A 93,134-nucleotide genomic window follows, 5' to 3' on the forward strand; every position below is an offset into this window, starting at 1 on the left:
TTATTGCCTGAAGAAAACCAACAATTAAAAGAAAATCTGACTCAATTATGTAAAGAAGCGGGTATCACTTTTTCACTTAATTAAAAAAGAGTTAAACAAACATTCCCGTTATTTTAGTTGATTGGTTGTATGTTGGTTCTTTTAAGCAGTATAGGTTTTTCTATACTGCTTTTTTTTTCATATTAGAACATGCGTAAGATGCCATGGCTCATTGCGCTAAAAAGTGACCATATTGCGCGATATCGACATTACCACCGCTGATAATAATACCAATCTTCTTGCCTTTTAATTTATCACCAAATTGACGAGCTGCCGCTAAACTTAAACACCCCGTTGGCTCTACAATTATTTTCATTCGTTGGGCATAAAACTGCATAGCCGAAATTAATTCTTCATCTGTTGCCGTTAAAATATCGTTCACATTGTTACGAATGATCTCAAAAGTATAATGACCTAGATGCTGAGTTTGTGCGCCGTCTGCAATTGTTTTCGGCGTATCAATATGAATGATTGTGCCTTTGCGTAATGATTGTTGCCCGTCATTTCCAGCTGCAGGCTCAACGCCAAATATTTTACAATGAGGTGAGAGGGCTTTGGTTGATAATAAAGCGCCAGAAAGCAAGCCGCCACCCCCTAAGGGAACAAATAGCATATCTAATTCACCAACTTCATCAAATAGCTCTTTTGCAGCGGTACCTTGCCCAGCAATAATATGCGGGTGATCGTAAGGTGGAATTAATGTTAGGCCTTCTTTTTGAGCCAGTTGTTGCCCAATTTTTTCACGATCTTCTGTATAACGGTTATACGTGATCACGCGACCACCATAGCCTTTTGTCGCTTCCATTTTTGCCTTTGGTGCATCTTCAGGCATGATAATTGTTGCAGGAATACCTAATAGCTTTGCCGATAAAGCGATTGCTTGTGCATGATTACCTGATGAGAAGGTTACGACACCATTTTTACGTTGTTCTTCGGTGAATTGAGATAACGCATTCATCGCACCACGAAATTTAAATGCCCCCATTCGCTGAAAGTTTTCACATTTAAAATAAAACTGTGCCTCTGTTAGCTCATTAATAGTGCGAGAGGTTAAAACAGGTGTTTTATTAAGATATGGCAGAATACGCTGATGAGCTTCAGCGACATCTTTATAAGTAGGAGTAGGTAACTTATTCATAGATTATTCCTTGATAACAACGGCTTCAATTTCAATTTTGCTCCCAAAGTGAAGCTCTTTTACACCTGCGACTAATCTTGCTGGTTTATGTTCACCAATCCATTTTGCATATAACTTATTAACGATATGCCATTCATTAATATCTGTCACATAGACTTTAACTTGAGCTATATCGGTTTTCTTTGCTTTTATTCCGATAAGGCAAGCCTCTAAATTTTCAAGCACTTGTGTAATTTGGATTTCAACAGGTTTGTCTGCTAAAGGTTTACCTTGTTTATCTAAGGGTAATAATCCAGAAATAAACGACATATTATTTGCAGTAACAACATGAGAGTAATGCCCACCAGGTAAAGAGAGTGCTTCAATATTTTGTTGGATAAGATGTGAGGTCATTGTGGTTTCCTATTTCACTTAAGTTAGATAAAATGTACACTTATTTATACATAACGTCTAACTTTAGATCAATAGTTTATTTTTCTCAATACGCGTGAGTAAGTGTAGGATGAAAAAAGATTTTCTTGTTTTTTATAATATTAAAATGCCATTTCACTCAGTCTTGAACGATAAAAGCAAAAACCGCGCAATAAAGCGCGGTTACTGTTCTATCCTTAGAAATTTAGCTTAGTTTTTACAATGTAATCGCAGAAGCTTTCCAAATTCGTTGCATATATTCTGTTACCGCACGATCTGCAGAAAAATAGCCCATTTGGCAGATATTTAACGCCGATTTTTTCAACCAAGCCTCTTCATCTTGATAAAGAACATCAACGCTATCTTGAGTATCAACATAACTGCGATAATCGGCTAATACCTGATAATGATCGCCAAACTCAATTAAGCTATCGAAAATTGATTTGTACTTATCAGGAGTTGATGGGTTAAAGAAACCATTAGCGATTTGATTAAGTACAGTATGTAACTCAATATCTTCATCGTAATAACGACGAGGAGAATAACGCTGTCTTAATTCTGCCACTTCTTGCGCATTGTGACCAAAGATAAACATATTATCGAAACCAACATGTTCACCAATTTCAATATTAGCACCATCGAGTGTACCGATAGTTAATGCACCATTTAGGGCAAATTTCATATTTCCTGTACCAGAAGCTTCTGTTCCTGCTAATGATATTTGCTCAGATAAATCTGCCGCTGGGATAATATGTTGCGCTAAACTTACACCGTAATTAGGAATAAAGATCACTTTTAGTTTATCTTTAATACGCTCGTCATTATTAATCTTACTTGCAATATCATTGATAAAATTGATAATTTTCTTCGCATTATAATAGGCTGATGCCGCTTTACCGCCAAAAATAAATACGCGAGGTACCCAGTTTTTCTCTGGATTTTCTAAAATGCGATTATAACGAGTGATAATACCTAACACATTAAGAAGTTGACGTTTATATTCATGAATACGTTTGATTTGCACATCAAATAGTGCATCAGGATTAACATCAATATTTAACTCTTCCTTGATGATCTGCGCAAGATTTTGCTTATTGAGGCGTTTTGAATCTCTTAATTGGTACAAGAAATTTTTATCTTTTATCAATGGCATTAATTCACCCAATTGCTCTAAATTAGTTCGCCAATTTGTACCAATATGGCTATCAATTGTTTTAGAGAGAGGAGGGTTTGCTAACGCTAACCAACGGCGTGGTGTGATCCCATTTGTTATATTGCAAAATTTCTTAGGATAGATCATCGCAAAATCAACAAATAAAGATTGCACCATTAATTGGCTATGAAGTTCAGAAACACCATTAACTTGATGACTGATAATAACCGCTAACCATGCCATACGAACATTACGACCATTATCTTCATCGATAATCGAAACACGACGTAATAATTCGTTATCGTTAGGAAATTGCGCGCTAACTTGTTTTAGAAATTTGTCATTGATTTGGAAAATAATTTGTAAATGGCGAGGAAGTGAACGTCCTAGCATATCAACAGGCCAAGTCTCTAATGCTTCACTCATTAATGTATGGTTGGTGTATGAGAATATACAAATAGCTTGTTCCCATGCTTCATCCCAGTTAAATCCATGATTATCAATCAGCTGACGCATTAGTTCAGGAATAGCAAGAACAGGGTGAGTATCATTAAGATGTATGGCAATAAAATCTTTTAAATTATCAAAGCGTTGATGCAGATGATAATGACGTTGCAATATATCTTGAACAGAAGCACTCACTAAGAAATATTCTTGCTGTAAACGCAACATTTTACCTGACGCGGTTGAATCGTCAGGGTAGAGAATACGAGAGATATTTTCAGAGCGATCTTTTGCTTCTGTTGCCTCTAGATATTCACCTTTATTAAATTTACCTAAGTTAAACGCAACGTTTGATTTGGCTGACCACAAACGAATGGTATCTGCTGCTTGCGTGTTATAACCTGGAACAATAGAGTCGTAAGGCTGTGCCATAACATTAAAGGTATCAACCCAATAACTTTTCTCACCTTCTTGCTGTAAACGTCCGCCAAAATCTACTTCAAATTGCAGATCATGACGAGGAAATTCCCAAGGATTGCCTTTTTCAAGCCAGTTATCTGCAACTTCATATTGTTCGCCATTTTGAATTTGTTGGCGGAACATGCCGTATTCATAACGAATGCCATAACCTGTAACGGGATAACCTAGCGTGGCACAAGAATCAAGAAAGCAAGCTGCCAAACGACCTAAACCACCATTACCTAAACCGGGATCGGGCTCAAGTTCGATTTGTTTTTCAAGATCAAGACCTAACTCTTGTAATGCCTCTTTGACTTCGTGATAAACACCTAAGGAGAGCATGGCGTTTGTTAAAAAACGCCCCATGAGAAACTCCATCGAAATGTAATAAACCTGTTTTACTTTCGGTGAAAGCTCTGCTTTGGTTGATATTAACCAACGTTCAACTAAACGGTCCCTAATGGCATAAGATGTGGCATTTAACCAATCAGTTGGTGTTGCATATTTGGGTGATGTACCAACGATAAACATTAGCTTGTAAACAATAGAACGCTTTAATGATTCAATATCCTTATTGGGTGATAGATAATCAAATTCACATAAGTTTTTCATTATAAATCTCTTTTTGTTATCCATTGATTTAAATAGACTTCATATCTATAAATGTTGATACAGTGTCGCATACGTTTTTGCCGCGGTTTCCCAACTAAAAATAGTTTGATTCATGCCATCTGTTTGAACTTGTTGCCACTGTTTAGGCATACTCCATAAGGTAAAGGCACGATTTATAGCCTGACGCAGAGAGTCCGATGTTGCTTCATAGAAAACAAACCCCGTAGCTTGGTGGTGCGCTAAATTTTCTAATGAACAATCATTCACCGTATCGGCTAATCCACCCGTGTGTCTCACTAAAGGCAGAGCTCCATATTTCAAGCCATATAACTGAGTTAACCCACAAGGTTCAAAACGACTAGGCACCATAATCACATCGGCACCCGCAACAACTTGGTGTGAAAAACTTTCGTCATAGCCAATATGAACCGCTACATTTTGCGGATACTGTTGTTGTGCATGTAAAAATGCGGTTTCAAGGTGGCTATCGCCCGTGCCTAATAAAACAAACTGACCACCTTGTTCAACGATGTCAGGGAGCGTTTCAATCACTAAATCAAGTCCTTTTTGCGAAGTTAAACGACTGACAGCTGCAAAAAGAGGGGGGTTATTATTGACAGGTAAACCACATTTTTTCTGTAATGCTGTTTTGTTTTCTAAACGTTTATTCAGGTTTTTGACATCATAACGACGCGTAATTAAGCGATCTGTTGCAGGCGCCCAAACTACTTCATCAATACCATTTAATATGCCACTTAATCGCTGTTCATCAGCGCGTTGACGTAACAACCCCTCTAAACCGTAACCAAACTCGTGAGTCGTTATCTCTTTGGCATAAGTTGGGCTGACTGTCGTAATATGATTGGCATAAAATAGACCCGCTTTTAGAAATGAAATTTGTCCGTAATATTCCAATCCATTAATTGAAAAACAGTCATCAGGTAATTCAAGTTGATGCAGATGATAAGGTGAAAACTCACCTTTATAAGCTAGGTTATGAACAGTAAAAACAGATTTTGCGGAGTATTGTTTAATCGCGAGGTAAGCACAAGCAAGTCCTGCATGCCAATCATGGGCGTGAACAATCTCCGCTCGCCATAAAGGATCTAACCCCGCAGATAACTCACTGGCTACCCAACCTAATAGGGCAAAACGAAAAACATTATCACTATAAGCATGTTGATGTTGATCGTGATAAGGGCTACCTGTACGTTGATAAAGATGAGGGGCATCAATAAGATAAATATCAACACCTTGGTATTGTCCGTAAAGCAGAGACACATTCCCTGCAAACGTATCAATATTAGTCACTAATTTAAGATCAGGAATATTATCTTTGATAGCAGGAAACGCAGGAATAACAACCCGTGCATCTAACCCTATTTTTTTCTGAGCTAAGGGCAAAGCGCCCATAACATCAGCTAGTCCCCCCGTTTTTAGCAAAGGGAATAATTCAGAACAACAATGAAGGACATTCACGAAACAGTCTCCTCATTTTGAGGTTTGTGTTCTGCCGTTGTTTCAGCGGGTTTTTCTTTACGTGCTAATTGCTCTAGCATTTCTCTTGTTACAAGCACAATACCTTCTTCCGTGCGATGGAAACGCATAGCATCTTCTTCTGCATTCATCCCAATAACGGTGCCTTCTGGAATTGTACAACTACGTTCAATAATACAGCGTTTTAAGTAGCAATGATGACTCACCGTTACATCAGGTAAAATCACAGAATCTTCAATATGGCAGAAAGATTCAACGCGAACTAATGGGAATAGAATAGATGAATAGAGTGTTGAACCATTGATAATACAGCCATCAGCAATCAGCGAGTTCATCATTTGTCCATGTTCACCATGGTTATCTTGAACAAACTTGGCTGGCGGTAAAGGTGTCATAAAGGTACGGATTGGCCAATCTTTCGCATACATATCAAGCTCTGGTGTTACAGAGGCTAAATCGAGGTTAGCAGCCCAATAGGCTTCAATGGTTCCTACATCGCGCCAGTAGGGGGGTACTGAAGGATCTGAACTGACACAAGAGAGTTCAAATGGATGAGCAAGAACGTCACCACGTTCCGTGATTTTAGGAATGATATCTTGACCAAAGTCATGGTGTGAATTTGGATCACGGCTATCTTCTTCTAATAAATCAAAGAGGTAATCTTTATCAACTACATAAATCCCCATACTGGCTAATGAGTGTTCAGGATCATCAGGAATACAAGGTGGGTTTGAGGGTTTTTCTAAGAAATTGAGCACTCTACGATTTTCATCGATATCCATAATACCAAATTGGAATGCATCTTCTTTAGGTACACGAATACAAGCCACGGTGAATTTTGATTTGTTTTCAACATGATCGAGCAATAAACGCGCATAGTTCATTTTATAAATATGGTCGCCAGCTAAAATCACGACATATTTTGCTTGGTAGCTACGAAGAATATCGAGGTTTTGATAGATAGCATCAGCGGTTCCCATATACCAATGTTCGGTATTACGACGTTGTTGAGCGGGTAATAAATCCACAAACTCATTCATATCTTCGTTGAAGAATGACCAACCTCGCTGAATATGTTGAACCAACGAGTGCGACTGATACTGGGTAATTACACCAATACGACGGATCCCTGAGTTAAGACAATTTGATAGCGTAAAATCAATAATTCGAAATTTCCCACCAAAGAAAACCGCCGGTTTTGCACGTTTTGAAGTCAATGCTTTTAAACGCGTACCACGACCTCCCGCTAAAACGAGTGCAATTGCCTCTTTAGGAAGTTGTTGTGCCAACATTAATTTTTGGCCTTGTTCTGTTGTCATCATAGTTATAGCACTCCAATCAAATTACTTAACTTGGGAGGAAATAATGGGTAATTTTTCAGTAGAAGACTGAGTATAAAAAACGCTATTTCGCCAAAGGGTGATACTGTTAGGTTGTATTTCACAATGCTGAGATTGTGTCGGGTGACAATCAGGCCAGCTAGCTGTATCAAGCAAGCAAAGCCAAGACCCTTCAGGTAAAGAAAAAACAGTGCTGTTTCTTAATGGGTTAAACATTAAGATCCATTGTTGCGCGAAAAGAAGTTGTAATGGTGAAGGGGGAAGTTGTTGCCAATCTTCATGACTCATAGATTGAGCATGTTGATTTAACCAAATAATATTTTGACTATCTTCCTCCCACCATTTAAGCGAGCTTAAAGGTGTAATTTGGTGACGTAATTCAATAAGGCGGCGAATGTAATCAGTTAAGTTGTAAGGCTGTTGAAACCATTTGATCCAACTGACTTTATTATCCTGACAATAAGCGTTGTTATTACCATATTGCGTGTTACCCACTTCATCACCGGCGAGTAAATGAGGTGTTCCTCTAGAAAGCAGTAAAGTTGCCAGCATATTCCTTGTTGCAAGCAATCTGTGTTGACTTATTTTTTCGTTAACTATCAAACCTTCTTCACCAAAATTCACACTATAATTGGTGTTATGTCCATCTAGGTTTGCTTCTCCATTCTCCTCATTATGTTTATTCTGATAACTCACTAAATCCCGTAGTGTGAAGCCGTCGTGGCTCGTTATCATATTGATACTAGAATAGGGCGGTCTGCCATTTTTATGATACAGTTTTGCAGAGCCCGTAATATTGTCTGCAAATGTCGCAATAGAAACATCACGCCATAACCAAAAACGACGAACAACATCACGATAGCCATCATTCCACTCTGTAAATGGAACAGGGAAATTACCGACTTGATAACCATCAGACCCTAAGTCCCAAGGCTCTGCGATAAGTTTAATACGGGACAGCAGTGGATCTTGCCGTATCGCTGTTAGTAGTGGTGATTGAGTATCAAAATACGGAACTCGACCAAGACTAGTTGCTAAATCAAAACGAAAACCATCAATATGAAACTCTGTCACCCAATAACGCAGGCAATCCATTACCCACTGCACCGTTTCAGGGCGACTTAAATTGAGTGTATTACCACAGCCCGTCCAGTTTTGAGCTTTGTTTTCGTCGTTTAGCCAATAATAACTTTGATTATCAATACCACGTTGCGAAACAATATAACCTTCGAATTGATCACTTAATTCCGCAGTATGGTTAAATACCACATCTAAAATCACCTCAATATTGGCTTTATGTAGGCATTTTACGGCTTCTCGAAATTCATCAATAATATTCCGACCCGAATTAGAATAATATTGAGTCGATAAAGCGAAAGGTGCTAATACGTTATAGCCCCAATAGTTTTTTAAACCAATTTTATGAAGATGTGGCTCTGTTAAATGATATTGAACAGGCAGTAATTCTAATGCTGTAATGCCTAGTTTTTTCAGATGTGAAATAAAAGCAGGATGACCTAATGCAGCATAAGTACCCTGTAAATTTTCGGGTATTTCAGGATGCAGTTTTGTCAGTCCTTTTACATGTCCTTCGTAAATAATGGTTTCTGACCACGGCGTATTTAAACGCTGATAAGTGCCTTTTTCTTTATAAGAATGGCAAAAGCAATTGCTATCATCTGTGATAACTGCTTTAGGCGTAATCGCACTATCATCATGCTCTAATACATTAAAAACAGGGGCGGTGTAAGGTAATGTATTATCAATAATACCTGTCACCTGTTTTGCATAAGGATCTAATAATAGTTGCTGAGGTTGATAGAACAATCCTTGGGCTGGGTTCCATTCGCCTTCTACACGATACCCATAATGTAAACCTGGTCCAGCACCGGGCAAATATCCATGCCAAATTGCGCCTGTTTTACCCGGTAATGAGTAGCGGATCTCTTTGCCTGCTTTATCAAACAGACAGAGAATGACTTTAGTGGCGTTTTCACTAAAGAGTGTAAAATTTACGCCATAGCCATCATAATGACTTCCCATAGGAAAAGGACGCCCATAATCTAAAGACATATTAATCCTTCAATCTTAAATACAGCGTCGCAAGCGGAGGCAGCGACAATGACAATGAATAAGGCTTGCCATTAAATGCACTTGCGGTTGTTTCTATTTCACCTAAGTTTCCTACGTTACTGCCGTTATAAAACGCAGAATCACTGTTGAGAATTTCCTGATAAGTCCCCGCTTTATTTACACCAACAACGTAATTGTGATGCACAACAGGAGTGAAATTACTGATAACAATGACTTCATTGTCTTGTGTATCTTTACGACAAAAAGCAAAAACAGAGTTATCGTGATCATCAACGGTAAGCCACTCAAAGCCTTCGCGCTCAAAATCACATTCATAAAGCGGAGCATTAGCTCGATAGGAAAGATTCAAATCTCGTACAAAGTGCTGAACACCTTGATGCGGGCTATTTGGCTCTTCAAGAAGATGCCAATCCAAGCTACTGTCGTGATCCCATTCACGCCATTGTGCAAATTCACATCCCATAAATAACAGTTTTTTGCCAGGATAAGCCCACATAAAGCCGAGATATGCACGTAAATTGGCAAATTTTTGCCAATCATCGCCCACCATGCGACCAATCAATGAACCTTTACCATGCACAAATTCATCGTGAGAAAGAGGCAGAACAAAGTTTTCGTTATAGGCATAGAGCATGCCAAAGGTCATTTGATTGTGGTGGAATTTACGGTAGATAGGATCACGTTGCATATAAGCTAACGTGTCATGCATCCACCCCATATTCCATTTATAATGAAAACCTAAACCTCCATCATCAGGCGGTAAAGTCACACTTGGGAAATCGGTAGATTCTTCTGCAATCGTGATCGTTCCGGGACAAGTTACCCCCAGTAATTTGTTGGTATGACGAATAAAATCAATCGCCTCTAAATTCTCACGTCCACCGTGTTTATTTGGCAGCCATTCGCCTTCTTTTCTGCTGTAATCACGATAAAGCATTGAGGCAACAGCATCGAAACGAAAACCATCTAGCGCAAAATGTTCATGCCAATACAACAAATTACCAGAAAGGTAATTCAGCACTTCATTGCGCCCATAGTTATAAATCAAGGTATTCCAATCTGGATGAAAACCTTCACGTCTATCTGCATATTCATAGAGTGATGTGCCATCAAAATTACGTAAACCGTAATCATCTTCAGGGAAATGACCAGGAACCCAATCTAAGATGACGTTAATTTCTGCTTGATGTGCCGCTTCAATAAAGTCACGGAAATCCATCGGAGAGCCAAAACGACGAGTTGGGGAATATAACCCTAATGGTTGATATCCCCATGAGCCATCAAAAGGATGTTCATTTATAGGGAGCAACTCAATATGAGTAAAACCCATCTCTTTAACATATGGAATTAACTGTTCAGCTAATTCACGATAGCTTAGCCAGCTTTGATCGTCAGTATGTCTACGCCATGAACCTAAATGAACTTCATAAATAGATATAGGTGCATTGCGTTGATTCGCTTGCTGACGCGATAATGGCATGGGGCTGATTGGGGGTAATGTATTGATAATTGAGGCATTTTCAGGGCGTATTTGTGTTTCAAAAGCATAAGGATCAGCTTTTAACCGACGCTCTCCATTCGCATCCAGAATAGAATATTTATAGCAATCGCCAAGATGGGCTTGGGGAAGGAAAAGCTCCCATATTCCACTTTCACGACGTAATCGCATGGGAAAACGTCGCTCATCCCAGAATGAAAAATCACCGACAACACTCACGCTTTTTGCGTTAGGTGCCCATACCGCAAAAGTAATCCCCTCAATATCACCCAATTTTGCAGGGTGTGCGCCTAAACATTGATAAGGGCGGGAGTGATGTCCTTGCGCTAAAAACCAAATATCCATCTCTTGCAATAAAATGCCAAATTGATAGGGATCATCAACGACACCCTGTGCATTTTCCCACGTGACATCTAAACAATAACTAAAACGACGTTTACGTCGAGGAATAGCACCACAGAAAAAACCACTAGAATGTTTGCGTTCTAGAGTTGCTACTTTTCGACCATTTTTTCTATCAATGACACTGACTGCAACGGCATCTGGCAAAAAAGCACGAACTTCTAAACCAGCCGATGTTTCATGCATACCAAGAAGTGCAAAAGGATCAGACTCATACCCATTAATTAGTTTTTCTATTGCTTTTTTTGTCACAGCTACAGACATCTCATCGTCCTTCGTTGTTAGCAAATAAATTAATAAATTTTATATATAAATATCAGCATAGAACGTCAACTTAAGTTAAACAATAAGTGTTTATAACAGATTATTTAAAATCAAAATAATTAACATAGGTTAATACACCTATTTTTTAGATTTAATATATTGAATTTAAACTATATTTATGGGTGAGCAGAGAAAGATCGCGAATTATAAAAACAGCACGATTAGCGTTTTTACCTATTCATAAAAAGAAATTTATTATTAGATATTTTTAATTAAATGATAGTAGGGAAAGTTTTAAAAAGTGTGATTAATAGGGTGGAAATTGCCATTTTTATGAAAAATAGTCACTTATTTCATTAGAATAATTAACTTTTCTGTTGAGTAAGCCATTGTTCAAAATCAAGATGTGTTTTGGTTTTTTGTACACCTAATGGCGTTAAAGCGTAGTAACATATCGGTGCAATTTGGATATCTGGAAATAATACTTTTAAAGTACCGCGCTTTATTTCATTCGATAAAATTGAAATAGGACCAATACCGATGCCTAATCCTTCAATAATGGCTTGAAGAGAAATATGAAAGTGATCAAAGCGATAGTGACGTGAGAATGAGCGCTGTGAACTGAGATGAGCCGCAATTAACCATTGTTGCCAATGCCCGGGACGAGTCAGTGTATCAATAACTGGACAGTCAAAAATATCTTCAAATTTAGTGACATTGTAACGCTTCAAGAACTTTTCAGACGCAATTAAACAATGCTTATCTTCTAAAAACATAACAGATGAATATTCTTGTTGCTGAGGTTGAGGGCGAATAATCAAATCATCATGACTGATCAAATGAAATCGCTCACTATTTGCCGAAGCAATTTGGATATTTGCATTTGGATATTGAAGATAAAAATCCTCCATTCGCGGAATAAGCCATTTTAAACAAAGTGTTGTAGGAACACTGATATTTAAAATATCGTTTTTTCCACCGTTTCCATAACGAAAACCAATATCATTTAACTTATCAAAAACATCACTTAACTCTTGCGCCAATGTCAATGCATAAGGCGTGGGGACTCGGCGTAAACCTTGTTTGTTGAATAAAGTGACACCAAACCATTTCTCTATAACTTGGATATGACGGCTGATTGCACCGTGAGTGACACATAATGTCTGTGCGGCTTCAGTATAACTTTGGCTATGGCACGCGACTAAGAAAGCACGCAATGAAGGTAATGGAGGAAGATTTCTCATCATAATTTTCTCCTTATAGTTTATTTATTATAAATAAAGCGGCTTTCTGATTAAAACTCACAATACGGTGACATTTTATCACAGGTAAAAATAAAGAAGGCAGGTATGATACAACGTCTTTAACTTATTGAACTTTAAGGATGATAATGAGTTTTATCGCAGTTATTCTATTGGCAATATTGTCTGGCGTAATCAGTGGCGTTGTGGGGACAGGCTCTTCTATTTTGTTAATTCCTGCTTTGACTTATGTGTTTGGCGCAAAGGAAGCAGTACCTATTATGGCATTAGCTTCAGTGATGGGAAATCTATCGCGTATTTATTTATGGCGTCACAGTATCCGTTTTAAACCACTATTTTATTATCTGTTCCCGGGTATTCCGGCTGTTATTCTTGGTGCTAATACATTATGGATAATGCCTGAAAAATGGCTAAATATTGGTATGGGGCTGTTTTTTATATTGATGATCCCCGTGATCCACTTATTACGTAAACATCAAATCAAAATGAAAACCTACCAAGTGATTATTGCTGGCGCAGTTATCGGCTATTTAACAGGCGTTGTGTTTTCTACCGGACCATTAACTATTCCCATATTCTCTGCATATGGTCTGACATTAGGACCCTTGCTTGCAACTGAAGCTGCCGCCTCCTTTGTCATTTATCTCACCAAAGCCCTGACATTTAGCCAGCTTGGTGCAGTTAATCGCTTTATCTTAATTAGTGGGGCGTTAGTCGGTTGTGGCTTAACTCTAGGAAATTACCTTGGTAAAAAACTGGTGTTGAAATTGACACCAACACTTTTTCAATGGTTATTAGATGCCATGCTGATTTTTGCTGGTGGCTCACTGCTATTTAATGGCACTTATTCTTAATCAAATGGCTGTATTAACAGCCTTTACTTTAAATCTGACACATAAGGCATGACTAAAGTCTGCGAAATATCAGCAAATGGCCGTCATTCATTGGTTGTGGCACCGGCTCTTGCCCTTAATGAAATTGAATATAAAAGGGCAATCATGCCCAGTGCAATGGTTTTTATTGCCGGATCTTCAACTTCAGTCACCGCGGTTGAAAGTACCATACAGCTGGTTAACGCCTTACTATCAGTATAAAAATGGATGGCGATAAAGATAAACAAGATGCTGAGAAAAGACTTAACATTGATTAATAGTAAAAAAACAGGCTCAACAAACATGATTGAGCCTATTCATATAACTGCTTCTATTCTTTAATAAAGCTGAGATAGTTAAAGAGCGATTTAAAACCAAACTTACGATATAGGGCTAAACCATCTGCTGATGCATCTAAAAAGCAACGTTCAACACCTTGTTCACGGCAAAACTCTAAAACATGCTTAATCAAATGAGTTGCATAGCCATTACCTTGATAGGCAATATCTGTCCCAATATCATCAAAACGCGCTAATTTATCGTGTATTGTTAACGTTAATGAAGAGACTGGCTGACCATCAACTAACAATGCATAATGGAAAATGGTTGCGCCATTATCCAATGCTTTTTGATGATAACGAATATACTCATTAATAATGGTATTCTCACTATCATCTCCCACAGGGAATGCCGTTTTTAATGGATGAGCCCATTGTTCGAGGTTATGATTGGTGAGAATAATATCGCAAGGATTATCTCGATAAGCAGGATAAATCGCGTCTGATAGTGTTAAATACATAGCGGTTGTCATGCCGTCACCGGTATAACCAGCATTTTTTATAATGTTTTCAAATTCAGGTAATAATGACTCTGGTAAAACCAAGATATGATCTTTTTTCTGCGAAGAGAAAAGGGTACTTGCTTGCTGGAACGAACTTTCTGTTGCGCCTTGACGTAAATAAATAAAGTTAAAAATAGGCGCATCCATAGGTGTCATAAAACAGTGTGTATGATCGCCAATGCGAATATTATTTTCACAAATTTCTGACCAAAAGGCTTTTTCTACTATTTTAAATTCTTTATACAGTTGTGCATCCATAATGGTTCTCTAGCTGAATCGTGATACGCGATAAGGCGTTAATAGAGGTTCCGCTTTTTCGTAAATAAGTTCTTGTGCAACTCATTCACATAATAAAGGTGACAATGTCACGGCAACGTGCATTGTAACAAGATATAATCGCTGATAAGGCGATATTTCTCCAATAATTGGCATTTCATCTTTAGGCATAGGCATTTCACCAACAGCAACCTGTTTTATTGTTAGTTTACCTGTTTGCGTAAAATTATCACAAAAAGTCGCTTGTGCATGACACGTAATACGCTCAGGGTGATGTTCATCACTATTATCAATGTAATCTTTAACTGCAAATAATCTCATTTTGAACACAGTAGCGTAACTTCATCTCTGGTGCGGCGATACAAGGTAAAAAAGCGTGTTCTGCATCCGTTATTAACTTAAGCAAAATGCTTGGTGATGAAGATAAAGGTAAATCAATACCTTTTTCAGATAATAATGCTAAAGCACTTACACCTACTGTTAAAATAACATGATCAGCATGCATTTTAGCTTCCGTTATTTCTACACCGATAATGCGATGATCATTTTCTAGCAACCTAGAATAAGGGTTTTGGTAAACATAATCTTTTTTATTCCCTCTCTTTTCGTGCTAATTAACTCACTCGATATCAATAAAAATACTTATTTTTCATAAAATTAATGAGTAAGAGTGCCTTAATGCTAAAAATAAAATATCGCCCAAGATCACAAAAAGAATAATGCTCCATAACATAAAACAAACAACAGGGCATTACATCCGAATTTAAACCATAATGCAGTTTATAATTTTAGTTATATGGCTTTAATTGGATACTAAATCTGTATAAATTTTAATTTCAGCATCATACTATAACGCCTGTTTAAACTGGTTTTTTAGTCTAAAAATAGAGGTGAAAAAAGACTTACAAACTGCCTTTTGCATCGCAAGGCAGAGTAATTGACTTATTTTTGGGTTATATAAAGATTATTGTTTTACAAAATAAATATTGCAGATATGATAGCTCACATATTCAGCATGTTATTTTTTTAAAAAAGGCGTCGTATGTTAGAAAGTATCGGTATTTCAAATATTTGGACATACCTTTTAGGCGTTATTTTTATTACTTTAGTACCAGGTCCAAACTCGATTTTCGTCCTTACTTCCAGTGCGAAGCATGGCGTAAAAGGGGGGTATAAAGCCGCTCTTGGTGTTTTTACGGGTGATGCATTATTAATCTTTTTGGCATTTTTGGGGGTTGCTTCATTAGTCAAGACTTCACCCGTCTTCTTTATTGTCATTAAATATGCAGGTGCGCTTTACTTAACCTATTTAGGGTTAAAAACGTTATATGCAACGTTCCAAAAGAAAAAAGAGACGTCAGAGCAAGTGTCTGAAGTCACTGTAAAAGCAAAAGATGGTCTTTATGTTAAGGCGTTATTTTTGAGTATGCTTAACCCAAAAATGATCATTTTTTATGTTTCTTTCTTTATTCAGTTTATCGATCCTAAGTATGAAAATGCAGGTGTTCCATTCTTTGTATTAGGTGCGATTTTAGAAACATGCAGTATGCTTTATTTATCAGTGCTTATTTTTGGCGGTGTTGCTATTACTAATAAAGTAAAACATAACAAACGGTTAGCTTCATTATCAAACAGTTGTATTGGTGCGGTGTTCTTACTCTTTGGTGCTAAACTAGCATTAACTGCATAATATTTATTTAAATTTAAAAGCCACTTTTGAAAGTGGCTTTTTTTTGTTACAAATAAACGATTCTCTCAATAGTTTATTTAATAACAACCTCTAATATCGAGTTATATGTTTCTGTTTTAATCACTCTATTTATTTTTAAATCAGCTTTGTCTAATAAGGCTATAAATTCATTTTCTGTACGCTCTCCTGATTCAGGAAATGCACTCATACAAAGAATATCCATATATTTAGCGACATCAGGTATATTTTTCTTAAAAATAATAGGTTCAATAATAAGTACTTTGGAATCTTTCTTCATTGCTTTACGGAAATTTTTAAATATTTTAATGACACTGTCATTATCCCAATCATGGATAATATACTTAATTAAATAAATATCAGATTCAGGATAATCACCAAATAGATCACCAGGTATTAATTTCCAGCGGCTATCATCATTTAATTCAACTAATTTCGTTCTTTCTAACACATGCTGACGATCAAATAACTGTCCTTTTAACGTAGGATTTTCTTTTAACACCTCTAATAATAATCCCCCTAATCCTCCAGCAATGTCTGTTACTGTTTTATTCTCTGGAAAGTTATAATGCTTAATAATAAAATAATTTTCTATTTTTGACAGTGAGCTCATACCTGCTTGAAAATCATGATCTTCTCTTACATTATCTTGCCAATATTGATAAAAAGACATGCCATATAAATGTTCAAAAGCGGGATTGCCCTGAACAGACTCAATGACATCGCCTACTGGGCGCCATAATGTTTCATTTGTTAACATTAATACGGCATCACGCAGACTATATTTATGATCACTTAATAAAAATCGCCCCGCAGGAGCAAGAGAGTAACGTTCTCCTTCTGACTCATAGAATATATTTTCAGATGCTAACATTCTTAATATTCTATTTAAAACATAAGGAATTGAGTTTGTTTTCTTTGCAAGTTCATTTATATCTTTAGGTCCTTCCTTTAATAAATCTGCAATTTTTAATTTAGCGGCAACTCTTAAAGCGCCAGGAATAGTAAAACTCATGGATTTTTTCATTAAATCTAATGCCGCTGATTTATTGTTTAAATCTAAATTTTCACTCATAATATTAAACTCCATTGTGTAATGCAGGTGAATTGATAATAAAACAACTTTTTCAAATATAGTATAGAGTGTTTTTTTATTTTTATTAATTTTATAAATATTTAAATTTCATTATTAACTGTAATTGTTTCTATAATTATTATTCTGAGCATGAAAATAAAAAAGCAAGAAATGGGGTGCATAATACCTTGGTTTTCACGTTATACTGACTTCTAATATATTTTTAATAGGGAATAGCTATGTATTTCCAGTATGGCGAGAAAGAGATAAACACCTTAAAAAATCGTGATAAGCGTTTAGCGGTGCTTATTGAAAGAATGGGTGAAATTAATCGACCACTTACGCCCGATTTATTTACAGCATTAGTTAAAAATATTATCGAACAACAAATATCAGTAAATGCAGCAACCACGGTAAATCAACGTTTACTTAACTTATGTGAAGGTATTTATACTCCAGAGCGTATTACAAAACTATCTGCACAAGAAATACAGCAATGTGGTATGACAATGCGCAAAGCCGGTTATATTATCGGTATTGCTGATGCCGTTATTTCAGAAAGATTAGATTTAAATAAAATTCCTGAGATGACAGATAAAGAGGTTATCGATACTTTAATTCAACTAAAAGGAATAGGGGTTTGGACTGCAGAAATGCTATTAATTTCTTCGCTCAATCGACCAGATATTTTAAGTTGGGGGGACTTGGCGATCCAACGTGGAATTATGCGTCTTTATCGTCATAAAACATTAGATAAAGTACGCTTCGAACGTTATCGAAAACGCTATTCACCCTATGGTTCCACGGCATCGCTTTATTTATGGGCATTATCTAAAGAACCAGAGTGATTAAGCAATAAACGGAGTTCTTTATTCATTATGTTTGTCAATAATAGCCATAATCCCGTATTAAAAGGACTACCATAATGGAAAGTAAACATAATCAACTTATTGAGCAAGCCTGCCGTTTTATTGAAAAAAATAACGGTGACGTGTCGCTTACCTGTATTGCGCAGCATGTTATGGCGAGCCCATATCATTTTCATCGCCTTTTTAAATCCATTATGGGTATTACCCCAAAAGAGTATGCCAATGCTTATCGTCAAAAATTAATAAAAAAAGCATTAGTTCAAGATGGCAGTATTACAGATGCGATTTATCAATCGGGCTTTAATGCTAATAGTCGTTTCTATGAAAATGCAACAGCAATATTAGGAATGACGCCAACAAATTGGCGTACAGGTGGCAAGAATATTGCTATCTTTTTTGCTATCGCTCAGTGTTCTTTAGGAAGTATTCTTGTAGCACAAAGTGAAAAGGGGATTTGTGCCATTATGTTAGGAGATGACGCAGAGCTGTTATTAGAAGATTTGCAAAAACAATTTCCGCTGGCTGAATTAATTGGTGCAAATAAAGAATTTGAGCAAGTCATTGCTCAAGTCATCGGCTTTATCGAATTACCCAAACAACCTTTATCTTTACCTCTTGATATCCAAGGCACTGTATTTCAGCAAAAAGTTTGGCAGGCATTATTAGATATTCCTTTTGGTAGCACTATGACTTACCAAGAAATTGCCGACAAAATTGGAGCGCCTAAGGCATATCGCGCAGTCGCTAATGCCTGTGCAGCAAATAAGCTAGCAGTTGCTATTCCATGCCATCGTGTTATTCGACAAAATGGTGAATTATCCGGTTATCGTTGGGGAATTGAACGTAAGGCTAAATTGCTTCAAACGGAAGCGTTAAATAATACCTCAACGGGTAAAAAAGAATAAAAAAGTAGTTATTGCATGATAAGATAATCAGTAAGTTATCAATAAATTTATGAGTCAATATTATGTCGGCAATACCAACAGAAATTACTTTTTTTGAACGTTTAATCCCTTCCATTCTTGAAGGAAAAAAAGTAATTACTATCCGAGATGAAAGTGAAAGTGATTACAAACCGGGAAGCATTGTTGAATTATTTGCTAATGAACATCGTACTCATTATGGAAAATTGAAAATCATAGCAGTATCACCGTTACATTATGATGATATCAATGAGTATCACGCCCAACAGGAAGGTATGATACTTCCAGTATTGAAAGCACTTATCAAAGAGATTTATCCAACAACACAATCTTTATATCTTATTGAATATCAGTTAGTAAAATAAGAACAAATAAAAAAGGATCACATTGTGATCCTTTTTACTTAAACAAAATCTTATCTATCTTAAATCAATTTAAGTGCTTGCTTTAACTGGCTAATCTCTAATTTCCATTGCGCCTGTAAAGCAGGCTTTTGATGGTTAGTTTTACGTGCTAAATCAGCGTCTAATTTCTCTTCTAGCTCAATTAACTTAACGAGTTTTTCATCATCACCATCATCATGTGAAACTAATGGAGCTGGTGAGATATCTTGTAAATTATTGAGTTTATCCGTTAGCAGAGTTTCTGGCATTTCTTCTTCAGCGATAAGCTGATAAATCGCTTCAATATCATGATGTTCTGTTAAAATACCATGATGAATATACCAAAAACGATTACAGCTATTTTCAATTAATTCTCTGTCATGGCTAACTAATAAAACACCACCAGGAAATTGGCTAATTTGTTCAGCTAATGCCTTTTTACCTTCCATATCAATATGGTTTGTAGGCTCATCCAACATTAATAAAGAATAGTTTGCTAAACTCAAACCAACAAACAATAAACGCGCTCGCTCACCGCCACTTAATGTACTCACTTTCTGTCCGTGGCGCGCATAAACAAAGCCGGCACTAATCAGTGCCATTTTTCTCTGTTCATCCGTTAATGGCGCAAAAGGCTTTAATGCATCAGAAAGGGTATCATGGTCAGCTAATTGCGCAATTTTTTGATCGTAATAACCTAATTCAACTCGAGGATGCAGTTTTATTGTCTTTTGTTCACTTATTTCAACGAAGCTAAGTGACCAAATCATCTTTAATAATGATGATTTGCCTGTCCCATTAGCCCCAATTATTGCTACTCGATCACCACTTTTTATACGCTGATTTTCAACGGTATATAAAACAGGCGCATTTTCAGCAGGAATAACTGCAAGTTGATTTAATTCGCAGAGCCTATCAGCACGTAATGTCGTACCTGAAAATTGTAATACCCACTGATTTCCAGACGTTATTTCGGCTTGTTCATCTTTTAAGCGAACAATCTGTTTTTCCATCTGTTTGGCCTTACGAGATAAACTCTCGTTATCATAAACGTGACCCCATATTGCGAGTTGTTTTGCACTTTGGGCTATTCTATCTATCTCTTTTTGTTGTGCATTATGGCGATGTTGCGCACTGATATCTTGCTCTTCTTGTGCAACTCGAGCTTGAGAGCAGGGTAACCGAAAGATAGATAACGATTTATCACGAATAATCCATGTACAACTCGTTACGTTGTCTAATAACGTATTATCATGTGAAACTAAAATGAAACTACCACGCCACTGTTTTAAAAATGTTTCCAACCATAAAATAGTGGGTAAATCGAGGTGGTTACTGGGTTCATCAAGTAATAGCAAATCAGGCTCAACAATTAACGCTCTCGCTAATAATAAACGAGTGTGTTGACCACCACTCAATTGCGAAACAAGAAGATCTTTTTCATGAAGTTTAAATCCCATTTCACTTAGCAATAACTCCGCTCGCCAGCCTTCAGATAATTGGTATTCTTCAGGTAATTTATGGAGTACAGCATCCATTACAGTCATTGACGATAATTCAGTGGGTAAATGTTGTTCTATATATGCCATAACTGTTTGATTAGCGACAGAAATAACACCAGAACTTGGTGATAATTGATATGAAAGTAATTTTAATAAAGTACTTTTTCCACAACCGTTATGACCAATTAAGCCAATTTTCTCACCTTTAATCAGTGCTAAAGAAATATCGTTTAATAACAAACCGTGATTATTATGAAAAGACAGATTTTGTGTAGATAATAATGTGCTCATAGCTTACTCATTTTTAGGCATAACAATGCCTTGGGTAATATCAAGCGATAACCCTGTAAGCTGAGGAGAGGTAATAGTTAACGTCGCTCAGGCAGGTTAACGCAGTAAAATACTGTGAGAGCCTGAGCTGTGGCGATTACCAAAGAAGTGTGAGTATTCAATAAGATCACACAAAAACATAATTAGCCTCCTTCTCTAAGTTTAAAAGTTAATCGGTAGCGTGATTCTATCAAGATAGAGTGATTACATACAATCCTATAGAAGAGGCAAAAGGTGTCATTTTGTGTGAAAACCCGCTATTTAAGCGGGCTTAAGATAATTATGAATCAATAAAGGATCGTTCTATCTATCCTAATTTGCAGTTTTTAACATGGTTATTCTATTGCGTTGTAACAGGTAAGTATTTTCGTAGTTTTATCGCAATTAATAAAATAAGGGCACTAATGACAATACTGATGATATTAGTATTTTGCCAACCTATAAGGTAAAAGGCGACACCTCCCGTAATGCTTCCAATTGCACCAAAGAAGAAAATTAGAAAATCATTCGTTCCTTGTACTTTTGCTCGCTCATGAGGTAGGTAAGTATTGGATAATAAATGTGTCGAACTAATTAAATTTAGATTCCATGAAATGCCGATCAGAACAAAACTGATAATATAGTGATAGAAAGTTATTCCCGTTAAATTAATAACGAGAGCAATAATAAGTAATATAATGGCAATGAAAAAGAACGTTTTTACACCAAATCGATGGATTAATTGTCCTGTAATAAAAGAGGGGGCAAACATCCCTAAAATATGACATTGAAATACAAAAGCAATGGTGGCGAATTCAAATCCATTTTGCTTCATAGATAGCGGGATCGCAGCCATCATATAAACTAAAATACCATAACCACATGCACTGACTATTGTGACTAGAAATAACAGTGGCTGGCGATAAAGTTGTACATAACTTCTGGGTTTTTCCTTATGTGTGACTGCTGATTTAACCACTTTTTTTAATGGAATTTTCCACAACAGAATAAACGCTAAAATATAAATTACCGTAAGTGAAAGGAAAGGACCAATGAAAGGATAATCAGCAAGGAATTGACGCGTAACAACAGCTAAGGTAGGACCAATAATAGCAGCAATAATACCGCCGCTCATGACTAATCCAATCGCTTTTGCGTGCATATTGGTAGGCGTTTCTTCAATAGCGGCAAATCGATATTGTTGGGCTGTACCAATCGCAACCCCCGTAAATAATGTGCCTACCGAAAATAAAATTAAATTTTGATAATAGATGCCAGCAATGGCAAATAAAGCACCAATTAACCCGGCAAGATTACCAATAATAAAGCCTGCCTTACGTGAATATTTCATCATAAAGTAGGCCATAGGAATGGTAGCTGAAATGATACCAATATATTGGCTTAATAATGGAACTGTTGAATAAATAGGATCTTTAGCTAGTTGTTCACCAACAATAACAGCGACAGAAAGGACTAATGCATTACCTGTAATAAAAAGTGCTAAAGAAAATGCCAACCACCAAACTGATTTAGGCATAAAAGGTCTCCACTGATACAAATAAAAGAAAGAATTTGCATCATACAACTTGAAGTTAACTTCAAGTCAATAGAAAGGTGTTTTGATTAAGATGGTTTTTAATTTATTGTTTTAATTGTTAAAACTAGAATTGAAGGCGATCACTTAAGCCGTCTTTTCTTATTTTTTTCTAAACTTAATGCGAGATCATCTTGAAAGTGCTTGCATTGAAAGTGGTTCTTTTCAGGACAAAATAAAATATGCTCTAATCCATCTCGTAACTGAATTAATTCACTAATTTTAATATCAATTTCTTCAATTTTTGAACGCACCATATTTCTATCAATATCAGGTACTTTTTGATTAATACTCAGTTGGGCTATTTCATCTAAAGAAAAATGGGCTTGTTGTGCCAAAGAGATTAACGCTAAACGAGTCAGAACATCTCTATGATATACACGTTTAAGTCCTTTGCGTCCTATTGAATGAATAAGCCCTTTTTTCTCATAATAACGGATTGCTGAAGAGGCGAGTCCCGTTGCTTTTGCAACTTCAGTAATATCCATCTCAATGGATTGTTTTATATCAGTCATGGTATTACTCTTTTTCTATAGCATGGTCATCGTTAGAGAAATTCTATAACTTAAAATAGTGATGTTTTCACACTCTAAATCATAGAATTTCATCATTTTATCGTAATTTTTCGCAGATAAGAACTATCTACCTACATTGGGGGTTTTTATCATGATATATTGCTACCTATTCGCTATAGCTGTCCTATAAAAGGTTAGAAAATGAGTAAATTAAGAGTCGCTATTATTTTTGGTGGTAAATCCACAGAACATCAAGTTTCATTACAGTCAGCAAAAAATATTATTAATGAATTAGATCGAACGAAATTCGACCTTTGCTTAATCGGTATAAATGAACAAGGTCAGTGGCATGAATATTCAGAAACTGACTATTTACTAAATAGCGATAATCCTAAAACTATTTCATTAAACAAACCTTTAAGAGCGGTTGCTATTATTCCTGGTAGTGTAAAAAACCAATTTATTTCACTTGAAGATGGTCAGGCATTACCTCAAATTGATGTAGTATTCCCAATTGTCCACGGTGCGTACGGTGAAGATGGAACACTCCAAGGCTTATTACACATGATTGATATGCCTTATGTCGGACCCAATATCATGAGTTCAGCAGCTTGTATGGACAAAGATATTACCAAACGCCTACTGGATGGTGCAGGATTAGCTGTTGCACCATTTATTACTATTATGGCGCATCAAATTAATGATATTCCTTACAACGAAATGGTTCGTCAGTTAGGACTTCCTTTATTTATTAAGCCTGCGAACCTAGGTTCTTCAGTAGGAATTAGCAAAGTTAATAATGAAGAAGAATTCAACGCTGCATTAGAAATGGCTTTTGAATACGATCTTAAAGTGATTGTTGAAAGTGCTATTGTAGGCCGTGAAATAGAGTGTGCTGTTTTAGGTAATGAAGATCCTAAAGTTAGCCCTTGTGGTGAAATTGTATTAAACGATGCTTTCTATGCCTATAACACAAAATATATTGATGAAGATGGTGCAAAAGTCGTTGTTCCTGCTGTCATGGATGAAAATACGAGTTTACATATTCGCCAAGTTGCATTAAAAGCATACCGCGTTCTTAATTGTTTGGGCATGGCGCGTGTAGATGTGTTCTTAACGCAAGATAATCGTGTTGTGATTAATGAAATAAACACACTCCCTGGTTTTACCAATATCAGTATGTATCCAAAATTATGGCAAAGTGCTGGTTTAGGCTATCAATCATTAATTACTAAATTAATTGAGTTAGCACTAGACCATCATAGAAAAACAGCTGTTTTAAAAACGAAGTGTGAACTTTAATTAATGTATAAAAAGTGAGAGCTTGATGAAAATTACACACCTCGATCATTTGGTATTAACGGTTGTTGATATTCAGACAACCTGTGATTTTTATCACCGCGTATTAGGTTTTAACGTTATTACGTTTAAAGAAGGTCGCAAAGCGCTCACTTTTGGTTCGCAAAAAATAAATCTTCATCAAGTGGGACAAGAATTTCTTCCCAAAGCAGCAAAACCAACCGCAGGTTCGGCTGATTTGTGTTTTTTAACACAAACACCGTTATCAGAGATAATTGAGCATTTAAATCAGCAAAGCGTAACGATAGAAGAAGGGCCTGTTTCTAGAACGGGTGCAACTGGCGCTATTATGTCGGTTTATTTACGTGATCCTGATAATAACTTGCTTGAAATTGCCAATTTAATTGAAGAGCAAAACACGCTAACTTACCCTATATAGCGTGTTTTTAGTTTTTTTAAAGTGTGTTTTTAATTAGGCATATTTTCTTGAGCCTGCAACACAAAAAATAACGCCAATGGTGACAAACAACATCAATAAATTGACAGATTCATGAAGTAACACCGCAGCTAAACTTAACCCAAAGAATGGTTGTAATAATTGAAGTTGCCCTACAGTTGCGATCCCACCTTGTGATAATCCTTTGTACCAAAATATAAAACCAATCAACATACTAAAAAGCGAGACATAGCCTAAGCCTACCCATGCTGAAACACTTATTGTGGTGAGTTCTTCTGGCATAAGAATAAAGCTAAGAATAAGCATTGGAGGTAAAGATACAATTAATGCCCAACAGATAACCTGCCAACCACCTAATGCTTTCGTTAAAGTCGCACCTTCAGCATAACCTAAGCCACAAACGATCACTGACGCTATCATTAATAAATCGGCGCTGATTGATGAAGCGCCACCTTGAGAAAGGGCGTAACCCATTACCAATAAACTACCGATAACAGAAAAAAACCAAAAAATAGGGCGAGGCTTTTCACCACCACGTATTACCGCAAAAATTGCCGTAGATAACGGTAATAAAGCTAAAAAAACAAGAGAATGTGCCGAAGTTATTTCTTGTAGTGCAATCGCCGTTAATAATGGAAAACCCACGACAACACCTAATGAGACAACGGTTAATGAAACCCACTGTTTAAACGTAGGTAGTTTTTCTTTATATAACAGCAACATTGCTAAAGATAATAATCCTGCAATGGTTGCTCGTGCTGCGGTTAAAAATAAGGGGTCAAAACCTAATACAGCAGCTTTTGTTGCGGGCAAAGATCCACTAAAAATCAGCATACCTATAAAGCCATTTATCCAACCATTAGTTTGCGTTTTTTGTTCTATTTTTTGCATATGATGTTCCATCATTATTGTGAGTTATTTTCATTTAAAAACAGTTAATTGCATTTTTAAATGGCAGTTGGAATAGACCGTTTTATTTAAAATAATGGTATCTATAATGTCGCTTGCTGCGTTCTATCTTATGGTTCACAATTATGACAATCAAATAATTGTCATGGATACAATTTCTATGGTTCAGCCTCGTTATAAATCTTTAGTTGACAAATTGGCGCATGAAATACGCACTGGTAAGTTATTGCCAGGTATGCGTTTACCCACTCATCGACATTTGGCAACAGCGCATAAAATGTCTCTTGCAACAGCAAGCCGAGTTTATGCTGAATTAGAAAGTATGGGGTTAGTCATTGGTGAAACGGGAAGGGGAACTTTTGTTCGTGAGTTGTCGCTTCCAGCAAACCATGGAATAGAAAATCCTACGGCAACAGATATGTTGGATCTTAATTTCAATTACCCCTCATTGCCTATTCAAGCTGAATTATTGCGTACCGAGCTAAAAAGATTATCGACATCAGGCGACATTGAATCATTACTTCGCTATCAACCCCATAGTGGCAAACTACACGATAAAAGAGTGATTTCTCAATATCTTAAAAATAAAGAAATCACGGTTGCACCTGAAAATATTATTATTACTAGCGGTGCACAACAAGGCATTGCTATTACATTATTAAGTATTTTAAAACCGGGAGACGTTGTCGCGGTAGATGCATTAAGTTATCCCGGATTTAAATTAGCAGCACTCGCTCATCATTTAGAAATATTACCCATACCCATAACATCTTCAGGAACAGATCTAGATAAACTGGAAGCGCTATGCAAAAAAAGGGCAATACGCGCACTTTATTGTATCCCTACACTTCATAATCCAATGGGGTGGGTATTAACATTAAAACAGCGGCAACGATTAATTACTTTGGCAAGAAAATATCATTTTATGATCATTGAAGACGCGACTTATGCTTTTTTAGTTAAAAAAGCACCACCTTCAATTGTGACTTTGGCGCCAGATATTACCTTTTATATTTCCGGTTTTTCTAAAAATATAGCTTCTGGTTTAAGAGTCGGTTTTATTGTTGCTCCTACAAACACTATTTCATCGTTAGAGCGATCAATGAGAGTGACGACATGGAATACACCTGCACTAATGACTTCCATTGTCTGTCAATGGGTGAAAGAAGGGATTGTTGATAAATTAGAACGTTTATTACGTAAAGATGCACAGCAACGACAAAAAATAGTCAGTGAGATATTTGAAGGACTTTCCTATATTCATCATCCGACTTCCTATTTTTTATGGGTCCCGTTACCTGAAGACGTTAGAGCCGATAAAATCGTTGCTTCATTACATCAATTACAAATATCTGTTGCAACCGCTGAACCTTATGCCACAACAACAAATATTCCTCATGCAATTCGTATTGCACTCGCTTCAATTGATATTGATTTATTGTATGAGGCGCTAATAAAGATCAGAAAAATCATTGAGTATCAAATTGATTTATAATGTTTTTTATTAACACCTAAAGAGCTGTTCTCATTTAGGTGTTATTTACATTTTATCTTAATTCTGAATTGATACTTTTACATTGAAAATCAATGTAATCAGAATATATTGTCATCTCTTCAGTGATCCACGATGTTAAGTAATTTAAAGCATCAGAGGAATAACTATCCCGCCCTTGGTAAATGAAAAGCATCTGTTTCCACCAAGGCCATTGATTATCTAATTGGTAATTAAAAAAGGGGGCATTTAATAAACCATGAGAAGCATTGGGGAATAGGGTGACTGTTTTATTTACATCATTTCCCAATAGTGTTCTATATAAACATGCATTTTTGGGTGCATCAACATTAAGATCTGACTCACCAAACATCGCCAATACTCGTCCATTCATGTGCGGTAAATCTTTAGATGAATCACTTAAATAGTTTTGAATAACAAAATAGAAACGATCATCAGACATATCTCCCTGCGCTGAAATATCATGGCTACCATTAATGCCAAACACTCGATCATTTTGTTGCAATTGTTCAGCTACTCTGCGATTAATTTCATTACTATCAATGTTGTTAGCTTTTAAACGAACTCGGTAATAATATGTGCCTTGATCTCGCCAATTTACAGCGCCACCAATAATAACGGAAAAATCGGGTTTAGATTGTGTCGCTGCAATAGGAATAACCCACCCAGCCTGCGAAAATCCCAAATAACCCACTTTAATATCTGTATGAGTAAATTTCTTTTGAATAACTTGTAAAGCTATTTGTGCTTCATCAGCTCTATCTTGCATAGATTGAAATAACCAATTTCCCTGACTTTCTCCCACACCGGCTTTATCCCATGTATACACACCAATGCCAGCATCCAGCAAGCTATTAATTAACGGTAAATATCCACTATTTGAAAAGCGATCTTGAGCACCATCACCATGAATTAAAATAGCGATTGCTTTTGTATTATTCTGATTAGGTAAAATTAATGTTCCTGATAAAGTGTCTGTTTTAGAAACAAAACTTATTGATGTTATCACTGATTTATTCTCATCCAATTCAAAATCAGACACTCTGCTATTACTTACGATAATCACAAGAATCAGTGCTATCAAGGTGACATAAAACCAAATTGATTTGAAACATTTCTTCATAGTTCGAAATATCCTCGATAACGAATAGACTTGCGAGTCATTTTAACAAGTTGTTTATAACATCATTTATATAATATGCATTAATTAGACTAAGTAGTCTAATTAATTACGAAGATATCATTAAAAATAGCTTAAATAGGAACAGGTAAGATGAGTGACACATTAAGTTAAATTCTTAAAAACATAACACAAGAATACCGTTTTTGTTTCACTTAACTTTTTTGCAAATAACATTAATTGTTAAAAAAAAGAGATATTGAGTTATCATTTTTTAAATTATTTATTAAATAAGTATTTTATACAAAAAAAATATCAGTATAATTACTAATCATTAACACTCTTCATCTTTCTTAGATTATCTTAAATAGAGTGATTTTGTGTTGTCTTCATGTCATTGTTACATAATAAACATTGCTAAAATAATAAAGATTTTAATTTTTTTTATTTTTTAAATTAAAAATTAAAGAGACGGAATAAATATCTTTAGTGATGTTTCAATCAAAAATGGACGGTGTGATGAAAAAACTTATCTTATTAAGTGCAATATCTGGTGGCATATTATTTTGGTCTATACATTTACAAGCAGATAATTTTGACTGTCGAAATGCAGCAACACAAACTGAAATAAATCAATGTGTACACCAGGATTTTCAACAGAAAGATGAAGAGCTTAACCGCATCTACCAACAATATTACGCCAAATTAGACGACATTCGAAAAAATAAGTTAAAACAAGCTCAGTTGGTTTGGATTAATTTTAGAGACCTCTCTTGCCAATATGAAGCTGATTATTATCAAGGTGGTAGTTTAGCGCCAATGGTATATAGCAGTTGTTTAAAAGATAAAACAAAAGAAAGAATTAGCGACCTTAAAAATTACATTGCTCTATATTAAAAATATATTCTTTTTATAATAGTCAATTAAATATAGTGATTATCATGAAAATATTTTATAGATGATGTAAATGTAAATTTTGTATTATTTTGAAACATAAATTTCCTTGACTAATCAGTGTTAAAAAGTAGTCTGGTGCGCAAGTAATAAGCAAGAAAAGAAGTTAATACAATGAATAAGATATTAAAGCTTGGACTAGGATTACTTTTTTTATCGCTACCATTTACTTCAACTTCAGCAGATATTAAACTCGAATATGGAGTAAATCTTATCGATTTTAATGGTGATGGGATACCTGATGTTGTGGTTAAATCTATACGCTCATTAAATGACTCATCGTTTGTCGATATAGTGACTGTTTATATCAAGGGTAGCGACCAAAAGGTATATATTGTTCCATCCATATATGCGAATGCCTTAAGTCTTTACAATAATAAGATAAAAGCTACTGATATCACTATTTCAGATTTTAAGTTTATTGAAATTAAAGATCGAATTGTGTTGTTAAGTGCTGAAAAAATAGGAAATAATTTACAAAAACCTACTCCTGTTCGTTTTTCTAATTATGAAATCTTAGAAAAGAAAAAAGGGGATGAAATTCAGTTCAAATGGCAATTTAATACTTACTGTGTCACTGAATTATCTTATCTTAGCGTTGAAGATGCATATTCTGATGCCTGTATAAATAAACTTATTAATGAATAAACCTACAAGTTCTTAATAAACTCATCACATTATGATGTATTTCATTTTTTTCTTATAAAACAATAAATTGTGATAATATAAAGAATATTCCTTTCTTTATATGCATTGAGTACTTGTATCATTTCTTGTTCCTTGTTATTAATCTATTGTTAGGATATTTCTTAATCAAAATGATATTACTGGTGCTGTTTTTATCGAGGTCTGTCTAAGAGGGAGATATGAAGGAGATTATTACAGGTTTACTTCTAGCCTCAATATCACTATTTACTGTATCTTGTTCGCAAGAAGATACACATAAAGTAAAAGTGGCAATTAATACAGGACCTGATCAAGTGATTTGGGATGAAGTTATTCGTTTGGCAAAATTAACAGAAGGGCTAGAGGTTGAGGTTATCGCTTTTAATGATTACGAGCTTCCTAATAAGGCATTGAACAATAAGGATGTTGATGCGAATGCGTTTCAATCAATTCCTTATCTTCAAACACAGATGAAAGAATATAATTATAAATTTCATATCGCGAGTAAAACATACATTTTTCCTTTAGCCGCATACTCTAAAAAAATTAGCGATATAAACGAATTAGAATTAGGATCTCTTGTTGCGATTTCAAATGAAGCCAGTATGAGAGGGCGAGCACTTCTGTTACTCGCTGAAAATCATCTTATTACTCTCAATGAAAATGTGGGTTTTACTCCAACAATAGATGACATTATCTATAACCCTAAAGAGATTACTTTTATTGAAGTTGATACACCAAAGCTCACAGAAGCATTAAATGATCCATCGGTGACAATGGCGATTATTAACAATAATTTTTCGTCTCAGGTTGGGTTAATTGCAACTCGCGATGGATTAATTCTAGAAAATAAAAACTCTCCTTATGCCAATGTTATCGTCACCCGCGAAGATAATAAAGATGATGAAAATATTAAGAAACTGATTTCAGTGCTTCACTCCAGGCAAATAGAGTTAAAATTTAAAGAAATGTATAAAGGTGATGCTGTAAGAGCTTGGTAACCCCTTAACTTAAAGGTAAAAAGAGGTTCTCATTCTTTTTATCTTTAAGTTTATCCTACTTTTTAGCTTCTTTTTAACCAGAATAATCAACTGTTATTCAGTCAAATTACATCAATTAAATATCACCCAATAAATATAATATTTTATTTAAAGTTATCTTTAGCTTCGAACTCGTTATGTTTATATAACTACTGGTTTTTATTCTATATAAAACATTCTAACAACATGAATTTTTTTCAGTATGATAAAGATCCTTCATTAAACATAAGAAATAAAAAAATGACTGACTCTCAACTGAAAAAACAATATATCGGCGAACATAAACTATCACCAGAAACACTAATGATGAGTTATGGCTATGATCCATTACTCTCTGAAGGCTCAGTTAAACCACCTGTATTTTTAACATCCACCTTTATTTTTAAAAGTGCTGAAGAGGGTAAAGCCTTTTTTGATACTGTAAGTGGTAGAAAACCTTTACCTGAAGGTGAAAAAGCAGGTTTAGTTTATTCTCGCTTTAATCAACCTAATAGTGAAATTGTTGAAGACAGATTAGCGGTTTATGAAAATACACAATCTTGTGTATTATTTTCATCAGGAATGTCTGCGATCACCACAACATTAATGGCATTAACGCAACCTGGCGATGTCATTTTACACTCACAGCCACTTTATGGTGGAACGGAGACATTAATTGCCAAAACACTTGCTAAATTTGGTATTCAAGCAACCCCATTTACTGATGGATTAAATCGTTCACTTATTCAAGAACAAGCCGATAAAGCCAGTCAAAAGGGGCGTGTATCCGTTATTTTTGCAGAAACTCCTGCAAACCCGACTAACTCATTAGTTGATATTGAAGCATTAAAAAATGTTGCTGACCAATTAGAAAAAACGCAAGGCTATCGTCCTATTATTGTTTGTGATAACACATTACTTGGCCCTGTATATCAACATCCTATAGAACAAGGTGCTGATATCTCTGTCTATTCTTTAACTAAATATGTTGGTGGACACTCAGATTTAGTTGCAGGTGCCGCAATGGGCTCACGGGAACTTATTAATCAAATCAGATTACTAAGAGGAGCTATAGGGACACAACTGGACCCACATTCTTGCTGGATGTTAGGTCGTTCTTTAGAAACGTTACAAATTAGAATGGAAAAAGCCAATCAGAATGCGTTATTAGTTGCAGAATTTCTGCGTGATCATGAAAAAGTAAAAGCAATTCACTATTTACCTTTTGCGGATAAAAATTCGATTGAAGCTCAGGTGTTTGCCAAACAATGCACTGGTGCGGGATCAACTTTCTCATTTGATATTGTTGGTGGAGAAAGTGAAGCTTTCCGTTTTCTTAATGCAATGAAAATTTTTAAACTGGCAGTAAGTCTAGGGGGAACGGAATCTTTAGCCTGCCATCCTGGATCAACCACACATTCGGGTGTACCAATGGCATTACGACATAGCATTGGCATTCAAGATACCACCATTCGTTTATCTATTGGAATAGAAAACCCACAAGATTTAATTGCTGATTTATCCCAAGCATTAGCAAATACTTAATTAAATTATCCAATTAATATTAAAAAACACCAGATAATGTGAATTTCACAATCTGGTGTTTTGTTTTAATCGGTCTGTTTTTGGATTTCAATCCATTCATCTTTAGTTAGGCGGCAAATATTTTCAACTTTCACTTCATCTAAAAATTCCACGTATTGTTCTTCAATAACATGATGGAATTTAAATCCACATTTTTCTTGTGCTTTTTGTGACTTCTCATTATCAGCGAAATAGCCACACCATAAATTATCTAATTCCAATGTTTCAAAGCTATGTCGACAGATTTCTTTTACAGCTTCTGGTATTAAACCTTTGCCCCAAAATGGCACACCAATCCAATAAGAAACTTCAGCATCATTATCTCCAATAGGAAAATTACTCTCATTTGCGAAAGATAATCCAACCAAACCGATAGCGAAATCATTATCAATTAACGTAACGGCATAAACTTCGTTACGCATAAATATAGAGCGAATAATTTCGGCACTTTCTTCAACACTTTTATGTACTGGCCAACCTGCAATTGGACCAATGCGTTCATCTTTTGCGTATTGATACAAACTTGACGCATCAGTAAGTTTCCATGGGCGAAGTATAAGCCTCTCTGTTTTTAATGTTTTCATTTCAATAAGTTCTCTTAATTTTTAAGTGTTTTGCAATTTATCTTACGTCTTTAAGATGTGAGTATTCTAAAGAGAACAACTAAAAAACCGAATGTCATAAAACAGGTAAAATCGGTACTTTTGACAACTAAATGAGAATGGATACTTGTTATTAAATTCAATATCGTCAAAGATAAAAACAGCAAATGGGCTAGGTAAGCATTAAAAGAGGTTAATTGATTTATGTTGAGTCAAGTTCTGTCACGACTTAATGCGTCATCGCAACATGCCATAATAGGTGAAAGTAATATGACAAATGAAATTGGTTATCCTCTACCTTTATCCTATATTGTGATTATGATTTGTTTAGAAGGTAGGGCAATAGCCAATATTGGTTTTCAAAAACAGGTGATCAAAGCGAATGATATTCTTATTTTAGGCGATGATATGATGACTGTTTTGAATCAAAAGTCAGCAAACTTTCGCTTGTTTTATTGCTTTCTTGATAAATCTTTTGCCTCAGAAATTGCTTATTCTCTTTCTAATACTTTATTTTCATTTCTCCATGAAAACCCTGTTTGCCACCCACAAAAAGAGCAATATGAAGACTTAAATAGATGGACTCAACAGCTAATACATATAGATGACAGTTATTCTGAACACAGAAAATTAATGTTAAAAAACCACTTACAAAATCTTTTTTTTGCGATTACTGAATCAATACCGCCTCATTTCTCTATCGCCAAAAAAGAATTTAGTCGTAAAGAAAAGCTTTGCTGGCAGTTTTGGGAATTGATCGGAAAATATTGTTTAGAGCATAGAGAGGTGGCTTTTTATGCAAATCAGCTTAACATTACACCGTTTTATTTATCACAAATAACAAAGCAATTCTTTAATGATGCGCCTAAGACCTTGATTAATCGTCAGGTTACTCTTGAAATAAAAACATTATTAATGCACACTTCGCTTTCGGTAAATGAGTTATCAATGAAGCTTCATTTTGATGATCCCTCATATTTATGCCGATATTTTAAAAGAGAAACAGGTAACTCTTTATCGGGTTACCGTAAACAACATCAACGACAATAAGGCAGATGATATTGTACTTATTGTTTTACCTTTAACTAAAGGAGGGAATTATTTTGAAAAAATATCACTATGCAGACCGAGGGAAAATATTTTCTTAAGGTTAATAATTTTATTATTTATTAAGAATTTACTATGATTTACTTTACTTCTGATACACATTTTTGCCATTCAAATATCCTCAATCTTTGTGATCGTCCATTCAACAGTGTTAGCCATATGAATGATTCTTTAATTCATAATTGGAACGCTTACGTTTCTGATAATGACGAAATCTACATTTTAGGTGATTTTCTTTATCGCGGAACAGGGCGAGATGCCAATCAAATCTTGCGCCGATTAAAAGGTAAAAAATACCTTATTCGTGGAAATCACGACAAGTTTCTAGACGATCCGGAATTTGATGCATCGGCATTTGAATGGGTAAAAGATTATTTTGAGTTGGATTATAAAAAAAGAAAAATTGTGATGTTTCATTATCCTATATTGGAATGGGCTGGTTTTTTCCGTGATTCAATTCATTTATATGGTCATGTTCACAACTCACAAAAAGATCCGACTCAACGTAAGCGTTTAGATGTTTTAGGAAAAAATGCCATTAACGTGGGTGTTGATGTTAACGATTTTTTCCCTATTAGCATTGAAACAATCATAAGAAGAGCGTCAAAATAGTTAAATTGAGCCATATTTAGCTTATATAGCGCAATCTTGAAAAGGAAAAGTAGAGACTGATAAGTTATCCGTTTTCTACGATGACTCATAAAAAAAGACACCAAGGTGTCTTTTTAGTCTGCACATTTAAACAAAGCTAAAGTGTAATCGTTCTTTTTTTACTGGCGTTCATGCCTTGGATCATACAAAACCAAGCTAATGCAGAAACCGCCATTAAAATAGCAAATAAAGAAACCGGAGGGTACGACGTTAAAATAAAGCCACTGGCTAATGGGTTTAATGCCGCGCCTAACCAACCTAGCGATTGTGCAGAGAAATAACTTGCTTTCATTCCTAACGGCGCAATGTTATCAATCATCATATACTCACCAGGCGCATAAATAAGTTCACCGAAAGTAAAAACAGCAATGGCGAGTGCCCAAAATATTAGGTTATCGCCTGCAAATATAAAACCTAATAATCCCAACATAAAAAATAGTGTGCCCAGTGTCATTAATTTGCGTAGTCGTTCGGCTGTAACATGCTTACCGACAATATATTGTAAAGAGACCACAATCGCAGCATTTACAGGCAATACAACAGCAATAACGGACTCAGCTAATTTAGCATCGTAAACCACTAAGATATATTGTGAAATACATGATGCAAAAGAACCAAATGTCAATGTACCGAAAAACGTTGAAAGCACAAACCAGCTTAATGCTCTGTCTTTTAACATTATTTTCGGTTCCCATTTCACACTGTTTTCTTCATTAGTATTCATGACATGAGAACGCTGAACAAATAACTGGATCATAAACAGTGGAACACTGGCAGAAATAGCCGCAAGCCAAAATGGTAATTGTGTTCCATACATTAATAATAAGGTGCCAATGGGGGGGCCAACTGTCCACCCCATATTAATAAAGGTATAGTTTAGAGAGAATATTTTCGGCTTTGCTGAAATAGAGAGAGTTTCAGAAAAGTAAGCTTTTAATACCGTTGAAAAAACCAGATATGAACAGTTTATCACCGAGAAAAAAATAACCACTAAAATTGTGCTATGGACTAAGGGTATCGCCACAAATCCAAAAATAAACGTCATAATAGATAGGATCATATAACGTTTTTTCTCAAACTTATCAGCAAGCATCCCAAATCCCAAGCTGAAGAAAATACCTGTTGTTAATGCAATAGACATGGCAATGCCAATATCATCAACAGGCAGTTGATACTCCCGTGATAAATAGATCGCCATAAACGGTAATGTTGCACCTCTTCCTATTGTAAGAAGAAGTGATGAAAATAACAGTGCGGTTGTTGAGCGTGTTTTTTTTGAGAGCATAGTATCTTTATTTTAGTTATTTGTATTTGAAGAAATATTTTATAGCTTATGTCAGTTTTACGGGTGAAAAAAGAACTGACTCGCACTGTATATTAATACATGACTTCGTTAATACTGTATAGATTAAAGTCAGAGGAAAAGCTCTTTTTGATCTTGTCTTTTTTCTTGCTGATCTTGTAGTAATGTTTAATTATCCCATTTTTGATAATAGTGTTTATCGAATTCCTCTCTATTCCCACTGTGTTATTTTTTCTAAACTGAGTCAATTACTGTTTTATTTACTGCATTTAATCTGAGGTCGTTATGTCTTTTATTCATCTTGAATTTGAAAAACCTATTGTGGAATTAGACGAAAAAATAGATGCTCTACTTGCCTTTAAACAATCTCAAGATGAAGCTACAGGTATTAATTTAGATGAAGAGATCGCACGTTTAAGGCAAAAAAGCCTTTCACTGACTAAATCTATTTTTACTGATTTAGGTGCATGGGAAATTGTGCAACTCGCACGTCATCCCATGCGCCCATATACCCTTGACTATATTAAAGCGGTTTTTACTGATTTTCAGGAGTTGGCAGGTGATAGAGCTTACGCCGATGATAAAGCGATTGTGGCGGGTTTAGCGCGTTTAGACAAAATGCCCGTCATGGTAATTGGGCAACAAAAAGGGCGTGATACAAAGGAAAAAATCTTTCGCAATTTTGGTATGCCATCACCAGAAGGTTATCGTAAAGCATTACGTCTAATGAAAATGGCTGAGCGCTTTCACCTGCCTGTTATTATTTTTATTGATTCAGCGGGTGCTTATCCAGGCGTTGGTGCTGAAGAACGAGGACAAGCAGAAGCTATCGCGCGTAATATTCTTGAAATGTCACGATTGAAAACACCTATTATTTGCACGATTACTGGTGAGGGATTTTCTGGAGGTGCGCTAGCGATTGGTGTTGGTGATAAAGTTAATATGTTGCAATACAGTACTTATGCGGCAATTTCACCAGAAGGGTGTGCTTCTATTTTATGGAAAAACTCTGATAAAGCGCCAATTGCGGCAGAAACCATGGGAATGACAGCACCTAAATTACAATCATTAGGGATTATTGACGCCATTATTCCAGAGCCATTAGGTGGCGCTCATCGTGATCATCAACAGGCAGCAGAATTTCTTAAACAACAATTATTAACTGACTTAGCCTTATTAAAAAGCTATTCAACTGAAGAACTCTTAGATAAACGTTATCAAAAACTCATGTCTCACGGTTACTGTTAATTATTAACGAGTGAAAAGAAAATGAATGATACACTGCCTATATTAAGCAATAGAATTACAGTAGGCAGTGAATTATTTATGCAAATCGATCTTAATTTATTACGTATTTTTTCTGCCGTAGCAGAGCAAGGGCAATTTGTAGCCGCTGCTCGGCAATTATCTATGCCTACCTCAAATATCAGTCGAGCAATTAAACAATTGGAACAGCAACTCAATTGTAAGCTTATTGATAGAACAACTCGAAAAATGCGCCTTACTGAACAAGGTAAAATGCTCTATCAGCAAGGAATGAAAACCTTAACTGAATTAGATACAGTTGTAAGCAATATCACCAGTGATGGACCATTAACGGGCACTTTCCGTTTAACTATTCCAAGTGAATATGGCAGTGAATTACTTGGTGATATTTTAGCTGATTTTGCTGCACTTCATCCTAATTTACTTATTCAATGTGATACCCAATTAATGCCAAGAAATATCATCGATGATGATATTGATTTGCTATTAACTTTTCATCGTGGAAATTTAGCGGATAGTAGCTATCACTCGCGTTTGATTAAATCTTGGCGAAGTATTGTTGTCGCATCTAATGATTTATTAGAAAAAACAGGGATACCTACACATATTGAACAATTAAGCAAAATGCCTTGTATTTCAAGCTTAAGCGCACTAGAAGGGCAACCTTGGATATTTATGGATGAAGATAAAAAACCAATCAGAGTTACCATTAATAGTAATTATCGAGTAAACAGCGCCATATTAGCAAAATCAGCTGTATTAAAAGGATTGGGATTTGCTATTTTAGCTGAGCACTGCTGTCTTGATATGATTAAAGAGGGGAAGTTACGAGCTATTGAATTTCCTCAACAACCCGCAACGATTAATTTAGTGGCAATATATGCAACTCGTAGCACACTTTCACGTAATATTGAGTCTTTCCTTGAATTTCTAACTCAACGTTTATAAATGTTAATCTGTGATTTGTTGAGTAAGTGCCTTATGTTTTGCTTTAACAGGAAAGAGCACAATAAATAAAGTCACAAAACATGAGATCCCCGCAGTCGCAATTGCATAAGCAAATCCTGAATTAAACGCCTCTGGTAACAAAGTAACAAAATCTTTGTCTAAACTATTTGTCGTATTTTCAGTCACTAAACCAACAATATCGATATAATTTACAGATATTCCCAATGCCTGACTTTGGATCACCATATAATGAATAGCTTGTTGCACCATCAATGTCCCTAATAAAGCAATTCCCATTGTCATGCCGGTTTGTCTTAATGCATTCATCGTTGCAGACGCCATACCAGAACGAGATGGTGGCACACTTTTCATCACTAAAGCACCTATTGCAGGTGTTGATAATCCCATTCCAGCACCTAATACAAACAGATAGCTTCCTGTTATTCCATAGTGGCTATTTGTTGCTAATGTCGCTAATAGACAAGAAGAAATAGCGATAAATAAGAAACCATAGATCATAAGCTTTCTGACTGAAAAATAAGAAGAGAGTCGTCCAAAAGACATAGAAAACAGCGCCATTGCAATAAATTCTGGTGCCATTCTCCATCCCGTTTCTAATGCACTCCAGCCTTGTGCTTTTTGCAAAAAGAAAGCAATAAAAAAGACATTACTGTATGTAGCAAAACCCAAGGTAAAAGAAGAAAGATTATATTGAAAGAACGTGCGATCTTTAAATAAAGTCAATGGTAGTAAAGGACGTTGAACGCGTTTTTCTATCATTAAAAAAAGGACAAGAAATATAATTCCCGCAATCAGTGTTGATACCGTTCTATAATGTGACCACCCCACAGAGCCAGCTTCAATTAAACCATAAGTCAGTGATCCTAATCCCAACATACTGGTTAATTGACCCAAAGGATCTAAAGCAACATTTTCAGGATCAGCACTCTCACTTAATCCATACCAACCTAATAAAACGGTAAGAATGCCAATAGGAATATTAATAAGAAATATACTCGCCCAACCGCTCGCATGAACTAAAACACCACCTAAAATAGGACCAATGATGAGTGATAATGCACTAACAGAAGACCATATTCCTATGATGCGAACCCGTTCAATATCAATAGGAAAAGCATGAGTGATTAAAGACAGTGCCCCCGGAATAAGTGCAGCCGCAGCAATACCTTGAATAATACGTCCAAGAATTAATATTTCATGTTGCTGTGCAATTGCACAAATTACTGAGCCTAACGTGAAGATAATTACGCCCCATAGCCACACTTTTTTTCGTCCAAAGCGATCACTTAAAGGGCCGGATGACAAAATACAAGCTGATAGACAAAGTGCATAAGCATCAACAATCCACTGCAAGGTTGCCATGTCAGCATGTATATCATTTTGAATAGTCGGTAGAGCCACATTTACGATACTAATATCGAGCGTTGCCATAAAAGTACCTAAACAAATGGCACAGATAAGTGACGGTCGTTTTAAAGAAGTCATAAGCTTTATTGCCTTAATGATGAATAATAATAGCATCATAGTATTCGACTGACCGTCGGTCAATTGATATTGGTAATGAGTTTCATTTGTCATCATTGTGAGTCGCTTTAATATAGAGTACGCTTTACAAGCGCCTTTGAGGGAGATAAGTAATGTCATTAGAAGAACAAACAACAGATAAACCGAGAACAAAACCCGCCGAGGTTCGTTTAGAAGAGTTAATGAATGCGGCAGAAACGTTATTTCTTGATAAAGGTTTTGATGTCACAACCGTTAGCGATATCGTAAAAAAAGCAGGGGTAGCCAAAGGAACGTATTACCACTATTTTTCTGCCAAAACAGACGTTCTTGATGCACTCAGAACACGTTATATGGATTGGTATTTAAATAAAATAGATAACGCAATGGACGCTTGCTCACAACAAGATCATCGTGAAAAATTAAAACAATGGTGTGAAATTAGCGTTATTGCTTATGTTGAGAAACAAGCATTACACGATATGCTTTTTCATCAAGTATTTCATCAAAGCAGTAATATTCATGAAAATAGGGCATTACAGCAAATTAAAACACTGTTAATTTCGGGTACGGAAAATAAAACTTGGTACGTAACACAACCGGAATTAACCAGTACATTAATTTATCATGGTATGCATGCAGCTGTTGATAATTTAGACCATAGCAAAGAATATACCGCAAAAACATTAGGTAATATGTTATATCAGCAATTTACTCAATTGCTAAAATAAATGAAATCTTATCGTGACAGTGTCACGACATGAGGTTTTGACAAGAGAAAAGGGTAAAATTACCCTTTTTATTTATTCTGTCGAATTACGTAGACTGTTTAATAAAGTATCTAATGTTGATTTAGCCTGCTCTAGTTGAGTTTTACCATCAAGACTATTGGCTATCCATAAAGCAGTCGCTTCTAAACTACCATAAATAAATAGAGCCAACATTTTTGAGTCGGTTTTGATAAGTATTTTATTTTCGATAAGTTTATCAATCATATTGCTCATTGATATTACACAATGAGTGGGGAGTTCCGTCAATTTATCACTTAATACGGCACGTGAATCTCGCATAATAATACGTTGAATTTCAGGCTCTAAAGCCATTTCTAAATAGGTATGACAACGCATTGAGAATGCCAACCAAGGATCATCAATAATATCGGAAATAGCCTGCAAACGCGCATCCATCTCTGCATCTATTTGTGCAACAACAGCAGATAACAATCCTTTTTTATCACCAAAATGGTGATATAACGCCCCCCGAGTTAATCCTGCTTGCGCCGTTAAGTCATCCATTGATGCTTCTGCATAACCTTGTTCACAAAAGACTTTTCTCGCTGTTTGTAGCAATAATAGTCGTGTTTCTTCCATTTCAGCACGCGTACGTCTAGCCATTTTATCTCCTTTTTCAAATATACATACGTGTTGTTTGTATATTTACATTCAACTCGTATGTATATATATTTATACATACGTAATGTATGTATTATCTTTAACCCTCGTCAAAATGGCAAGGGTAAACATAAGGAAAACGATGATAAGCACTTATCGAACACTGTTTAGCTATAAAGGCACTCTATCTTTCACCTTAGCGGGAATGGTTGCAAGATTACCATTACCAATGATGGGGATTGGTATCATAATGATGATTTCACAACTTACAGGGAGTTATGCATTAGCGGGAATAATCTCTGCTAGTTTTGTATTTACTTACGCAATTCTATCACCCCAAATATCACGTTTAGTTGATAATTATGGGCAATATAGAATTTTACCTTTATTCACATCAATTAGTGTGATTGGGATCGGGGGGATGCTATTAGCTACATGGTTACAGTGGCATATTAGTTTATTATTTATTTTTGCAGTACTGATTGGTTTTATGCCGTGTATTTCTGCCATGATCAGAGCGAGATGGACCGCAATTTATAAAGAAGATAGTCGTTTACAAACAGCTTATTCATTAGAAAGTGTGTTTGATGAAGTGACATTTATTATTGGTCCACCCATTTCTGTCACATTAAGTGTCGCTTTTTTCCCTCAAGCAGGGTTATTACTAGCCGCTTTTTTTCTTATTATGGGTGTGTTATTACTCGTTTTACAACGTGATACAGAGCCGGCAATAATATCAATATCGTCTGAATCAACATCTCATAAAACACACTCTGTGATCCGTTTTTCTCTTGTCAAAATCTTAACTGTTATTATGATTTTTATGGGCGTTATTGTAGGTACTATTGATATTTTTAGTGTGGCTTTTGCCAATGCCCAAAAAATACCCGCAGGAGCCAGTTTTGTATTAGCAGCCTATGCGGTTGGCTCTTGTTTTGCAGGCTTATTTTTTGGCACGTTAAAATTATCAACACCTTTACACCATTTATTATGCTTAGGTGGCATCGCAACTTTCCTTACTATTTTGCCTCTTATTTTCGTCGGCTCTATTTATAGCTTAAGTTTTGTCGTATTAATTTCGGGGATCTTCTTTGCTCCTATGATAATCGTGACTATGTCACTTATTGAGAAAAATGTACCAGAAAATCAGCTAACTGAAGGAATGACATGGTTACTTGCAGGGTTAAATGTAGGTACAGCAATTGGTGCAACATTAACAGGACAACGGATTGATTATTCCGGTGTTCAATCTGGTATATGGGTTGCAATTGGAGCAAGTGCTTTAGTGATGTTAATTGCATTTTTAGGTTTTCAACGCATTAATCATAAAAGCAGTAAAAGTTATGTGTGATTAATAACGCACAAAGCCTAAGATATCAGCAAAAATTAATGACAATATCTTAGGCTTTTTAAATCAACGGCTACGATTTAACAACATTAAACAAAGGAAATAGCTACCACCTAAAATCGCCACCAACGTTCCTGCTGCAATTTGAGCGGGATAAATAAATATCTGCCCAAGCCAATCAGCCCACACCATTAAGATTCCACCAATTAATCCTGAAACTATCAATTGTGATTTGATTTTATGGGCACCAAGTAATATTGCCGTATGCGGAGCCACTAAGCCAATAAAGGCAATAGGGCCAACGGTTGAAGTTACTAAGGCACATAATAACGAGACAATGATTAATAAAACAATACTGGCATGCCCAGCATGTAATCCACGAGCTGAGGCAAAACTTCGACCAATAGATATTAATGCAAGCCAGCGCGTTAATAAAAAGACGCTACCCACAATTAATGTGATTGCGAATGCAAAATAGAGAGCCTGTTCACGGGTCACACGATAAGTCGAGCCTGATAACCACAGTAATATTTTATAGCTATTTAAGGAGCCTTTAGCTAAGAAAAATTGAATAAAGGCTTCCAAACTCGCCGTTAATGCAATACCCGTTAATATTAAGCTGGCTGGTGCATATTGGTGCCTTCTGCCTAAAACTAATAAAATAATCATCACAACACAGCTGCCTAATAGCGCAACGCCCCACAGTGATGTTTGTAAGGTGCTCCCTAAAATTAAGCTCGAAAAAACTAATGCAAAAGTAGCGCCCGATGACACCCCCAAAATATCTGGGCTAGCTAATGGGTTATAAATTAAACGCTGCAAGATAACACCGGCAATAGCGAGAGCAATACCTGCAAATAACCCAGCCAATAAGCGTGGTGATCGCAATGCCCATTGATAAACGGAAGGTATTTCCCAGAACCATTGTTGTTCATTAATATGAATGAAAAGGGTAAGGACTAACCCGAGTATTAATAATACAAATATTCCTATCACAGTATATTTTGATACTGTTTTAGCCTGTGAATTAATTGAAATCGAAAGCTGATCTTGAGCGCGCATTTTCTTACGGCTAAACCAAATTAGTGCAGGTGCTCCAATAGCGGCTGCAGTAACACCACTTGGAATAACTGTATTAAGCCACTGTCCAACCCCTATCGCCAAGCTATCCGTAATAAGCAATAAACATATTCCCATTAGGCAACTGGCAATAAGTTCTTGGCGGGCAGTTCTTGCACCTAATGTTCTAACAATATTAGGTGCAAGTAATCCGATAAAACTAATCACTCCAACAGCAGTAATAGAGACAGAAACTAACCAAGTACTTAATATAATAAAAAAGGCAAATGCAGGTAAAACAGACAATCCTCGAGCTGTCGCACCTTCATTACCTAAACGTAATAATGTGAGAATACGAGGTGCAAAAATAAAAATAAGTACAACAGGTGCAATTCGCGGTAATAACCAAAAAAATGAATTCCAACCATCTTGAGCCAAATCTCCGGCTCCCCACATAAATATATTTTGAGCAAATTGAGAATTTAATGTCACTAATGCGGTCGCGATAGCACCTAATAGAATATTGGCTACCATACCGGAAACAACAAGGGGTAAACCGGTCATATTACGAATGCCGGCAATAATAATCACAAAACCAAATGCAAATAAAGCGCCTATTGTTGCAGCTAATGCACTGTGATCAGCAACCCAATCGGTAAACCAAATATTCACAATAACTAAAGCTAACCAAGCTCCTGATGAGGTGCCTAATGTTAAGGGTGATGTCAGGTTATTTTGCGTTAATTGCTGCATTAAACTCCCGACAACACCAAAGATCCCCCCAATCAGTAGTGTTATTGCTAAACGTGGTAATTGTGCATGAATAAAAAAAACATCAGCGAATGGTGAGGATATTTCTGGATGTCTTAATAAATACCATTGGTGAGATAATGAAAGAGAATTATCAACTTGTAAGCTGATAATACTTAATAAGATAATTGCCAAAAAATAAAAAGTATATTGCTTAATTTTCATTATTCGGTGCCATATCTAATAAACTTTCTGTAATGGCTTCTGCCATTAACGTTAACGATGTCACTCCGCCATAATTCCAGACGGGTTTTACCGAATGAAAATGTCCATTTTGAACAAATGGCATGGCTTGCCATAACACGGACTTTTGCAGTTTACTTTCATCGGGAAAAGGCAACATATAAAGAACGTAACCTTGCTTAATCTGCTGCAACACATTCATTCTTCTTTGGTCGATTCCCCAAGGTTGAGGAGGTAACGATATTGCTGATTTCAATCCCAACTTATTAACTACAAATTCAGTTGTTGAGTTTTCTGTGTATAAAAAAACGGACGTTAATGTAGAAAAACGGATCACTTCGACTTCTGGTAGCGTAATAAATGATAATTGTAATTTTTCTCTTAATTGTGCAAAAGTATTGTCCATCTCAGCTAATTTTTGCCGCGCAAGCGTCTCTTTCCCTAAAAGAGAGGCTAGGGTATTAAAATGCGCTAAAGCCACAGTGGCAGCATTATCTTGGCGAGAAAAATTAGGTAAATACACAACGGGGGCGATAGTTTGCAACACTGGCAATAAATCTTGTTGCGAACTTGCCGCTAAAATAAGATCGGGCTTTAACGATGCCATTTTTTCTAAATTAGGCTCTGCCCGCATACCCACTTCTTCAATAGAGTTTGGGGCAATAGGGTGAGCCACCCATTGGTTATACCCAGCAATTTCGGTCGCACCTACGGGAATAACATCTAGTGTTAATATTTGTTCCAGTAAATCCCAATCTAAAACAATAATGCGTTGCGGTATTTTATTGGTATTTGGCGTAGCATTGACGATAGGAGTGATCAATAAAATAGCCAGACCCAAAGACAGTGATTTAACTATTTTTTGTAATATTACACGCATACTACTGCCACCTTATGTTGTTGTGAACCTTTATTATCAGGGTGCTCTATCAGCTTAATCGGTGTTTCATAAAGTGCAGAAAGTCGTTCATCATCAAAAAGTAATGAAGCATCACCTTCAAATGCAATGTTGCCTTTTTTAAGCGCGATAATATGAGTGGCATAACGTAAGGCAAGGTTAAGATCATGCAAAATAACGATGATACCAACATGCTGAGTTTGATTTAGCTCACGCAATAATTCCATGAGTTGATATTGATGATGTATATCTAATGCTGATGTTGGTTCATCTAAAATCAAAATAGGTGATTGTTGAGCCAGTAACATGGCAACCCAAGCCCGTTGACGTTCACCACCAGATAAATCATCAGCAAGCGTGTCAGCAAAAGGAAGGACTCCCGCTTTTTCCATCGCTGTTGTGATAATTTCATCGTCTTTTTTATTCCAACGACCTAATGTTCCACGCCAAGGAAAGCGACCTAAACGCACTAACTCTCTAACAGTTAATCCAGCAGAAGCGGGAAGTTTTTGTGGGAGAAAGGCAATTTGTTTAGCCAGATCACGAGGCTTATAATGTGAAATATTGCTGTTATTTAGTGTAACAGAACCACTATCTGGGGCTTGCTGACCTGATAACAAACTGACTAAAGTCGATTTACCTGAGCCATTATGACCGAGCACAATGGTCAATCCTAGATCTGAAATACGCAGTGAGGGAATAGATAGAATAGTGCGTCCACCGCGATCCATTTGAATATTTGAGAGTTCAAACATGGTCACTCATTTATAAAATGATATTCCGCCTTTTATTGCATGGTTAACAACAAAAAGCGGAATAATAAAGAAAATTACCAGCGATATTTAGCATTCAAGAGAACAGAACGAGATTGCCCGTAATAACAGTAATAGTCACAACCAGAGAGATACTCTTTATCGAGAATGTTGTTAATATTTAACTGTAATTGCCACTGTTTATTGAAATTATAGATCGCAGCCATATCCCATAATGTTGCACTAGGTACGGTTAAATCACTGCTCTTAGGATTATCTTTAGATTTACCTAAATAACGAACACCGGTTCCTAAAGTTAAATCTTGGGTTCCCGTAATTGGAATTGTGTAACTCCCCCAAGCAGATGCAGTATGTTTAGGAATTAAACCGGCTTGTTGTTTACCTTTATTACCCGTGTCATCCGTTTGCATATCGGTATAGGTGTAATTGGCTTTTAACGCTAAACGTTCTGTTAATTGCATTTCACTGGTTACTTCAACACCTTTTGACGTCACTTTACCCGTTTGTGTTGAAACAAAAGTCGTTGGGTTTGCAACCAGCGCATTCTTCTGAGTGATATCAAACCAAGCAACATTAAGGTAACCATCGATAAAATCAGGTGTATATTTTATCCCTGCTTCAATTTGTTCACCTTTTAATGGCTTATACAGATCTTGAGTTGCAGGATCGATAGTGCTCATCACCTCAAAGGACTCAGAATAACTCACATAAGGAGATAGACCATTATCTGCTAAGTACATTAAACCTGCATTGAGGCTAAATTCGCTATCAGTACGTGATTTATCCTCATTTTTTACCTTGGCTTTATTTTCTGTTTTTACCCAATCTTGACGTATACCAGCCATTGCAACCCAATGGCTATCAAACTTGGTTTGATACTGTGAGTAAAGGCTATATTGCGTTTTATCAATGGTGCGATTGACATTGTTAGCAGGGTTAAGCGGGGTATATTTGCCGTAAATAGGGTTCCACGGATTAATCGTACCAAAGCTGTAATTATCTTGCTCATCACCTTTGGTTTGATGATATTGCAACTCAGTACCTGCTAATAATGTATGTTCGAAATTATCCGTATCCCATTCACCAACAATATTATTATCAAAAGAGATACTTTGATTTTTGCCATCACGGAAAACAATGCCACGATTCAGTTCTGTTGCCGTAATATCTGAATTAGGGAATGCGTAGACACTACGTAATAACAGATCGTTATAACCATAGTTTAAACGTTGAGAAAAACGCCAAACATCATTGAGATTACTTTCTAATAAATAACCTGCTGAAATTTGGGTACGTTTATATTTATCGTATCCTGGTTCACCTAAGTTAGTTGACGGTTTAATTTTCCCAAAAGGGGATGAAATTAATGTACCAGCCGCGGGGAAGAAAGGATTGGTTGGTGTACCATCATCATGCAAATAGGTCGCCATAAAGGTTAGTGCTGTATCGTCCGTCAGATTAATCGCAACACTTGGCGCAAGATAAATACGCTCATTATCAGTGTGAGATAACTCTCCATCTGATTTTTTCATTAATCCAACAAGGCGATAACGTACACGTTTATCATCTGTTGTACTTGAAACATCAAAGCCTAGCCCACGCTGATCATTATTTCCAACTTCAAGAAATACTTCATTTTGAGATTTGAAGCTAGGTTTCTTTTGTACGACGTTAACTGCACCACCGGGTGTCGATTCACCAAATAAAACCGCGGATGCACCTTTTACGACTTCAATTTGTTCAAAGCCATAAGGCTCTAATAACCATGTGTAATAACCATCACGAAAAAGGCGGCTGTTATCTAAATAGGTTGCAGCTTCAAACCCCCGCACGCGAAGCCAATCAGTATCGTTATCAGCACCAAAAGGCTGAGAAACAACACCGGAAGTATAACGTAAAGCTTCATCAAGTTTTTGAGGAGCATGTGTTTCGAGATCTTTTTGAGAAATGACAGAAACGGATTTAGGTGTTTCTTGCAAACTGGTATTTACTTTTAAAGCCTGGGCACTAACGACAAGTTTCTCAACTTGTTCCGTTTTTGCTATTTCTTCCGCAAAAGCCTGTGTAGTCAAAATAAAAGGAAGGGTGGCAGAACAAAGTAATGCCACTGGTTTCAATTTAAACGCATAAAAATTAATCACAATGAGTCACCGAATAATAATCATTACTATTACCACTATTATTCATGTAATTGATACTAAGGTAAATTAATTTATGCAAAAATGTCTATAAATGATAATTTTTTGGGTTAATTAACTGCTTATATCAATCCAATCCCGTCTTCCGCCGACAGAAGTGCTGCAATACTGTGCATGATAGCTTAAACATAAAGTTCGCATTCCTGCTACCTGCTGTGAATACCAGGCTCCACCTCGCATTCAAGCGCGTTCGCCATAATTTCGTAAATAAATCTGGTCGTGACCTTGTTGGTTTATTGCTGGATATAATCCTAATGCGTTAAATAACGCGAGGATTTCAAGATTATCAGTGGCCATACACGCCAATAAAAAAGGCTTGATAAAGAGTATCAAGCCTTTTTCTGTTTATTACTCTAATCTATTATAAAATTAAAGCGTAACACCTTTTTTTGCTAGGAACTCATCATAAGTACCTTGGAAATTAGTCACTTTTTCAGGTGTAATTTCAATAATACGATTTGCCAAGGAGCTCACGAATTCACGGTCATGAGAAACAAAAATCAATGTGCCTTGATAAAGTTCTAATGCCATATTCAGTGATTCAATAGATTCCATATCTAAGTGGTTGGTAGGCTCATCCATAATCAAAATGTTTGGTTTTTGCATCATCAGCTTACCAAATAACATTCTGCCTTTTTCGCCACCAGATAAAACTTGAACAGATTTTTTCAAGTCATCTTGAGAGAACAGTAAACGACCTAATACACTACGTACAGATTGTTCGTCGTCTTCAGGTTTCATCCATAAGCTCATCCAATCAAACACCGTCATATCTACTTCAAAATCAGTGGCATGATCTTGTGCATAATAGCCAATGTTTGAGTTTTCAGACCATTTCAAACGACCTGTATCTGGTGTTAATTCACCGACTAATGTTTTGATCATCGTCGATTTACCCACACCGTTATTACCTAAAATAGCGACTTTTTCGCCCACTTCAAGCATCATATTGACGTTTTTAAACAGTGGGGCATTATCATCATAGCCTTTAGAGATATTTTCCACTTCAAGCGCATTACGGAATAATTTTTTCTCTTGCTCAAAGCGAATGAATGGGTTTTGGCGGCTTGATGCTTTCACTTCTGCTAATTGAATTTTTTCAATTTGTTTTGCACGAGAGGTTGCTTGGCGTGATTTAGAGGCATTAGCACTAAAGCGGCTGACGAAAGATTGCAGTTCACTAATTTGTGCTTTTTTCTTCGCATTATCCGCTAATAAACGCTCACGAGCTTGAGTTGCAGCAAACATATACTCATCATAGTTACCGGGATGAACAGCAAGCGCACCATAGTCTAAGTCAGCCATGTGCGTACACACCATATTTAGGAAGTGACGGTCATGGGAAATAATGATCATAGTACTGTTACGTTCATTTAGCGTTTGTTCAAGCCAACGAATAGTATCAATATCCAAGTTGTTCGTCGGTTCATCCAGTAACAAAATATCAGGATCAGCAAACAGGGCTTGTGCAAGTAACACACGCAATTTCCACCCCGGAGCCACTTCACTCATAGGGCCATTATGTTGTTCTAATGGAATACCTACGTTTAGCAATAATTCGCCAGCGCGCGATTCAACGGTATAACCGTCCATTTCACCAAATTTCACTTCAAGATCAGCAACACGTAAACCGTCTTCTTCGCTCATTTCAGGTAAGCTATAGATGCGCTCACGTTCTTGCTTCACTTCCCAAAGTTCAGTGTGACCCATAATCACCGTATCAAGCACAGTAAACTCTTCATAAGCAAACTGGTCTTGTTTAAGTTTACCAAGACGTTCATTAGGATCGAGGAATACGTTGCCGCTAGTTGGCATTAAATCGCCACCTAAAATTTTCATAAAGGTTGATTTACCGCTGCCGTTAGCACCGATTAAACCATAGCGATTTCCGCCACCAAATTTGACAGAAATGTTTTCAAACAGTGGCTTTGAGCCAAACTGCATCGTGATATTATTGCTGATTAACAAGACAAATACTCATTATTAGTGAATGACAAAAGGTAATGGGGCGGCATTATGCCACAAGTTACCCCTATTAAGACAGTAAAGTGACACCTGTCTGTTAAGGAATTTTTGCTATAAGCGAAAAAAACATCATATTGCGTGTTGTTTTCCATAACAAAAGTAAGGAAAACGAGAAAGATCAAAGCTTCAATCACTTAGTTAGGATTAATGTGTTATTTTAAATGCCATAAATACAGATCATTAGATACCGAATAACGAAGAGAGTGTTGTTATGCCTATATGGGTTGATGCTGATGCATGTCCAAAAGTAATCAAAGAAGTGTTATATCGTGCAGCAGATAGAGAAAAAGTGGTTATTACTTTTGTTGCCAATCAACGATTAATCGTACCTGCATCGCCTTTCTTACGGACATTACAAGTTTCTGCGGGATTTGATGTTGCGGATAACGAAATTGTTCGCCGAACCCATCAAGATGATTTGGTTATTACCGCTGATATTCCATTGGCTGCCGAGGTGATAGAAAAGGGTGCAGTAGCGCTCAATCCAAGAGGTGAACGTTATACTGAAGCCACTATTCGAGAACGTTTAAATATACGTGATTTTATGGATACGATGAGAGCAAGCGGTATTCAAACGGGAGGACCCGCAAGTTTGAGTCAACGTGACCGCCAACTTTTTGCGAATGAATTAGATAAGTGGTTCTTACAACAAAAAAAGCGTGTTTAATATCGTCAGTCATAAACGCTTTTAATAAACAAACGGGCATAGATATTATTGCCCGTTTTTCTTTAAGATAAACTCTAACTTATTTCTTCTTGATAATAAGATTAGACATAACGCTTTGTGCCTAAAATACTCGGTTTCTTCCCTTTAAAAACATGAGGGCCATCCATCGTTAATTTAAGCTCATTACCATTACGCGTTAACCAAGGTGTTGCTTCACTGCCCGCTCGTGACGTTACACCAGATGGTTTTAAAGTAATGCTATCTTGATCAATTTCAATAATACCAATCACATAGGTATAAATCATATTATTGAAAAAGCCTTTCTTATACTCACAAGAACATTCAACGACTTGATTACCATATTCCATACGCATTGTTGGTTTTAATGAAGCGACAGACACACAACCATTGCTAATAGCAGAATAAACACTACAAACCAACGCAACTTTACCGCCCATTAATTGGGAAATAGCGGGGTTAATTTCAACGGTTTCGCAACCGGGTTGTTCTTGACTCACACTCACTACATCACCGGTATGGAAAACAAAAGGATCTGAATGAAAAGCACCGCTTTTATCTGGTGCTTGAATAATAGACATTTGACCATTCGGACGTAAAATGCCTACACGAAGATCTAAATCATCATTATCTTTTCCATCCCCATTATCTATCCATGTTGCACTCACTAAAATACGTTTAGGCGCGTCATTACCTTTTAATAATGAAACACGATGGCTACTATCGGGTTTAGTCAGTTTCACTACGCTTTTTTGGATATTAATCGGCGCAGGTGGTGGCGTAACAACGGCGGGGGCTTCTTCAACTTCAACACCATAAAGGTTACATAAACCAACAAGCCCAGAAGCAAAACCTTGCCAAACAGAACGAACTTTATTTTGACCATTTCGAACATAAAGCTCTAAAACGATGATCCCTGTCTCTTGTGAAAACGGACTGGGTACTAGCTCAATAACTTCATTGTTTATCAGCACTTGAGCTTTTAATTGATTAACAACAGCAAAGCCACCAGCACTACCATCTTGCGTTAATGTAATTGCGATTTTGGTAATATTTGCGGGTAAACGAGAAAAATCAAAATCAATACTATGAATAACAGTAGTGCCTTGAGTTACCGGTGAAACAAATGAAGCTGCACCAGAGGCGTGGTGAGGAGCATTAAAGAACACCATATCGTCGTCATTAACGACTTTTCCAGATCCGGTGACTAAAAATGCAGTCAGATTAATATCAAGATTATCGCCTACTGCATGAGAGACTTTAACTTGTCCTTTATTTTCGCTGAGTGATGTATTTTCACCAGGTTGCAACGTTTTACTCATTAAACCGCTCCTTGATTGATAAGACTAACTGCAAGAAATTTAGGCAACGAATGCGATAATAACTTCAATTAATTATTTATTCGGTGATCTCATTCACTTTCAATTGATATCAAAAACCAATGAATTTATCTATAATCGTAGGGAAATTTTCCCATCAAGACGAGAGGTAATGATGTCATTTTCTAAATCTATGCTTGCGTTGGCTGTAATGGCTGTCTCCTTTTCTAGTTATGCAGCAAAACAGGCTGATTTGATGATAGTTGACGGCACTGTTCTGACTATGGACCAACAAAATAAAATCATTGAACAGGGTACTGTTGTCGTAAAAGAAAATAAGATTATTGCCGTTGGTGGCCCTGAGCTTTCTAAAGAATATCAAGCTAATAAAGTATTAGATGTTGATGGTGATATTGTGATGCCGGGTTTAATTAACACTCATACTCATGGTTCGATGACGGTATTTCGTTCATTAGCTGATGATGTGCCAGACAGACTCCACCGTTATATTTTCCCACTTGAGAGCAAAATGGTGTCTCGTGAAATGGTCAGAGTAGGGGCTGATCTTGCAAATATCGAAATGGTAAAAGGTGGCGTAACAACTTACGTTGATATGTATTATTTCGAAGATGAAGTCGCTAAAACCGTTGATAAAATGGGTAATCGCGCAGTATTAGGAGAATCGGTGATTAATTTCCCTGTTGCTGATGCAAAAACACCAGAAGAAGGTATTCAGTACGCAGTAAACTTTATTAAAGAATATAAAGATCATCCTCGTATTATCCCTGCATTTGCACCACATGCGCCTTACACAAATACTACAGAAAACCTTCAGAAAATTGCTAAATTATCAATTGAACTTGATGTTCCCGTTATGATCCATTTAGCTGAAACGGATCGTGAGCAAGAAGAAATTGCTAAACGTACTGATGGTAAAAGTCCCGTTCAATATATGGCAGATATCGGCGCATTAAATAATAAAGTTATCGCAGCGCATGCAATTATGGTTGATGACAAAGATATTGATTTGCTGAAAAAGTATGATGTTGGTGTCGCTCATAATATCAGTGCAAATACTAAATCAGCGAAAGGTGTAGCGCCTGTCGTCACGATGCTAGAAAAAGGGGTTCGTGTGGGTTTAGGAACGGATGGTCCAATGTCAAGTAATACCCTAACGACCATGAATGAGCTAAATCTTGTGGGTAAAATCCATAAACTAGAGAATAAAGATCGCGCTGCTATGCCACCATTAACCGTTGTAGAGCTGGCAACAATGGGTTCAGCAAAAGTATTACATATGGAAGATAAATTGGGCTCTTTAGAATCAGGCAAACTTGCTGATATTATCGTTGTTGATACTAAATCACCTAACATGGTGCCGATGTATAGCCCTTATGCCGCATTAGTTTATGGTGCAAACGGAAGCAATGTTCGCCATACCATTGTTGATGGAAAAATCTTAATGGAAGATCGCCAATTATTAACAGTTGATGAAAAAGCCATTATTAAAGAAGCGCAAGATTTCTCGAATAAAGTTCGTAAAACAGTTATCGACAGTGGCGAAGTAGTTAAATAAAAATCGATAACACTATTTTTATCCTAGGCAGTTTGATTTTAAACTGCCTTTTTTATTGTTTATTACTGAATGTTTTCTCTTATATTAATCTAAACAAGACTATATAAAGCTAACAAAAGCTAAATATCTCTCCCATCATTAAGATAATCCTTATTATTTATAATAATCATTCTATTAAAAACGCTAACATACTGTTTTATTTGTTTTTTTAGACTTAATACCTATTAGATCTTTAAGTTTATTCTGTTATCTAATTTATTAGAGATGCAATATTATCTAACTATGCTTTTTCAACAGTGCATCTTTATTTTACCGTTCTCACAAATACTGCTCATCAACTATGGATAGAATGAAAATGATGATTAAACCCAATAAATTAACATTATCGCTTATTACATTATCTATTATTAGTTCAACCAGTGCTTTTGCTAATGAAATCAATTCGGTAGAGCTCAATAAACCACTTAATTATGATATAAAACTCGACCAAGCAACTATTTTTTTACGAGGTGCTGAGCTCGATAATAACGTAACGCTCAATTTACCCACGGGGCAGAGTGAAGTTGTCTTATCTAATGTTGCAAACAATATTGATCCTAAAAGCTTATCAATTAGTATTGATAATGACGATGTGATTATTAACACCATTAACGTTAAAAAAATTCCTATTCCCCCTAATTATCCCTCTGCAATTGTCGCATTGATGGAAAAGCAGAAAGAGATTAATAAAAGAATTGAAGTATTAAATATTAATATTAATGTGGGTGATGAACAGATTGCCTTACTAAAAGATCAATCCTTTTTTGGTCATGACGAAACTCAGTCATTAGAACACTCATCACAAAAGTTTGATTTTATTAGCCAAAAAATGACGTCTATTCTAAATCAACAAAAAATAGCACGCGAAGAAATCGCTGAACTAACAGAACAATTTGAAGAATTAAGTCGAAAATTAGAAATTGATATGCCTATTATTGCAGAAGAGAAAACACAAATTGTTTTATCTTTAGGCGCATCAAAAAATCTAACCAGTAAAATGCGTATTTCTTATATCACACCAGATGCTGGATGGTCACCCGCTTATGATATTCGAAGTCAAGGAATGGATAAGCCGATATTGCTCACCTACAAGGCGGATGTTATTCAAAATACAGGCCTAAACTGGGATAAAGTAAAACTGGTTTTAACATCCACAAATCCATCCTTAAATATTACTGCACCAACGTTATCACCATGGTATCTCGCTCTTTACAATGATAATGCGAAATTTAGAAGTAAAAGTATGAATATGGAGATGGCTTCAGCACCGTCTCCCACAATAATGAGAGAAGAAAGCCATGAAAAACAATTAAATAAAGGCGTAACGCGATATGTAACAACCAATAATAATGGTATTAATTTAAGCCATGCTATCGCATTACCTTACACTTTAAAAAATAGTACAGAGCCTAATACATTAGTGATTAATCAAAAAGAAGTTGTTGCCGATTATCGCTATTTAGCGACGCCTAAATTAGTTGAAGAGGTCTATTTACAAGCTGAAGTGAAAGATTGGGAAAATTTAAATTTACTCAATGGTCGTGCAAATATCTACTATATGAATAGCTTTGTTGGTAATAGTTATATTAATACTAATGAACTAACTGAATTACTTAACATTCCATTTGGAATAGATAAAAATATTCAAATTAGTCGTATTAACAATGAGAAAATAAGAAAAGAGCCGATCTTTATTGGTACAACGATTGAACAAAAAGAGAGCTATACCATTAAAGTAAGAAACACTTACAATTCTCCTGTAAAAGTCACTATTTACGATCAATTACCACTTAGTCAGGAAAATAATATCAACGTAGCAGATGCGGTTTATAAAGATGGCGTACTTGATAAAGATACCGGCGAAATTAAATGGAATATCACATTAGGAGCAAAAGAGGAAAAATCATTGCCTCTAAACTATACCCTTTCTTATCCTAAAAATAGACAAGTTGTGGGGTTATAATTTTTCTCATCTACATCTAAGCTGTAAAATAGAAAAGGGTGCAATTGCACCTTTTTCTATTTTTAAAAGAGATATTTTTAGTCAACACAGAAGAAAAAAATAAATAACAGTAAAACGTTTAATCAGTATTTTTATGCATAAACTGATGTAGTGTCGCTTCTGAAGCGTTTAAATCATTCGCTATTGCCGTTAAACCGGTTAAATGTAAGTCCACACCAAGAGGGTAAATTAACACTAAACAAAAGCTAAAAAGGATATATTTTGTCACCCAGCCACCTCTCAATTATTCTGATGAAGAGGCATTCTAGTCGTCAAAGAAACTGAAACCTAATGACAAAAAAGCAATCTCTAATTTCCATTTTGGAAATAATATCTTTATTCCATTATCAATATATGATGGCGTTCATGGCGTTATAGATTAACAACAATGAATTATTTTAATCTTAATAATCGTTGTGATATCAGATAAAGTTTAGCCAATCTACTGATATACTCGTACTAATTTTTATTCTTTATTTTCATATTATAGAGATATTCCTATGCCATGGACTTTTTCCCATCCTTCCATTGTTTTCCCCATAAAGCAGTCACGTATAGGAAAAAACCTGAGTTTACCCGCACTAATTGTAGGAAGTACTTCGCCTGATTTACTCTATTCTTTTGGTTTATATCAATCAGCAACAACAGCACATGACTTATTAGGCTGGTTTTATACTGCATTTCCTTTTTGTTTACTGGTCTTTATTCTAAATTATTTACTACGAGATCCATTAAAGTGTGTATCACCGATCCCTTTATATGAGCCGATAAAACCCAATATTCGAGCATTAAGCTTATTTGTTTTATCCCTATATATCGGCGCAATAACACATATTGTGTGGGATTCTTTTACCCACGAAACAGGAACTGCCGTCAGATTTTTTTCTGTACTACAAGCTCAATTATTACAAGGAATGACAGATAACCAAGAGATTGCTATTTATAAATTATTACAACATTTAGGCTCTATATTAGGGCTACTTTATTTATGTTGGAAATATATTCAATATCAGCGCAAACAAGACTACCCAACACAAAAAGAAAACCGCCTTAAGTTATACCGTTTAATTGGGATTGGCTTTCTCTCTGGATTATGTGCTTTGCCTTTAGCTTTGCAATTCTCAAATAAGGGGCAGGGAATTAACATTAACCGGTTTATTTTCCTTGAACTCTCTTTAGCCGTCCCTTTTTTCTTTGGCATAATGATAATCTTAGCAATAGGGTTATATCGTACTAAGAGATAAGTAATATCGCTGGTTATTGCGCGATAAAAAGAGAATAAAATGATTAAAATAATAACTAAAAACCCCGTAATTTAAATTTACAGGGCTTTTCTTTAGCTATCTACTTATTATTTTTAAACCATTGAATGATTTCTTCATAACTTCCTTGGTAAATAATTTTATCTTCCTTTTTGCTTAATTGATAACGATACATAGGATCGTAATACTCTTTAAGTAAAGGGGTTAACCAAGAAAAATGAGCCTCTGTACTGGCGCCTTTTTTCTGTTTTTCTAGGGCATTATCTAGCAACTGAGTTAATTCTGTTGCTCTTTGAGAGCCCAATCGGCGACGAATAGCAAATAAACCATGGTGCAAATAATCACTGTAAGCTTGCCAGCCTTTCTCTTCGCCATACGCTTCCAGATAATCATGTGTCATGCGATCAAAGTATTCTGCCTTCAAACGTTCTATACGTCGCTCGAAGGGATCATCAACAACAACTATTGAAGCCTCAACCATTTTTGCTCGTAAACATTCAGGTAATCCATTAGCACCAATAGCGCGACCTTCATCCTCAAGCACCCATCGTGTATATTTTGATGCTTTTTGCAACATTTCAACACCAAGATGGTTCTCAAAGGTGGCTTGAGGAAATTGATCTTCTACAGTCCGACCAAAAGACGAACCTCGATGGTGTGCAATACCTTCAAGATCAATACCTTCAGGTAACGAACGCACTAACGTCGTTTTCCCATTACCCGTGCATCCACCAATTAAGACAATAGGTCGTTGAACCAATTCATTGGTCATTTCAATGATAGTCTGCCTTAGCGCCTTATATCCACCTTCAATCAAGGGGTAATTTATACCTATTTCCTTAAGCCATTGCTGAACGATATGTGAACGCATTCCTCCTCGCGCACAGCAAATATAACCATTAGGAAATTGCTCACAAGCTTCACGCCAAGCTGCAATACGGCTATCACGAATTTCACCACTAACCAATTGATGTCCTAAATCGACGGCTTTTTGTGAGCCTTGTTGTTTATAACAAGTCCCCACAGCAGCTCGCTCTTCATCATTCATTAAAGGCAAATTAATCGCATTAGGGATCGATCCTTGATTAAATTCAATAGGCGCCCGCACATCAATAATAGGTGTGTTACTAGCAAGAAGATGTCGAATATTTTGAGCAGAAAACGCTGATTCCATAATAAAAATTGTTATATCTAGTCTGGCTGAAAGATTGACTACTATACTCTTAAGAACATGTGATGACACGCTCTGTTCGTATGTTTTTATTAAATTATAGTGTGCTATTTCTGACAGATTAATTTTTCTAGAACAAAAAAAACACAACGACAGTCAGTCAATCCTGTGGCGTATTTTTCCTTTTTTATTCATCGTGAATACAATTTAGATGATATTTTTTGTTTATCACTTATAATCATACCATATTCCAGAATAGCTCAGTGGTAGAGCATTTGGCTTCGGACCGAAAGGGCGCAGGTTCAACTCCTGCTTCTGGATCCCTCATTAATAATAATTTCTATTGCTTGACTTCTTTCAAAGCAATCAACAATCATCTCGAATACCTCTCTTTATTGGGTGAATATCATGGCTGATAAACAAAACCTACTCCCCGTTGGACTTTCTTATGCACAATCACAATTGGCGAAAGTGTTAAGCCAACCCGAGATAAATAATCATAAAGTTCAACAATGGGAAGCGGTCTTACATCAGATACTGCAAGGACAAGCCACCTATGGCAGCCGAACACCATTCGAAAATATACCTACATGGATCACCCTCGAAGTTATAAAAGGAGGATTCGCTACAGGTCATTGGTTAGCTGGGGGAGAAATAACACCAGAAGAGCAACATTTATTAGATAAACTGCAAATAAAAACTTCACCTGAAAATCAGCGCTTAGCGTTAAATAGTTACTATTTAACAGATGAAGGAATGAATGTTCTTAATCAATGTTTAGATAATGAAAACTATCTGATTACAGTACCCGAAGAGAGTGTTTTACTCACTGTGGCATGGTTGATCAGAAATAAAGCACAAGCTTACGCAAGAGACTTGCTGGATATTATTTCTCCTTGGTTTTCAACATTAAGATTTTACCCTCGCATTGTCGAACAGCCTGTCATTTCAGGCAGTACAGTCAGAGTGCAAGATCTCGATATAACCATTTACGATCTTAAAAGAATAAAACCGAATAAACGCGTATTAGCACAAAAAGAAGCAGTAACTATTTGGCATCCTTTTAAAGTAAAAATGGTGGCATTACTTTCAGAAATTATTGATAAGCCATCGAGTAATGCCATTTCATCGTTATGGCGGCAATCGGCAAAAGAGCTTATTGCTGAGTATTCCCAATTACGCAAACGATATTTTCTTTGCAATAAACCTGTAAAAAATAAAGGTGACTTTGCAAAACTGCGTCTTATTATTGAGCAATTATCTTTTGAGAAGAATGAGTTAGCTCTTCATCAAGCACAACATATTCGTGTTTTATTACAACGTCATATCGAGAAGTATGGCGCACCAAACTCAGAAAAAAGCGATAGAAAACAAAAAACAAAACAAGATGATGTGCAATCACCATTACATTACACATTAAGTCGAGTCATTTTAAACCGACTATCTAGCTTAGATATTAATAATGGTTTTGATGATAAAAAAATTGCCACAGAAGCTATTTCTGAAAATGAAGCAAATCAATTTAACTTAACGCAAGGCTATCCTATTCCCAATATTATTACGTATAAAACAATGCGTAGTTTAAATACCACAGCAAGCCAGCTTATCGAGCAAAAGTTAATCACATCTTCAGAAGCGTTAAGTAATATTATTCCTCAAATTACAGCGGGTTTACGTGCCAATAGTTTATTGGATATTCCATTGCGCCATCTTTACGAGAAAAACTATCGAGCATTTAAACAACGTCGCTCTTTGTTACTATTAGATTTACAACATCAAGTACAATTAGAAGAGCTCCCTTGGGTTGCGATTATTGACAAGTTTCGTACAAAACAAATTTCCAACAAAACTATCTTTACGGAAGTATTAAATGAGTTTTTATTATTAAACTTTCGTTATTTTCCACATACGCAGTTACCTAATCCTTTATTACAAGAATTAAATTCTCTGACATCTGAAATAGACCCAAGTATTAAATGGAGTGAAGAACTTGCCACAGATATATTTATGGGCATGTTCAGTAAGAAAATCGCGAATATATTGGTAAAAAATGCTGATTCAGTTTTGCCTTACAGCCTTTATTCACAATATTATAGAGTGGATTATTTACTATTAAAGCATGAATTATGTGCGGCTTTATCATCAGTAAATACCCAAGGGGGCGATCCTTATGCTACCTCTCGCGTGATCTTAAAATGGTGTGAAGAGAGAACAAATGAAAAATTTGGCGCTTATTCGCCTGCAATAAATGGAGAATTACTTGAGCAATCCTACATATTAACAACCCATAATCTTAGTACTATTTTTAATGTTCTTGGTCTTGCTGACAAATTAAAGCCATTCTTGCTTGATATGTGTAAACAATGTTTGCAAGTCATCAATCGCTATCTACAGGCGCCTTATCGTGGTTATCACGCATCATTAATCACAATAAAAAATGCGGCTTACACATGGCGGCAATGTGTTTTTTATCTCTCTTATTTATCCCCAGAAGAACTGCAAGAATTTATTTTATGGGCAGAGAATTATATTGATACCCAATCTCAATATTTCAAAACATTATTTATGCCAATTTGGAATGGACTAATAACCGTAATAAATACACCAAATGACTATAATTATGATGATAAAGCCTCACATCTTATTTTTTATGGGTGGTCTAAAAAACATTGGATGATGAAGACTATTTTAAACGCGAATGGCGAAGAAACTCGCGAATAAGATTAAGATATACATAACAATTAAATAGGCAAATAGATGGTTGCCTATTTACACTGTATAACGCTACCGATGATCAGTTTAGAGGCTTAAGTGATATTTGAGATTTTTAGAACACTTTTACATTACGGTTTACACTTTTTAGCACCTATCTTATTAGGCTATCTTTTCTGGCGTAAGAATTGGAAGATAGCCTCACTTCTTATGATAGGCACAATGGCTATTGATATTGACCATTTATTAGCAACACCTATTTTTGATCCCAACCGTTGTAGCGTGGGCTTTCATCCATTACATACCGGTTGGGCAGCATTGATTTACTTAGGCATAGGGCTTTTACCATCATGGAAATTAAAAGCCATAGCGGTAGGGTGTTTATTTCATTTATTTACCGACTCGGTTGACTGCTATTTAGGTGGATTAAAACCCAATTTATCAATAACGATGAGTTGTGATAAAAATCACTTTATATCGCCCCTAAATAATGACTTTATTGTCCAAAAATAAAAGGTTAAATCCAACACCACTAAATATATCAATAAATAGACTTGAGATCATTTGTCCGCAAATGGCAAAAACTGACATCAGCATGATTTCTTAAAAGAACAATTCGGTATAAATAGCGATTATCAACACAACAGTGAAAGAAAAATTATCACAATAAATGGTTATCATCGCCAAAATAGTTATCAGCTAACCACTGTGTTATGGTTTTAGCATTAATTTGATTGGCATGTAGCTTTTCAATCGCAAAATATTCAGGAAATGAGGCATCAGACTCATCATACTCTTTTTCGAGTAGCTCTAATTTAGCGAGCGCATTTTCATAGTTATCAAAAATGGCTTCAATATCACGATAGATCTGACCAAAACCTTCACTAAAACGCGAAACAATATAATAAAAATCTGAAAGGGGAATATCACAACTAAAACTGTTTAATTTCACTTCTTCGATTTCTATCCACCGATCTTTTTTAATGAGTACTTTAACTAGATTGTCTTCGCCTTGATTCTCTTTAATAAATGTCGTTCTTGCTTTTTCAGCCGTATCTTCATTGTCAAAAGCACCTAAAATAAAATTAGGTCCCTCGTAACCCGAAATTCCTACTATACATAAGTGAATTGTATTCATATTTTTACGCTTTCTTGAGACAGACCTTTGAGGTTGTCTTAGAACCTTCCTTAATCTCATTTCAAGCATTATAAACCATTAATGTGCTAGATGACTTCGCTTATTTCTCTCTCTTTTAAGCCACATAATCTGGTGGTAATTACAAAAAGCTTGATGTAGAGTGCTCAGTCTTTTTTTAATGAAGTCTACTGGGGAGGCTGAATGTTTATTGGCTTTGACTACGGAACATCAAATTGTTCTGTTGCAATGATGAAAGAGGGAAAACCCACTCTTTTGCCTTTAGAAGGTAATGATGTGTATATTCCATCAACCCTTTGTGCGCCAACCCGTGAATCTGTTTCTGAGCACTTATTTCGCCATTTAAATATTAAACCTTCCAGTGAAGTTGGCGAACAATTACTAAGAAAGTCGATCGCGTTTAATCGAGAAGAAGATATTGAACTGGTTCCTGAAGATATTCTCTTCGGACAATCTGCATTAAGTTTATACCTACGTGATCCTCGTGATGTCTATTACGTTAAATCGCCTAAATCCTTCTTAGGTGCTTCTGGTCTACATGATATACAAATTAGCTTCTTTGAAGATTTAGTTTGCGCCATGATGGCAAATATTAAGCACCAAGCGGAAAAAAGCACACAAGAAGCGATCACCGATACCGTTATTGGCAAACCGATTAACTTTAATGGGTTGGGTGGCGAGGCTTCAAATAGACAAGCTGAAAACATTCTTATTCGTGCAGCTAAAAGAGCTGGCTTTAAGAATATTATGTTTGAATTTGAACCTGTGGCTGCTGGGCTTGAATATGAATCGACGTTGACTAAAGACCAAACGGTATTAGTCGTTGATATTGGTGGGGGTACAACAGACTGTTCATTAATTCAAATGGGACCAAGTTATCAAGGCAAAACTGACCGCTCAAACACATTACTTGCCCATAGTGGACAACGTGTTGGTGGCAACGATCTTGATATTTACCTCGCTTTTAAACAGCTTATGCCATTATTTGGTATGACAGGGTTAACGTCTTCAGGTATTAAATTACCGCTGAAACAGTTCTGGGACCCTATTGCGATTAATAATGTAGAAGCACAAAAAGATTTTTATTCTCGTCAAAACCTTGCTGTATTAAATCAGCTAAGACGAGACGCAAAAGAGCCTGAAAAAATAACGCGCCTTATTGAAGTCTATAATGAAACCTTGGGTTATAGCATTGTACGACGAGCTGAAGAAGCTAAAATCGCTTTATCAGATTCCCCTGAGTATATTGCTAATATCGCATTATTAAGTGAAACCTTAGAATTAACGATTGAACGCGAACAAATGGTTGAATCTATCGAATCACCAAAAAGCAAAATGATTGAATTAGTTAATGATGCAGTTCAACAAGGAGGGATCAAACCCGACACGATTTTTATGACGGGAGGCTCTGCGCGTTCACCTATTTTATGCCAAGCCATTGAACAACAATTGCCTAATATTCCGATTGTTAAAGGTAATGATTTTGGATCGGTTACCGCAGGATTGGCACGTTGGGGCGAAGTCTGTTTTAAATAATGAGTATTCAATAATCGGTTTCAAATAACGGATATTTTCAATATATTAAAGCGCTTTACATTTAATCGTTGTATTGATTAGATGTAAGGCATTTTTCTTTATCAAACACGATAAAAACGCAATAAAAACACAACATTCGACAGGAGAACACATGTACCGCTTCCAAAATGATTATAATGAAATTGCACATCCTGCGGTCATGAAGGCAATCACTGATACAGTGGGGCAACGCTATGATGGATATGGCATGGATACACTTTGTCATCAAGCTGCCCAAGCAATAAAACAGCGTATTCAACAACCGGATGCAGATATTCACTTTTTTAATGGTGGCACCATTACTAATTTAACGGCTATCTCTCATTTTTTACGTCCACACCAAGCTGTTATTTCTGTGAGTACTGGGCATATTGCGACACATGAAACAGGCGCTATTGAAGCAACCGGTCATAAGGTTATCACTACCTTTTCCGCTGATGGTAAATTAACCCCCGCGTTATTAAAACCTATTCTTGCTGAGCATAATGATGAACATTGGGTTCAACCTAAACTTGTTTATATAACGAATGCCACAGAGATTGGTACGGTTTATCGTAAAGCTGAATTACAGGCACTGCGTGATTTCTGTAATGAACATAATTTATGGTTATATCTGGATGGTGCCCGTTTAGCAGCAGGATTAATGTCTGCACACAGTGATCTGACTATCGAAGATATCGCCAGCTTAACCGATGCTTTTTATATTGGCGGCACTAAAATTGGTGCAATGTCAGCGGAAACACTCGTCATTTGTCACCCAACATTAAAATCCGATTTTCGTTTTAGCTTAAAACAAAAAGGTGGATTACAAGCGAAAGGTTGGTTATTAGGTGCGCAATTTGAGGCGTTATTTAAAGATGATCTCTATTTTAAATTAGGTAAACACCTTAATGAAATGGCATCACAATTAACTGAGTTCTTTACTGCACAAGGTTTTGATTTTTTAGCACCGCCAGAATCTAACCAAGTTTTTGTTATTTTGCCAAACACAATTGCAGAAAAATTAACTCAGCACTTTGTTTTCCATCGTGTTTTACTTGAAGATCCTAATTTGAGTTGTTTACGCCTTTGTACTTCTTGGGCAACAACACAGCAAGACATTGATGGATTTAAAACAGCATTTCTTCAATTAGTTTAATTTTTCGATTTAAACTTATCTCTTATTTTTATGCATTACACTCTTATTAAGTGTGTAATGCATTTTCGAATAATCCGAATTTAATCACCTTAAACCTCAACATAATGATGGAGAGGTTCATTAATAATGTTATATTAATACTTCCTCTCTCAATATAGGTAGGGTAATAGAATGAAGAAACTGACACTCCAAGAAATGACAGATGCCCAACAAATGCGAGTAAGAACCCGAATAGGTCAAGAGAGAAAGAAATTAGGGCGTGAATTAACCAATGCTGAAATGAACAAAGTCAAAGACTCCATTATTACCGAAATCTCCCTCGAAGTTGAAAAAGCCACCAAAAAAGCACAAGCCCTCAAGAAGAAACAAAAACTAGCCCCAAGTGACGAAACCTACAGTTGGTCTGCTAAAAACCATACTCGGGGATATCGTTAATTATTGATAAAATGGCGCTAACTTTATCAATAAAAATTAGCGCTATTAATTTACCCTGATATTGACGCAATATTGTTATATTTCCATCGTCTCTATTAATGAATATAACTTTTTAAAAGCCTGATATTTTTTTTCGTATGTTTTATGTTTTTCTAAATTTGGTGTATGGCGTTGTTCAAGCTTAGGTTGAGAAAGAATAACGTGTGATGAATGCGCTGGATTTACGGCTAATTGTGCGAGTCTTGCCGCACCAAGAGCGGGACCAACATCCCCCCCTTGACGATAATCGAGGGTTTTTCCCGTGATATCTGCAAGGCGTTGTCGCCAATATTCACTTCTGGCACCACCACCAATTAATGTAATATTATCCGCTAATTGACCTGCGTTTTCTGCAACTTCAATCCCTTGTCTTAATGCAAAACTCACCCCTTCAAGAACAGCTTGGCACAAGTCAGCCCGTTGATGCTCATGGGTTAATCCCCAAAAAACACCTTTTGCATTCGGGTTGTTATAAGGTGTCCGTTCACCGGAAAGATAAGGTAAAAACAGAAGAGGACTATCAGCAAAAGTAGCATGTTCGAGCTCTTCAAACATCCTACCGACACTCTCAATGCCCGTTAATTGACACACCCAATCAAGACATGATGCCGCACTTAACATGACAGACATTAAATGCCAAGTATTTGGTAATGCATGACAAAAACTATGCACAGCATTCTCACTGTTTTGGAGAAACTGTTCACTCACCACAAAATAAACACCCGACGTACCTAAAGAGAGCATTGCTTGACCAGGTTGATAAACGCCGACACCAACTGCACCGGCTGCATTATCGCCGCCACCCGCAATAATAGGGACTTGTTTCATCTGCCACTTTTTGGCGATATCAGCCAAGAGATAGCCCGTTATTTGATTACCTTCAAACAACGTGGGCATTTGACGACGCGTTAATCCTGTCGCATTTAGAAGCTCATCACTCCAATCTCGCTTTTGCATATCTAACCAAAGTGTACCGGCTGAATCTGACATATCACTGGCAAAATTACCGCTCATCTTCCAACGTAAAAAATCTTTAGGTAATAAAACATGTGCAATGCGTTGAAAGATCTTAGGCTCATGTTCAGCAACCCATTGTAGTTTTGGTGCAGTAAAGCCGGGCATCACTAAGTTACCCGTGATTTTTTTAAACTGAGGATATTGTGCCTCAAGCATTTGGCACTGTTTAAAACTGCGTCCGTCATTCCATAATATGGCAGGGCGCAAAACCGCTTGTTGATCATCAAGCAAAACGGCGCCATGCATCTGTCCACTTAATCCAATCGCCTCAATTTGATCCATTGGAAAATGACATCCAAGCTGAAGAATGGCCTCTTCTGTTGCTTGCCACCATTGTTGTGGATCTTGTTCTGACCATTGAGGGTGAGGGCGTGAAATGGCTAAAGGAACGGAATAACTAGTGACAACGTCACCTTTCTCATTCATGATGATCGCTTTAACGCTTGAAGTACCTAAATCTAGCCCTAAATACATGAAGTTACCTCATGACCTGTATCTGATGAATAAACACAGCGGAAAACCCGCTGTGTTATTACATTGATGCGATTAACCAAAAATATAGCGATTGACTAAACTTTCGAGCATTTCTTGGCGTCCGCTTTGTAACTGTGGCGCTAAGGTATTGCTTTGTGCATATTTCGCCACCTCTTCAAGGCTTAATTTACCTTGTAAGATATTTTGACCGAATTCCGCACTCCAACCTGAATAACGCTGTGCGGTGAATTTATCCAGCCCACCATCTTGGATCATTCTTGCCGCAATGCGTAACGCCATTGCCATTGTGTCCATTCCTGAAATATGCCCATAGAATAGGTCATATTTATCATTGCTTTGACGACGAACTTTCGCATCAAAGTTTAACCCCCCCGTTGTAAAGCCCCCTGATTTAAGAATTTCATACATCACAAGTGCATTTTCTTCCACGCTATTTGGGAATTGGTCGGTATCCCAACCTAATTGTGGATCGCCACGGTTAGCATCAACAGAGCCTAAAATTCCTAACGCAATAGCAGTAGCAATTTCATGATGGAAGCTGTGTCCGGCCAATGTTGCGTGGTTGGCTTCAATATTTACTTTGACTTCTTTTTCAAGACCAAACTGTTTTAAGAAACCATAAACCGTCGCAGTATCATAGTCATACTGATGTTTTGTCGGCTCTTGTGGTTTAGGTTCAATCAGTAATGTGCCTTGGAAACCAATTTTATGTTTGTGTTCAACAACCATCTGCATAAAACGGCCAATTTGCTCTCTTTCTTGGCGTAAATCTGTATTTAACAGGGTTTCATAGCCTTCACGTCCCCCCCATAATACATAGTTTTCGCCACCCAGTGTTTTTGTCGCTTTCATCGCTTCACAAACTTGTGTCGCTGCCCATGCAAAAACCTCAGGATCAGGGTTAGTTGCTGCACCAGCACCATAGCGAGGATGCGTGAAGCAGTTTGCCGTTCCCCATAATAACTTAACGTTGGTTTCTTCTTGTTTTCTTGCTAATACATCGGTGATCGCCGCCATATTAGAGATATATTCATTGATGTTATTACCTTCTGAAATCACATCGACGTCATGAAAACAGTAGAAAGGAACATTGAGCTTATGAAAGAACTCAAAGGCAACATCGGCTTTGCGTTTTGCTTGCTCTAACGCTTCCCCCGGTGTTTGCCACGGTCTATCAAAAGTACCAATACCAAACATATCAGAACCATTCCAGCAGAAGTTATGCCAATAACAAGCGGCAAATCTTAGGTGATCTTCCATTCGTTTACCTAAAATAACCTCATCAGGGTTATAGTAACGAAAGGCTAATGGGTTATCGCTTGTAGTGCCTTCATATTGAATTTGTTCAATTTTATCAAAGTAAGACATGGAACCGTCCTTATTTAGTATCAAGTTGTAATTCTGAATGTGATTCAAGCTCAGCAGTCATCTCTTCCTGCTCTTCTGGTGTTAATTTAGCAATGCCAAAGCCCGTAAAACCCCACAGCATGGCAAAGAAGATGCCACTCCAGCACAATACAGCCCAAGGTAAGTAACTTAAGGTTGCAACACCTAACGTACCTGCCATATAAGCCCCTGCGGCGGTCCACGGTAAAATGGGTTCAAAAATCGTGGCGGAGTCTTCTACGGTACGAGCGAGGTTTTTAGGGTGTAAGCCTCGTTCGATGTAGGCACCACGTAACATTTCGATAGGAATAAGGATTGAGATTTGTCCATTACACGTCACGCCAATCATGGTTAGCCCGCAAGCAATTGTGGCTAAGATCATTGAACCTGTTGAGTGAACCATTTTTAACAATGCATGGACAATCACTTCTAATGCGCCACTTAACGATAAGGTACCGGCAAAAGAGAGGGCACAGAAACAGATAAGCAGTGTGCTCATCATCGAGTTCATGCCACCACGATTTAATAAGTTGCCTAATAATTCAGGCACTTCTTTCCCTTGGATCATCGAGACATTAAAACCATCAACAGCACTTTTTACGATGTCATGCAATCCAAAACCTTGAATAAGATAGGCGTTAAACATCGCAATTGCAGCGGAGGCTAACATCACTGGGATAGTGGGCTTTTTCGTTACTGAACCATATAAAATCACTAAGACAGGAATGAGAAGGATTAGATTGAAGTTATAAACATTCTCAAGACCATTTGTAATTAAGGTCACTTTTTCTGGCACACCTTGACCTGCTAAATCACCATTCATGCCATAAACAGTCATCACAATCGCCGTTAAAATCAGCGAAGGCAGTGTGGTGTAGAGTAAGTGCCAAATATGTTGATAGAGGTCGATCCTTGCCGCCATTGCAGCCAGGTTGGTATCACCAGATAACGGTGAAAGTTTGTCACCAAAATAGGCACCCGCAACGACAGCACCGGCTGTTGCAGCAAGATTTGCATCCATACCGACGGCAACACCCATAAAGGCAACACCGATGGTTCCCGCAGAGCCCCATGACGTTCCTGTACAGACTGATACTAATGATGTAACCAATAATGCTGTGACATAAAGCATTTCTGGGCTGATCATTTTTAAGCCGTAATAGATCATCAGTGGAATGGTGCCACCAATCATCCATGTGCCTATTAATAAACCCACACTGATTAAAATCAGCAGTGCGGGCATGGTTTTCGCTATCTTTTGTGAGATTGCCGTTAAGATCTCGTCATAGCGATATCCTAATCGTTTTACTAATAGCGCTGCTACAACTGTAGATAGCACCATTAAAGGTTCAGGCGGTAAATCAAAAGCGGCGTAGCCTCCTCCTAATAACACTACCATGGTGAGAATAGGAAAGAGCGATTCAAGAAGCGTAGGCGTTCTTGGGTTGTTTATCGTTTGCGTTTTCATTGTAATTTATTCCAAACTGGCGTGAGGTAAGGTACGAATAAGCCGGGTGAAAACGGTTTCTAATATTGAACGAGGTGTCGCGACATTAATGCGGAAAAAGCCATCCCCAACCGCACCAAAACCACGCCCCCAACTCATTTCCACTTCAGCTAATGAAACAAACCAATGTTTTAGTTGTTCTTCAGATAACTGCATTTTTTGGTAGTTGATCCATAGCATGTAGGTGCCATGACTTTGAGTGATAACCCAATCAGGAAAATAACGTTCACATTGTTCTTTTACCCAACGGCGGTTATCAGCAAGGTACGTTTTTAATTCACCAACCCACTGTTGGCCTTGTAAGGTATACGCTTGTAAAAAAGCGGGAACTGAAAAATAGCCAGGATTATGAATACCCGCAGCAATTAAGCACTGCTTGAATTTTTCACGATATTCAGGATTGGCAATAACGATATTGGCAACTTCAAGACCCGCTAAATTGAACGTTTTAGCGGGAGAAGTACAAATAAAGGAGTGTTGTTCTACATAAGTATTTACGGATGAAATAGGGTAATAAGTTGCGTCATCAAAAATAAAGTCTGCATGCACATCATCAGAAATAATAAAAACCTGATATTTTTGCGCAAGTTCCGCTATTTTTAGTAAGTCACTTTTTTGCCATACCGTTCCTGTCGGATTATGTGGCGAGAGTAAAATAAAGCAGACAGATTGTTTAAATTTACTTTCTAAGTCATCAAAATCAATTTCATAATAGCCGTCATGATAAATCAATGGGCTTTCTAATAGTTCACGGTTGTTGACACAAACGGCATTGCTAATAGGATGATAAGCAGGCGACAGCGTTGTAACTTTATCGCCAATTTGTGTGAAGTTTTGAATATAAAGCGAAACCGCTTGAATAATACGAGGACAAAACACAATTGTCTCAGGAGCAACAACCCACTGATATTGCGTTTTAAACCAATTTGCTGCAACGTTATTCCAATCTTGGCTCAGGTCGGTATAGCCATAAATGCCTTTAAGATTAAATTGGGTCAATGCATTAATAATAAAATCAGGGGCAGGAATATCCATATCCGCAACAGATAACGGGATAACATTGGCGTTACTATTACACCATTTTGCGCTATAGGTATTTTGCCTAGAAATTAATTTATTAAAGTTATTCTGATACATGAAAAATCTCCTCGGCAATCGGGTTTACAAACAAAATACCCGTTGTAATTAACATTGGTTATTCCTATTTTTTACTTTGCTATTACGAAATTTGGCTTGTGTGATTGTAGTCACATAGCGATGAAAGCAAGTTCTTACAAAATTAAAGCTATGGTTTAATGCCAGCCTTGGGGAATAGGTAAACGAAAATGAAAAAAGATACATACTTTCGTATTGTGCTGTTATTCAACGCAAATAAAGTCTACGACCGTCAAGTGGTTGAGGGTGTTGGAGAATATCTTCAGGCATCACAGTGCCATTGGGATGTATTTATTGAAGAGGATTTCCGTACCCGTTTAGATAATATTAATCACTGGGTATGTGATGGCATTATTGCCGATTTTGATGATCCCATTATTGCTAAACATTTAAGCCAATCGTCGTTAGCAGTCATTGGCGTAGGGGGCTCTTATCATCAAGAGGAAAATTATCCCCCCGTGCCTTATATCGCCACCGATAATTACGCATTAGTTCAACACGCTTTTTTACATTTAAAACAAAAAGGGCTGAAACACTTTGCTTTTTATGGTTTACCGGCAAAAGATCACCCTCATTGGTCTAATGAACGGGAGCATGCCTTTCGTCAATTAGTCACCAGTGAAAAATATCCGGGTATTGTTTATAACGGCATGGATATTACCCAAGAAAATTGGCAACACGCGCAAAACCGTTTATCGGATTGGATACAAACGTTACCACCACAAACTGGCATTATTGCGGTAACAGATGCACGAGCGCGTCATTTACTGCAAGTTTGCGATAATTTAAATATAAATGTGCCTGAAGAGATCAGTATTATTGGTATTGATGATGAGGATATGACACGTTATTTATCACGTATTGCCTTGTCATCGGTGGTACAAGGCTCACGACAAATGGGGTATTTAGCAGCGAAATTGTTGCATCAAACGCTAGAAGGACATGTAACAGAAAAACAGCAAAGAATATTAGTTCCTCCTGTTAAAATCGTCGAACGCCGTTCAACCGATTTTCATTCGTTTAACGATCCCACCGTTGTTCAAGCCATGCATTATATTTATTACAATGCCTGTAAAGGGATAAAAACAGAGCAAGTTTTAGATGCCGTTAATATGTCACGTTCTAATTTAGAACAGCGTTTTAAAAAAGAAATTGGTAAGACAATTCATACCGTTATTTATGAAGAAAAACTCAAACGTGCGCAAAATTTATTAGCCACAACAACGCTTGCGATACAAGAAATATCCGTGATGTGTGGCTATCCATCCTTACAATATTTTTACTCTATCTTTAAAAAAGATTTGGGAATGACGCCAAAGGAATTTAGGGATAAATAAACCTTAGTAACTTAATATTAAATTACATTAAATAAAAACAATCTAAAAAACAAATAACGAAAAATAATTATCGTTAATTAACAGTTATTATAATACTAAAAATAACCATGTTTAATTATATTAATCATAATTATTGATTTATTGAAATATCAGACTATAAATATTACATAGCTTTTAATTAGCTATGTAATCTAAAAATAATACATTGAATATTATTTTCTATCTAAACAATTTAACGGTTTTATTAAAAGGTATCGTTATGAGTAATAAAATAAAAGATAATTTAGATGTTATTCTTGATGTTGAAATTAAAAAACTAACTTTTGAAGAAATGGAGAATTTATTTGAAAAAGAGGGTTTTATTGAAGGTAGAGGCACAACTCAGCGCGTTTATATTGATATTTATAATGAAACTTCTGAAAATTTTATGCTTGCATCAAGAGGGGAACCACTACAAGGAAAATGGGAAAGATCACCACCAATAAAACTATTTGCTAATAGTGACATCAGGGCTATAAATATAGGCAGTGCATTTGCTGGTCCTAAAGGTTTTTTACGGTATGAAACTTTCGATGATAAATTTTGTAATGTAAATTGGCATTGGTCTCACAATAGTAAATTCAGCTATAGTGTTAACTCTGGACCCGCACCTATTTATTCGGAAGATAAATCAAAATTACATGCTCAAAATTACATTCTTATAACAGTTCATATTAGAAACAAAAAATAACCTTATTATAAGGTGTATTTAAAGTTACTATAAAAACAATTTCAGCTCGGCTTATATAAAAATAAAAGAGAATATTTTATTAATATTCCCTAATTTGTTTTTTAATATATAAGCCGAGCGAAGAATAATATTTAATTTATTATATTTAGCCTAATCAGCTTTACTTTCGACGACTATTTGCCCAAGGATCACAATCAGGGTGATCGATAACGTCAATCACATCATCAATATCTGCTTCAAGAGAATCAAGATAAAGCGCTTCTACTTCAGCGCGAGCCCATGGCGTTCTGCGCAAAAACTTTAAACTTGATTTCACGCTAGGATCACTTCTAAAGCAGTTAATTTTGATAAGTTGTCCTAATTTAGCCCAACCATATTTTGCCACCAGCGCATTTACTTGCATTTCAAGAGTAACGCCATGTAGCGGATCTTTAGAAATATGTCCTGTCATGATTTTCTCAAATACGTTTTATTGATTTCAAAAGTAAGAAGCGATGCAGAGTACAAGAAAGCAGTGAGAGTGGCAATAAAATGGACTGAATAAAATAGAGATAATACGTTGTTATCCCGCATGACTCGTAATATAAAAAATTTCCCATTTGTCATCGCCAGTATGCCTTAGCGTGATCCTAAGATCAGTCGGGCCTTTAAATTCGATGTTTACATCCTGCATTTCCACTTCATTGCCATTAAACCAGCGGCGTAGGCGGTTCCCATTTGTTTGTTTTGGAAAACTGTAAGCAAACTGATATCCAGAAGTAGGTATTTCTCTCACCACTTTAGCTTTAAACTCTGCTAATGTTTTCCCTGTATACAGGTTTCGTTGTGTCATACTAAATGCCTGTTCATATTCTTCATTATTGATATTATTAATAAAATGAGTGGCAAGTTGACGCTGATAAGAAAAAGAATAAGGTAATTTAAGCCAATAATATGTCCCTAGCACCAAAACAATAGATAAAAATGAACAATAAATAGACATCTTTTTATATTGCTTTTTCATGATACCCCATCCTCATTTTTTAAGTTTTATCATTCCATTATAACCACAGTGTTTAAAGTTTGATTGTGGCAGGCTCATTAAATCTTTAGCCATCATGAATATTATGAGGCATTGCACGCGTTAATTTCGAAGGAACAGCAAATACCACGCTAAATCTTGAAATTATTTATCAATAAAACGTTTATTAAGCCAAGCCATCAAACTAATCTATTCAATCAGTTTTAATGGCTTGGCTAATTAATTACTTCTTATGTGAAAAAGCAGAGAATGAGTGTGTCACTTTTTTGGCGCTAATGATGTTATCTAATTGTTGTTGCAACTGTTTATCATCCATTGTCGCGCGATCATGTTGACGAAGATGCTCAGTCCAAGAAGCCACCATAAAAGTTTCCATATACGTTTGAGCGTTATTCTCCGTCATCGCATCAGATGAAATAAACACGCCCCATGAATAACCACCATCTCTTAAACGAACTGTTTTTAATCGATTCATTAAACTTAGGAATTGCTCTCGGTGAATGACGTCAATTTGATAATTCACGGTAATTAACACGGGGCCTTTATCTGTTGTAATATCAATAAGCCCATCATCCAGAATAAAATGTTCTGAATGCTGTAAGTTGATATTGTCATGTTCTAATTTGATACGTAAAACACATAACCAAACTAAAATAATCCCGACCGTTGCACACAGCAAAGCTATCGTCACTGAAGTATGTGAAGCGATTTGTCCCCAAACAAGAGAGCCTAACGCCATCGAGCCTGAAAACACGGTTAAATAGAGTGCAAGACCTCTCGCACGAACCCAATTAGGCAAGGCTGTTTGTGCTGAGACCATTAATGTGGAAAGGGTGATTATCCAGCTAAATCCTGCAAGCATACTGGCGAAAATAGCGAGATATTTTGAAGTCGCACTGGCAAAAATAAATAATACCAAGGCTGTTCCCACGGTACCCAAAGCAATAAGTGTGCTGGTGCTAAATTTTTCACGTAATGTTGATAAACTAAATGCACCAATCACAGCACCAATACCAATGCTGGTGGTAAGTAAACCGTATAATGTTGCATCACCTTGCAATGAAACACGGGCTACTAGCGGTAACATTGCCCAATAAGCACTCGCAAAAATAAAAAAGCTGGCTGCTCTTATGATCGTTTTTATCAATGCCGGACTATAACGTGCATAACGCAAACCGGAGATCATTGCTGCCACAACCGATTCAGCAGGGAGTTTTTCCTCTTCTTTTTTCTCACCTTCCCACCACCAGACAGCAAGAATAATGGCGATAAAGCTCAAGGCATTTAGTAAAAAAGGAAGATAAAGACCGACTTGGGAAATCAAAATACCGGCAAGTGCGGGACCTATTGCACGGCTGATATTAATTCCCATACTGTTTAAAGCAATACCTGATTTTAATTCATTAGGTTCGACAATACTTGGTACAATCGCTTGCCATGCAGGACCTAAAAATGCCGCGCCAGATCCCAAAACAAAGGTAATTAATAATAACCAGCCAATGCTGATAACATCGAAATACACCAAAACAGCCAATAATGAAGCCGCACAGAGCATTAAAATATTGACGAAAATAAGCAATTTTCGTTTATCAAAAATATCCGCAATGGCGCCTGCGGGAAGCGCCAATAAGAAAACAGGTAATGTCGTCATGGCTTGAATAGCGGCAATCATTACGGGATCAGGGCTTAGGTTTGTCATCAACCAACCGGCACCCACATCATTCATCCAAGTACCAATATTAGAAAATAGCGTTGCCATCCATAATACGAAAAAAATACGATTACGTAAGGGCGACCATGCAGAGGCGCGTTGCGTTGCCATCGTCTTATCTCTCTTTGTGTGAGATGGCCGGTAAATAATTACCGACCATCGTTATCATAAAAATTAAAATGCAAAACAAGAACAGCCTAAAGCGCCCCAAAATGCATTATCATCTGAAATAGGAATGGATGATTGGCGAGCGATATCATGTTGATGCCCATGAACATGGCAGGCGCCACAGCATTGATGTAGCTGATTTAACACCGCTGTTTTTGTCTCTTGTTGTAAGTAAGAATAATGACCTGGTACTTTGATCACCGGCGACCAATCAGGTAATACAGGAATAGAAGGCGGTGTTAATGCTGAAAAATCACCATTTGCATACACAATTTTGCCATCTACGACCGTTAAAAGTGATTCAATCGCTTTGATTTCATTTTCCGGCACTCGAAAATAATCAGCAGAAAGGGCGATAAAGTCGGCAAGTTGACCTGCTTTAATTTGACCTTTTTTACCTTGTTCATTGGAGAACCATGAACTTCCCATCGTCCATAACATAAGCGCTGTATCTCTGTCTAAACGATTATCGCCGTCATACATTTGCATGCCCCCTACAGTACGCCCTGACACTAACCAATAAAGCGCTGTCCACGGATTGTAACTAGCAACACGAGTTGCATCTGTACCTAATCCAACAGGCACTTGTGCATTTAACATTTTGGCGACAGGGGGTGTTTGTTTCAGTGCTTTTGTACCATAACGTTGTGCAAAATATTCGCCTTGGAACGCCATACGATGTTGAATTGCTAATCCACCGCCAAGCGCTTTAACGCGTTCAATATTTTTTTCACTGATGGTTTCAGCATGATCGAAAAACCAATGCAAGCCATCGAAAGGAATGTCTTTATTGACTTTTTCAAAGACATCTAGCATACGGCTAATGGATTCGTTATAAGTGGCATGTAAACGAAATGGCCAGCGATGTTCGACTAAATGACGGATCACTTTTTCTAATTCAGCTTCCATATTTTCAGGAAGATCAGGTCTTGGCTGTAAGAAGTCTTCAAAATCAGCCGCAGAAAAAACCAACATTTCACCCGCACCGTTATGACGATAAAAATCACTGCCATCACCAGGTGATACCATTGATGTCCATTGTTGGAAATCTTCAAACTCTTGCTTTGGTCTTTGGGTAAATAAATTATAAGCAATACGAATCGTTAATTGGTTATTTTTGGCAAGTTCATCAACAACTTGATAATCTTCAGGATAATTTTGAAAACCACCACCCGCATCAATAGCGCTCGTGACACCAAGACGATTTAATTCTCTCATAAATTGGCGGGTTGAATTCACTTGATATTCAAGAGGTAATTTAGGGCCTTTTGCTAATGCAGAATAGAGCAACATCGCGTTAGGTTTTGCTATCAATAATCCGGTCGGGTTGCCATGTTCATCACGCTGAATTTCGCCACCGGGTGGATTGGGGGTTTCTTTGGTGTAACCAATCGCACGCAATGCGGCTTTGTTTAGCAATGCACTGTCATAGAGGTGTAATACAAAAACTGGCGTATCCGGAGAAACCGCATTAATTTCGTCTAGCGTTGGCATACGACGCTCTGCAAATTGAAACTCGCTCCAACCACCAACAACACGTACCCATTGAGGTGACGGTGTCACTTGGGCTTGAGCCTTTAACATATCAAGGGCAATAGACAGAGAGGGTACGCCTTCCCACCGTAATTCTAGGTTGTAATTTAGTCCACCGCGAATGAGGTGCAGGTGTGAGTCATTAAGCCCAGGAATAATAACGTGGTTTTTTAGATCAATGATTTTTGTTTCTGCATTTTGAAACTGCATCGCTTCATCATTTGAGCCAATAAAAAGAAATTTACCTTGATAGACAGCTATTGCTTGAGCGAGAGGGTTTTCTCTATCAAGAGTATGGATCTCACCATTGATAAATATTTCAGTTGCGAAAGTTTTATTCATGATTTTTGATTTCCTATTTAAAAGGAATTAACCCTTTGTTAAATAAAAGGCGTGAGCGTACCGTATTTTATTAGCAATACAGATAACGATTTATTTTTAAAATAAATTAAAGATAAGAAGGTCAGTTTTTTATATTTATTCCAGCAGGTTTATTAAATTGTAGCTTAAGTTTATTTCATTACCATTTAAAACATTTGCTTTAAGGGAACAAAAAAATGAACAAGATAAAGATGAGCTAATCTATTGATATTTAATCAAATGTCTATAATTTCTTCATTTTAGTCATCAATGTGAGATAAACATTCGCAATCTAATACTGTTATCGATTTGCTCTTTAATTTAATCGCGTTAATACTCACTAAATGTGCTAAAGCACGATTTAATTGTCTGGTTGAGATCCCAAGCATGGCAGCCAATGGCTCTCTTTTTTCTAATTGAAAAGAGTATCCTTCTTGCTGAGTTTTAAAAAATAAATATCGGCGCAATTTGAATTCTGAAGAATAGGGTGATTGAGCGTGTTTTAATGATGATTGATATAGTTTTTTACTTAATTGCTGGCAAATAAAGGTTAAAAAGCGAGTATCTTGCAATGCTTTTTGTCTGACAATGGAAAGCGGTAACGCTAACAAATAAGAAGGCACTAAGGCTTGTACCGTACTAAATACCATTTCATCTTTGGCGGAGAAAAGTTCTAAATCACCAATAACACAGAAAGCTTGTTCAAAAGAAAACACCACATGTTCACCATTTATTTCGTAACGTTCAATCTGTAACTTTCCCTCTACTAGGCAATATAAATGTGTTGCTTGGCTATTTTGCGTTATTAAATACTCTCCCGTTTTCACTTCCATTAATCGCATAGAAGACAACAACGTGTCAGATAAATAAGCATCAAGTTGATGCATTAAAATAAAAGCATTACGTTTTTTTTCATCATTCACTATTTTCACTTTTATTTTCCTTTCGCGATTAAGATCCAATTTATTATCGAAAATAGCATACTTTTAAAAAAAGGACATATGTCCTTTTTTAGGCTGGTGGAGATTATTATTATCATGATATTCCTAATATTTAGAGACTCTATTTGATGACATTCAATCCCAGTTTATTACCTAAAGTTGAGCTTCATGTACATTTAGATACTTGTTTAAGTTATTTTTATATTAAACAGCTAGATCCAACAATAAGCGTTGATAGATTTAATCAGCAGTTTGTTGCGCATAAACCCTGTTTTGATTTGGGTGATTTTTTAAGTAAAGTTACGCCACAAATTGATATTTTGCAGACCAAATCAGCAATTACACTGGCAGTTGACGATCTGTTCTATCAGTTGAAAGCAGACAACGTGATTTACGTTGAGATACGTTTTGCCCCGTTATTACACACCAAACAAGGCTTAACAGATAAAGATGTTGTTGAAGTTGTTATTTCAGCGATGAATGATGCTTCTCAAAAATATGATCTTAAAGCAGGCTTGATCCTCTGCACATTACGTCATTTTAGTGCATTAGAGAGTCAGCAAACCGCTAAGTTGGTTGTGGAGTACCTACATAAAGGCGTAGTTGCTCTTGATTTAGCCGCGGATGAAGCACGTTTTCCTTTAGATAATCATATAGCTGCTTTTGATTATGTTAAAAAAGCAGGGGGGAATTTAATTGCTCATGCAGGTGAAGCGAAAGGTGCTGAAAGTGTTACTGAAACATTGGAGAAACTGCAAGTGACTCGAGTTGGTCATGGGGTTAGAAGTATTGAAGATAGTCGAGTCATTAACCAGCTTAAATCTCAAAATATATTATTAGAGATTTGTCCAAGCTGTAATATTATTTGCAATATATATGAGCACATAGACCAACACCCGGTTAATCAGCTAAAAAAGCAGGGCGTTAAATTAAATATTAATACCGATGCACGAACGGTTGCCAATACTTCATTAAATAAAGAGTATCAGTTATTACATGATATTTTTGGTTGGGATGAAAAAGATTTTCAGCAATGTAATTTCGATGCTCTTAATGCCAGTTTTATTTCAAATGACGTTCGTAAAAAGCTAATGAATACGCTCAATGATTCTTACGCAAAATAGCGAACCACACATAATCGTCATGGAAAAGAACACCTTTCTTTTTAAGGTGTTCTTTTTGTTTTTTAAGTGAAAATACTTATTTATCCAATTAAGACGATTCAATCTAGATAAAACAATGTGATATAAAACATAAGAATGGTGAAAGATAATCACATCTTGCCTGTTTTAAGAATAATTACATTTAATAAGTAAAAATAATTGCTGACTATGTTGATATAACCCTTATCAATGTAAGGATACAACATGTTAGAAGAGCAGCGTCATGAGATGGATAGTTTAGTTAATCTCGCTCAACCTTATGCTGTTGATAGTTTTGATGATGCACTTTTTACTGCATCTATGAATGAAGCTGATAACTGGCATCGCCAAAATAATGCTAACTATCAATCATTATGGCAAAAAATGCCTCAGCCGGTTATTCCGGTTAATTTATTTAAAACGATGGATTTAGCCACACCGACACATCGTAACGGTATTTGGCTCAACAGTTCCGGAACTGGGCAACAAGGAAAGACGCAAGTTTTCTTTGATGATGTTAGCTTAACGCGCATTGAAACCGCGATGACGCAGATTTTCTATCACAACGGTTTAATATCAACAACGCCTGCGCATTTTTTGATGTTATCTCCCGATCCTCAATCTGGCGCTCATGCTGGTTTTGCAACGGCTTTCTTAAAATTTACCCAATGCGCGCCTATTAAAGAGCGGGTTTTTACCGTGTCAGAATACGGTGAGTTTGATGCAAAATTAGCATGGTCAACATTGCAACGTTGGGCGAGTGATCCCGCGCCTATTTATATTCTTGGATTAACCCTTTTCTTTGAACATTTATGCCTAAATCGCCCTGATACATTCACACTGTTATCACCGATTAAAGGGCTAACGGGAGGCGGATGGAAAGGGATGACAAAGCAACTTGAACGACCCGATATTATTCAAGGATTAAAACAGACCTTACATGCCCCCAATGTCGATATTCGTGATATTTATGGTATGACAGAACATCCTTTACACTACATTAGCTGCAGTGAGGGGCATTTCCATATTCCTGCTTATTCTCGTTTTGCCATTATTGATGAAACAGGTGATCGAGCACCAAAAGGAAAAGCGGGTTTTATCCAACTTGAAAATCCTTTTTTTGATTCATTAGCATCTCAGCGCCTATTAACCCAAGACTTAGGTTTGTGGGGAACACAATGCGCTTGTGGTCATCCATTACCTTATATTCACTATATTGGTAGAGCGACGTCACCCGAGGGCACTTGTGCTGCACAGGTAAAATGACAGAAACAATACACATTCGCTTGGCAAACATTAAGCGGTGTTTAATACGCTGCATTAATGGGAATTGGTTATTCTCTGATGATCCCTTGACGCAAGCATTTTGCCTTGAACGTTTAACGCAATGGGCTTATAGCGACATATTAGAACAAAAAGTGGCTAATGAATTGGCAGATAAATGCTGGCGAGCCCCGAACAAACTATTAATCGTAGTATCAGAAAAAGATCCCCTAGGTACATTAGAGGCACTACTTGCTGGTTATTTAATTGGTAGTCCTATCCGAATAAAAGCGCGATTATCCACTCAATGGCTTTATCTATTACGTGCTTATTTAGGTTTAAGTGAAAACGAGTGTGAAATTCTTGATTGGTCGAGTGAAACTCAAAATAATGAACTCGTCCTGAGCGGCGTTGAAGCGATTTTATTAGCAGGTGGTGATGCGCTTATTCAACATTATCGCAAGGTAACGCCAGCTCAGATTAAATTAATTGAATTAGGGCCTAAAATAAGTGCAATGGCTATTTTGGGTGACTCATTACCTGATACTTCCCTCATTTTAAAAGAGGTTTGTTTATTTAGACAGCAAGTGTGTAGCTCACCACGTTTTATTCTAATAGAGAATGAAAATTGCGCTCAACAGCTTTATCAGCGGTTATCTATAGCATTGCCTTCATTACCCCCATTACCGGAAACATTAAAACTTCAACAAATGGCACAAGTGCACGAATATTCATTATCTCGTGACTTACTCAATAATGAAAAACCGACATGCTACGATGCGAATTCGGGTTGGGCGATCACTTATCAAACTCAATTTGCACCTCAATATTGGCTTAATTTTGGCTTCCAATTAATTGTAGGCTCCGTAGAGCATCATTTGCAGTTAGCTCAAAAACAGTGGTTTGCACGCTTACAAACATTGGGTTATCACGGCTCACTTTCGTCAATTTCACCACAACAATATTGCTTCACTCGTTATTGCCCCATTGGCGCAATGCATTCTCGCCCGATGACCGCAACGCATGATGGCTTTTTTATGTTAGCCACACTGGTGTTTTTTATTAATCAGGAAAGGTAATCACATTGAATAAACGGAAAATATTTATCACTGGTGCAAATGGATTTATTGGCACTTATTTATTACCGATGCTTGCAGAACTTGGCGATGAATTAACGGTATTGTGTCGTGATCCCAATAAAGTTCACCCTAATCGTCCTAGATTTCCGGAGAATGTGAAAGTGGTAAAAGGGGATTTGTTGCAACCGAAGACTTATCGAGAAGCACTTATTGGGCAAGATATTATTATTCATTTAGCCGCTGATTATCGAGTAGGAATAGCACCGAGTCGTTTGGAACACCAAAAAATGTATCAAACCAATGTCACTGGCACATTGAATTTGCTTAATGAAGCCAAAAGAGCGCAAATTTCTCAGATTTTATATACCAGCACCACCGCCGCATTAGGCGAAACGCAAGGCGTATTGCTTGATGAAACTCACCGTCATAATGGCTATTTTCGTAGTTATTATGAAGAAACAAAGCAAATTGCACACGTATTAGTCGAACGCTACCAGCAACAAGGAATGCCGATTAAAATTGCGATTTGTGGCGGTGTATTTGGTCAAGGTGACAATAGCGTTTTAGCACAAACGTTATCTGCTTTTTTTAATAAAAAAATCCCATTTCAAGTCAGTACAAACAGTACTTTTCAACTTTGCCATGTTGAAAAGTTATGTGATGGATTATTGCGGTTACTTGCTTTAGATAAACCACAAGAAACCGTTCTATTTACTGGCGATGTTTTTTCTATGCCTGAAATTTTCACACTCCTCAGCGAAATACAAAAAACGGCACCATTACCTATCAAAAACCGCAGTCGTTTACGACCTTTAGCATGGCTGATGGATAAGCTTGCCTTACTAGGTTTGTCCATGCCTCTTTCCTGTGAAGCACTGCGAATCATGGATGGAAGTACCTATACCTATTCATCTTATAAAGCAGAACAACAATTAGGATGGACAGCAGGAGAACCATTAAATGACTTTAAGACCTATATCCAAAACCTTGCGGATCAATATACATCGTTAAATAAGGAGCGCAAATGAAGCCCAAAACGCTCACTTCGCAATGGGGTAACGTGACGTTGTCACTAGAAACAGAACAACTGTTAAGTATCAAAGGTGATACGGATAATGCGGTTTTTTATGGGCAAGGGTATGGCGCAGCCTATTTACGTTTGTGGCAACTCGACTTATCTCGTCGAGTTGCTAGTGGTCGATTAAGTGAAGTCATGGGTAACGGTGCGCTTAGAACAGATATTTTCCAACGTCGTCTAGGGTTGGTTGAGCTAGCCCAAATTGCCGAGCTTGATGATAAACATGCACAACCTAATAGCTGGCAGGCGACTCAATTCCAACATATTACCGCGTATATCGCGGGTATTAATCAAGCCATTAAAACGCTAAAAATCCGCCCAATAGAGTGCTTATTGTTGCGTTATCAACCAGAGTTATTTACCACAACAGATAGCTACCTGTTAGGGCAACTAAAATATTTTATTAATTCAGCTTGGCAATATGAGTTATTTAATACCCGTTTAGCCAATCGGTTGACATCCTCTCAACATCAGCAACTTTTATCTACCTTTAGCCTTGAAGGTAATCAAATTCCACCATTACCTTTAGATAAACAGGGTGAATATTATTCTGAAGTGATCGCGGCATTTAAAGAAGGGTTAAAAGGCTTACAACATTTAGGATTAGCCTCGCCAGATACGGGATCTAATGTTATTGCAGTCAATGGCTCGCTGACTGCATCAGGTAAACCCATGTTAGCCGCCGATCCGCATATGGGACACGTTAATCCCAGTTTTAATCTGTTATGCCGTTTAGAGAGCAAAGAAGGTTTAAGTGTGATGGGTTCACATTTCCCTGGTTCACCGGGCATTATTGTGGGACGAAATTCCCATGCAGCTTGGGGAATGGTCGGTATTATGGCGGATAACCAAGATTTATTTTGGGGGCGCATTGATTTAGAAAATGAGAAGGTCGAAACCATCAATGGATGGGAGCCATTAACCAAAAGAACGCATACCATTGGCTTAACCTCAAAGCGTCAACATACTTTTGTCACTTATGATTATTCACAAGGTCGCTTAATGTCTGAAAAAGCGGGATATGGTCTATTTTTACGCTGGCCTGCCTTAGATAATCCAAGTGGTGATATTACTTTTTATCAGCTTGCAAAATGCCATAACTGGACATCATTTAGAGAAGCCTTAAGACAGGTGAAAAATTCCCCTATGATGGTGGGATATGCAGATATCCACGGTGATATTGGCTTACAAAGTATGGGGTATATTCCTCAGCGCCACAGAGAATTAGGCAGTCTAGTCCTCAGTTTAACGGAGCCATTACATCAGTGGCAAGGTTATGTTCCTTTTGACGATTTACCCGCTGAATACAACCCAGAATGTGGATATGTTCTTTATGCTAATCAATACAGTGATCGACTCTTTGATGGAAAACCGGCGCTATCTAATCGCTGGCATCCACCGACAAGAGCTTTACGTATTGAACATCTGATCCTGCAAACTCAGCAACATACTTTTGAAACTTTTCGCCAGATACAAGATGACAAAAAAGATGTTTTTGCCCAACGTGCACTCGCTTTTTTACTCCCTTATGTACCTGAAGATAAAATCCTTTCTCAATGGGACGGTGATACCCAACAATTAGCGGCATCACGGCTTTTTGATGTATGGACCCAGCACCTCACCGACAAAGTTTTAGGAAAGGTACTCAAAAGAGGATCACGTGCTCTGTATACGGATTTTTGGCCAAGTTGTCGTTGGAGTATTCTCAATATTCTGCAATACCATCTTCACGATTGGCAATTTGAGCAAGATGATCTTTCCTCCTTAATTCGTGAAACCTATGCCAGCGCATTAATTGCCAGCCAGAAAATGGAGCGTCCTTATGTTGAATTTCAGCATAGTATCAAAAAACCATTGTGGCTTAATCATCTCTTAACGGGTCGTTACCCTTATCAAGGCGGTAATCGAGAAACCATTCATGCAACAAGGCAGAATGCGGATTTCTTGACGCAATCCCAAATAGGTAATAGCAACACCATTAAAACCAAGCCATATACCTTTGGCCCTGGTTTTAAATTGATCGCCCATTTAACTCCTCAAGGCGAATGCCACTATTTAATCAACACCCCAGCAAAAGGAAATCCTTTTTACTGGAAACTACGTCCTGTATTGAAATGTTGGCAAACAGGAACTCGACACGAAACCGTTTTGCCTCTTTGTGAGAAGAACCATCATTGTAATGATAGAAAGGAATAACTCATGGCAAGAATGAAACAATGGCAACAAACAGGGCATCCTGCTCGCTTATGGCACCCCATTTCAAACGATCGTATTCAATGTGAACTTTGCCCACGAGCATGTAAAATTAATTTAGGTCGTACAGGTACTTGTAAGTTAAGACGTAATGAACATGGCAGTTTAGTCACACTCAACTACGGCAAATCGGTGCCTATGACACAAGAATCAATAGAAACCGAAGCGGTTTACCATTATGCACCTGGTGAACGTATTTTATCGTTAGGTAATATCGGTTGTATGTTACGTTGTGATTTTTGCCAAAACTGGAGTACAAGCCAAGCCCGTTATGTACAAGATAGTAACGTGGCTTACTACAGCCCTGAAGATGTGGTCAATTATGCGTTAAAACATAATATTCGTGTTTTGTCGTGGACGTATAATGATCCGATTGTTTGGCATGAATTTGTTATGGACACAGCAAAACTGGCTCGTGAACATGGTTTAAAAAATCTCTATAAAAGTGCTTTTTATATCAGTGAAAAAGGTATCGATGAATTACTAGGTGTAATGGATATCTTTAGTATTTCATTAAAATCAATGCAAGATAGCTTTTATCGGAAACATACAGGAGGGCGATTACAACCCGTTCTTGACGGTATTAAACAAGTTTATGATGCACGTAAATCCACAAATAGTCCGCACCTTGAAGTCTCTAACTTATGTGTAACGGGACGTAATGACTCACTGGAAGAAGCGAAGAAAGTCACAGATTGGATGCTTAAATATCTTGATGCCGATATTCCATTACACTATGTTCGTTTCCATCCTGATTACCAGTATCGTCATGTTGAACGTACATCAATTCCTTTTCTTGAACAAGCTCGTCAGCAAGCCTTAAATGAAGGTATGCGCTATGTTTATGTGGGGAATGTGTTTGATACAGATAGTGCAAATTCTTATTGTCCTGAATGTCATACCTTATTAGTTAAACGTAGCGGGTTAATTGCACAATCTCACTTAGATAATGGGCAATGTCCTCATTGTCATTTCCAACCATCCATTATTTTACCTTGGGCTGTATCTAATACTGATAAATTATCAGAGCGTATTCCAGATCATTTTATTTGTATTACACACGCTTTTCGCGGTCCGGTTCAGGCTTGTCATATTGAACAAAAAAATGACTCGCCAATCTATTATCAATTTATTACGCGACAGGGAGAGCCTGTTGGTCCAATCAGCACGAATAGCTGTCATCGTTTTATGCTATCCAAAAGTAGTCCTAAAGCAGAGGGTATCCGCCTTTATCATCATCAAAATGAACCTTGCCAACTCTTTGAGGTTTACGATCGTGCTCATTTTCCCGTTACCGAAGCCGAAAAAACACATCTTGGTAGCGAAAATGTGCCGATCACACTGATCCCATTAAAAGGACGCTAAAAATATGCCACTCAATAGAGGATGGTCCTTAATACGTGCTCAGCTTATTGCGGCTCAAATTCGTCAAGCGAAACTCGATGATAAAGTACCTAATCTTCCTATTATTTATTTACCCGGAATTTTAGGCACGAAACTCTTTGATAGACAAAAACAGGCATTTATTTGGGGTGATCATCGTAGTGTTTTTACAAAAAGTAATTATGAATATGAACATCCCCATTCTCAGTATTCACCTCGGGTATTAGCCACAGAGCAATTACACGCATTTTCGATTGTGCCTTATTTAGTAAGTACACTCGTTACTCAAGAGCTTAAAGATGTGCTCGAAACAGCATTAGGTTATCGAGAAGGGCAAGATCTGTTTTTCCTAGCCCATGATTGGCGAGCAGATCACCGGTTGCTGGTGGATACCATTGATAGAGAAGTTAATCGACTCAAAACGATTTTTGGCGAGAATCAACCTTTTATTTTTATTGCTCAATCTGCGTCTAATCTTGCAATACGTTATTGGTTACGTCATACCACACCAGAAAATAGGGCATTAGTGGCTAAGTGGTACGCTTTTGGTCCGCCTTGGCATGGTACATTCCAAGCATTATCCATGATGGAAACGGGATATTATGCAGGAAGTCGCTATCTTTATGGGTTCTCTCCTGATGATGTCTGTGGTTGTCCTTTTGTATACCAGCTTTTGCCCCCCAATCCGGTGGTAATAGATAGTTACGGCAGGGCGTTAAGCGATTTTGATATCTATGATGAGGCATGCTGGGAACACTATCGCTTAGGCCCTTATAAAACATCAATCAGTTCAGCTCAAAATCAACGGGTAAGAGAAGCGTTGGCACAAAATCTACAGTGTGCTAAACGCTTTACTGATGCGGTGTCAGGGATTAATACTGAAGAACAAGCCGTACCACAAGTGTGGTATTTGAGTGATAACAATATCACATTGAAAGCAGCTGTTTATGGTAGAGATCGCTGGTATCTACAAGCCAAAGAGATTAAACGTGAGTTTCCGCAATTAGTGGCTCAAACATTGACAGTCGGTGATGACCATCTTCCTCTAGAAGGATTATTACAACATTGGCGAGCTCCTATTGTACGTGATCGTTATCAACATCCTTGGGGAGAAAGTTTTGCCTTTATTAGCCAAGCATCAACGCATCGCGCGTTAATAAACCATACCCCTAATTTACGGAGTTTGGCATTTGATATTGCGACTGAGAGAAGAAAAATATACGAATAAATTAATCGTCGTTAATTGAATATGTCCTCATCATTTTATGAATACCTGTGGGTTTAAGGATTATTCTTACTCAATAGACCCACATATTCACTTATAAAATGCTACCATTAATTAACCTAACAATATGAAATGTAATCTAAAAATGACGATACCTCTTTTAATTGGTGGAATAAAAATGCAAAAAAAAATATTATTAACACTCTTACTAAGTACCTCTACATTTCTTATTTCAAGCTGTAGTTCAACTAATAGCGTATGGGATCAGTTTGCAAATATTCTTTCAGATGCGGCCCCATTTCTAAAAGAGTCTGAAGAATGGGAAGCCTATAGTATTAAAACCACTCAACAAGGTGTTGTGTATAGTGCAGCTACTTCAACAGATAAAAAATTTGTTAGTCAAAAAATGGATACCGAATATCCAGCAGCCATTGAACGGCTTTCCAGTCCTTTTGCGCTAACCAGTAAAACAAAAGAAGATCTAGCCAAAGAAAACCAAGGTTATCGTTTTAAATATAACGATATCATGACAGTAAAAGATAAAAAAACCTCAGCAACCTTAGGCTATTGTGTAAATTATGATTCTGATAGAGTGATAGATGGCAAGATAAGAGATGTGAGTGACGAGGATAAAATCAGAAATGCATTTATTTATGTTGCGAAAGACAAACCTATCTCAGTTTCTACCGTTAGCGCTGAATTTATTAAAGTAATGTGCGGTGAGAAATTTTACAATAAAAATAGAATATAATTATATTAAAAAATAACAATAAAATAAGCTGAATATAAATTATTTAGCTTATTTTTAATTTTAAAAAGTTAATGAATTATAAAGTGGTGCGTTGTCCGTCGAATTTTTCAAATATTAAAGAAAAATATGATTTTTATTCTTCTTTTAAAAGCATTATGACCTGCAAGTGTATTTTAGTATTATGCCTCATTTCAATAATTATCGAAGTGTTTTGCCTCTTTTATAAATATACTCATCATCACCAAATAAAGGAGAACACTAATGATTGCCGTGATATTCGAAGTAAAAATCAAACCTGGAAAGCAAGATCGTTATTTATCTTTAGCAACTGACTTAAAACCATTACTAACAGATATTGAGGGATTTATTTCAATAGAACGGTTTCAAAGTTTATCAACCAAAGGAAAATTATTATCACTTTCTTGGTGGGAAAGTGAAGAGGCTGTTTTGCAGTGGAAGCAACATAGTTTACATAAAAGTGCGCAACAAGAAGGTCGAAAATCTATTTTCGATTTTTACAAAATTAGTATTGTTTCTTTGACGCGTGAATATTCATTTGATGCAGAAAGTCTGTAATTAAATAGAGTTGAGATCTTGCTACAATAACGTTATTACGTTATTACATCATTAATGACCATGCTATCGAAGGACTTAAATTTCAAATGGCTAAATTAGCGATAAAATCGGAACATCAACACACCGTAGAGTCAGCAATCGCGGCTGTTGGTGCAGCGATATCTGATATTTCCAGAGTCAAAATACTGTGCGCATTAATGGATGGAAGGGCGTGGACAGCAACTGAGCTGGGTGTTGTCGCGGATATTTCTGCCTCTACAGCAAGTAGTCATTTATCAAAATTACTCACTAGTGGTCTTATCTCTGTAATATCTCAAGGTAAATATCGTTATTTCCGATTGGCAAATGATGAAATTGCAAAAGTTATTGAAAATTTAATGAATTTCTCAACTGATCATGTTTCACAAGCTAAAATTACAACACCCCAAAATTTAAGAAAAGCACGAACTTGTTATAATCACTTAGCAGGTGCAGTTGCTGTTGATATTTACCATTCACTTTGTCAGCAAAAATGGATAACAGAAGATGGTCGCGCTATTACAACGCAAGGTCTTGAGCAATTTAAAAATATGGGCATTGAATTTCAAGCAACGCATTCTCGTCATATTTGCTGCCCATGTTTAGATTGGAGTGAGCGTCGTTTTCATTTAGGTGGACAAATGGGTGCTGCTTTTCTTGATCACGCAGAAACACAAGGGTGGTTAACACGACACCAAGGATATCGGGAAGTCACTATCAGTGAGAAAGGATATAAAATATTTGCTCAGTATTTTAATGTGAACAGGTAAGGGGAAAAGTTTGTCGAGTAGACCTAATTATATTTTTCCCGTTCAATGTGTTATCGATAAAAATCTGATGAAAGTAAGATACGAAACAGACCATCATGTGGGTATTAATAAGGTTCATAAAGCCTGAGTCTATAGACTAAACTCAATTTAACATAATATACATTATGCGAACCTTAGTATCTAAATACGGGTAGGCACTGAAATCTCTGTTTTTGGCTGGTTGATTATGTTGCTTCTTTTTAAACTAAAGTTCATTCGCCAATGCGTTTTCTAAGTCTCGAATATAGGTTTTTTGTCTTTTCTTCAAATACCACTTCACAAACGGTTTTAATAATATCTTTTTAGATATCACGACTTCCGTAAAGTCGATTTCAGTGACGCCATTATCAGAATTAAAAACACCTATCCAATGACCTTTGATATTGTCATTTTCCATATCAAATTCCCAGCGTTGATATGGCACCTTTGCCGTTACCGTAAATGTGGTCGCAAAGCCATCTTTGGTATGCTCAATAAATTTATGATCGTTTATCACTTCAAGACAGCGTAAATCACTTCGCCATTGATAATTCTCTGTTGAGGTAATCACTTGCCACAATTTTTCAATATCACACTGAAAAGTCGCTTTTATATTGAGCGTTGCCATAAATCCCCTTTGAGCCACCTTTTAGACATTCAGAAGCAAAATGTTAATTAATTATATTCCCATCAGAGTTATTAACTCGCCTTTGACACCAAACAAAAATATCACCGTGTATTACTTCTATAATTACCCGCTTATTCATTGATACAGATGTGGTCACATGGTTAACAAATTAAATCTTAATTGGCCTGAATTTTTAGAAAAATACTGGCAAAAAAAACCTGTTGTACTGAAAAATGCATTTCCTAATTTTGTCGATCCAATCACGCCAGATGAACTGGCAGGTCTGGCAATGGAACCGGAAATCGACAGTCGCCTTGTCAGCCTCACTGGCAACAAATGGCAGGCAAGTCACGGTCCGTTTGAAGACTTCAGCGAATTAGGCGAAGAAGGATGGTCACTACTGGTACAGGCAGTTAACCATTGGCATATGCCAGCAGCTGAACTGGTAAAACCGTTTCGAGTGTTACCTGAATGGCGTCTTGACGATCTGATGATCTCCTATTCAGTACCGGGAGGTGGCGTCGGACCTCATATTGATAACTATGATGTTTTTATCATCCAAGGAATGGGACGCCGTCGTTGGCGCGTAGGTGATGCCCTACCAATGCGTCAATTCTGTCCGCATCCCGCATTACTGCATGTTGATCCGTTTGAACCAATTATTGAGGTGGAAATGGCGCCAGGAGATATTTTGTATATTCCACCTGGATTCCCTCACGATGGCTTCACCTTTGAAGATACCATGAATTATTCCGTCGGTTTTCGTGGACCCAATGGTCGTGATTTGTTAAGTAGCTTTGCAGACTATGCTCTAGAACAAGATCTGGGTGGGATAAATTATGGCGATCCAAACCTAACCGTACGCGACAATGCTGGAAGAATGGAAGATCATGAAGTTGAACGCCTGCGCGCCATGATGATTGAAATGATCAACAAGCCCGGTGATTTTGAACAGTGGTTAGGTCGCTTTGCAACTACACCGCGCCATGAGCTAGATATTGCACCGTCAGAACCCCCTTATCAATCTGAGGAAGTACTGAATGCACTGAATGATGGTGAAAAACTGATCCGACTAAGCGGACTGCGTGTCCTACGTATCGGAGAGCGTTTCTTTGTGAATACAGAAGTTTGGGCGACCAAAGAAACGAAAGGAGCAGATATATTGTGCCAGTTTACAGAAGTTGGTGTAGATGAACTCGGTGAAGCATTGAAGAACCCAGCCTTTGTTGCGGAATTAACCGAATTTATCAATCAAGGATATTGGTACTTCGAAGAATAAGCGATATTTGCTGGATATAATAAAACACCTGCCTTTGAACTGACCCCAATTTATTGGACAGTTTAAATTAGTTAGGTAAAGACTGAGTTCGGTATTGAACTGGACTCAGTCCTT

General features: G+C 36.8%; 81 protein-coding genes, 1 tRNA gene and 1 pseudogene (1 of these 83 only partly in view). 42 read left to right on the forward strand and 41 right to left on the reverse strand.

The window, feature by feature from the left end; translation table 11 throughout:
• A protein-coding gene (locus DK865_RS09525) for a dihydrodipicolinate synthase family protein (RefSeq protein ID WP_109391761.1) crosses the window boundary here: on the forward strand, positions 1-84 show its 3' portion. The gene continues 828 nt to the left of window position 1, outside the view; only the last 84 of its 912 coding nucleotides appear in the window; its start codon lies beyond the left edge, outside the window; the stop codon is at positions 82-84.
• 124 nt (positions 85-208) lie between these two features.
• Here the strand turns inward: DK865_RS09525 and DK865_RS09530 are convergent, their stop codons facing one another.
• The 8 genes from DK865_RS09530 to DK865_RS09565 form a co-directional block, all read right to left on the reverse strand.
• Positions 209-1,177: a threo-3-hydroxy-L-aspartate ammonia-lyase gene (locus DK865_RS09530; protein WP_109391762.1), complete on the reverse strand. Its 969-nt coding sequence runs from the start codon at positions 1,175-1,177 to the stop codon at positions 209-211.
• Between the two features lie 3 nt (positions 1,178-1,180).
• The gene (locus DK865_RS09535; RefSeq protein ID WP_109391763.1) at positions 1,181-1,570 is read right to left on the reverse strand and encodes a RidA family protein; all 390 of its coding nucleotides are present in this window, start codon (positions 1,568-1,570) and stop codon (positions 1,181-1,183) included.
• Positions 1,571-1,805: 235 nt separating this feature from the next.
• A complete protein-coding gene (gene glgP / locus DK865_RS09540; protein WP_109391764.1) occupies positions 1,806-4,256 on the reverse strand; it encodes a glycogen/starch/alpha-glucan family phosphorylase in 2,451 nt (816 codons plus the stop codon).
• Positions 4,257-4,301: 45 nt separating this feature from the next.
• Positions 4,302-5,735: a glycogen synthase GlgA gene (gene glgA / locus DK865_RS09545; protein ID WP_109391765.1), complete on the reverse strand. Its 1,434-nt coding sequence runs from the start codon at positions 5,733-5,735 to the stop codon at positions 4,302-4,304.
• Positions 5,732-7,075, reverse strand: coding sequence for a glucose-1-phosphate adenylyltransferase (gene glgC, locus DK865_RS09550; protein WP_023582170.1), 1,344 nt, complete (start codon positions 7,073-7,075; stop codon positions 5,732-5,734). The genes glgA and glgC overlap by 4 nt, the downstream gene beginning before the upstream one ends.
• A gap of 21 nt (positions 7,076-7,096) precedes the next feature.
• The gene (gene glgX, locus DK865_RS09555) at positions 7,097-9,166 is read right to left on the reverse strand and encodes a glycogen debranching protein GlgX (RefSeq protein WP_109391766.1); all 2,070 of its coding nucleotides are present in this window, start codon (positions 9,164-9,166) and stop codon (positions 7,097-7,099) included.
• A gap of 1 nt (position 9,167) precedes the next feature.
• On the reverse strand, positions 9,168-11,351 hold the full coding sequence (glgB, locus tag DK865_RS09560; protein ID WP_109391767.1) for a 1,4-alpha-glucan branching protein GlgB: 2,184 nt from the start codon (positions 11,349-11,351) through the stop codon (positions 9,168-9,170).
• A gap of 365 nt (positions 11,352-11,716) precedes the next feature.
• Positions 11,717-12,598 carry a LysR substrate-binding domain-containing protein gene (locus tag DK865_RS09565; protein WP_109391768.1) on the reverse strand — a complete coding sequence of 294 codons (882 nt, stop codon included), beginning with the start codon at positions 12,596-12,598 and terminating at the stop codon, positions 11,717-11,719.
• 143 nt (positions 12,599-12,741) lie between these two features.
• On the opposite strand from DK865_RS09565, the gene DK865_RS09570 reads away from it, so the two are divergent.
• The gene (locus DK865_RS09570; protein WP_194295196.1) at positions 12,742-13,467 is read left to right on the forward strand and encodes a sulfite exporter TauE/SafE family protein; all 726 of its coding nucleotides are present in this window, start codon (positions 12,742-12,744) and stop codon (positions 13,465-13,467) included.
• 83 nt (positions 13,468-13,550) lie between these two features.
• On the opposite strand, the gene DK865_RS18950 is transcribed toward DK865_RS09570, so the two are convergent.
• From DK865_RS18950 to DK865_RS09590, 4 genes are all read right to left on the reverse strand, one after another.
• Complete coding sequence (locus DK865_RS18950; RefSeq protein WP_267128431.1) at positions 13,551-13,676, reverse strand: hypothetical protein; 126 nt, start codon at positions 13,674-13,676, stop codon at positions 13,551-13,553.
• Positions 13,677-13,816: 140 nt separating this feature from the next.
• The gene (locus DK865_RS09580; protein ID WP_109391771.1) at positions 13,817-14,584 is read right to left on the reverse strand and encodes a GNAT family N-acetyltransferase; all 768 of its coding nucleotides are present in this window, start codon (positions 14,582-14,584) and stop codon (positions 13,817-13,819) included.
• Positions 14,585-14,665: 81 nt separating this feature from the next.
• Entirely contained in the window at positions 14,666-14,923 is a 258-nt protein-coding gene (locus DK865_RS09585; RefSeq protein WP_109391772.1) for an FAD-binding oxidoreductase, read from the reverse strand.
• Entirely contained in the window at positions 14,904-15,107 is a 204-nt protein-coding gene (locus DK865_RS09590; protein ID WP_036913060.1) for a hypothetical protein, read from the reverse strand. The genes DK865_RS09585 and DK865_RS09590 overlap by 20 nt, the downstream gene beginning before the upstream one ends.
• A 537-nt stretch (positions 15,108-15,644) precedes the next feature.
• On the opposite strand from DK865_RS09590, the gene leuE reads away from it, so the two are divergent.
• On the forward strand, positions 15,645-16,292 hold the full coding sequence (gene leuE, locus DK865_RS09595; RefSeq protein WP_023582178.1) for a leucine efflux protein LeuE: 648 nt from the start codon (positions 15,645-15,647) through the stop codon (positions 16,290-16,292).
• 73 nt (positions 16,293-16,365) lie between these two features.
• Here leuE and DK865_RS09600 read toward each other — a convergent pair whose 3' ends face one another.
• The gene (locus tag DK865_RS09600; RefSeq protein WP_228407751.1) at positions 16,366-17,385 is read right to left on the reverse strand and encodes a methyltransferase; all 1,020 of its coding nucleotides are present in this window, start codon (positions 17,383-17,385) and stop codon (positions 16,366-16,368) included.
• Positions 17,386-17,624: 239 nt separating this feature from the next.
• Here DK865_RS09600 and DK865_RS09605 point away from each other — a divergent pair, with 239 nt between their 5' ends.
• The 3 genes from DK865_RS09605 to yqfB all read left to right on the forward strand — a co-directional run bounded on the left by DK865_RS09605 (position 17,625) and on the right by yqfB (position 19,542).
• Positions 17,625-18,233: a DNA-3-methyladenine glycosylase family protein gene (locus tag DK865_RS09605; protein WP_109391773.1), complete on the forward strand. Its 609-nt coding sequence runs from the start codon at positions 17,625-17,627 to the stop codon at positions 18,231-18,233.
• Positions 18,234-18,310: 77 nt separating this feature from the next.
• Positions 18,311-19,159: a bifunctional DNA-binding transcriptional regulator/O6-methylguanine-DNA methyltransferase Ada gene (ada, locus tag DK865_RS09610; protein ID WP_109391774.1), complete on the forward strand. Its 849-nt coding sequence runs from the start codon at positions 18,311-18,313 to the stop codon at positions 19,157-19,159.
• 62 nt (positions 19,160-19,221) lie between these two features.
• On the forward strand, positions 19,222-19,542 hold the full coding sequence (gene yqfB, locus DK865_RS09615; RefSeq protein WP_023582182.1) for a N(4)-acetylcytidine aminohydrolase: 321 nt from the start codon (positions 19,222-19,224) through the stop codon (positions 19,540-19,542).
• 59 nt (positions 19,543-19,601) lie between these two features.
• On the opposite strand, the gene DK865_RS09620 is transcribed toward yqfB, so the two are convergent.
• From DK865_RS09620 to DK865_RS09630, 3 genes are all read right to left on the reverse strand, one after another.
• Complete coding sequence (locus tag DK865_RS09620) at positions 19,602-21,353, reverse strand: ABC-F family ATP-binding cassette domain-containing protein (protein ID WP_109391775.1); 1,752 nt, start codon at positions 21,351-21,353, stop codon at positions 19,602-19,604.
• Between the two features lie 379 nt (positions 21,354-21,732).
• Positions 21,733-22,908 (reverse strand): MFS transporter, encoded by a 1,176-nt coding sequence (locus tag DK865_RS09625; protein ID WP_109391776.1) that lies wholly within the window; start codon positions 22,906-22,908, stop codon positions 21,733-21,735.
• A 140-nt stretch (positions 22,909-23,048) separates the two neighbouring features.
• Positions 23,049-23,480 carry a helix-turn-helix domain-containing protein gene (locus DK865_RS09630; protein ID WP_228407752.1) on the reverse strand — a complete coding sequence of 144 codons (432 nt, stop codon included), beginning with the start codon at positions 23,478-23,480 and terminating at the stop codon, positions 23,049-23,051.
• 201 nt (positions 23,481-23,681) lie between these two features.
• On the opposite strand from DK865_RS09630, the gene ddlA reads away from it, so the two are divergent.
• Both ddlA and DK865_RS09640 read left to right on the forward strand, forming a co-directional pair.
• The gene (gene ddlA, locus DK865_RS09635) at positions 23,682-24,782 is read left to right on the forward strand and encodes a D-alanine--D-alanine ligase (protein WP_023582186.1); all 1,101 of its coding nucleotides are present in this window, start codon (positions 23,682-23,684) and stop codon (positions 24,780-24,782) included.
• Between the two features lie 25 nt (positions 24,783-24,807).
• On the forward strand, positions 24,808-25,218 hold the full coding sequence (locus DK865_RS09640) for a VOC family protein (RefSeq protein ID WP_109391777.1): 411 nt from the start codon (positions 24,808-24,810) through the stop codon (positions 25,216-25,218).
• 33 nt (positions 25,219-25,251) lie between these two features.
• Here DK865_RS09640 and DK865_RS09645 read toward each other — a convergent pair whose 3' ends face one another.
• Positions 25,252-26,127 carry a DMT family transporter gene (locus DK865_RS09645; RefSeq protein ID WP_109391778.1) on the reverse strand — a complete coding sequence of 292 codons (876 nt, stop codon included), beginning with the start codon at positions 26,125-26,127 and terminating at the stop codon, positions 25,252-25,254.
• A gap of 178 nt (positions 26,128-26,305) precedes the next feature.
• On the opposite strand from DK865_RS09645, the gene DK865_RS09650 reads away from it, so the two are divergent.
• Positions 26,306-27,640: an aminotransferase-like domain-containing protein gene (locus DK865_RS09650; protein ID WP_109391818.1), complete on the forward strand. Its 1,335-nt coding sequence runs from the start codon at positions 26,306-26,308 to the stop codon at positions 27,638-27,640.
• Positions 27,641-27,692: 52 nt separating this feature from the next.
• Here DK865_RS09650 and DK865_RS09655 read toward each other — a convergent pair whose 3' ends face one another.
• Positions 27,693-28,781 (reverse strand): alpha/beta hydrolase family protein, encoded by a 1,089-nt coding sequence (locus tag DK865_RS09655; RefSeq protein ID WP_109391779.1) that lies wholly within the window; start codon positions 28,779-28,781, stop codon positions 27,693-27,695.
• Positions 28,782-29,297: 516 nt separating this feature from the next.
• On the opposite strand from DK865_RS09655, the gene DK865_RS09660 reads away from it, so the two are divergent.
• The 4 genes from DK865_RS09660 to DK865_RS09675 all read left to right on the forward strand — a co-directional run bounded on the left by DK865_RS09660 (position 29,298) and on the right by DK865_RS09675 (position 32,962).
• On the forward strand, positions 29,298-29,675 hold the full coding sequence (locus DK865_RS09660; RefSeq protein WP_228407753.1) for a lysozyme inhibitor LprI family protein: 378 nt from the start codon (positions 29,298-29,300) through the stop codon (positions 29,673-29,675).
• 171 nt (positions 29,676-29,846) lie between these two features.
• Positions 29,847-30,380, forward strand: a complete 534-nt coding sequence (locus tag DK865_RS09665) for a carbapenem self-resistance protein CarG family protein (RefSeq protein WP_023582192.1) — start codon at positions 29,847-29,849, stop codon at positions 30,378-30,380.
• 218 nt (positions 30,381-30,598) lie between these two features.
• Positions 30,599-31,399 carry a MetQ/NlpA family lipoprotein gene (locus DK865_RS09670; protein ID WP_023582193.1) on the forward strand — a complete coding sequence of 267 codons (801 nt, stop codon included), beginning with the start codon at positions 30,599-30,601 and terminating at the stop codon, positions 31,397-31,399.
• 279 nt (positions 31,400-31,678) lie between these two features.
• Positions 31,679-32,962 (forward strand): cystathionine gamma-synthase family protein, encoded by a 1,284-nt coding sequence (locus DK865_RS09675; RefSeq protein WP_036913070.1) that lies wholly within the window; start codon positions 31,679-31,681, stop codon positions 32,960-32,962.
• A 65-nt stretch (positions 32,963-33,027) separates the two neighbouring features.
• Here DK865_RS09675 and DK865_RS09680 read toward each other — a convergent pair whose 3' ends face one another.
• On the reverse strand, positions 33,028-33,585 hold the full coding sequence (locus DK865_RS09680) for a GNAT family N-acetyltransferase (RefSeq protein ID WP_109391780.1): 558 nt from the start codon (positions 33,583-33,585) through the stop codon (positions 33,028-33,030).
• Positions 33,586-33,873: 288 nt separating this feature from the next.
• Between DK865_RS09680 and DK865_RS09685 the strand changes: the two genes are divergently transcribed.
• The gene (locus DK865_RS09685; RefSeq protein WP_228407754.1) at positions 33,874-34,653 is read left to right on the forward strand and encodes a helix-turn-helix domain-containing protein; all 780 of its coding nucleotides are present in this window, start codon (positions 33,874-33,876) and stop codon (positions 34,651-34,653) included.
• A 132-nt stretch (positions 34,654-34,785) separates the two neighbouring features.
• Entirely contained in the window at positions 34,786-35,322 is a 537-nt protein-coding gene (locus DK865_RS09690; protein ID WP_036913072.1) for a metallophosphoesterase, read from the forward strand.
• 136 nt (positions 35,323-35,458) lie between these two features.
• Here the strand turns inward: DK865_RS09690 and ydeE are convergent, their stop codons facing one another.
• Positions 35,459-36,646, reverse strand: a complete 1,188-nt coding sequence (ydeE, locus tag DK865_RS09695; protein ID WP_023582198.1) for an efflux MFS transporter YdeE — start codon at positions 36,644-36,646, stop codon at positions 35,459-35,461.
• Between the two features lie 303 nt (positions 36,647-36,949).
• Between ydeE and accA the strand changes: the two genes are divergently transcribed.
• Together accA and DK865_RS09705 are read left to right on the forward strand one after the other, a co-directional pair.
• Positions 36,950-37,912, forward strand: coding sequence for an acetyl-CoA carboxylase carboxyl transferase subunit alpha (accA, locus tag DK865_RS09700; protein WP_023582199.1), 963 nt, complete (start codon positions 36,950-36,952; stop codon positions 37,910-37,912).
• Between the two features lie 78 nt (positions 37,913-37,990).
• Positions 37,991-38,878 (forward strand): LysR family transcriptional regulator, encoded by an 888-nt coding sequence (locus DK865_RS09705; protein ID WP_109391820.1) that lies wholly within the window; start codon positions 37,991-37,993, stop codon positions 38,876-38,878.
• A 3-nt stretch (positions 38,879-38,881) separates the two neighbouring features.
• Here the strand turns inward: DK865_RS09705 and DK865_RS09710 are convergent, their stop codons facing one another.
• Positions 38,882-40,384 (reverse strand): MFS transporter, encoded by a 1,503-nt coding sequence (locus tag DK865_RS09710; protein ID WP_109391821.1) that lies wholly within the window; start codon positions 40,382-40,384, stop codon positions 38,882-38,884.
• Positions 40,385-40,536: 152 nt separating this feature from the next.
• On the opposite strand from DK865_RS09710, the gene DK865_RS09715 reads away from it, so the two are divergent.
• The gene (locus tag DK865_RS09715; protein ID WP_109391782.1) at positions 40,537-41,133 is read left to right on the forward strand and encodes a TetR/AcrR family transcriptional regulator; all 597 of its coding nucleotides are present in this window, start codon (positions 40,537-40,539) and stop codon (positions 41,131-41,133) included.
• 72 nt (positions 41,134-41,205) lie between these two features.
• On the opposite strand, the gene DK865_RS09720 is transcribed toward DK865_RS09715, so the two are convergent.
• Positions 41,206-41,796: a TetR/AcrR family transcriptional regulator gene (locus tag DK865_RS09720; protein ID WP_109391783.1), complete on the reverse strand. Its 591-nt coding sequence runs from the start codon at positions 41,794-41,796 to the stop codon at positions 41,206-41,208.
• A gap of 139 nt (positions 41,797-41,935) precedes the next feature.
• Between DK865_RS09720 and DK865_RS09725 the strand changes: the two genes are divergently transcribed.
• Entirely contained in the window at positions 41,936-43,144 is a 1,209-nt protein-coding gene (locus tag DK865_RS09725) for an MFS transporter (RefSeq protein ID WP_109391784.1), read from the forward strand.
• Positions 43,145-43,207: 63 nt separating this feature from the next.
• On the opposite strand, the gene fhuB is transcribed toward DK865_RS09725, so the two are convergent.
• From fhuB to DK865_RS09750, 5 genes are all read right to left on the reverse strand, one after another.
• Positions 43,208-45,175: a Fe(3+)-hydroxamate ABC transporter permease FhuB gene (fhuB, locus tag DK865_RS09730; protein WP_109391785.1), complete on the reverse strand. Its 1,968-nt coding sequence runs from the start codon at positions 45,173-45,175 to the stop codon at positions 43,208-43,210.
• A complete protein-coding gene (locus tag DK865_RS09735; protein ID WP_109391786.1) occupies positions 45,165-46,073 on the reverse strand; it encodes an iron-siderophore ABC transporter substrate-binding protein in 909 nt (302 codons plus the stop codon). The genes fhuB and DK865_RS09735 overlap by 11 nt, the downstream gene beginning before the upstream one ends.
• Entirely contained in the window at positions 46,064-46,846 is a 783-nt protein-coding gene (locus DK865_RS09740; protein ID WP_109391787.1) for an ABC transporter ATP-binding protein, read from the reverse strand. The genes DK865_RS09735 and DK865_RS09740 overlap by 10 nt, the downstream gene beginning before the upstream one ends.
• Positions 46,847-46,920: 74 nt before the next feature.
• A complete protein-coding gene (locus DK865_RS09745) occupies positions 46,921-49,005 on the reverse strand; it encodes a TonB-dependent siderophore receptor (protein WP_109391788.1) in 2,085 nt (694 codons plus the stop codon).
• Between the two features lie 426 nt (positions 49,006-49,431).
• Positions 49,432-51,030 (reverse strand): ABC-F family ATPase, encoded by a 1,599-nt coding sequence (locus DK865_RS09750; protein ID WP_036913081.1) that lies wholly within the window; start codon positions 51,028-51,030, stop codon positions 49,432-49,434.
• A gap of 268 nt (positions 51,031-51,298) precedes the next feature.
• Here DK865_RS09750 and DK865_RS09755 point away from each other — a divergent pair, with 268 nt between their 5' ends.
• The gene (locus tag DK865_RS09755) at positions 51,299-51,754 is read left to right on the forward strand and encodes a YaiI/YqxD family protein (protein WP_023582209.1); all 456 of its coding nucleotides are present in this window, start codon (positions 51,299-51,301) and stop codon (positions 51,752-51,754) included.
• A 101-nt stretch (positions 51,755-51,855) separates the two neighbouring features.
• On the opposite strand, the gene DK865_RS09760 is transcribed toward DK865_RS09755, so the two are convergent.
• Positions 51,856-53,094: a TerD family protein gene (locus DK865_RS09760; RefSeq protein WP_109391789.1), complete on the reverse strand. Its 1,239-nt coding sequence runs from the start codon at positions 53,092-53,094 to the stop codon at positions 51,856-51,858.
• 172 nt (positions 53,095-53,266) lie between these two features.
• On the opposite strand from DK865_RS09760, the gene DK865_RS09765 reads away from it, so the two are divergent.
• Both DK865_RS09765 and DK865_RS09770 read left to right on the forward strand, forming a co-directional pair.
• Positions 53,267-54,667, forward strand: coding sequence for an amidohydrolase (locus DK865_RS09765; protein WP_036913085.1), 1,401 nt, complete (start codon positions 53,267-53,269; stop codon positions 54,665-54,667).
• Positions 54,668-55,022: 355 nt separating this feature from the next.
• A complete protein-coding gene (locus tag DK865_RS09770) occupies positions 55,023-56,669 on the forward strand; it encodes a DUF4139 domain-containing protein (protein ID WP_228407756.1) in 1,647 nt (548 codons plus the stop codon).
• 145 nt (positions 56,670-56,814) lie between these two features.
• Here the strand turns inward: DK865_RS09770 and DK865_RS09775 are convergent.
• Positions 56,815-56,937: pseudogene (locus tag DK865_RS09775) on the reverse strand (multidrug transporter subunit MdtL); the annotation flags it as partial.
• Positions 56,938-57,208: 271 nt separating this feature from the next.
• Here DK865_RS09775 and DK865_RS09780 point away from each other — a divergent pair.
• A complete protein-coding gene (locus tag DK865_RS09780; RefSeq protein WP_023582214.1) occupies positions 57,209-57,952 on the forward strand; it encodes a DUF4184 family protein in 744 nt (247 codons plus the stop codon).
• Positions 57,953-58,052: 100 nt separating this feature from the next.
• Here the strand turns inward: DK865_RS09780 and mnmH are convergent, their stop codons facing one another.
• Complete coding sequence (gene mnmH, locus DK865_RS09785) at positions 58,053-59,144, reverse strand: tRNA 2-selenouridine(34) synthase MnmH (protein WP_109391791.1); 1,092 nt, start codon at positions 59,142-59,144, stop codon at positions 58,053-58,055.
• A gap of 246 nt (positions 59,145-59,390) precedes the next feature.
• On the opposite strand from mnmH, the gene DK865_RS09790 reads away from it, so the two are divergent.
• From DK865_RS09790 to DK865_RS09800, 3 genes are all read left to right on the forward strand, one after another.
• Positions 59,391-59,462, forward strand: a tRNA-Arg gene (locus tag DK865_RS09790).
• A gap of 87 nt (positions 59,463-59,549) precedes the next feature.
• Complete coding sequence (locus DK865_RS09795; RefSeq protein ID WP_109391792.1) at positions 59,550-61,862, forward strand: hypothetical protein; 2,313 nt, start codon at positions 59,550-59,552, stop codon at positions 61,860-61,862.
• A 90-nt stretch (positions 61,863-61,952) separates the two neighbouring features.
• The gene (locus DK865_RS09800; protein ID WP_036913093.1) at positions 61,953-62,366 is read left to right on the forward strand and encodes a DUF6122 family protein; all 414 of its coding nucleotides are present in this window, start codon (positions 61,953-61,955) and stop codon (positions 62,364-62,366) included.
• Between the two features lie 148 nt (positions 62,367-62,514).
• Here DK865_RS09800 and DK865_RS09805 read toward each other — a convergent pair whose 3' ends face one another.
• On the reverse strand, positions 62,515-62,991 hold the full coding sequence (locus DK865_RS09805; RefSeq protein WP_109391793.1) for a hypothetical protein: 477 nt from the start codon (positions 62,989-62,991) through the stop codon (positions 62,515-62,517).
• Between the two features lie 201 nt (positions 62,992-63,192).
• Here DK865_RS09805 and yegD point away from each other — a divergent pair, with 201 nt between their 5' ends.
• The 3 genes from yegD (at position 63,193) to DK865_RS09820 (ending at position 66,157) form a co-directional block, all read left to right on the forward strand.
• Positions 63,193-64,545, forward strand: a complete 1,353-nt coding sequence (gene yegD / locus DK865_RS09810) for a molecular chaperone (RefSeq protein ID WP_023582218.1) — start codon at positions 63,193-63,195, stop codon at positions 64,543-64,545.
• 151 nt (positions 64,546-64,696) lie between these two features.
• Positions 64,697-65,722, forward strand: coding sequence for a threonine aldolase family protein (locus DK865_RS09815; RefSeq protein ID WP_109391794.1), 1,026 nt, complete (start codon positions 64,697-64,699; stop codon positions 65,720-65,722).
• Between the two features lie 171 nt (positions 65,723-65,893).
• Positions 65,894-66,157, forward strand: a complete 264-nt coding sequence (locus DK865_RS09820) for a DUF3811 domain-containing protein (protein ID WP_109391795.1) — start codon at positions 65,894-65,896, stop codon at positions 66,155-66,157.
• 75 nt (positions 66,158-66,232) lie between these two features.
• Here DK865_RS09820 and xylB read toward each other — a convergent pair whose 3' ends face one another.
• From xylB to DK865_RS18860, 4 genes are all read right to left on the reverse strand, one after another.
• Positions 66,233-67,687: a xylulokinase gene (gene xylB, locus DK865_RS09825; RefSeq protein WP_109391796.1), complete on the reverse strand. Its 1,455-nt coding sequence runs from the start codon at positions 67,685-67,687 to the stop codon at positions 66,233-66,235.
• Between the two features lie 72 nt (positions 67,688-67,759).
• On the reverse strand, positions 67,760-69,076 hold the full coding sequence (gene xylA, locus DK865_RS09830; RefSeq protein ID WP_036913103.1) for a xylose isomerase: 1,317 nt from the start codon (positions 69,074-69,076) through the stop codon (positions 67,760-67,762).
• 10 nt (positions 69,077-69,086) lie between these two features.
• Positions 69,087-70,562, reverse strand: a complete 1,476-nt coding sequence (nhaC, locus tag DK865_RS18855) for a Na+/H+ antiporter NhaC (RefSeq protein ID WP_023582221.1) — start codon at positions 70,560-70,562, stop codon at positions 69,087-69,089.
• Positions 70,563-70,568: 6 nt separating this feature from the next.
• Positions 70,569-71,738, reverse strand: coding sequence for a MalY/PatB family protein (locus DK865_RS18860; protein ID WP_023582222.1), 1,170 nt, complete (start codon positions 71,736-71,738; stop codon positions 70,569-70,571).
• 188 nt (positions 71,739-71,926) lie between these two features.
• On the opposite strand from DK865_RS18860, the gene DK865_RS09845 reads away from it, so the two are divergent.
• Complete coding sequence (locus DK865_RS09845) at positions 71,927-73,093, forward strand: XylR family transcriptional regulator (RefSeq protein WP_109391797.1); 1,167 nt, start codon at positions 71,927-71,929, stop codon at positions 73,091-73,093.
• Positions 73,094-73,352: 259 nt separating this feature from the next.
• The gene (locus tag DK865_RS09850) at positions 73,353-73,823 is read left to right on the forward strand and encodes a hypothetical protein (RefSeq protein ID WP_023582224.1); all 471 of its coding nucleotides are present in this window, start codon (positions 73,353-73,355) and stop codon (positions 73,821-73,823) included.
• Between the two features lie 160 nt (positions 73,824-73,983).
• On the opposite strand, the gene DK865_RS09855 is transcribed toward DK865_RS09850, so the two are convergent.
• The 5 genes from DK865_RS09855 to DK865_RS09875 all read right to left on the reverse strand — a co-directional run bounded on the left by DK865_RS09855 (position 73,984) and on the right by DK865_RS09875 (position 79,548).
• Positions 73,984-74,274, reverse strand: a complete 291-nt coding sequence (locus DK865_RS09855; protein ID WP_109391798.1) for a VF530 family protein — start codon at positions 74,272-74,274, stop codon at positions 73,984-73,986.
• Positions 74,275-74,385: 111 nt separating this feature from the next.
• Positions 74,386-74,826, reverse strand: a complete 441-nt coding sequence (locus tag DK865_RS09860; RefSeq protein ID WP_109391799.1) for a hypothetical protein — start codon at positions 74,824-74,826, stop codon at positions 74,386-74,388.
• Positions 74,827-75,067: 241 nt separating this feature from the next.
• Positions 75,068-76,666 (reverse strand): MFS transporter, encoded by a 1,599-nt coding sequence (locus DK865_RS09865; RefSeq protein ID WP_109391800.1) that lies wholly within the window; start codon positions 76,664-76,666, stop codon positions 75,068-75,070.
• Positions 76,667-76,729: 63 nt separating this feature from the next.
• A complete protein-coding gene (locus tag DK865_RS09870; protein WP_109391801.1) occupies positions 76,730-78,598 on the reverse strand; it encodes an amidohydrolase in 1,869 nt (622 codons plus the stop codon).
• Positions 78,599-78,876: 278 nt separating this feature from the next.
• Positions 78,877-79,548, reverse strand: coding sequence for a Crp/Fnr family transcriptional regulator (locus tag DK865_RS09875; RefSeq protein ID WP_109391802.1), 672 nt, complete (start codon positions 79,546-79,548; stop codon positions 78,877-78,879).
• Positions 79,549-79,685: 137 nt separating this feature from the next.
• Between DK865_RS09875 and add the strand changes: the two genes are divergently transcribed.
• From add to DK865_RS09925, 10 genes are all read left to right on the forward strand, one after another.
• Complete coding sequence (gene add, locus DK865_RS09880) at positions 79,686-80,681, forward strand: adenosine deaminase (RefSeq protein ID WP_109391803.1); 996 nt, start codon at positions 79,686-79,688, stop codon at positions 80,679-80,681.
• A 243-nt stretch (positions 80,682-80,924) separates the two neighbouring features.
• Positions 80,925-81,965, forward strand: coding sequence for a LuxE/PaaK family acyltransferase (locus tag DK865_RS09885; RefSeq protein WP_109391804.1), 1,041 nt, complete (start codon positions 80,925-80,927; stop codon positions 81,963-81,965).
• Positions 81,962-83,041: an acyl-CoA reductase gene (locus tag DK865_RS09890; protein WP_109391805.1), complete on the forward strand. Its 1,080-nt coding sequence runs from the start codon at positions 81,962-81,964 to the stop codon at positions 83,039-83,041. Before DK865_RS09885 ends, DK865_RS09890 begins: the two co-directional genes overlap by 4 nt.
• 5 nt (positions 83,042-83,046) lie before the next feature.
• A complete protein-coding gene (locus DK865_RS09895) occupies positions 83,047-84,069 on the forward strand; it encodes an NAD-dependent epimerase/dehydratase family protein (RefSeq protein ID WP_228407757.1) in 1,023 nt (340 codons plus the stop codon).
• Complete coding sequence (locus DK865_RS09900; protein WP_109391807.1) at positions 84,066-86,315, forward strand: penicillin acylase family protein; 2,250 nt, start codon at positions 84,066-84,068, stop codon at positions 86,313-86,315. The genes DK865_RS09895 and DK865_RS09900 overlap by 4 nt, the downstream gene beginning before the upstream one ends.
• Positions 86,316-86,318: 3 nt before the next feature.
• Positions 86,319-87,737 carry an AmmeMemoRadiSam system radical SAM enzyme gene (gene amrS / locus DK865_RS09905; RefSeq protein WP_109391808.1) on the forward strand — a complete coding sequence of 473 codons (1,419 nt, stop codon included), beginning with the start codon at positions 86,319-86,321 and terminating at the stop codon, positions 87,735-87,737.
• Positions 87,738-87,741: 4 nt separating this feature from the next.
• Positions 87,742-88,983: a lipase/acyltransferase domain-containing protein gene (locus DK865_RS09910; RefSeq protein ID WP_023582234.1), complete on the forward strand. Its 1,242-nt coding sequence runs from the start codon at positions 87,742-87,744 to the stop codon at positions 88,981-88,983.
• Positions 88,984-89,125: 142 nt separating this feature from the next.
• Positions 89,126-89,731: a hypothetical protein gene (locus tag DK865_RS09915; RefSeq protein ID WP_228407758.1), complete on the forward strand. Its 606-nt coding sequence runs from the start codon at positions 89,126-89,128 to the stop codon at positions 89,729-89,731.
• Positions 89,732-89,992: 261 nt separating this feature from the next.
• On the forward strand, positions 89,993-90,307 hold the full coding sequence (locus tag DK865_RS09920) for an antibiotic biosynthesis monooxygenase family protein (RefSeq protein WP_109391810.1): 315 nt from the start codon (positions 89,993-89,995) through the stop codon (positions 90,305-90,307).
• A gap of 86 nt (positions 90,308-90,393) precedes the next feature.
• Positions 90,394-91,095: an ArsR/SmtB family transcription factor gene (locus tag DK865_RS09925; protein ID WP_109391811.1), complete on the forward strand. Its 702-nt coding sequence runs from the start codon at positions 90,394-90,396 to the stop codon at positions 91,093-91,095.
• Positions 91,096-91,339: 244 nt separating this feature from the next.
• Here DK865_RS09925 and DK865_RS09930 read toward each other — a convergent pair whose 3' ends face one another.
• Positions 91,340-91,741: a polyketide cyclase gene (locus DK865_RS09930; protein WP_109391812.1), complete on the reverse strand. Its 402-nt coding sequence runs from the start codon at positions 91,739-91,741 to the stop codon at positions 91,340-91,342.
• A gap of 157 nt (positions 91,742-91,898) precedes the next feature.
• Between DK865_RS09930 and DK865_RS09935 the strand changes: the two genes are divergently transcribed.
• Positions 91,899-93,020 carry a ribosomal protein uL16 3-hydroxylase gene (locus DK865_RS09935; protein WP_109391813.1) on the forward strand — a complete coding sequence of 374 codons (1,122 nt, stop codon included), beginning with the start codon at positions 91,899-91,901 and terminating at the stop codon, positions 93,018-93,020.
• Positions 93,021-93,134: the final 114 nt, after the last annotated feature.

Source organism: Proteus cibi, from assembly GCF_003144405.1.
Taxonomy (GTDB): Bacteria; Pseudomonadota; Gammaproteobacteria; order Enterobacterales; family Enterobacteriaceae; genus Proteus; species Proteus cibi.

Excerpts from the sequence above, each read along its gene's own strand:
- DK865_RS09530 (WP_109391762.1), bottom strand. The coding sequence starts at position 1,177 with ATGAATAAGTTACCTACTCCTACTTATAAAGATGTCGCTGAAGCTCAT.
- DK865_RS09535 (WP_109391763.1), bottom strand. The coding sequence starts at position 1,570 with ATGACCTCACATCTTATCCAACAAAATATTGAAGCACTCTCTTTACCT.
- glgP (WP_109391764.1), bottom strand. The coding sequence starts at position 4,256 with ATGAAAAACTTATGTGAATTTGATTATCTATCACCCAATAAGGATATT.
- glgC (WP_023582170.1), bottom strand. The coding sequence starts at position 7,075 with ATGATGACAACAGAACAAGGCCAAAAATTAATGTTGGCACAACAACTT.
- glgX (WP_109391766.1), bottom strand. The coding sequence starts at position 9,166 with ATGTCTTTAGATTATGGGCGTCCTTTTCCTATGGGAAGTCATTATGAT.
- glgB (WP_109391767.1), bottom strand. The coding sequence starts at position 11,351 with ATGTCTGTAGCTGTGACAAAAAAAGCAATAGAAAAACTAATTAATGGG.
- DK865_RS09565 (WP_109391768.1), bottom strand. The coding sequence starts at position 12,598 with ATGATGAGAAATCTTCCTCCATTACCTTCATTGCGTGCTTTCTTAGTC.
- DK865_RS09570 (WP_194295196.1), top strand. The coding sequence starts at position 12,742 with ATGAGTTTTATCGCAGTTATTCTATTGGCAATATTGTCTGGCGTAATC.
- DK865_RS18950 (WP_267128431.1), bottom strand. The coding sequence starts at position 13,676 with ATGGTACTTTCAACCGCGGTGACTGAAGTTGAAGATCCGGCAATAAAA.
- DK865_RS09580 (WP_109391771.1), bottom strand. The coding sequence starts at position 14,584 with ATGGATGCACAACTGTATAAAGAATTTAAAATAGTAGAAAAAGCCTTT.
- DK865_RS09585 (WP_109391772.1), bottom strand. The coding sequence starts at position 14,923 with ATGAGATTATTTGCAGTTAAAGATTACATTGATAATAGTGATGAACAT.
- DK865_RS09590 (WP_036913060.1), bottom strand. The coding sequence starts at position 15,107 with ATGCATGCTGATCATGTTATTTTAACAGTAGGTGTAAGTGCTTTAGCA.
- leuE (WP_023582178.1), top strand. The coding sequence starts at position 15,645 with ATGTTAGAAAGTATCGGTATTTCAAATATTTGGACATACCTTTTAGGC.
- DK865_RS09600 (WP_228407751.1), bottom strand. The coding sequence starts at position 17,385 with ATGAGTGAAAATTTAGATTTAAACAATAAATCAGCGGCATTAGATTTA.
- DK865_RS09605 (WP_109391773.1), top strand. The coding sequence starts at position 17,625 with ATGTATTTCCAGTATGGCGAGAAAGAGATAAACACCTTAAAAAATCGT.
- ada (WP_109391774.1), top strand. The coding sequence starts at position 18,311 with ATGGAAAGTAAACATAATCAACTTATTGAGCAAGCCTGCCGTTTTATT.
- yqfB (WP_023582182.1), top strand. The coding sequence starts at position 19,222 with ATGTCGGCAATACCAACAGAAATTACTTTTTTTGAACGTTTAATCCCT.
- DK865_RS09620 (WP_109391775.1), bottom strand. The coding sequence starts at position 21,353 with ATGAGCACATTATTATCTACACAAAATCTGTCTTTTCATAATAATCAC.
- DK865_RS09625 (WP_109391776.1), bottom strand. The coding sequence starts at position 22,908 with ATGCCTAAATCAGTTTGGTGGTTGGCATTTTCTTTAGCACTTTTTATT.
- DK865_RS09630 (WP_228407752.1), bottom strand. The coding sequence starts at position 23,480 with ATGACTGATATAAAACAATCCATTGAGATGGATATTACTGAAGTTGCA.
- ddlA (WP_023582186.1), top strand. The coding sequence starts at position 23,682 with ATGAGTAAATTAAGAGTCGCTATTATTTTTGGTGGTAAATCCACAGAA.
- DK865_RS09640 (WP_109391777.1), top strand. The coding sequence starts at position 24,808 with ATGAAAATTACACACCTCGATCATTTGGTATTAACGGTTGTTGATATT.
- DK865_RS09645 (WP_109391778.1), bottom strand. The coding sequence starts at position 26,127 with ATGCAAAAAATAGAACAAAAAACGCAAACTAATGGTTGGATAAATGGC.
- DK865_RS09650 (WP_109391818.1), top strand. The coding sequence starts at position 26,306 with ATGGTTCAGCCTCGTTATAAATCTTTAGTTGACAAATTGGCGCATGAA.
- DK865_RS09655 (WP_109391779.1), bottom strand. The coding sequence starts at position 28,781 with ATGAAGAAATGTTTCAAATCAATTTGGTTTTATGTCACCTTGATAGCA.
- DK865_RS09660 (WP_228407753.1), top strand. The coding sequence starts at position 29,298 with ATGAAAAAACTTATCTTATTAAGTGCAATATCTGGTGGCATATTATTT.
- DK865_RS09665 (WP_023582192.1), top strand. The coding sequence starts at position 29,847 with ATGAATAAGATATTAAAGCTTGGACTAGGATTACTTTTTTTATCGCTA.
- DK865_RS09670 (WP_023582193.1), top strand. The coding sequence starts at position 30,599 with ATGAAGGAGATTATTACAGGTTTACTTCTAGCCTCAATATCACTATTT.
- DK865_RS09675 (WP_036913070.1), top strand. The coding sequence starts at position 31,679 with ATGACTGACTCTCAACTGAAAAAACAATATATCGGCGAACATAAACTA.
- DK865_RS09680 (WP_109391780.1), bottom strand. The coding sequence starts at position 33,585 with ATGAAAACATTAAAAACAGAGAGGCTTATACTTCGCCCATGGAAACTT.
- DK865_RS09685 (WP_228407754.1), top strand. The coding sequence starts at position 33,874 with ATGACAAATGAAATTGGTTATCCTCTACCTTTATCCTATATTGTGATT.
- DK865_RS09690 (WP_036913072.1), top strand. The coding sequence starts at position 34,786 with ATGATTTACTTTACTTCTGATACACATTTTTGCCATTCAAATATCCTC.
- ydeE (WP_023582198.1), bottom strand. The coding sequence starts at position 36,646 with ATGCTCTCAAAAAAAACACGCTCAACAACCGCACTGTTATTTTCATCA.
- accA (WP_023582199.1), top strand. The coding sequence starts at position 36,950 with ATGTCTTTTATTCATCTTGAATTTGAAAAACCTATTGTGGAATTAGAC.
- DK865_RS09705 (WP_109391820.1), top strand. The coding sequence starts at position 37,991 with ATGCAAATCGATCTTAATTTATTACGTATTTTTTCTGCCGTAGCAGAG.
- DK865_RS09710 (WP_109391821.1), bottom strand. The coding sequence starts at position 40,384 with ATGACTTCTTTAAAACGACCGTCACTTATCTGTGCCATTTGTTTAGGT.
- DK865_RS09715 (WP_109391782.1), top strand. The coding sequence starts at position 40,537 with ATGTCATTAGAAGAACAAACAACAGATAAACCGAGAACAAAACCCGCC.
- DK865_RS09720 (WP_109391783.1), bottom strand. The coding sequence starts at position 41,796 with ATGGCTAGACGTACGCGTGCTGAAATGGAAGAAACACGACTATTATTG.
- DK865_RS09725 (WP_109391784.1), top strand. The coding sequence starts at position 41,936 with ATGATAAGCACTTATCGAACACTGTTTAGCTATAAAGGCACTCTATCT.
- fhuB (WP_109391785.1), bottom strand. The coding sequence starts at position 45,175 with ATGAAAATTAAGCAATATACTTTTTATTTTTTGGCAATTATCTTATTA.
- DK865_RS09735 (WP_109391786.1), bottom strand. The coding sequence starts at position 46,073 with ATGCGTGTAATATTACAAAAAATAGTTAAATCACTGTCTTTGGGTCTG.
- DK865_RS09740 (WP_109391787.1), bottom strand. The coding sequence starts at position 46,846 with ATGTTTGAACTCTCAAATATTCAAATGGATCGCGGTGGACGCACTATT.
- DK865_RS09755 (WP_023582209.1), top strand. The coding sequence starts at position 51,299 with ATGCCTATATGGGTTGATGCTGATGCATGTCCAAAAGTAATCAAAGAA.
- DK865_RS09760 (WP_109391789.1), bottom strand. The coding sequence starts at position 53,094 with ATGAGTAAAACGTTGCAACCTGGTGAAAATACATCACTCAGCGAAAAT.
- DK865_RS09765 (WP_036913085.1), top strand. The coding sequence starts at position 53,267 with ATGTCATTTTCTAAATCTATGCTTGCGTTGGCTGTAATGGCTGTCTCC.
- DK865_RS09770 (WP_228407756.1), top strand. The coding sequence starts at position 55,023 with ATGATGATTAAACCCAATAAATTAACATTATCGCTTATTACATTATCT.
- DK865_RS09780 (WP_023582214.1), top strand. The coding sequence starts at position 57,209 with ATGCCATGGACTTTTTCCCATCCTTCCATTGTTTTCCCCATAAAGCAG.
- mnmH (WP_109391791.1), bottom strand. The coding sequence starts at position 59,144 with ATGGAATCAGCGTTTTCTGCTCAAAATATTCGACATCTTCTTGCTAGT.
- DK865_RS09795 (WP_109391792.1), top strand. The coding sequence starts at position 59,550 with ATGGCTGATAAACAAAACCTACTCCCCGTTGGACTTTCTTATGCACAA.
- DK865_RS09805 (WP_109391793.1), bottom strand. The coding sequence starts at position 62,991 with ATGAATACAATTCACTTATGTATAGTAGGAATTTCGGGTTACGAGGGA.
- yegD (WP_023582218.1), top strand. The coding sequence starts at position 63,193 with ATGTTTATTGGCTTTGACTACGGAACATCAAATTGTTCTGTTGCAATG.
- DK865_RS09815 (WP_109391794.1), top strand. The coding sequence starts at position 64,697 with ATGTACCGCTTCCAAAATGATTATAATGAAATTGCACATCCTGCGGTC.
- DK865_RS09820 (WP_109391795.1), top strand. The coding sequence starts at position 65,894 with ATGAAGAAACTGACACTCCAAGAAATGACAGATGCCCAACAAATGCGA.
- xylB (WP_109391796.1), bottom strand. The coding sequence starts at position 67,687 with ATGTATTTAGGGCTAGATTTAGGTACTTCAAGCGTTAAAGCGATCATC.
- xylA (WP_036913103.1), bottom strand. The coding sequence starts at position 69,076 with ATGTCTTACTTTGATAAAATTGAACAAATTCAATATGAAGGCACTACA.
- nhaC (WP_023582221.1), bottom strand. The coding sequence starts at position 70,562 with ATGAAAACGCAAACGATAAACAACCCAAGAACGCCTACGCTTCTTGAA.
- DK865_RS18860 (WP_023582222.1), bottom strand. The coding sequence starts at position 71,738 with ATGTATCAGAATAACTTTAATAAATTAATTTCTAGGCAAAATACCTAT.
- DK865_RS09845 (WP_109391797.1), top strand. The coding sequence starts at position 71,927 with ATGAAAAAAGATACATACTTTCGTATTGTGCTGTTATTCAACGCAAAT.
- DK865_RS09850 (WP_023582224.1), top strand. The coding sequence starts at position 73,353 with ATGAGTAATAAAATAAAAGATAATTTAGATGTTATTCTTGATGTTGAA.
- DK865_RS09855 (WP_109391798.1), bottom strand. The coding sequence starts at position 74,274 with ATGACAGGACATATTTCTAAAGATCCGCTACATGGCGTTACTCTTGAA.
- DK865_RS09860 (WP_109391799.1), bottom strand. The coding sequence starts at position 74,826 with ATGAAAAAGCAATATAAAAAGATGTCTATTTATTGTTCATTTTTATCT.
- DK865_RS09865 (WP_109391800.1), bottom strand. The coding sequence starts at position 76,666 with ATGGCAACGCAACGCGCCTCTGCATGGTCGCCCTTACGTAATCGTATT.
- DK865_RS09870 (WP_109391801.1), bottom strand. The coding sequence starts at position 78,598 with ATGAATAAAACTTTCGCAACTGAAATATTTATCAATGGTGAGATCCAT.
- add (WP_109391803.1), top strand. The coding sequence starts at position 79,686 with ATGACATTCAATCCCAGTTTATTACCTAAAGTTGAGCTTCATGTACAT.
- DK865_RS09885 (WP_109391804.1), top strand. The coding sequence starts at position 80,925 with ATGTTAGAAGAGCAGCGTCATGAGATGGATAGTTTAGTTAATCTCGCT.
- DK865_RS09890 (WP_109391805.1), top strand. The coding sequence starts at position 81,962 with ATGACAGAAACAATACACATTCGCTTGGCAAACATTAAGCGGTGTTTA.
- DK865_RS09900 (WP_109391807.1), top strand. The coding sequence starts at position 84,066 with ATGAAGCCCAAAACGCTCACTTCGCAATGGGGTAACGTGACGTTGTCA.
- amrS (WP_109391808.1), top strand. The coding sequence starts at position 86,319 with ATGGCAAGAATGAAACAATGGCAACAAACAGGGCATCCTGCTCGCTTA.
- DK865_RS09910 (WP_023582234.1), top strand. The coding sequence starts at position 87,742 with ATGCCACTCAATAGAGGATGGTCCTTAATACGTGCTCAGCTTATTGCG.
- DK865_RS09915 (WP_228407758.1), top strand. The coding sequence starts at position 89,126 with ATGACGATACCTCTTTTAATTGGTGGAATAAAAATGCAAAAAAAAATA.
- DK865_RS09920 (WP_109391810.1), top strand. The coding sequence starts at position 89,993 with ATGATTGCCGTGATATTCGAAGTAAAAATCAAACCTGGAAAGCAAGAT.
- DK865_RS09925 (WP_109391811.1), top strand. The coding sequence starts at position 90,394 with ATGGCTAAATTAGCGATAAAATCGGAACATCAACACACCGTAGAGTCA.
- DK865_RS09930 (WP_109391812.1), bottom strand. The coding sequence starts at position 91,741 with ATGGCAACGCTCAATATAAAAGCGACTTTTCAGTGTGATATTGAAAAA.
- DK865_RS09935 (WP_109391813.1), top strand. The coding sequence starts at position 91,899 with ATGGTTAACAAATTAAATCTTAATTGGCCTGAATTTTTAGAAAAATAC.